The organism is Microvirga sp. 2YAF29 (assembly GCF_052114605.1).
In the GTDB taxonomy this organism is placed as follows: Bacteria; Pseudomonadota; Alphaproteobacteria; order Rhizobiales; family Beijerinckiaceae; genus Microvirga.
This window is the reverse complement of the sequence record NZ_JBFRFB010000005.1, coordinates 1-114,023: the sequence shown is the minus strand read 5'-3', so window position 1 is coordinate 114,023 and position 114,023 is coordinate 1. Positions and strand designations below refer to the sequence as shown.

At 62.3% G+C, this 114,023-nt stretch carries 102 protein-coding genes, 1 tRNA gene and 1 pseudogene (1 of these 104 running past the window's edge); 50 read left to right on the top strand and 54 right to left on the bottom strand.

The genetic code is table 11. The features are described 5' to 3' along the window. The 6 genes from AB4Y85_RS08475 to AB4Y85_RS08450 all read left to right on the top strand — a co-directional run. Nucleotides 1-656, top strand: the 3' portion of a protein-coding gene (locus tag AB4Y85_RS08475; protein WP_441984441.1) for an adenosine deaminase. The gene continues 382 nt to the left of window position 1, outside the view; 656 of the gene's 1,038 nt are visible here — the last part of the coding sequence; the start codon falls outside the window, past its left edge; it ends in the stop codon at nt 654-656. Between the two features lie 72 nt (nt 657-728). Then, nucleotides 729-2,870 (top strand): acetate--CoA ligase family protein, encoded by a 2,142-nt coding sequence (locus AB4Y85_RS08470; protein WP_441984440.1) that lies wholly within the window; start codon nt 729-731, stop codon nt 2,868-2,870. Between the two features lie 3 nt (nt 2,871-2,873). Then, a complete protein-coding gene (locus AB4Y85_RS08465) occupies nt 2,874-3,698 on the top strand; it encodes an enoyl-CoA hydratase/isomerase family protein (RefSeq protein ID WP_441984439.1) in 825 nt (274 codons plus the stop codon). Next, nucleotides 3,695-4,546, top strand: coding sequence for an ABC transporter permease (locus tag AB4Y85_RS08460; RefSeq protein ID WP_441984438.1), 852 nt, complete (start codon nt 3,695-3,697; stop codon nt 4,544-4,546). The genes AB4Y85_RS08465 and AB4Y85_RS08460 overlap by 4 nt, the downstream gene beginning before the upstream one ends. A 27-nt stretch (nt 4,547-4,573) precedes the next feature. Beyond that, a complete protein-coding gene (locus AB4Y85_RS08455) occupies nt 4,574-5,656 on the top strand; it encodes an ABC transporter substrate-binding protein (RefSeq protein WP_441984437.1) in 1,083 nt (360 codons plus the stop codon). Between the two features lie 79 nt (nt 5,657-5,735). Then, nucleotides 5,736-6,539 carry an ABC transporter ATP-binding protein gene (locus AB4Y85_RS08450; protein WP_441984436.1) on the top strand — a complete coding sequence of 268 codons (804 nt, stop codon included), beginning with the start codon at nt 5,736-5,738 and terminating at the stop codon, nt 6,537-6,539. 121 nt (nt 6,540-6,660) lie between these two features. On the opposite strand, the gene gyrB is transcribed toward AB4Y85_RS08450, so the two are convergent. The 6 genes from gyrB to dnaA all read right to left on the bottom strand — a co-directional run bounded on the left by gyrB (nt 6,661) and on the right by dnaA (nt 14,313). Then, a complete protein-coding gene (gyrB, locus tag AB4Y85_RS08445; RefSeq protein ID WP_441984435.1) occupies nt 6,661-9,087 on the bottom strand; it encodes a DNA topoisomerase (ATP-hydrolyzing) subunit B in 2,427 nt (808 codons plus the stop codon). 150 nt (nt 9,088-9,237) lie between these two features. Further along, the gene (locus AB4Y85_RS08440) at nt 9,238-9,558 is read right to left on the bottom strand and encodes a hypothetical protein (protein WP_441984434.1); all 321 of its coding nucleotides are present in this window, start codon (nt 9,556-9,558) and stop codon (nt 9,238-9,240) included. Then, on the bottom strand, nt 9,555-10,169 hold the full coding sequence (locus AB4Y85_RS08435) for a LysE family translocator (protein ID WP_441984433.1): 615 nt from the start codon (nt 10,167-10,169) through the stop codon (nt 9,555-9,557). The genes AB4Y85_RS08440 and AB4Y85_RS08435 overlap by 4 nt, the downstream gene beginning before the upstream one ends. A gap of 66 nt (nt 10,170-10,235) precedes the next feature. Continuing rightward, nucleotides 10,236-11,396 (bottom strand): DNA replication/repair protein RecF, encoded by a 1,161-nt coding sequence (gene recF, locus AB4Y85_RS08430; protein WP_441984432.1) that lies wholly within the window; start codon nt 11,394-11,396, stop codon nt 10,236-10,238. Between the two features lie 197 nt (nt 11,397-11,593). Next, entirely contained in the window at nt 11,594-12,712 is a 1,119-nt protein-coding gene (dnaN, locus tag AB4Y85_RS08425; protein WP_441984431.1) for a DNA polymerase III subunit beta, read from the bottom strand. Between the two features lie 149 nt (nt 12,713-12,861). After that, nucleotides 12,862-14,313, bottom strand: a complete 1,452-nt coding sequence (gene dnaA / locus AB4Y85_RS08420; RefSeq protein WP_441984430.1) for a chromosomal replication initiator protein DnaA — start codon at nt 14,311-14,313, stop codon at nt 12,862-12,864. Nucleotides 14,314-15,383: 1,070 nt separating this feature from the next. Here dnaA and AB4Y85_RS08415 point away from each other — a divergent pair. Further along, the gene (locus tag AB4Y85_RS08415) at nt 15,384-17,006 is read left to right on the top strand and encodes an ABC-F family ATP-binding cassette domain-containing protein (RefSeq protein ID WP_441984429.1); all 1,623 of its coding nucleotides are present in this window, start codon (nt 15,384-15,386) and stop codon (nt 17,004-17,006) included. 79 nt (nt 17,007-17,085) lie between these two features. On the opposite strand, the gene rpiB is transcribed toward AB4Y85_RS08415, so the two are convergent. The 5 genes from rpiB to mutM form a co-directional block, all read right to left on the bottom strand. Further along, entirely contained in the window at nt 17,086-17,535 is a 450-nt protein-coding gene (gene rpiB, locus AB4Y85_RS08410; protein WP_441984428.1) for a ribose 5-phosphate isomerase B, read from the bottom strand. A gap of 217 nt (nt 17,536-17,752) precedes the next feature. After that, complete coding sequence (gene rpsT / locus AB4Y85_RS08405; RefSeq protein WP_441984427.1) at nt 17,753-18,019, bottom strand: 30S ribosomal protein S20; 267 nt, start codon at nt 18,017-18,019, stop codon at nt 17,753-17,755. 166 nt (nt 18,020-18,185) lie between these two features. Further along, entirely contained in the window at nt 18,186-19,001 is an 816-nt protein-coding gene (locus AB4Y85_RS08400) for a TSUP family transporter (protein ID WP_441984426.1), read from the bottom strand. Nucleotide 19,002: 1 nt separating this feature from the next. Beyond that, entirely contained in the window at nt 19,003-19,776 is a 774-nt protein-coding gene (locus AB4Y85_RS08395) for an enoyl-CoA hydratase (protein WP_441984425.1), read from the bottom strand. A gap of 91 nt (nt 19,777-19,867) precedes the next feature. Next, on the bottom strand, nt 19,868-20,761 hold the full coding sequence (gene mutM / locus AB4Y85_RS08390) for a bifunctional DNA-formamidopyrimidine glycosylase/DNA-(apurinic or apyrimidinic site) lyase (RefSeq protein WP_441984424.1): 894 nt from the start codon (nt 20,759-20,761) through the stop codon (nt 19,868-19,870). Nucleotides 20,762-20,854: 93 nt separating this feature from the next. Here mutM and ubiE point away from each other — a divergent pair, with 93 nt between their 5' ends. From ubiE to AB4Y85_RS08345, 9 genes are all read left to right on the top strand, one after another. Continuing rightward, nucleotides 20,855-21,604 (top strand): bifunctional demethylmenaquinone methyltransferase/2-methoxy-6-polyprenyl-1,4-benzoquinol methylase UbiE, encoded by a 750-nt coding sequence (gene ubiE, locus AB4Y85_RS08385; RefSeq protein WP_441984423.1) that lies wholly within the window; start codon nt 20,855-20,857, stop codon nt 21,602-21,604. 3 nt (nt 21,605-21,607) lie between these two features. Beyond that, on the top strand, nt 21,608-23,173 hold the full coding sequence (gene ubiB, locus AB4Y85_RS08380) for a 2-polyprenylphenol 6-hydroxylase (RefSeq protein WP_441984422.1): 1,566 nt from the start codon (nt 21,608-21,610) through the stop codon (nt 23,171-23,173). A 13-nt stretch (nt 23,174-23,186) separates the two neighbouring features. Beyond that, nucleotides 23,187-23,540 (top strand): DUF4406 domain-containing protein, encoded by a 354-nt coding sequence (locus AB4Y85_RS08375; protein ID WP_441984421.1) that lies wholly within the window; start codon nt 23,187-23,189, stop codon nt 23,538-23,540. After that, nucleotides 23,537-24,742: a bifunctional phosphopantothenoylcysteine decarboxylase/phosphopantothenate--cysteine ligase CoaBC gene (gene coaBC, locus AB4Y85_RS08370; RefSeq protein WP_441984420.1), complete on the top strand. Its 1,206-nt coding sequence runs from the start codon at nt 23,537-23,539 to the stop codon at nt 24,740-24,742. The genes AB4Y85_RS08375 and coaBC overlap by 4 nt, the downstream gene beginning before the upstream one ends. Continuing rightward, on the top strand, nt 24,739-25,206 hold the full coding sequence (gene dut, locus AB4Y85_RS08365; protein WP_441984419.1) for a dUTP diphosphatase: 468 nt from the start codon (nt 24,739-24,741) through the stop codon (nt 25,204-25,206). Before coaBC ends, dut begins: the two co-directional genes overlap by 4 nt. After that, a complete protein-coding gene (locus tag AB4Y85_RS08360) occupies nt 25,203-25,652 on the top strand; it encodes an RrF2 family transcriptional regulator (RefSeq protein WP_441984418.1) in 450 nt (149 codons plus the stop codon). Before dut ends, AB4Y85_RS08360 begins: the two co-directional genes overlap by 4 nt. Before the next feature lie 75 nt (nt 25,653-25,727). After that, nucleotides 25,728-26,705: a cysteine synthase A gene (gene cysK, locus AB4Y85_RS08355; RefSeq protein ID WP_441984417.1), complete on the top strand. Its 978-nt coding sequence runs from the start codon at nt 25,728-25,730 to the stop codon at nt 26,703-26,705. Between the two features lie 275 nt (nt 26,706-26,980). Next, on the top strand, nt 26,981-27,205 hold the full coding sequence (locus AB4Y85_RS08350; protein ID WP_441984416.1) for a hypothetical protein: 225 nt from the start codon (nt 26,981-26,983) through the stop codon (nt 27,203-27,205). A gap of 33 nt (nt 27,206-27,238) precedes the next feature. Next, entirely contained in the window at nt 27,239-27,403 is a 165-nt protein-coding gene (locus AB4Y85_RS08345) for a hypothetical protein (RefSeq protein ID WP_441984415.1), read from the top strand. 354 nt (nt 27,404-27,757) lie between these two features. On the opposite strand, the gene typA is transcribed toward AB4Y85_RS08345, so the two are convergent. The 5 genes from typA to AB4Y85_RS08320 all read right to left on the bottom strand — a co-directional run bounded on the left by typA (nt 27,758) and on the right by AB4Y85_RS08320 (nt 34,530). Beyond that, the gene (gene typA, locus AB4Y85_RS08340) at nt 27,758-29,584 is read right to left on the bottom strand and encodes a translational GTPase TypA (protein ID WP_441984414.1); all 1,827 of its coding nucleotides are present in this window, start codon (nt 29,582-29,584) and stop codon (nt 27,758-27,760) included. 141 nt (nt 29,585-29,725) lie between these two features. Continuing rightward, the gene (locus tag AB4Y85_RS08335) at nt 29,726-31,579 is read right to left on the bottom strand and encodes a PAS domain S-box protein (RefSeq protein WP_441984413.1); all 1,854 of its coding nucleotides are present in this window, start codon (nt 31,577-31,579) and stop codon (nt 29,726-29,728) included. Nucleotides 31,580-31,818: 239 nt separating this feature from the next. Further along, entirely contained in the window at nt 31,819-32,676 is an 858-nt protein-coding gene (locus AB4Y85_RS08330; protein WP_441984412.1) for a GNAT family N-acetyltransferase, read from the bottom strand. 74 nt (nt 32,677-32,750) lie between these two features. Next, nucleotides 32,751-33,293, bottom strand: a complete 543-nt coding sequence (locus AB4Y85_RS08325) for an MOSC domain-containing protein (protein WP_441984411.1) — start codon at nt 33,291-33,293, stop codon at nt 32,751-32,753. 4 nt (nt 33,294-33,297) lie between these two features. After that, nucleotides 33,298-34,530, bottom strand: coding sequence for an argininosuccinate synthase (locus tag AB4Y85_RS08320; protein ID WP_441984410.1), 1,233 nt, complete (start codon nt 34,528-34,530; stop codon nt 33,298-33,300). A gap of 265 nt (nt 34,531-34,795) precedes the next feature. Here AB4Y85_RS08320 and AB4Y85_RS08315 point away from each other — a divergent pair, with 265 nt between their 5' ends. The 12 genes from AB4Y85_RS08315 (at nt 34,796) to AB4Y85_RS08260 (ending at nt 46,061) form a co-directional block, all read left to right on the top strand. Beyond that, a complete protein-coding gene (locus AB4Y85_RS08315; protein ID WP_441984409.1) occupies nt 34,796-35,425 on the top strand; it encodes a 2-hydroxychromene-2-carboxylate isomerase in 630 nt (209 codons plus the stop codon). Between the two features lie 324 nt (nt 35,426-35,749). Then, entirely contained in the window at nt 35,750-37,447 is a 1,698-nt protein-coding gene (gene rpsA / locus AB4Y85_RS08310; protein ID WP_441984408.1) for a 30S ribosomal protein S1, read from the top strand. A 249-nt stretch (nt 37,448-37,696) separates the two neighbouring features. Then, entirely contained in the window at nt 37,697-38,662 is a 966-nt protein-coding gene (gene sppA, locus AB4Y85_RS08305; RefSeq protein WP_441984407.1) for a signal peptide peptidase SppA, read from the top strand. Between the two features lie 26 nt (nt 38,663-38,688). Next, on the top strand, nt 38,689-39,003 hold the full coding sequence (gene ihfB, locus AB4Y85_RS08300; protein ID WP_441984406.1) for an integration host factor subunit beta: 315 nt from the start codon (nt 38,689-38,691) through the stop codon (nt 39,001-39,003). 17 nt (nt 39,004-39,020) lie between these two features. Next, the gene (locus AB4Y85_RS08295) at nt 39,021-39,374 is read left to right on the top strand and encodes a LapA family protein (RefSeq protein WP_441984405.1); all 354 of its coding nucleotides are present in this window, start codon (nt 39,021-39,023) and stop codon (nt 39,372-39,374) included. 39 nt (nt 39,375-39,413) lie between these two features. After that, on the top strand, nt 39,414-40,361 hold the full coding sequence (locus AB4Y85_RS08290) for an ornithine cyclodeaminase family protein (protein ID WP_441984404.1): 948 nt from the start codon (nt 39,414-39,416) through the stop codon (nt 40,359-40,361). Nucleotides 40,362-40,370: 9 nt separating this feature from the next. Continuing rightward, a complete protein-coding gene (locus AB4Y85_RS08285; protein WP_441984403.1) occupies nt 40,371-41,030 on the top strand; it encodes a phosphoribosylanthranilate isomerase in 660 nt (219 codons plus the stop codon). A gap of 75 nt (nt 41,031-41,105) precedes the next feature. Next, complete coding sequence (gene trpB / locus AB4Y85_RS08280; protein WP_441984402.1) at nt 41,106-42,326, top strand: tryptophan synthase subunit beta; 1,221 nt, start codon at nt 41,106-41,108, stop codon at nt 42,324-42,326. Nucleotides 42,327-42,357: 31 nt separating this feature from the next. Further along, nucleotides 42,358-42,744 carry a hypothetical protein gene (locus AB4Y85_RS08275; protein ID WP_441984401.1) on the top strand — a complete coding sequence of 129 codons (387 nt, stop codon included), beginning with the start codon at nt 42,358-42,360 and terminating at the stop codon, nt 42,742-42,744. Between the two features lie 85 nt (nt 42,745-42,829). Further along, nucleotides 42,830-43,669: a tryptophan synthase subunit alpha gene (trpA, locus tag AB4Y85_RS08270; RefSeq protein WP_441984400.1), complete on the top strand. Its 840-nt coding sequence runs from the start codon at nt 42,830-42,832 to the stop codon at nt 43,667-43,669. A gap of 163 nt (nt 43,670-43,832) precedes the next feature. Beyond that, nucleotides 43,833-44,723, top strand: coding sequence for an acetyl-CoA carboxylase, carboxyltransferase subunit beta (gene accD, locus AB4Y85_RS08265; protein WP_441984399.1), 891 nt, complete (start codon nt 43,833-43,835; stop codon nt 44,721-44,723). 12 nt (nt 44,724-44,735) lie between these two features. Continuing rightward, nucleotides 44,736-46,061: a bifunctional folylpolyglutamate synthase/dihydrofolate synthase gene (locus AB4Y85_RS08260; RefSeq protein ID WP_441984398.1), complete on the top strand. Its 1,326-nt coding sequence runs from the start codon at nt 44,736-44,738 to the stop codon at nt 46,059-46,061. A gap of 6 nt (nt 46,062-46,067) precedes the next feature. Here the strand turns inward: AB4Y85_RS08260 and AB4Y85_RS08255 are convergent, their stop codons facing one another. The 13 genes from AB4Y85_RS08255 to AB4Y85_RS08195 form a co-directional block, all read right to left on the bottom strand. Further along, nucleotides 46,068-46,628 carry a DUF930 domain-containing protein gene (locus tag AB4Y85_RS08255; protein WP_441984397.1) on the bottom strand — a complete coding sequence of 187 codons (561 nt, stop codon included), beginning with the start codon at nt 46,626-46,628 and terminating at the stop codon, nt 46,068-46,070. 229 nt (nt 46,629-46,857) lie between these two features. Further along, nucleotides 46,858-47,178, bottom strand: a complete 321-nt coding sequence (gene trxA / locus AB4Y85_RS08250; protein WP_441984396.1) for a thioredoxin — start codon at nt 47,176-47,178, stop codon at nt 46,858-46,860. 104 nt (nt 47,179-47,282) lie between these two features. Then, complete coding sequence (gene addA, locus AB4Y85_RS08245; RefSeq protein WP_441984395.1) at nt 47,283-50,717, bottom strand: double-strand break repair helicase AddA; 3,435 nt, start codon at nt 50,715-50,717, stop codon at nt 47,283-47,285. Further along, nucleotides 50,714-53,878: a double-strand break repair protein AddB gene (gene addB, locus AB4Y85_RS08240; RefSeq protein WP_441984394.1), complete on the bottom strand. Its 3,165-nt coding sequence runs from the start codon at nt 53,876-53,878 to the stop codon at nt 50,714-50,716. Before addB ends, addA begins: the two co-directional genes overlap by 4 nt. A gap of 9 nt (nt 53,879-53,887) precedes the next feature. Continuing rightward, the gene (locus AB4Y85_RS08235) at nt 53,888-54,622 is read right to left on the bottom strand and encodes a nucleotidyltransferase family protein (protein ID WP_441984393.1); all 735 of its coding nucleotides are present in this window, start codon (nt 54,620-54,622) and stop codon (nt 53,888-53,890) included. Between the two features lie 12 nt (nt 54,623-54,634). Further along, nucleotides 54,635-56,203 carry a tRNA (adenosine(37)-N6)-threonylcarbamoyltransferase complex ATPase subunit type 1 TsaE gene (gene tsaE / locus AB4Y85_RS08230; protein ID WP_441984392.1) on the bottom strand — a complete coding sequence of 523 codons (1,569 nt, stop codon included), beginning with the start codon at nt 56,201-56,203 and terminating at the stop codon, nt 54,635-54,637. 29 nt (nt 56,204-56,232) lie between these two features. After that, nucleotides 56,233-58,806 (bottom strand): ATP-binding protein, encoded by a 2,574-nt coding sequence (locus tag AB4Y85_RS08225; protein ID WP_441984391.1) that lies wholly within the window; start codon nt 58,804-58,806, stop codon nt 56,233-56,235. Nucleotides 58,807-59,162: 356 nt separating this feature from the next. Further along, nucleotides 59,163-60,563, bottom strand: coding sequence for an adenosylhomocysteinase (gene ahcY / locus AB4Y85_RS08220; RefSeq protein ID WP_441984390.1), 1,401 nt, complete (start codon nt 60,561-60,563; stop codon nt 59,163-59,165). A gap of 322 nt (nt 60,564-60,885) precedes the next feature. Further along, on the bottom strand, nt 60,886-61,206 hold the full coding sequence (locus tag AB4Y85_RS08215; RefSeq protein WP_441984389.1) for an HPr family phosphocarrier protein: 321 nt from the start codon (nt 61,204-61,206) through the stop codon (nt 60,886-60,888). A gap of 5 nt (nt 61,207-61,211) precedes the next feature. Further along, nucleotides 61,212-61,613, bottom strand: coding sequence for a PTS sugar transporter subunit IIA (locus AB4Y85_RS08210; RefSeq protein WP_441984388.1), 402 nt, complete (start codon nt 61,611-61,613; stop codon nt 61,212-61,214). 88 nt (nt 61,614-61,701) lie between these two features. Next, nucleotides 61,702-62,157, bottom strand: a complete 456-nt coding sequence (locus tag AB4Y85_RS08205) for an HPr kinase/phosphorylase (protein WP_441984387.1) — start codon at nt 62,155-62,157, stop codon at nt 61,702-61,704. Continuing rightward, nucleotides 62,154-64,004: a stimulus-sensing domain-containing protein gene (locus tag AB4Y85_RS08200; protein WP_441984386.1), complete on the bottom strand. Its 1,851-nt coding sequence runs from the start codon at nt 64,002-64,004 to the stop codon at nt 62,154-62,156. Before AB4Y85_RS08200 ends, AB4Y85_RS08205 begins: the two co-directional genes overlap by 4 nt. A 93-nt stretch (nt 64,005-64,097) precedes the next feature. Further along, nucleotides 64,098-64,796 carry a response regulator transcription factor gene (locus tag AB4Y85_RS08195; RefSeq protein WP_441984385.1) on the bottom strand — a complete coding sequence of 233 codons (699 nt, stop codon included), beginning with the start codon at nt 64,794-64,796 and terminating at the stop codon, nt 64,098-64,100. Between the two features lie 537 nt (nt 64,797-65,333). Between AB4Y85_RS08195 and AB4Y85_RS08190 the strand changes: the two genes are divergently transcribed. Both AB4Y85_RS08190 and AB4Y85_RS08185 read left to right on the top strand, forming a co-directional pair. Further along, nucleotides 65,334-66,944: a phosphoenolpyruvate carboxykinase gene (locus tag AB4Y85_RS08190; RefSeq protein WP_441984384.1), complete on the top strand. Its 1,611-nt coding sequence runs from the start codon at nt 65,334-65,336 to the stop codon at nt 66,942-66,944. A gap of 70 nt (nt 66,945-67,014) precedes the next feature. Further along, on the top strand, nt 67,015-68,109 hold the full coding sequence (locus AB4Y85_RS08185; RefSeq protein ID WP_441984383.1) for an NAD(P)/FAD-dependent oxidoreductase: 1,095 nt from the start codon (nt 67,015-67,017) through the stop codon (nt 68,107-68,109). Between the two features lie 294 nt (nt 68,110-68,403). Here AB4Y85_RS08185 and AB4Y85_RS08180 read toward each other — a convergent pair whose 3' ends face one another. Continuing rightward, nucleotides 68,404-69,810: a sodium:proton antiporter gene (locus AB4Y85_RS08180; protein ID WP_441984382.1), complete on the bottom strand. Its 1,407-nt coding sequence runs from the start codon at nt 69,808-69,810 to the stop codon at nt 68,404-68,406. A gap of 300 nt (nt 69,811-70,110) precedes the next feature. Here AB4Y85_RS08180 and AB4Y85_RS08175 point away from each other — a divergent pair, with 300 nt between their 5' ends. Continuing rightward, nucleotides 70,111-70,902 carry a class II glutamine amidotransferase gene (locus tag AB4Y85_RS08175; RefSeq protein ID WP_441984381.1) on the top strand — a complete coding sequence of 264 codons (792 nt, stop codon included), beginning with the start codon at nt 70,111-70,113 and terminating at the stop codon, nt 70,900-70,902. Between the two features lie 99 nt (nt 70,903-71,001). Here the strand turns inward: AB4Y85_RS08175 and AB4Y85_RS08170 are convergent, their stop codons facing one another. From AB4Y85_RS08170 to AB4Y85_RS08155, 4 genes are all read right to left on the bottom strand, one after another. Continuing rightward, nucleotides 71,002-72,312: an adenylate/guanylate cyclase domain-containing protein gene (locus tag AB4Y85_RS08170; protein WP_441984380.1), complete on the bottom strand. Its 1,311-nt coding sequence runs from the start codon at nt 72,310-72,312 to the stop codon at nt 71,002-71,004. 182 nt (nt 72,313-72,494) lie between these two features. Continuing rightward, the gene (locus tag AB4Y85_RS08165) at nt 72,495-73,205 is read right to left on the bottom strand and encodes a glutathione S-transferase (protein ID WP_441984379.1); all 711 of its coding nucleotides are present in this window, start codon (nt 73,203-73,205) and stop codon (nt 72,495-72,497) included. 113 nt (nt 73,206-73,318) lie between these two features. Further along, nucleotides 73,319-76,363, bottom strand: coding sequence for a DNA polymerase I (gene polA / locus AB4Y85_RS08160; RefSeq protein WP_441984378.1), 3,045 nt, complete (start codon nt 76,361-76,363; stop codon nt 73,319-73,321). Nucleotides 76,364-76,450: 87 nt separating this feature from the next. Then, nucleotides 76,451-76,903: a MarR family winged helix-turn-helix transcriptional regulator gene (locus AB4Y85_RS08155; protein WP_441984377.1), complete on the bottom strand. Its 453-nt coding sequence runs from the start codon at nt 76,901-76,903 to the stop codon at nt 76,451-76,453. Nucleotides 76,904-77,008: 105 nt separating this feature from the next. Here AB4Y85_RS08155 and AB4Y85_RS08150 point away from each other — a divergent pair, with 105 nt between their 5' ends. Beyond that, a complete protein-coding gene (locus AB4Y85_RS08150; protein WP_441984376.1) occupies nt 77,009-77,425 on the top strand; it encodes an ester cyclase in 417 nt (138 codons plus the stop codon). A 32-nt stretch (nt 77,426-77,457) separates the two neighbouring features. Here the strand turns inward: AB4Y85_RS08150 and AB4Y85_RS08145 are convergent, their stop codons facing one another. Then, on the bottom strand, nt 77,458-78,672 hold the full coding sequence (locus AB4Y85_RS08145) for an ROK family protein (protein ID WP_441984375.1): 1,215 nt from the start codon (nt 78,670-78,672) through the stop codon (nt 77,458-77,460). 219 nt (nt 78,673-78,891) lie between these two features. Here AB4Y85_RS08145 and xylF point away from each other — a divergent pair, with 219 nt between their 5' ends. From xylF to AB4Y85_RS08125, 4 genes are all read left to right on the top strand, one after another. Continuing rightward, on the top strand, nt 78,892-79,938 hold the full coding sequence (xylF, locus tag AB4Y85_RS08140) for a D-xylose ABC transporter substrate-binding protein (RefSeq protein ID WP_441984374.1): 1,047 nt from the start codon (nt 78,892-78,894) through the stop codon (nt 79,936-79,938). Nucleotides 79,939-80,022: 84 nt separating this feature from the next. Beyond that, nucleotides 80,023-81,321 (top strand): sugar ABC transporter permease, encoded by a 1,299-nt coding sequence (locus AB4Y85_RS08135; protein ID WP_441984373.1) that lies wholly within the window; start codon nt 80,023-80,025, stop codon nt 81,319-81,321. A gap of 12 nt (nt 81,322-81,333) precedes the next feature. Further along, nucleotides 81,334-82,113 (top strand): ATP-binding cassette domain-containing protein, encoded by a 780-nt coding sequence (locus AB4Y85_RS08130; protein ID WP_441984372.1) that lies wholly within the window; start codon nt 81,334-81,336, stop codon nt 82,111-82,113. A 272-nt stretch (nt 82,114-82,385) separates the two neighbouring features. After that, entirely contained in the window at nt 82,386-83,138 is a 753-nt protein-coding gene (locus tag AB4Y85_RS08125; protein WP_441984371.1) for an SDR family NAD(P)-dependent oxidoreductase, read from the top strand. 302 nt (nt 83,139-83,440) lie between these two features. Here the strand turns inward: AB4Y85_RS08125 and AB4Y85_RS08120 are convergent, their stop codons facing one another. The 4 genes from AB4Y85_RS08120 to AB4Y85_RS08105 all read right to left on the bottom strand — a co-directional run bounded on the left by AB4Y85_RS08120 (nt 83,441) and on the right by AB4Y85_RS08105 (nt 87,761). Continuing rightward, the gene (locus tag AB4Y85_RS08120; protein ID WP_441984370.1) at nt 83,441-84,763 is read right to left on the bottom strand and encodes an AmpG family muropeptide MFS transporter; all 1,323 of its coding nucleotides are present in this window, start codon (nt 84,761-84,763) and stop codon (nt 83,441-83,443) included. 85 nt (nt 84,764-84,848) lie between these two features. Beyond that, nucleotides 84,849-85,592 carry an SGNH/GDSL hydrolase family protein gene (locus AB4Y85_RS08115; protein ID WP_441984369.1) on the bottom strand — a complete coding sequence of 248 codons (744 nt, stop codon included), beginning with the start codon at nt 85,590-85,592 and terminating at the stop codon, nt 84,849-84,851. Between the two features lie 17 nt (nt 85,593-85,609). Further along, complete coding sequence (locus AB4Y85_RS08110) at nt 85,610-86,770, bottom strand: OpgC family protein (protein WP_441984368.1); 1,161 nt, start codon at nt 86,768-86,770, stop codon at nt 85,610-85,612. Between the two features lie 163 nt (nt 86,771-86,933). Next, nucleotides 86,934-87,761 (bottom strand): SIR2 family NAD-dependent protein deacylase, encoded by an 828-nt coding sequence (locus AB4Y85_RS08105; protein ID WP_441984367.1) that lies wholly within the window; start codon nt 87,759-87,761, stop codon nt 86,934-86,936. Nucleotides 87,762-87,885: 124 nt separating this feature from the next. Between AB4Y85_RS08105 and AB4Y85_RS08100 the strand changes: the two genes are divergently transcribed. Continuing rightward, the gene (locus AB4Y85_RS08100) at nt 87,886-88,461 is read left to right on the top strand and encodes an NUDIX domain-containing protein (RefSeq protein WP_441984366.1); all 576 of its coding nucleotides are present in this window, start codon (nt 87,886-87,888) and stop codon (nt 88,459-88,461) included. On the opposite strand, the gene fghA is transcribed toward AB4Y85_RS08100, so the two are convergent. Both fghA and AB4Y85_RS08090 read right to left on the bottom strand, forming a co-directional pair. Beyond that, a complete protein-coding gene (gene fghA / locus AB4Y85_RS08095) occupies nt 88,458-89,303 on the bottom strand; it encodes an S-formylglutathione hydrolase (protein WP_441984365.1) in 846 nt (281 codons plus the stop codon). The two genes, AB4Y85_RS08100 and fghA, sit on opposite strands and share 4 nt — an antisense overlap. A 15-nt stretch (nt 89,304-89,318) precedes the next feature. Beyond that, on the bottom strand, nt 89,319-90,431 hold the full coding sequence (locus AB4Y85_RS08090; RefSeq protein ID WP_441984364.1) for an S-(hydroxymethyl)glutathione dehydrogenase/class III alcohol dehydrogenase: 1,113 nt from the start codon (nt 90,429-90,431) through the stop codon (nt 89,319-89,321). 142 nt (nt 90,432-90,573) lie between these two features. Between AB4Y85_RS08090 and AB4Y85_RS08085 the strand changes: the two genes are divergently transcribed. Then, a complete protein-coding gene (locus AB4Y85_RS08085) occupies nt 90,574-91,224 on the top strand; it encodes an MBL fold metallo-hydrolase (protein ID WP_441984363.1) in 651 nt (216 codons plus the stop codon). A 124-nt stretch (nt 91,225-91,348) separates the two neighbouring features. On the opposite strand, the gene AB4Y85_RS08080 is transcribed toward AB4Y85_RS08085, so the two are convergent. After that, nucleotides 91,349-92,815, bottom strand: a complete 1,467-nt coding sequence (locus AB4Y85_RS08080; protein WP_441984362.1) for a catalase — start codon at nt 92,813-92,815, stop codon at nt 91,349-91,351. A gap of 97 nt (nt 92,816-92,912) precedes the next feature. Between AB4Y85_RS08080 and AB4Y85_RS08075 the strand changes: the two genes are divergently transcribed. After that, a complete protein-coding gene (locus tag AB4Y85_RS08075; protein WP_441984652.1) occupies nt 92,913-93,821 on the top strand; it encodes a LysR substrate-binding domain-containing protein in 909 nt (302 codons plus the stop codon). Between the two features lie 33 nt (nt 93,822-93,854). On the opposite strand, the gene AB4Y85_RS08070 is transcribed toward AB4Y85_RS08075, so the two are convergent. Next, a complete protein-coding gene (locus AB4Y85_RS08070) occupies nt 93,855-95,090 on the bottom strand; it encodes a YeeE/YedE family protein (protein WP_441984361.1) in 1,236 nt (411 codons plus the stop codon). Between the two features lie 192 nt (nt 95,091-95,282). Between AB4Y85_RS08070 and AB4Y85_RS08065 the strand changes: the two genes are divergently transcribed. Then, on the top strand, nt 95,283-96,314 hold the full coding sequence (locus AB4Y85_RS08065; protein ID WP_441984360.1) for a cysteine synthase A: 1,032 nt from the start codon (nt 95,283-95,285) through the stop codon (nt 96,312-96,314). Nucleotides 96,315-96,374: 60 nt separating this feature from the next. On the opposite strand, the gene AB4Y85_RS08060 is transcribed toward AB4Y85_RS08065, so the two are convergent. Next, on the bottom strand, nt 96,375-96,818 hold the full coding sequence (locus AB4Y85_RS08060) for a hypothetical protein (protein WP_441984359.1): 444 nt from the start codon (nt 96,816-96,818) through the stop codon (nt 96,375-96,377). Between the two features lie 130 nt (nt 96,819-96,948). Next, on the bottom strand, nt 96,949-97,716 hold the full coding sequence (locus AB4Y85_RS08055) for a sulfite exporter TauE/SafE family protein (protein ID WP_441984358.1): 768 nt from the start codon (nt 97,714-97,716) through the stop codon (nt 96,949-96,951). 208 nt (nt 97,717-97,924) lie between these two features. Here AB4Y85_RS08055 and AB4Y85_RS08050 point away from each other — a divergent pair, with 208 nt between their 5' ends. Then, entirely contained in the window at nt 97,925-98,182 is a 258-nt protein-coding gene (locus AB4Y85_RS08050; protein ID WP_441984357.1) for a hypothetical protein, read from the top strand. Between the two features lie 63 nt (nt 98,183-98,245). Here AB4Y85_RS08050 and AB4Y85_RS08045 read toward each other — a convergent pair whose 3' ends face one another. Both AB4Y85_RS08045 and AB4Y85_RS08040 read right to left on the bottom strand, forming a co-directional pair. Continuing rightward, a complete protein-coding gene (locus AB4Y85_RS08045; protein ID WP_441984356.1) occupies nt 98,246-99,739 on the bottom strand; it encodes a hypothetical protein in 1,494 nt (497 codons plus the stop codon). A gap of 67 nt (nt 99,740-99,806) precedes the next feature. After that, a complete protein-coding gene (locus AB4Y85_RS08040; protein ID WP_441984355.1) occupies nt 99,807-100,994 on the bottom strand; it encodes a TAXI family TRAP transporter solute-binding subunit in 1,188 nt (395 codons plus the stop codon). A gap of 440 nt (nt 100,995-101,434) precedes the next feature. On the opposite strand from AB4Y85_RS08040, the gene minC reads away from it, so the two are divergent. From minC to minE, 3 genes are read left to right on the top strand one after another with little or no spacing between them, the layout of a single operon-like run. Then, a complete protein-coding gene (minC, locus tag AB4Y85_RS08035) occupies nt 101,435-102,097 on the top strand; it encodes a septum site-determining protein MinC (RefSeq protein WP_441984651.1) in 663 nt (220 codons plus the stop codon). 22 nt (nt 102,098-102,119) lie between these two features. Beyond that, entirely contained in the window at nt 102,120-102,935 is an 816-nt protein-coding gene (gene minD / locus AB4Y85_RS08030) for a septum site-determining protein MinD (RefSeq protein ID WP_441984354.1), read from the top strand. Next, complete coding sequence (gene minE / locus AB4Y85_RS08025) at nt 102,932-103,198, top strand: cell division topological specificity factor MinE (protein ID WP_441984353.1); 267 nt, start codon at nt 102,932-102,934, stop codon at nt 103,196-103,198. Before minD ends, minE begins: the two co-directional genes overlap by 4 nt. 52 nt (nt 103,199-103,250) lie before the next feature. On the opposite strand, the gene AB4Y85_RS08020 is transcribed toward minE, so the two are convergent. The 4 genes from AB4Y85_RS08020 to AB4Y85_RS08005 form a co-directional block, all read right to left on the bottom strand. Further along, the gene (locus AB4Y85_RS08020; RefSeq protein ID WP_441984352.1) at nt 103,251-104,420 is read right to left on the bottom strand and encodes a thermonuclease family protein; all 1,170 of its coding nucleotides are present in this window, start codon (nt 104,418-104,420) and stop codon (nt 103,251-103,253) included. Beyond that, on the bottom strand, nt 104,413-105,132 hold the full coding sequence (locus tag AB4Y85_RS08015; RefSeq protein WP_441984351.1) for a hypothetical protein: 720 nt from the start codon (nt 105,130-105,132) through the stop codon (nt 104,413-104,415). Before AB4Y85_RS08015 ends, AB4Y85_RS08020 begins: the two co-directional genes overlap by 8 nt. Nucleotides 105,133-105,252: 120 nt before the next feature. After that, entirely contained in the window at nt 105,253-105,618 is a 366-nt protein-coding gene (locus tag AB4Y85_RS08010; RefSeq protein ID WP_441984650.1) for a septal ring lytic transglycosylase RlpA family protein, read from the bottom strand. A 189-nt stretch (nt 105,619-105,807) separates the two neighbouring features. Then, the gene (locus AB4Y85_RS08005; RefSeq protein WP_441984350.1) at nt 105,808-107,037 is read right to left on the bottom strand and encodes an MFS transporter; all 1,230 of its coding nucleotides are present in this window, start codon (nt 107,035-107,037) and stop codon (nt 105,808-105,810) included. A gap of 213 nt (nt 107,038-107,250) precedes the next feature. On the opposite strand from AB4Y85_RS08005, the gene AB4Y85_RS08000 reads away from it, so the two are divergent. Continuing rightward, on the top strand, nt 107,251-108,204 hold the full coding sequence (locus AB4Y85_RS08000; protein WP_441984349.1) for a DMT family transporter: 954 nt from the start codon (nt 107,251-107,253) through the stop codon (nt 108,202-108,204). A gap of 60 nt (nt 108,205-108,264) precedes the next feature. Here the strand turns inward: AB4Y85_RS08000 and AB4Y85_RS07995 are convergent, their stop codons facing one another. Then, nucleotides 108,265-108,549: a hypothetical protein gene (locus AB4Y85_RS07995; protein ID WP_441984348.1), complete on the bottom strand. Its 285-nt coding sequence runs from the start codon at nt 108,547-108,549 to the stop codon at nt 108,265-108,267. Between the two features lie 174 nt (nt 108,550-108,723). Between AB4Y85_RS07995 and AB4Y85_RS07990 the strand changes: the two genes are divergently transcribed. The 4 genes from AB4Y85_RS07990 to AB4Y85_RS07975 all read left to right on the top strand — a co-directional run bounded on the left by AB4Y85_RS07990 (nt 108,724) and on the right by AB4Y85_RS07975 (nt 110,927). Beyond that, nucleotides 108,724-109,023: a hypothetical protein gene (locus AB4Y85_RS07990; protein WP_441984347.1), complete on the top strand. Its 300-nt coding sequence runs from the start codon at nt 108,724-108,726 to the stop codon at nt 109,021-109,023. A gap of 82 nt (nt 109,024-109,105) precedes the next feature. After that, nucleotides 109,106-110,011 carry a class I SAM-dependent methyltransferase gene (locus tag AB4Y85_RS07985; RefSeq protein WP_441984649.1) on the top strand — a complete coding sequence of 302 codons (906 nt, stop codon included), beginning with the start codon at nt 109,106-109,108 and terminating at the stop codon, nt 110,009-110,011. Further along, entirely contained in the window at nt 110,008-110,748 is a 741-nt protein-coding gene (locus AB4Y85_RS07980; RefSeq protein ID WP_441984346.1) for a pseudouridine synthase, read from the top strand. The genes AB4Y85_RS07985 and AB4Y85_RS07980 overlap by 4 nt, the downstream gene beginning before the upstream one ends. 102 nt (nt 110,749-110,850) lie before the next feature. Further along, nucleotides 110,851-110,927 (top strand) — tRNA-Arg (locus tag AB4Y85_RS07975). 266 nt (nt 110,928-111,193) lie between these two features. On the opposite strand, the gene AB4Y85_RS07970 is transcribed toward AB4Y85_RS07975, so the two are convergent. Next, nucleotides 111,194-112,351: a tyrosine-type recombinase/integrase gene (locus AB4Y85_RS07970; protein WP_441984648.1), complete on the bottom strand. Its 1,158-nt coding sequence runs from the start codon at nt 112,349-112,351 to the stop codon at nt 111,194-111,196. Nucleotides 112,352-112,462: 111 nt separating this feature from the next. Then, nucleotides 112,463-112,738, bottom strand: a pseudogene (locus AB4Y85_RS07965) (Arm DNA-binding domain-containing protein); the annotation flags it as partial. Between the two features lie 67 nt (nt 112,739-112,805). Between AB4Y85_RS07965 and AB4Y85_RS07960 the strand changes: the two are divergent. Continuing rightward, nucleotides 112,806-114,023, top strand: a 1,218-nt coding sequence (locus AB4Y85_RS07960; RefSeq protein ID WP_441984345.1) for a calcium-binding protein, incomplete at its 3' end; no start/stop codon positions are given.

The following is a 114,023-nucleotide window of genomic DNA, read 5'->3' as shown; positions in this document are numbered from 1 at the left end:
AGGTCGATTTCGGCATGACCGGCGGCGTGATCATCGGATGCCAGCGCAATTGGGGCGGCGAGGAGGGGCTGGCGATGCTCCAGACGGTCAAGCCCTATCGCGACCGGATCATGGCGCTCGGCCTCGCAAGCATGGAGGTCGGCCACCCGCCACGCCTCTTCGAGCGCATGTTCGATGAAGCGCGCGACATGGGCTGGAAAACGACGGCCCATGCCGGTGAAGAGGGGCCGCCGGAATACATTTGGGAGGCTCTCGACATCCTGAAAGTCGACCGCATCGACCACGGCGTCCGCTGCGAAGAGGATTCGAACCTGATGGCCCGCCTTGCGGAAGAGCAGATCCCGCTGACGGTGTGCCCCTTGTCCAACGTGTGCCTGAAAGTGTTTCCGACACTGGCGAAGCACAATGTCGCGCGTTTGCTGCGGGCAGGCTTGCTGGTCACTGTGAACTCAGACGATCCGCCGTATTTCGGAGGCTACGTCAATACGGAATACGACGAGTGCCGAAAGACGCTGGGACTCACGGACGCCGAGATCGTTCAGCTCGCACGCAACAGCTTCATCGGTTCTTTTCTGCCGCAATCCGAAAAGCTGAAACACCTCGCCGCCATCGACATGGCGCTTGCAGAACCGGCTGACGCGCATTTGGCGGTGTAAGCCCGACATCAGATAAGCCAGGAGAACCTTGTGAACGCGCCTTTCGATCATCGCACAAAGAACGGCCTTAGCATGGAAGGTTGGAAGGCTTTCTCCAATCCCGCTTCCATCGCTCTCGTCGGCGCCAGCGGCCGCATCAGCAGCGTCAGCTTCACGACGCGGTTTCTCGATACCAATCGCGACCTCGGATATTCCGGCGAGATATTCCTCATCAATCCGACGCGGGACACGATCCTGGATCGCAAATGCTGGAAGGATCTGTCCTCGCTTCCCGTTTCGCCTGAGCTCGTCATCATCAACCTGCCGGACGAGAAGGTCCTTCCGGCCGTGCATGAGGCGATTGCCTGCGGAGCCAAGGGGCTCATGATCCATTCCGGCGGGTTTGCCGAACGCGGAGAAGCGGGCGTCCAGCGCGAGCAGGAATTGCAGCGCGCCTGTGCAGAGGCTGGGATCGCTGCGCTCGGGCCGAACTGCCTCGGTCTGGTCAATCTGACTAATGGCGTCTCATTGTCGAGCTTCCGGATCTCGGCGAGCTTGAAGAAGGGTCCTATCGCCCTGATCAGCCAAAGCGGCTCCGTTGCGGGCATTCTGATGCATATCGCAAGCGAGCATGGCATTTCGTTTGCGGCCAGCACCGGCAACGAAGCGGTGACGACGACGGAAGACCTGATCGCTCAGGCCATCGATGATTCTGAGACCAAGCTCATCGTATGTTTCATCGAGGAGTTGCGGCGACCATACGCTCTGTTCGATCTTGCTGCCCGCGCCCATCGGGCCGGCAAGCCCATTGTGGTGCTCAAGGCTGGGTTGACGGAGAAGGGCGGAGAAGTTTCCCGCGGTCATACCGGCGCGCTTGCAGGGTCCGGCGCCATCTATCGCCAGGCTTTCGAGCAGGCAGGCATCATCCTTGTCGAAGATTTCGATGAACTGGCTCAGACGGTCGAATTGCTCATGAAGGTGAAGCCGGATCTGGCGGCAACCCGTATCGGGATGCTCGGCACGTCCGGTGGTGAACTCGGAAACGTCACGGATCTTTGCGAGACGATGGGCATCGACATGCCTCAGCTCTCGGAGTGGACGCTTGCCGCCCTCCAGGAATGGCTTGCTCTTCCCGCCGACGTGCTGCCGCGCAACCCGGTCGATGCGGGCACCGGGTTCAACTTCTCGGGAACCTATGAAGATCGCATGCGGGGCGCCATTCGCGCCGTCGCGGCCGACCCTTCAATCGATATGGTTCTGGTCGTGCAGGGATTCCATCGCGAGGGTGAAAACAGTCAGCTGTCGCTCAATCGCGAAATCATGGGGGCGGCGGCAAAGGAATCCTACGAGGCCGATGTTCCAACTGCCGTCATGACCTGCCAATCGACCCGGTATGACGACGAGATCATGGCCGAGATTTCGGCGGCGGGTGTCCCGGCTCTGCGAGGTGCACGCGAGGGACTGAAGGCTATCGCCCATCTCGCCCGTTACTCCGCCTATCTGCGCGACCGCCAGCAGGATCCGCAACAGATCAGCGTGTTGGGCCAGGCCGCTCGTCCTACAGCCTGGCAGAACGGTTTGGTTTCTCAAGGGGACTTGTTCTCGATTCTCGCCGCCAACGGATTGCCTGTGACCCGCAACGGCATTGCGCGAACCGCATCAGAGGCCGAAGCCCTGGTGCGCGAGGTCGGCGGCAAGGCCGTCATGAAGATCGACACCTCGCGAGTCGTTCACAAGAGCGATATCGGCGGCGTGGCGCTGAACGTCACTCCCGAGAACGCGGGCGAGACCTTCTCCCGCCTGATCGAATGTGTGTCTCCGCCGATCGGAAGCGAACCGAACGAGGGCATTTTCGTCGCCGAGCAGTTGAACGACGGCGTCGAGTTCTATGTCGGGGCCAAGCGTGACGTGACATTCGGAACTGTCGTCGTTCTCGGCATGGGCGGACGCATGCTCGAAGTTCTGGGCCAGACGGCCCCGCTCGTGACGCCTTTTACCAAAGCGGATGTGATGAGAGCCATCAAGGCAAGCGGCTCGCATCGCTTCCTCGATGGCTTTCGCGGGGGACCCGTGGCCGATATCGATGCGCTTGCATCGCTGGTCGCACAAGTGGGCGATTACGCACTCGCGCTCGGCGACGCGCTCGACGTACTCGATTTGAATCCCGTCATCATCACGCGAGACAAACCCGGCGGCTGCATCGCGGATGCGCGTCTTATCCTGAAGGGGGCCTGAGCGATGAAAGAATATACGCAGATCAGCTTCGATGTCGCTGAAGATGTCGCCACGTTGACACTCAGGCGCCCTCATAAGCTCAATGCACTGACCGATCAGATCAACCTCGAACTGTTCGACGCCCTAAATCGCATTGCGGATACGCCTGCGATCAAGGTTGTGGTGCTGACCGGCGAGGGCCGCGCGTTCTCCGCAGGCTACGATGTGGGTGAGGGGCCGGACATGCCTGAGCGTACACCGGCCTATTGGAAATATCACTTCTTCCTCGCCTTCCAGACCCTGCGCCGCATCTGGTCCCTGCCTCAGCCGGTGGTCGCTAAGGTGCGCGGCGCCTGCCTCGGCGGCGGCATGGCCCTCGCCATGGCCAGCGACCTGACATATGCGAGTGAAGACGCGTTCTTTGGTGATGCCGAGATCAAGTTCGGGGGCGGCGGCAACATGTTCCCGGTGCTGCAATGGATCATCGGGATCAAGAAGCTGAGCGAGCTGCAGCTGACGGGACGCAACGTCTACGCTCCCGAGGCGCTTCATCTCGGCATGCTCAATGAGATCACGGCCGGTGACGATCTCGACCGGCGTGTGGATCAGGTCGTCCGGCACATGTGCCTCCTTCCGGAGGGAACGCTGGTTCGCAACAAGGCCAGCACGCGCCGCTGGTACGAGCAGATGGGGATTGGTGCCGTCATCACCGGGAATGAGCAGAGCTCGGCGCTTGGCCTTAGCACGAGCGGTGAAAACGAGTTCACTCGAATTTCGAAGAGGGACGGAGTCTCGGCGGCTCTCCGGTGGCAGAAGAGCCGCTTTGCAGATGTGGGAGCGTTCAAATGAATGAAGCTCGCTCCGAACCGCAGCCGCTCCTCTCGCCATTGCCGAGCCGCATCGGGCGGCTCCAGATGGGGCGGATGAAAGACGACGGGCAACGCTTCATCGCCTGGCTCATCAGCGCGATCCTACTGATATGGTTCTGGCAATGGTATGTATCGGAGTTCGAGGTCTCCCCCGCCGTCTTTCCATCGCCCGCCGCCGTCTGGGAGGCGCTTTATCTCAATATTGGGGATGGCACCTTCATCTCCGACCTGGGCTATACGATGAAGGAGGTGCTGATCGGATTCTTCGGCGGCAGCACCGTCGGTTTCCTGCTAGCGCTGCTGATCTCCGAATTTCGGCCCGTCCGAACGATCCTCTACCCCTACGTGATTGCCTTTCAGGCCGTGCCGAAGACGGCGCTGGCGCCCATGTTCCTGATCTGGTTCGGCTTCGGCATCGAGTCAAAGGTCGCTCTCGTCATATCGACCGTATTCTTTCCGGTCCTGATCAATACGCTTTCAGGCTTGGAGCGGACGGATCCCGACCAGCTCGACATGCTCAAGGCCTATTGCGGAAAGCGCTGGCGTATCTTCCTTCGGGTCAAGCTTCCCAGCGCCATGCCGCCGCTCTTCGCGGGGCTTGAGCTTGCCATCGTGCTGGCCATCATCGCGGCTGTCGTCTCCGAGTTTCTCGGCGCCGTCGGCGGGCTTGGCTACCGAATTCTCACCTTCAACACCAGCCTCGACATGGCTGGGCAATTCGCGGCGCTCATCCTGTTATCGCTCACCGGATTCATCCTCCACGCCATCGTGAAGTACATCGGGAACCGGGTCGTATTCTGGGGACGGGCGAAAGAAGGCAGCACTTAGTGAAAGCTCGATAAAAGGGGAACCGACATGCGTAGTTTCGTTCAAAAAGTTGCAGTCGCCTTCGTTGGCGCGTCTTTGCTGGCAGGGGGCAGCGTCAGTGCATCGGCCAAGGATCTGAAAAAGGTCACTTACGCCATCGCGACCGCCGACCTGAATGTCGGCTATCCTTTTGCGACACTCGCAAAGGCGCTTGGCTACTTCGAAAATGAAGGGCTCGATGTCAGCATCGTGCCGGGACAATCCTCCGCCGCGACGGCGCAGATTCTCCTGACGGGTCGAGCCGATGTCGGCGTGGCTCAGCCGGATCCGGTCATGATCCAGCGCGCCAATTCAAAGATCCCTCTCATCTCGTTCTACGCCATCAGCCGCCGGGGAACGAACGTGCTCATCACGCGCGTCGATTCTCCCATCAAGACGATTGCGGATCTCAAGGGCAAGAAGGCCGGCGTCGGCGATCTCGGATCGGGCAGCATGACCTATCTCAAATCGCGGCTGCTGCAGGAGGGGATGAGCGACAAGGATGTCCAGCTGGTCGCGACCGGCTACGGCACGCCCGGCTTCGAGGCGCTTAAAAATGGGGTTGTGGATTTCTCGGTCAGCTTCACCGGCGGCGTCGCCCGTATGACGGTTGCCGGTTACAACGTCCGCAAGCTTCCTCAGACCAAAGATGAGTTGAACCAGTACAGCTATAACCTCTTCGCGACCGAGGACTACATCAACAAGAACCCGGATGTCATCAAGGGTTTGGGACGAGCGACCGCAAGGGCAACCGTGTTCTTGAAGAACAATCCCGAGGCAGCCGTGCGCGCGTTCTGGAAATACGCGCCGGATCGCGCACCGAAGGATCTGAACGATCCGAAAGCGATGGAGCGTGACCTCGCAATCCTGACGGCGCAGATTCAGGACATGGCGGCGGACCAATTCCCCGACGACTTCGCCTGGGGCAGTCAGGATGCCGCCGTGTATGAGCGGATCCAGAAGTATCTGGTCGATGCCGGTCAGATCAAGACGCCGGCCGATCCGACGATCTTCTTCAATAATTCCTTCGCCAAGGATTACGTCGCTTTCGATCCCAAAGCGATCGCCGACGCAGCCAAGGCAGCCAACTGAACAAGACATGGCCTGACGGGTCCCATCCTGTCAGGCCATCGAATGATCCAACTTCGCGACCAGCAGATCGGAGCCGACGATGACGCAGATGTCCCATGGGATCTCCTTCCACGACGTTGGGCGAACCTTCATGACGCGCGAAGGGAAGACGCTCACCGCGCTGCAGACCGTGCGCTTCGATGTCCAGCCCGGCGAGTTCGTATCGCTTCTCGGCCCGAGCGGCTGCGGCAAGACGACATTGCTGCGCATGGTCGCCGGCCTCTTGGCCCCGAGTTGGGGGAAGGTCATGGTCGGCGGCAGCGAGGTCACGCGGCCACGTCCTGATTTCGGCGTTGTTTTCCAGCAGCCCCTGCTGCTTCCCTGGCTGTCCGTCCTCAAGAACGTGCTCCTGCCGGTCGATGTCCAAGGTCGGCGAGTTGGCGACTATGTCGAGCGCGCTCACGAACTCATCCAGATGGTCGGCCTCAAAGGTTTCGAGAATCGCCTGCCGGCCGAACTCTCCGGTGGAATGCAGCAGCGCGTGGCCTTGGCCCGCGGCTTGATCCACGATCCCAAGCTGCTCCTGATGGATGAGCCTTTCGCGGCTCTCGACGCCATGACGCGCGAGAACATGAACATCGAATTGCAGCGCATCTGGCAAGCCAACCGCAAGACGGTTCTTTTCGTGACCCACGGTATCCCCGAGTCGGTCTTCCTCAGCGATCGCGTGGTCGTGATGAGTGCGCGGCCGGGGCGGATTTCGAAGATCGTGGACATCCCGTTCGAACGCCCCCGGCGCTCGGAGCTTCTTGGTACGGCGGAATTTGCCGAAGTCGTTGCGGAGATACGCTCGGTCTTCGATGAAGCGCATGGTTCGCACGCGTCCACACAAGCAGCTGCGTAAGGACGTCGGATTCCTTCGTTCATCCGTTACTGACAGGAGAGGAAGCGTCTTCATGAAAAAGGCCCCACAGCGGAAGCTGTGAGGCCTGAGATGATCAAGATCCTTGCGCGTGCAGGATCGACTACACGTCGAGATTCGCCACCGAGAGCGCGTTCTCCTGGATGAATTCGCGGCGAGGTTCTACCACGTCCCCCATGAGCTTCACGAACAGGTCGTCGGCATCGGTTGTGTCCTTCACCTTGACCTGCAGAAGCGAGCGCACATCGGCGTCGAGCGTCGTTTCCCAGAGCTGCTGCGCGGTCATTTCGCCGAGGCCCTTGTAGCGCTGGAGCTGCAGGCCCTTGCGGCCGGCGGCCAGTACGGCGTTGAAGAGCGAGAGCGGACCGTCGATCTGCATCTCGTCGTTCTTGCGAACGAGCTTTGCCGGTTTCGCATAGACATCCTGCAGGGATTTTGCGCGCTCGTCGAGCTTCTTCGCTTCCTGGCTCGCGATGAGCGCCTGATCGAGCGTCGCGGTCTGTTTCACGCCGCGCACGGTGCGCGAGAAGACGTAGCCGCCCTCGCTAACCTCGCCGGTCCAGCCGCGCTCGAGCTCTTCCGAGATCGCATCGAGACGCTGGGCGATATAGATCGCCGCCGCGGGGCCGCGCTCCGGGTCTTCGACCACGTCGGGACGCAGCGCCCCTGCAGTCGCGGCCTGCTCCACAGCCTTGCGGTTATAGCGCGTGTGCAGGCTGTTCAGCACCTGGCGCACGAGGCGTGCCTCATCGATCAGGCCTCTCAGCTGATCGCCCTGGAATTCCACGCCGGTTTCGAGACGCAGCGCGGCATTCTCGATGCCCTCGCCGATCAGGTAATCTTCCAGCGCGCGTTCATCCTTGAGGTAGATCGAGGACTTGCCGCGGGTCGCTTTATAGAGCGGCGGCTGCGCGATATAGAGATACCCGCGGTCGATCAGCTCCGGCATCTGCCGGAAGAAGAACGTGAGCAGCAGCGTACGAATGTGCGAGCCGTCCACGTCCGCGTCCGTCATGATAATGATGCGGTGGTAGCGCAGCTTGTCGAGGTTGAACTCCTCGCGGCCGATGCCGGTGCCGAGCGCGGTGATCAGCGTGCCGATTTCCTGGCTCGACAGCATCTTGTCAAAGCGCGCGCGCTCGACGTTGAGGATCTTGCCGCGCAGCGGCAGCACGGCCTGGAAGGCGCGGTTGCGGCCCTGCTTGGCGGAACCGCCGGCGGAGTCGCCCTCGACGAGCAGCAATTCGCACTTGGATGGATCGCGCTCCTGGCAGTCGGCGAGCTTGCCCGGCAGCGAGGCGATGTCGAGCGCGCCTTTACGGCGGGTGAGCTCGCGGGCTTTACGGGCAGCCTCGCGGGCGGCGGCGGCTTCCACCACCTTGCCGATGAGGGTGCGGGCTTCCTGCGGATGCTCTTCGAGCCAGTTGTTGAGCGCCTCGTTCATGACGTTCTCGACGGCGGGACGGACTTCGGACGAGACGAGCTTGTCCTTCGTCTGCGAGGAGAACTTCGGATCCGGCACTTTTACGGACACGACGGCGGTCAGGCCCTCGCGGCAATCGTCGCCGGTGAGCGAGACCTTTTCCTTCTTCGTGAGGCCGGAGGATTCCGCATAGCCGTTCACCTGGCGCGTGAGCGCCGCGCGGAAGCCCGCGAGGTGGGTGCCGCCATCGCGCTGCGGGATGTTGTTGGTGAAGCAGAGCACGTTCTCGTGGTACGAGTCGTTCCACCACAACGCCACTTCCACGCCGATGCCGTCCTTCTCGGAATTGATGAGGATCGGCTGCTGGATCAGCGGGGACTTGGCGCGGTCGAGATAGCGCACGAAGGCTTCCACGCCGCCCTGGTACATCAGCTCCTCGCGCTTGTGCTCCGCATGGCGCTTGTCCGTGAGAATGATGCGCACACCCGAATTCAGGAACGCCAGCTCGCGCAGGCGGTGTTCGAGGGTGCTGTAGTCGTACTCCACCATGGTGAAGGTTTCCGTCGAGGCCAGGAAGGTGACTTCCGTGCCGCGCTTTCCCTCGGCGTCGCCGACGACGGCCAAAGGCGCAACCGCGTTGCCATGACGGAATTCGATCTCGTGCGCCTTGCCATTGCGGTAGATGCGCAGCTTGAGCCAGCTGGAGAGCGCATTCACCACCGATACGCCGACGCCGTGCAGGCCGCCGGAGACCTTGTAGGAATTCTGGTCGAACTTACCGCCCGCGTGCAGCTGAGTCATGATGACCTCGGCCGCCGAGATGCCCTCGCCCTGATGGATGTCGGTGGGGATGCCGCGGCCGTTGTCGGTGACGGTCACCGAGCCGTCCGCGTTGAGTGTCACGGTGACTTCGGTGGCGTGGCCGGCGAGGGCTTCGTCGATGGCGTTGTCCACGACCTCGTAGACCATGTGGTGGAGGCCCGAGCCGTCGTCGGTATCGCCGATATACATGCCCGGCCGCTTGCGCACCGCATCAAGGCCCTTGAGAACCTTGATGGATTCCGCGCCATAGGCATCAGCACTCACATTGATAGCAGGGTCGGCCATTTAGGATCCTTCGGAGCGCGGCAGGAAACGGGTGCGCACTCGGTGATTGATTCGTCAGATCAGATATTTAGTGACGAATCGTTGAAATTTCACCCCCACGCGCATACGCGCGTACGTGAAAGGGGGCTAGAATCCACGAAAAAGTGCCGTTCAGGGGGTGATTTTTCGCTTCAGGAGCGCCCATAGGCTCAAGGCCAGCAAAAGGGCGCTCACCAGGGCCGGCATGCCCCAGATGAAGGCTGCCTGCGCGACCATGACGCCCGCCTCCGAATCGTAGCAGCGACCAAGCTCGTTGAAGCAATCCGCCCAGCGCCAATAGCGCTCATAAAACATCCAGGCGAACCCCACTGTCAGAAGGCTCCATAGGGCCACCATGGACAGCCGCATCCACAGCCTGTGCCCCCATTGCAGCCAAAGCAGAGCCAGCCAGAACGGAGACAGCAGGATCACGGCGCCGAACAGCAGGCTCATCGCACGGCGACGGCCGCTGCAGCCCCCGCCATGACCGCGCCCGTGCTCTTGTTGAGGATGCGCAGGGCCTTAGGGCTGGTGAACAGCCGCCGCGCCCGGACGGCAAGCACGATGTAGATCCCGAACACGACACCCAGCACCGTCAGGGTCGCCACTACCAGCTCCGCATAGCCCAGCATCGTGATCCTGGTGAGATCGAGGAAGGTGGGCAGAAGGGCGAGGTAGAACACGATGGTCTTGGGGTTGCCCAGCGTCAGCGCAAGCCCGCCGAGAAGCAGCTTCAACGGCCTCTCGGCTTTCGCCTCAGCGGAGACGTCCCGCGCCTCGACGGGGGTCGTCCAGAGCTTGTAGGCGATGTAGAGCAGGTAGGCAGCGCCGGCATATTTGACCGCCAGGAACACCCCATGGAAGGCCTGTGCCAGGGCGGCGAGGCCTAGAACCGCGAAGGTCAGCCATACTACGTCGCCCAGGGCGATGCCGATGCTGAAGGGAATTGCGCCCCTGGGGCCGCGCCCTAGCACCCGCGCCACGATGGCGGCAATGCCGGGCCCCGGCGAGGCGGCGGCGATGAAGAGGGCGGAGGAGAAGAGGAACAGGCCTGCGAGTTCCATGGCAACACCGGGCAGTCAGAAATTGAGTGAGATCCACCACATAAGCCGAAGTGGTTTATCGCACCATCAAGGATTGTTGATGTGTTCAATCACACCGGATGACACCTGCAGCACGTCCGCCCGGCCTTCGAGTTCCGCAAAGAGGCTCGGGTCCGCGCCAGTCATCCAGACCTGCCCGCCTAAGCGCTCCAGTGCCGCGAAGAGGCCCGCGCGGCGGCGGGGATCGAGATGGGCGGCGACTTCGTCGAGCAGTACGAAGGGGGCGATGCCGCTCATGCTGGCGACGAGCTGCGCATGGGCGAGAACGAGGCCGATGAGGAGCGCCTTCTGCTCGCCGGTGGAGGCGGTGTTGGCGGGAATGTCCTTCGGCCCATGGCGCACGATGAGGTCGGAGGCCTGCGGCCCGATCAGCGTGCGTCCGGCGGCGCGGTCGCGGTGGCGGTTGTCGCGGAGGATGGCGCGGTAGCGGTCCTCCGCATCGACGGCGGGGAGCGTCGCCACGAGGCTGTCGATCTCACCCTCCAGGCCCATCGTCGCGAAGGGGAAGGGCGAGTCTTCCGTGCGGGTCTCAAAGATGAGGGCGGCAAGACGCTCCACGGTTTCGCGGCGCGCGGCAGCGACCGCGATGGCGAGCTCCGCCACTTCGCGCTCCAGGGCATCGAGCCAGAGGCGGTTGTCGGGATTTTCCTCGAGCACGCGGTTGCGGGAGCGTAGCGCGCGTTCCAGCGCATTCACCCGCGTGCCGTGCTCGGCATCGACGGCGAGCACGAGTCGGTCGAGAAAGCGGCGGCGGTCGCCGGCGGGGCCGCGAAACAGCGCGTCGAGATCGGGCGTGAGCCAGACGACGCGAAGGAATTCCGCAAACGCCGTCGGTGAGGAGGCCGTTGCCCCGTCGATGCGGCAGATGCGTGAGGAACGGGCGTTCTCGCCCTGAGGTTCGAGCCCGGTGCCGAGGCGATGCTCGCCGTAAGGGGCATCGAGCGTCAGCGAAATCGCGAAGGAGCCTGGACCGCCCTGGCGGGCCATCTCGCCCAGCTCCGCGCGGCGCAGACCGCGCCCCGGCATGAAGAGGGAGATCGCCTCCAGCACATTGGTCTTGCCCGCGCCGTTCTCACCCACCAGCGCCACGAGCGAGCGCGACACGGGAAGGTCCAGGCTCGCATAGGTGCGGAAATCCTGGAGGATGAGACGGACGATTCGGGAAGCGGCAACGGGAGCGGAGGACATGCGCTCCCTTCTTTCAGGAGCGGGCGCGAAAGATCAAGGGTGGGCGCGGCCGAAGTGGAGTTCCTATTGTCGCGACGTTTCCCTGTCATGGCCGGGCTTGTCCCGGCCATCCCGATAGGAAGAGCGCGGCGCCTCCCCAAAACGAGATCACCGGCACAAGGCCGGTGATGACGAGAGACTGATTCTGAAAACGGCGCTTACACGCGCATCGGCATCAGGACGTAGAGCGCAGGCGCGCCCTCGCGGTCCTGAATGACGGTGGGCGAGCCTGGGTCGGCGAGCTTGAACAGGGCCGTGTCGCCGTCGAGCTGGGACGTGATGTCGAGGAGATAGCGGGCGTTGAAGCCGATATCGATGGGCGTGTTGTCGTAATCGACCTCGATCTCTTCCGTCGCGCTGCCCGAATCCGGGTTGTTGACGGTGAGCGTCAGGCGGCCATCGGCGAGAGCCAGCTTTACCGCGCGCCCGCGCTCCGACGAGATGGTGGAGACGCGATCCACGGCCTTCGCGAAATCGCCTCGCTCGACCACGAGGATCTTGTCGTTGCCGGCGGGAATGACGCGCTGGTAATCCGGGAAGGTGCCGTCGATGAGCTTCGAGGTCAGCACCACGCCGTCGAATGTCAGCCGCACCTTGGCGGAGGACAGCTCAACGGTGATGCTCTCCGAACCGTCCTCGACGAGCTTGACGATCTCGGCCACGGCCTTGCGCGGAATGATCACGCCGGGCATGCCCTCGGAGCCGTTCGGCGCGGGCAGTTCCACGCGGGCGAGGCGATGGCCGTCGGTGGCGACGGCGCGCATCACGAGCGAGCCGCCTGCATCGATGGTGTGAAGATAGATGCCGTTGAGATAATAGCGCGTCTCTTCCGTCGAGATCGCGAACTGCGTCTTCTCGATCAGCTTTTTGAGATCGGCGGCGGCCAGCGTGAAGCGATGTGGAAGATCGCCGGCGGCGAGATCCGGGAAGTCGCTTTCGGGCAGGGCCTGCAACATGAAGCGCGAACGGCCCGAGCGGATCTGCATCTGGCCCATGTCGGCGGTCATTTCCAGCGACACCTGCGCGCCGTCGGGCAGCTTGCGCACGATGTCGTAGATCATGTAGGCGGGCACCGTCGTGGAGCCAGCTTCCGTGATATCAGCGGGGATCGTCTCCGTCACCTCGATGTCGAGGTCGGTGGCCCGCAGTCGAAGCGAGCCTTCCTCGGCGCGCAAAAGCACGTTCGACAGAATCGGAATGGTATTGCGGCGCTCGACGACGCGGTGCACGTGCCCCAGCGCCTTCAGAAGAGCGGCGCGCTCAACAGTAACTCTCATAACGCGACACCTATTGTCGGTAAAAATTCTTGGCCCGCTCCCGGCAGGATGGCCGAAACGAGCAGGGGCAAGATTGGCTTTAGTTGCCCGAGAAAGCAAGGCCGTGGCCCTTCTCGCTGGAAAAGCCACGGTCCGGTTCGGTGATCCGCTTATTCCTGCAGCATCCGCTTGAGGAGTTCGACCTCGTCGGAGAGCGCATGATCCTCGCCGATGGCCTTCTCAATCTTGCGCACCGCATGGAGCACGGTGGTGTGATCGCGCCCGCCGAAGCGGCGGCCGATTTCCGGCAGGGAACGTAAGGTGAGGACCTTCGACAGATACATGGCGATCTGGCGCGGGCGGACTACCGCGGCGGTGCGGCGCTCGGAGAGGATGTCCGAGCGGGAGACGTTGTAGCGCGAGGCCACCAGCTTCTGGATGTCCTCGATCTTGACGCGCTTCGGCTCGCGGTTGCGCACGAGATCGCGGATCGCGGTCTCGGCGGTTTCCATCGTGATCGCGGAGCCGGTGAGGGTGGCGTGCGCCAGAAGGCGGTTCACCGCGCCTTCGAGATCGCGCCCATTGGCCGTGATCGAGCGCGCCACGTAGGAGACCACGTTAGGTCCTACATCGAAGCTGGTGTGAATGGTCTTGAGGGCATCGATCCGGGTGGTCAGGATAGAGGTGCGAAGCGCCTCGTCCAAAGCCGTCACCTCGACCACGAGGCCGCCGGCGAGGCGCGAGCGCACGCGCTCGTCGAGGTTTTCGAGATCGGCCGGCGGGCGGTCCGCGGCGATCACGATCTGGCGGCCCGCATCGATGAGGGCATTCAGCGTATGGCCGAATTCCTGCTGGATCTGCTTGCCCTGGATGAACTGCACGTCGTCGATAATGAGCAGGTCGATGCCGCGCAGGCGCTCCTTGAAAGCGAGCGAGGTCTGCGCCTTCAAGGACGCGACGAAGCCGTACATGAAGCGGTCGGCGGTGAGATAGATCACGCGGCGGCCTTGCGTGCGCATTTCATGGCCGATGGCATGAAGAAGATGCGTCTTGCCGAGGCCAACGCCCGCATGAATATAGAGCGGGTTGTAGATCACCTGGCCGTTCGCCGCATGGGCCACGCGGTCGGCGGCGGCATGGGCGAGGGCGTTGGAGCGCCCGACAATGAAGCTATCGAAGGTCAGGCGCGAATCGAGCGGCGCGCCGCCGAGATCGGAAGACTCTCCGCGCTCCTCGGGAGGAAGCGCGAGCGAAGGCGTCTTGGGCTCGCCGGTCGGGAGGGTAATGGCTTGCGCTGGGGCAGTGCTGGCCCGGGGGGCCTCGCTCGGGCGGCGCTGGGGAGACGCGTCGCGGCCAAGCGAGTTGCGCACGCCGATCGCCACGCGCTCAACATCATTGGCCTCGGAGCGGTAAACCGTGAGAACCCGGTCGACATAATGCGACTCGATCCAGCTCTTCAGGAAGCGCGTGGGCACCGTGAGATAAGCACAGCCCTCGATCACCGAATCCAGTTCCAGGCGGCCGAACCAACTGGCGAAGATGTCCTCGCCCAGTTCGGCCCGCAGGCGGCGTTTTACACGCGCCCACACATCAGCTGCTGTCTGCTCACCTGACGATTCCATGCCGCTCTCACTGGGTGCGGCAAAGGTTCGATGGTCCTCGCTGCGATACATAAAAATTCCCTCCACGAGGCTCCGCCTAATACGGCGCGAACCCCTACGCATGACCCGTTTTGAACAAGCAAAGCACGCCCGCTTCACCGGTAGTTCAAAACTTGGCGCCCCCAATTGTACTGAAGCTTATCAAAGTGTTTCTAGGTTGAGATGACCTCTATGGGTCACCCCTTCGGCATGCATTCATGATCGATCAAGACTACCCCTTGGTAAGGGAGGTGCCTTTGTTTGCTTCTTATTATGGTGCAACAACGCCCTAACCTCGCGATGAAGTTCTGCAGCTTGAGACTTGAGTGAATGACTTCACGGCCGCCCGTTGAAGTGAGTTGACCTTATACAGTTGGAGGGAGGCCGCGCAACACGAGCGAAGCGGCTTCATACCTCCAGCGAACCCCAAAAAGCCTCCACGGGTCGTCCACAGCTTTTGAGGCACGACGATAAAGTCCTGACTCTTCAACTGATTCACTGTTCAGCCACAGCCTGTGCAAGGTCTCGAAAAAAGGTTTTCGCGCAACCTTGATTCAGGATCGATTCGGGCCGAGTCGGCGCGTGATTCCGATGCCTCGCGAACCTTTGCCTGCTAAGCTACTGAAGCATATCGAATTTTTATGTGCAGTTTGAATCATAGCAGGGCAGATGATCACCCGGTCATTCGTGGATAAAGTCAAGCTCGTGTGTGGATAAAAAGAGAGCTAAATTTTAGCCGACAAACTTGGCTTAAAGCGCTTGCAGGATGAAGCCGACGCGCCATCTGTGCCGCGGCTTGAGACCCTTGCACAGCAAGGCGTTCAGCCACCCTTGGGTGATGTTATAAAGAATTGCGCCCAGCATGAATTTCTGGCAGTACCGACGACATCGCGAGCGATCGGCACACCGCGCGAAATGCCATGCGAGCCAGCTGCTCGCTGCAGCGTCCTATCGGCCGCACCCGATCCGTCAATTTACCAGTCCTTGAACGCTCGTCGGCGAGCGCATCGCATGGCATAAGACCGCCAAATTTTCTCAGGCTCAAAGACTCCATGATTCGTATCGAGAACGTCAGCAAGCAGAACAGCCACCGGATCCTCTACATCGAGGCCTCCGCGACACTTCAGAAAGGTGAGAAGGTCGGCCTCGTCGGTCCCAACGGCGCGGGCAAGACGACGCTTTTTCGCATGATCACCAAGGAGGAGCAGCCCGATGAGGGCCAGGTCTCCGTCGATCGCGGCATCACCATCGGCTATTTCAGCCAGGATGTGGGCGAGATGGCAGGCCATAGCGCGGTCACCGAAGTGATGAATGGCGCAGGTCCCGTGAGCGAGGTCGCTGCCGAGCTGAAGGAACTCGAAGCCGCGATGGCCGATCCCGATCAGGCGGGCAATTTCGACGAGATCATCGCGCGCTACGGCGAGGTGCAGGGGCGCTACGAGGAGCTCGATGGCTATTCGCTGGAAGGGCGCGCACGCGAGGTGCTCGCAGGTCTCGGCTTCAGCCAGGAGATGATGGACGGCGATGTGGGCGGCCTCTCCGGCGGTTGGAAGATGCGCGTCGCGCTCGGACGCATTCTTCTCATGCGCCCCGATGTGATGCTCCTCGACGAGCCGAGCAACCACCTGGATCTGGAGAGCATCATTTGGCTCGAAGGATTCCTGAAGGGCTTCGAGGGTGCGCTTCTCATGACCTCGCATGATCGCGCCTTCATGAACCGCATCGTCAACAAGATCATCGAGATCGATGGCGGCTCGCTCACCACCTATTCGGGCGATTACGAATTCTACGAGCAGCAGCGCGCGCTCAACGAAAAGCAGCAGCAGGCGCAGTTCGAGCGCCAGCAGGCCATGCTCGCCAAGGAAATCAAGTTCATCGAGCGCTTCAAGGCGCGCGCCTCGCATGCAGCCCAGGTGCAGAGCCGTGTGAAGAAGCTGGACAAGATCGAGCGCGTGGAGCCGCCCAAGCGCCGTCAGAGCGTGGCGTTCGATTTCCTGCCCGCGCCGCGTTCGGGCGATGACGTGATCAGCCTGAAGAAGGTGCACAAGGGCTATGGCAGCCGCAGCATCTATGAAGGGCTCGACTTCGCGGTGCGCCGCAAGGAGCGCTGGTGCGTGATGGGCGTCAACGGCGCCGGCAAGTCCACGCTGCTCAAGCTCGTCGCAGGCTCCGCCGAGCCGGACCAGGGCACGGTGACCATCGGCGCCAGCGTGAAAATGGGCTACTTCGCCCAGCACGCCATGGAAGTGCTCGACGGCGACCGCACCGTGTTCGAGTTTTTAGAGGATTCCTTCCCGCAGGCTGGTCAAGGATCGCTGCGCACGCTCGCCGGATGTTTCGGCTTCTCGGGCGACGATGCGGAGAAGAAGTGCCGCGTGCTCTCGGGTGGCGAGAAGGCGCGCCTCGTCATGGCCAAGATGCTCTACGATCCGCCGAATCTTCTGGTGCTCGACGAGCCTACCAACCACCTGGACATGGCGACGAAGGAAATGCTGATCGATGCCCTCTCGCGCTATGAGGGCACCATGCTCTTCGTTTCCCACGACCGCCACTTCCTCGCGGCTCTCTCCAACCGGGTGCTGGAGCTGACGGATGACGGCATCCATCAATATGGCGGCGGCTACACGGAATACGTGGCCCGCACCGGGCAGGAGGCTCCGGGGTTGCGTAACTGAACATCGATCAATGTAGATCAGGTTCCGACTTAAGCGCAGATTTCCCCCTCCCCCTGTGGGGGAGGAGGGCTTGTCAACTCTACCCCTCAAGCGCCCTGATCATCTCTACCCGGGTCGCATGCCGGCCACCCTCGAACTGAGCAGTCAGGAACGCATCCACGATATCGAGCGCCAGCCCTTCGCCCACGATGCGGGCGCCAATCGAGAGCATGTTCGCATCATTGTGCTGGCGAATCATGCGGGCTGAGAATGTGTCGCTGCAGACGCCGCAACGGATGCCCTTTACCTTGTTCGCCGCCATCATGATGCCTTGGCCAGTGCCACATAGAATGATGCCAAGCTGGCAATCGCCAGAGGCAACGAGCTGCGCTGCCGCCTCGCCGTGGGCAGGATAATGTGTGCTCTCGGGTGACGTCGGACCAATATCGACCACTGACCATCCATTTGCTGCGATATGAGCGGCGACGGCCTGTCGGAGTTCAATGGCGGCATGGTCGCTAGAGAGGACGATGCGTTTGCTCGCTGTCATGAATAGGTCGTCCGAGTTTCCGAGGAAATTTGGCGGCTTGGCCGAGGTTGAGAAGAGTGCGGAATGCGCTGAGCAGCTTGCAAAGCTTAGTTGCACCAAGTGCTTCCTGCCACGTGTTTCTTATATCTGAGTGGATGCCGCAAACGAAAAACCCGGCCGCGAGGCGCAGCCGGGTTCGATCAGTTCGGTGCCGCCCGTGAGGGCAGCTTCCTAATAATTAGGCGCTCAGAGCCTTGATGCGGCTGGTGAGGCGCGAAACCTTACGCGAAGCGGTGTTCTTGTGCACGATGCCCTTCTGAGCGGCGCGCATCATCTCGGGCTCGGCGGCGCGGAGAGCGGCAGCAGCCTCGGTCTGGTTGCCGGAGGCGATTGCCTCCTCGACCTTGCGCACGAAGGTCCGCATGCGGCTGCGGCGCGACTTGTTGATCGCGGTGCGCTTCGCAATCTTGCGGGTCATCTTCTTGGCGGAAACGGTATTGGCCATGGCCAAAGCCTCGTTCTTTTAAATCCCGACGCGACGAAGCGGCTTGAGCCCTGTCAGCAATCGGATGATGAATGGAAACCGAAGAGCCCGCGGGACGCGCGGGCTCGTGTGAGGCGGCTTATAGACGCGATCCTCGGGAACGTCAACGACAGTCAGCCTTTGCGCGTCAAAAAAGCACCGGGAGGGTGCTCTGAACCGCTCCCTGGATAGCTTGGCGCAAGGGATTCGCGGGGTCCAGAAGGAGCCGGAGAGCCATCGCGGCCGAGACCAGGACGAGGAGCGGGCGGATCAGCCGGACCCCCAGCCGCATGGCGAGCCGCGAGCCCACCTGCGCCCCAAGGAACGAGGCGCCCGCCATGACGAGGCCCAGGGGCCAGACCACGGCCCCGGCTATGCTATAGAGCAAGAGGCTGCCAAGGTTGCTCGCCAAATTGAGAAGCTTGGTATGGGCGGTGGCCCGCAGCACCCCGTAACCGAGCAGGGTCACGAAGGCGAGCATATAGAAGGAGCCGGCGCCCGGCCCGAAAATGCCGTCATAGAAGCCCACGACGACGGGCGCGGTGAGCCCGAAGGCCAAGGTTGTCATGCGAGCATGGGCATCCTCGTCCTTGAGCTTGCGTGATAGGGCGAAATAGACGGCAATGGCGATCAGCAGCACCGGGATCAGGGTCTGGAGGACGATATCCGGTAGGAAGCGCACGCAGAGCGCGCCCCCGATTCCGCTGGCGAAGGCAATGGCCGCAAAGCCCCAGGCCTTGCGCCATTCGATCAGTTCCCGGCGCCCGAAGGTATAGGTGGCGGAAGCCGCCGCGAAAGCGCCCTGCACCTTGTTGGTGGCAATTGCCTCCGCAGGCCCGAGACCCGCGAGGATGAGGGCCGGTACCGTCAGCAAGCCCCCGCCTCCGGCGATGGAATCCACGAAGCCTGCGAAAAAAGAGATCGCGGCCAAAGCCGCGATCATGTCGAAACCGATATCGGGCAATTTACTGGTCTTTGAACTCGGCCGCGCGCTTTCCCACGAAGGCGGCCATGCCTTCCTTCTGGTCGGCGGTGGCGAACATGGCGTGGAACAGGCGCCGCTCGAAGCGGATGCCCTCGGAGAGGGACACCTCGTCGGCGCGGTTGATGGTTTCCTTGGTCATCATGGTGATGGGAAGTGACATGGAGGCGATGGTCTCCGCCGCCTTCATGGCTTCAATCATGAGGTCGGCCAGCGGCACCACACGGGCCACGAGGCCGGAGCGCTCGGCCTCCTCGGCACCCATCATGCGGCCCGTCAGGCACATCTCCATGGCCTTGGCCTTGCCGATGAGGCGGGTCAGGCGCTGGGTGCCGCCCATGCCAGGCATGACGCCGAGCTTGATCTCGGGCTGGCCGAACTTGGCGTTGTCGGCGGCGATGATGAAATCGCACATCATGGCGAACTCGCATCCGCCGCCCAGCGCGAAGCCCGCGACAGCCGCGATCATCGGCTTGCGGCGTCCCGCCACCCTCTCCCAGCCGGAAAACTGATTGTCGAGATAGATCTGCGGATAGGCGAGCGAGGCCATTTCCTTAATGTCGGCCCCGGCGGCGAAGGCCTTCTCCGAACCGGTGATCACGATGCAGCCGATGGCGGCATCCGCCTCGAAAGCGTCGAGCGCCTGGTTCACCTCGTTCAAGAGCGCCGAGTTAAGGGCGTTCAGCGCCTGGGGGCGGTTCAGGGTGATCAGACCCACCTTGCCGCGCGTCTCAACGAGAATCGTCTCAAATGCCATGCCGGGATCTCCTCGATTGCCGTCCACCGGTAGGCGAGGGCAGGGGTTCGAGGCAAGGGGAAATCGGCTCGATGCGGCTTCGCTTTTCGGCTTAACCCCGCGTCTGCTTCTGACAATGCGGGCAATAGAAGGTGGAGCGGCCTGATTGCACGAGCCTCTGGACCGTGTCGGTGCATTCCGGGGTCACGCAGGCCATGCCCTCCCGGTCGTAAACGCGGAAGGTGTGCTGGAAATAGCCAAGCGTCCCGTCTACCTGGGCATGGTCGCGCAAGGTCGAGCCGCCTGCCTTGACGGCCTCGGTCAGCACATCGCGGATCACCTCCGCGAGCTGCCGGGCCTTTTCCGTCGGCTGGCCTTTCTTATTAACGAGGGAGCCTGCCGGGGCCGCCGGGTGGAGGCCGGTGCGGAACAGGGCCTCGCACACATAGATATTGCCGAGGCCGGCGATCAGCCGCTGATCGAGCAGGGCAGCCTTCAACGGCGTACGCTTGCCCGCGAAGAGAGTGGCGATGGTCTCTGCCGACAGCTCGTTACCCAGGGGCTCGATGCCCATGCCCGCGAAGTGCTTGCAGGTCTCGATCTCGGAGCGGGGCACCAGATCCATGAAGCCGAAACGGCGGGCGTCGTTATAGGTCACGCTCGCCCCGTTCGAGAGCTCAAAGACCACATGGTCATGGGCGCCGAGGCCCCCGTGCTCGTGGTGGAACTCCCCCGGCATCTGCTTGGCGCCGCCTTGGGTGACGAGGAAGCGGCCCGACATGCCTAAATGCATCACCAGCACCTCGCCCGAGGAGAGATCGGCGAGCAGATACTTGGCCCGGCGGCTTAAGGATCTAACCTCCTGGCCTTCAAGGCGCTCCGCAAAGCGCTCGGGAAAGGGAAAGCGCAGATCCGGGCGCCGTTGCAGCACCTTGGAAAAGCGCGCTCCCACCATGGCGGGCTCCAAGCCTCGGCGCACGGTCTCGACTTCGGGCAGTTCAGGCATCAACCATCTCTTCGGTTCTTGATTGCCATTACATAGCCATTCGGGCCCTCTTCCGCTATGGATCGCTACATCCTGTAGCGAGAGGTATAGAGCATGACCGACGAGAACACCCATTTCGGGTTTCAGTCCGTGCCCCTGGGCGAAAAGCAGGGTCGCGTGAACGAGGTCTTCCGCTCCGTGGCGAGCCGCTACGACATCATGAACGACCTCATGTCCGCGGGCCTTCACCGGCTCTGGAAGGGCGATCTCGTCGCGACCCTGCGCCCGCCCAAGGACCGCCCCTTCCGCCACCTGGACGTGGCCGGTGGCACGGGCGATGTGGCCTTCCGCATTCTCGAAGCGGGCGGGGCGCAGACTCAGGTGACTGTGCTCGACATTAATGGCGAGATGCTGAAGGTCGGCGAGGAGCGGGCCGGCCAGCGATACGAGGGCCAGATCGACTTCGTGGAAGCCAACGCGGAAGAGCTGCCCCTCGAGTCGAAGACCTATGATGCCTACACCATCGCCTTCGGTATCCGGAACGTGCCGCGCATCGATGCGGCTTTGCGCGAGGCCTATCGGGTCTTGAAGCCCGGCGGGCGCTTCCTCTGCCTCGAATTCTCGAAGGTGGACGTGCCGGTGCTCGACAAGATCTACGACGCCTATTCCTTCAACGTCATTCCGCGCATGGGCCAGATGGTGACGGGGGATGCCGAGTCTTATCAGTACCTCGTCGAATCGATCCGTAAGTTCCCGCCGCCCGCCGCTTTCGCGCGCATGATCGAGGAAGCGGGCTTCAAGCGCGTCACGTATCGTCCGCTCACCGCCGGCGTGGTGGCCATTCATTCCGGCTGGAAGATCTAAGCGGTGATCGGCAGCGTCGTTCATCTCGCGCGGAACCTGCGCGCCGGCTACATCCTGGCCCGCGAAGGTGCGCTCGGCCTCTTCGATCCCAGCGCCCTGCCGCCATCGGCCCGCCTCGGCTTGCGGCTCGCGCGCATCATCGAGCGCGGCCAGCCTGAGGACGGCGCGGCGCGCCTGTCGAAGGCGCTGACGCGGCTCGGCCCCTCTTACGTGAAGTTCGGCCAGTTCCTCGCCACTCGCCCCGACATCGTCGGCGCGGCGGCGGCGCGCGATCTGGAACGGTTGCAGGACCGGATGCCTCCCTTCCCACGCGCGGAAGCGGTGCGGATGATCGAGATCGCGTTGGGCCGGCCCATCGACGATCTGTTCCTCGAATTCAGCGAGCCCTTGGCTGCCGCCTCCATCGCGCAAGTGCACAAGGCCCGCATCCGTACACCGGAGGGTGAGGAAACGGTTGCCGTCAAAGTGGTGCGCCCCGGCGTGCGCGAAGGCTTTGCCCGCGATCTTCAAGCCATGCGCGCGGCGGCACGCCTGTTCGAGCGCATGGTGCCCGATGCCCGGCGTCTCAAGGCCCTCGAAGTGGTGGAGACGCTGGCCCGGTCCGTCTCCGTCGAGATGGATCTGCGCCTGGAAGCCGCCGCCGTGTCGGAGCTGGCGGAGAACACCAAGGACGATCCCGATTTCCGCGTGCCGAAGCCCGAATGGGATCTGACCGCGCGCGACGTGCTCACGACGACGTGGATCGACGGCATCCGTCTCAACGACATCGAGGCCATCGAGCGCGCAGGTTTCGACCGGGCTGCCTTGGGCCGCACGGTGATCCAATCTTTCCTGCGCCATGCGATCCGCGACGGCTACTTCCACGCGGACATGCATCCCGGCAATCTGTTCATTGATGCGGAAGGCCGCCTTGTCGCGGTCGATTTCGGCATCATGGGCCGTCTCGGCATGAAGGAACGGCGCTTCCTCGCCGAAATTCTTTTAGGGTTTATCCGCCGCGATTACCTGCGCGTGGCGCAGGTGCATTTCGAGGCGGGCTATGTGCCGCCGCATCATTCGGTCGAGGATTTCGCGCAGGCCATCCGCGCCATCGGCGAGCCGATCCATGACCGGCGCGCGGACGAGATCTCCATGGCGAAGCTGCTGACGCTTCTCTTCGAGATCACGTCCCTGTTCGACATGGCGACGCGCACCGAACTCGTGATGCTCCAGAAGACCATGGTCGTGGTGGAAGGCGTGGGCCGCAATCTCGACCCGAAGCTCGATATGTGGACCACCTCGGAGCCGGTGGTGCGCGAATGGATCGAGCGCAATCTCGGGCCGCTGGGACGCGTCGAGCAGGCGGGCCGGGGCCTATGGACGCTCGCGGGCGTCATCGGCGACCTGCCGGAGTTAGCCCTTCGCGCCGAGCGGGTTCTCAACCAGCTCGAAGACGTCACGGCGAAAGGCGTCGCGCTCAACCAGGACAGCGTCGCCGCCATCGGCCGTGCGGAGGCGCGGGGCAACCGTTGGGGCGTAGCGGCCTTGTGGATTATCGCCACCCTTCTTGCGATCCTGGTCGCACAATAAAACGAGGTGTCTCATGTGGATCAGGGTCTGCGGCCCTTATGCGACAGGCGGCGCCAACCCCAGCCAGCGCGCAGCCAACCTGCGCGTTCTGAATGAGGCGGCCCTGGAGTTGTTCAGGCGGGGACATACCCCCGTGATCGGCGCGAACATGTCTCTGCCCATGATCGCAGCGGCGGGATTGGACGACGCCTCTCATGAGATTAGACTACCGCTGTCGCTGGCACTTCTGGACAGATGCGATGCATGTTTGCGGATTGGCGGAGAGTCGCAAGGATCGGATATCGAGGTCGAGGCTTTCAAGGCCTCGGGACGTCCTATCTACTTCTCCTTGAGCGATATTCCCGCCGTGAACGGTGAAAAAACATGACAGCACTCACCGGCAAACGCATTCTCCTCGTCATCGGCGGCGGGATCGCTGCCTACAAGTCCCTCGATCTCATCCGCCGCCTGCGCGAGCGCGGCGCATCGGTGCGTTGCGTCCTCACCAACGGCGCGCAGCAATTCATCACGCCGTTGGCTGCCTCCGCGCTGACGGGACAACGTACGCATATGGATCTTTTCGACCGCGAGGATGAGGCCGATATCGGGCACATCAAGCTGGCGCGCGATGCGGACCTCGTCGTGGTGGCACCGGCCACCGCGAACCTGATGGCGAAGATGGCGGGCGGGCATGCGGACGATCTTGCCTCCACCGTGCTGCTTGCCACCACGCTGCCGATCCTGATCGCGCCCGCCATGAATGTGCGCATGTGGCTACACCCGGCAACTCAGCGCAATCTCAGTGTCTTGCAGGGTGACGGTGTCCACGCCATCGGCCCCAATGACGGCGCGATGGCGGAAGCCGAGTTCGGCCCCGGCCGCATGGCGGAGCCGCTGGAGATTGCAGCCGAAGTCGAGCGGCTGCTCGCGCCTTCCGGCCCGCTTGCGGGCAAGCATGTGATCGTCACATCGGGTCCGACCCATGAGCCCATCGATCCCGTGCGTTATATCGCCAACCGTTCTTCCGGCAAGCAGGGCCATGCTATCGCGAAAGCGGCGGCTGATGCGGGTGCGCGGGTCACGCTGATCTCCGGCCCCGTCGAACTGTCCGATCCCAAGGGCGTCACCACCGTGCATGTGGAAAGCGCACGGGAGATGCTGGAGGCGGTGCAGAAAGCGCTGCCCGCCGATATCGGCATCTTCGCCGCCGCCGTCGCCGATTGGCGGGTGGCCAATGCGGGCGAGCAGAAGATCAAGAAGAAGGACGGCGCATTGCCAAACCTGTCGCTGACCGAAAACCCCGACATTCTCGCCACGATTTCGCATCTGACGAAGGGCCGCCCCGCGCTCATGGTGGGATTTGCGGCGGAGACCGAGAACGTGATCGAGCACGCCAAGCAGAAGCTCGCGAAGAAGGGCTGCGATCTCATCGTCGCCAACGACGTGTCGCCGCAAACCGGCATCATGGGCGGCGACAGCAACACGGTACATCTCGTCACCGCATCGGGCGTCGAGACCTGGCCTACGGCGTCGAAAACGGAAGTGGCGCAAAAGCTGATCGCGCATCTGAGCGGAGGCGCAAAGCCATGAGCCACGTGCTGCGCGTCCAACGCCTTCCTCACGGCGCCGATCTGCCGCTGCCTCGATATGAAACACCGGGCGCCGCGGGCATGGATCTCATCGCCGCTAATCCCGAGACTGCGCCCGTGGTGCTAGCACCCATGGAGCGCAGGCTCGTTCCCACGGGGCTCGTCATCCAGCTGGAGCAGGGCTTCGAGGCCCAGGTGCGGCCCCGTTCGGGTCTCGCCTTCAAGCATGGCGTGACGGTTCTCAACGCGCCCGGCACAATCGATGCGGATTATCGCGGCGAGGTGCAGGTGCTGCTCGTCAATCTGGGGCAGGAACCCTTCACCATCACGCGTGGCATGCGCATCGCGCAGATGGTCGTGGCGCCGGTGACGATGGTCGAGCTGATGGAGGTCGGCTCGGTCGATGAGACCGCCCGCGCCGCCGGCGGGTTCGGATCGACAGGGTTGGGGCAGGGCCGCTCATGAACTTCCTTTCGCGCCGTTCGTTGCTTGCCATCGCCGCCGTCACGGATATTGCACTCCATGCGCGGCCCTCGCCGGTTTCCGCGAAGGCGCTCGCCACCCGCCACAACCTGCCGCCGCGCTACCTTGAGCCGGTGCTCCAGGCGCTGGTGCGCCAGGGCATCCTGAAGGGCGTACGCGGCCCGCGCGGCGGCTATGAGCTCGCCCGCGAACGCCGTCGCATCACGGCGGGCGATATCGTGCGCATCGCCATGTCGGCGCAGGAGGATGACGGCACCTCTCCGCTGCCGGAATCGCGTCTCGCCGAGGCCGTGGTCGCACCCCTCGTGACTCGTGGCACCGAGGCTTTCCTGATCGAGCTCGATAAGGTGACGGTCGAGGATCTCTGCAACCGTGCGCAGGCTGAAGCCGTTGTGGAGTCTGCCATTCCGACTGATTTTACAATATAATTTTGTGAATTAAGTCAATTATCGACAGCGAATGCGATAAGGACTAATATCCTCCTATGCTCAAGGAGGCTTTTTATGGCTGATACCGTCAAAACACAGGGCGACACCAAGCCCGGCCGTGGCCGCATCTACGGTTCGATCACCGACACCATCGGCAACACCCCGCTCGTGCGCCTCAACCGGCTGCCGAAGGAGCATGGGGTGGATGCGGAAATCCTTCTGAAGCTCGAATTCTTCAACCCGATCTCCAGCGTGAAGGACCGTATCGGCGTCAACATGATCGACGCCATGGAAGCAGCGGGCAAGATCAAGCCGAGCACGACCCTGATCGAGCCGACCTCTGGCAATACGGGCATTGCGCTGGCATTCGTCGCCGCTGCGCGCGGCTACCGCCTGATCCTCGTGATGCCCGAGACCATGTCCATCGAGCGCCGCAAGATGCTGGCCTTCCTCGGGGCCGAACTCGAACTCACTCCTGGCCCTCAGGGAATGAAGGGCGCGATTGCCCGCGCCGAGGAATTGCTGAAGGAGATTCCGGATTCGGTAATCCCGCAGCAGTTCAAGAACCCCGCCAATCCCGACATCCACCGCAAGACCACGGCGGAAGAGATCTGGAACGACACCAACGGCCAGTTCGATGCGTTTGTCGCGGGCGTCGGCACCGGCGGCACCATCACCGGCGTTGCCCAGGTCATCAAGCCGCGCCTGCCGAACATGAAGGTCTTTGCGGTCGAGCCCGAGGATTCTCCGGTTCTCTCCGGCGGTCAGCCCGGCAAGCACAAAATTCAAGGTATCGGTGCGGGCTTCGTGCCGGATGTGCTCGATCGTTCCCTGATCGATGGCGTCATTACCATCGGCAACCAGACAGCGTTCGATACCTCGCGCAGGCTTGCGCGCCTTGAAGGCATTCCCGGTGGCATCTCCACGGGCGCCAATGTGGCGGCTGCGCTCGAACTCGCGTCGCGCCCCGAATTCAAGGGCAAGCGCATCGTCACCGTCGCCCCGTCCTTTGCCGAGCGCTATCTCTCGACCGATTTATTCGAAGGCCTCTGAGACAATCCTTCATCGATCCTGAGGGCGGCTTTCGAGCCGCCTTTTTCATTTGCACGACGGGCAAGCGTAGCCAGAACTTCCCCCCAGTGCCCGGGTTCTCCTTAGCAACCACATCCGTTTGTGTTGCAAGGAGTTCATCATGGCGGAGCGCGAAGCCCCACATTCATTGAAAGACCAATCCGCGGACCAGATCCGCAACAAGCAGCGCGACGGCGGAAGCGATCGAGCGCGCGACTGCCGTGAACGGCAAGGATAAGGATTGAGAGGAGATCGACATGGGCAATGCTGGCTACGGCAACCACACCGAAGACACGAAGCAATCCGTCGACAACAAACGCCTGGATTCCGGCAAGCCGGCAGATGCCAAGCCGTCGTACTCCGGCATGCCTCCCGCTGGCCCGCATGCGGACCCAAAGCTGACGAACCCCGATTCTACGCCCGGCGCCGGCACGCTTCCCGATGACAAGCAAGGAGGCGACGCGGATTCATCGAGCGGCTGAACCGGCACGTATTTTGACACGAAGGACATGCCGATGAAGTCTTCCGACAAGAAAGCCAATCAAGCGACCGACAAGGATATCGACGCACCGCGCCTGACACCGCAGGGCCGTAAGAACCCCAAAGCCTCCGGTGAAGATTCCACCAATCCGATGGGAGAAGGTGCGAAGAAGCGACAGAGCAGCAAGGCTGAAGGTTGACACAAGCCGTCATCCCGGACGAAGCGCAGCGCAGATCCAGGATCGCAAGCAGAATGAGGCATACCCTATTGTCATTCCGGGGCGCCGCAGGCGAGCCCGGAACCCATAATCACCGAAGCAGCAGAATGAAGTGAGTGGATACCGCTGCGCTCTTCCTTGCAATGTCGTGCTTATGGGTTTCCACGCCTGCGGCGCGGCCCTTTGGGTCGGGCTCCGCTATGCGGCCCCGGAATGACAGTGCGTTATTCTGAAAGCGATCCCGGATCGCTTCTGGCGTCTGGGATGACATGGATGGGATATGAAAAAAGGCCCCCCTTTCGAGGCGGCCTTTTCGATGTCTATGATTTCGAAGGCTTAAGCGCTCAGCGCTTCCTTCTGCTTATCGGCGCGCTTGCGCTCGTTCGGGTCGAGGATCGCCTTGCGGATGCGGATGGACTTCGGCGTCACTTCCACGAGCTCGTCGTCCTCGATCCAGGCGAGCGAGCGCTCCAGCGTCATGCGGATCGGCGGCGTGAGGCGCACCGCTTCGTCCTTCGAGGTCGTGCGGATGTTGGTGAGCTTCTTGCCCTTCAGCACGTTCACTTCCAGGTCGTTCTCGCGGTTGTGCTCGCCGATGATCATGCCCTGATAGACCTTCCAGCCTGGCTCGATCATCATCGGGCCGCGATCTTCCAGGTTCCACAGCGCATAGGCCACGGCCTCGCCCGCGTCGTTGGAGATCAGCACGCCGTTGCGGCGGCCGGCGATCTCGCCCTTATAGGGCTGGTAGGCGTGGAACAGGCGGTTCATGATCGCGGTGCCGCGCGTATCGGTCAGCAGTTCGCTCTGATAGCCGATGAGGCCACGGGTCGGAGCGTAGAACACGAGACGCTGGCGGTTGCCGCCCGAAGGCTTCATCTCGACCATGTCGGCGCGGCGCTCGGACATCTTCTGCACGACGACGCCGGAATGCTCCTCGTCCACGTCGATCACCACTTCCTCGATGGGCTCGAGGAGGTTGCCGGCCTCGTCCTTCTCGAAGACGACGCGGGGACGCGACACGGCGAGCTCGAAGCCCTCGCGGCGCATGGTCTCGATGAGGATCGCGAGCTGCAATTCGCCGCGGCCGGAGACGAAGAACGAATCCTTGTCGGAGGCTTCCTCGATCTTCAGCGTCACGTTGCCTTCCGCTTCCTTGAACAGGCGGTCGCGGATCATGCGGCTCGTCACCTTGTCGCCCTCGGTGCCCGCGAGGGGCGAGTCGTTGACGATGAAGGACATGGTCACGGTCGGCGGATCGATGGGCTGGGCCTGGATCGGGATGTCGTTCTCGGGAGCCGAGAAGGTGTCGGCCACCGAGCCCTTCACGAGGCCCGCGATGGAGACGATGTCGCCTGCCTCGCCCACTTCGATGGGCTGACGCTCAAGGCCGCGGAAGGCCAGGATCTTGGACACGCGGCCGGTCTCGACCACCTTGCCCTCGCGGTCGAGCACCTTGATCGACTGGTTCGGGCGCACCGTGCCGGACGAGATGCGGCCCGTGACGATGCGGCCCAGGAACGGGTTTGCCTCGAGCAGGGTGCCGAGCATGCGGAACGGGCCTTCCTCGACCTTGGCCGGGGGCACGTGCTCCAGCACGAGATCGAACAGAGGGCCGAGGCCCTGGTCCTGCGGGCCTTCCGGGGACTTGGCCATCCAGCCGTTACGGCCCGAACCGTAGAGGATCGGGAAGTCGAGCTGCTCGTCGGTGGCGTCGAGCGCTGCGAAGAGGTCGAACACCTCGTTGATGACTTCCACATGACGGCCATCGGGGCGGTCGATCTTGTTGATGGCCACGATGGGGCGGAGGCCGATCTTGAGGGCCTTCGAGACCACGAACTTGGTCTGCGGCATCGGGCCTTCAGCGGCGTCCACGAGGACGATCGCGCCGTCCACCATGCTCAGGATACGCTCCACCTCGCCGCCGAAATCGGCGTGGCCGGGGGTATCAACGATGTTGATGCGGGTATCCTTCCAGACGACGGAGGTCGCCTTGGCCAGGATGGTGATGCCGCGCTCCTTTTCCAGGTCGTTCGAGTCCATGGCGCGCTCTTCCACGCGCTGGTTCTCGCGGAAGCTGCCGGATTGCTGGAGCAGCTTGTCGACGAGGGTGGTCTTGCCATGGTCGACGTGCGCGATGATGGCGATATTGCGTAGTTTCATTGGGGGTCTTTCAAAGCAAAGTGGCCCGGCACGCGGCAAGCGTAGCCGCGCCCCTGGCTCGTACCGGGCGAAAATCTGATGCGCTGCAATATAATGATAAGTGTGCGGCTGCAATAGGGCAGGCCGATTCTGCCGCTGAAATCAGCGGGTGAGGTGCTCCAGCGGGACCGCCATTTGCAGGATCAGGCCCTCACGGAGCCATTGATACTCTATGCTCCCGTGAAACTGGCTTTTGATGCTGCGCTCCACAAGCCTGCTGCCGAAGCCACGCTGCCTGGGGGGCTCGGCAATGGACGGGCCGCCCGTTTCCTCCCATCGAAGCTCCAGGGTGCCGCTACGGACGCTCCAGGCGATCCGGACCTGGCCCTCCGCTTCCGAGAGGGCACCGTACTTCGTGGCATTGGTGGCGGATTCGTGGAAAACGAGGGCCAGGCTCGTGACGGCACTTTCCCCGACCGGAACGGCAGGGCCTTGGAGGGCGATGTTCGAGGCGCCGCCGTCTCTTTCGAGATATGGCTCGAGCACGGCCTGCAGCAGATCGTGCAAAGTCGTGCCCCTGAGCTCCTGCTCGCCACCTATTCGGTCGGGAAGGATCAAGTCGTTGGCGCGGGCCATGGCGCTGATCTGCCCTTCGAGGGTCCGGGCGAGCTCCTGCGGGTCCTTTGCTGAGCGGGCACTCATGGCCACGAGGCTGCCCGTGACGGAGAACAGGTTTTTGACCCGGTGGTTGAGTTCGTGCAGGAGCAGGCTCTGGAACTGCTCCGCCGCCTTGCGGTGCGTGATGTCGATCACCGAACCCACATAGCCGAGAAAGGCTCCGTCCTCGCTGAAGCGGGGCGCTGCGGCATCGATGGACCAGCGATAGGCGCCGTCATGCCGGCGCAGGCGGTATTCCAGCTGGAAAGCCTCGCGCTTGGCATTCGCCTGGAGAAACACGTCTCCCGACCATTCGCGATCCTCCGGATGGACCGCATCGAGCCAGCCGAGGCCCAAGGCTTTCTCAGGGACCTGACCCGTAAACTCGTACCAGGACCGGGACAGATAGGTGCAGGTGCCATCGGGCTCCGTCACCCAGATCATGACAGGCGCATTGTCGGCGAGATTCCGGAAGCGCGTTTCGCTCTCACGGATTGCCTGATCGGCGTGCTTGGCCTGGGTAATGTCGATGACCGCACCCGGAAACCGCAACGGCTTGCCTGCCTCGTCATAAAGGCACTGGCCCTGCGCCTCGACCCAGCGGATCGTGCCGTCCTTGTGCAGGAGGCGATATTGCTGTGTGTATTTCTCGCCGGTCGCGATGGCGTGGCCGATGGCCTCTTTGATCGCGCCAACGTCATCGGGGTGAATGCCGGCAAGGTAATCGGCAAGCGGCGCACCCATTTCTCCCTTGTCCGGATCGACCGAGAACATCGCCGCGAACCGTGCATCCGAGTAGAAGGTGTCCGTCTGGATGTGCCAGTCCCAGGTTCCGATCATGCCGGATGCGTTGAGCGCGAAGGACAGGCGCTCCTGCGCCCGCGCCAGGGCACGCTGCGTCAGAACCTCCTGCGTGGTCTCCGTGCAGGTGCAGAACATGCCGGCGACCTGGCCGCTCTCGTCCCGCACTGGCGTATAGCTGAAGGCGAAATGGGTTTCCTCCGGATAGCCGTTGCGATGCATCACATAGGTGATGTTGTCCATCTGGGTGGATACACCCGCATAGGCCTTGTCGAGAATGGGGCCGACCGTATCCAGAATATCGTACCACACTTCGGCGAAAGGCTTGCCCAAAGCCGCCGGATGACGCTGCCCGCACATTGGAGCATAGCCATTGTTGTAGAGCATGATGCGTTCAGGGCCCCATGCGACGAACATGGGCTGCTGGGAACCGAGCATGACCGCGATCAGGGTGCGCAGCGGCTGCGGCCATGTCTCAGGACATCCCAGGGGTGAGGCCGACCAATCATAGGCGCGCATCCGCTCGCCCATTTCGCCGCCGCCTTCAAGGAAGCTCATCAGCTCTGGTATCGAGGAGACGCTCGGCGACGACTGGAACGGCAATACAGCGACCTCCATCAGGCGCGAGACTTTCGCACCCTCCTTGAACGCTATGGCACCACTTAGCAAGCTTGGCCGAGGAGGTCATGCAAGCCGCCTCAAAAGGCGGGAGGCGCAGGCTCGGTGTTCAACGGTGGGACGAAAAACAAATATAGGGTGCATCTGTTCCCGTTCCACTTGGCCGTTCGCACTGGTAATCATCCAAGCTCGTAGGTCGTGATGCCATATGCCCGGGACAAGGGCAGGTCGGGGCACTGGCCGCGATACATGCGGGCCGTCTCGAAGATCGGCGACAAGCCATGGCGCATGGCAAGGCGGATAGCAGCCTCGTTCGGCTCAGGAATGTCCAGGAAGACCGGGGCGCCCTTCGCCTTCGAGGCAAGCGCGCGAAACAGAAGCTCGGCTTCGCTGTCACTATTGGCGAAGAGCGGCCCGATCTTGAAGCCGCTTCGGCAGGCCCGCACGACACCGTAGCCTCTGACCGAACCATCCTCCACGAAAGCCAAGGCTTCACGCGCGTCGGACTTGAGCCAACATCGCAGAAAGGTTTCTCGCGCGGCTGGGAAGAACGGCCGATCATAGGAGAGCACATCCGCGACAAGGGCGGGGCTCACCGACTGCAACCGCGCATCCTCCGGTGCATCGATCTGCGGCGTGCCGCAGAAGCGCACGTTACGATGCGCCAGCACGAAACCGGAGCGTGCATAATTCGCCTGTTGGGCGACGACACCGTCGAGCCCCACGACGCGATCCTTCAGATGCTCCATCCCAGCCTGCCAAAGCCGATAGCCGAAGCCGCGTCCGCGCCACTCGGGCCGCACGATGTAGAGGCCGAGAAAGCCGAATTTATCGCCATAACGCACGACCGAGATCGCGGCGACAGGTTCATCGCCCGCAAAGCCCATGAGGAAGCCCGCAGGATCGGCGACTTGAAAACACTCAGCATCCTTGAGGCCAGGATTCCATCCCTCAGTGGCCGCCCAATCGACGGCTCTGTCGAGATCCTCACGTGACATGACGCGAATGGTCAGATCGTCCGGCTTAGCCTGGGCCATGATCGACCTCGTCAGCGCAAGGACAGGATCAATTCAGGATAGGACGGATGTCAGGGGAGGCAAGCGTGATGCGGTCAGACCGGTTCAAGCCGGCGATGCGGCTCGGTAGGCAGCGTGACGGAAATCGCATCACCCGCGCGAACTTCGCCGCCTGCGAGAACTATTCCCATCACGCCGGATTTGCGGACGAGTTCACCTTCGCTGTGGCGGTCGAGCACTGCCTTCATGAGGCCTTTCTGGAAGCGGTCGATCTGGACGCAAGGGTTGCGCAGTCCCGTCACTTCCACCACGGCGGATGCACCGATCTGCAGCTTGGCGCCGACAGGAAGAGCGAGCAGGTCGATGCCGCGCGTGGTGATGTTCTCGCCCATCTCACCCGGCGCGACGAAGAATCCCTTTGCGGAAAGCTCGTCGAAAAGCTCCGAATGAATGAGATGAACCTGGCGCAGGTTCGGCTGTGTGGGATCGGCCTTCACGCGGGAGCGGTGCTTCACCGTTTCTCCCGCATGAGCGTCACCTTCGATACCGAGACCGGCAAGAAGCCGGATACTTTCTACATTCGGCTTGGAAAAGGAATGCGTCGGGCTGCGGTTGATGGCGATGACCGACGCATTCATGGTCTTACAGCCCCAGCTTCTTCTTGCGCTGGGCGAGCGTGCGCAGGCGCAGCGCGTTGAGCTTGATGAAGCCCGCAGCATCGCGGTGGTCGTAGGCGACGGCGCCTTCCTCGAAGGTCACGAGGTCCTGGTCGTAGAGCGAGTAGGGGCTCTGGCGGCCGATGATGTGGACGCCGCCCTTGTAGAGCTTCAGCGTCACTTCGCCGGTGACGAATTCCTGGCTCTTGTCGATGAGAACCTGCAGCATTTCGCGCTCCGGCGAGAACCAGAAGCCGTTATAGATGAGCTCTGCATATTTCGGCATCAGCTCATCCTTCAGGTGCGCGGCACCGCGGTCGAGCGTGATCGACTCGATGCCGCGATGGGCGAGGTGAAGGATCGTGCCGCCGGGCGTCTCGTACATGCCGCGGCTCTTCATGCCGACGAAGCGGTTCTCGACGAGATCGAGACGGCCGATGCCGTTGATCTTGCCGAGTTCGTTGAGCTTCGCGAGCAGATCGGCCGGGCCCATCTTCTTGCCGTCGATGGCGACCGGATCGCCTTTGAGGAACTCGATCTTGATCACGGTCGCCTTGTCGGGCGCTGATTCCGGATCATTGGTGCGCGAATAGACGTAATCCGGCACGTCGAGAGCTGGATCTTCCAGCACCTTGCCCTCGGAGGAGGCGTGCAGGAGGTTGGCGTCGACGGAGAACGGAGCCTCGCCGCGCTTGTCCTTGGCGATCGGAATCTGGTTCTTCTCGGCAAACGCGATGAGCTGCTCGCGGGAGCGCAGGTCCCATTCGCGCCAGGGGGCGATGACTGTCACGTCGGGCTTGAGGGCGTAGTAGCCGAGCTCGAAGCGCACCTGGTCGTTGCCCTTGCCGGTGGCGCCGTGGGAGACCGCATCGGCGCCGACCTTTTCCGCGATCTCGATCTGCTTCTTGGCGATCAGCGGACGGGCGATGGAGGTGCCCAGCAGGTACAGGCCCTCGTACTGCGCATTGGCGCGGAACATCGGGAAAACGTAATCGCGCACGAACTCGTCGCGCAGGTCCTCGATGAAGATGTTTTCCGGCTTGATGCCCAGGAGTTCGGCCTTCTTGCGGGCGGGCTCCAGCTCCTCGCCCTGGCCGAGATCGGCGGTAAACGTCACCACCTCGCAGCCATAGGTGGTCTGCAGCCACTTGAGGATGATGGAGGTGTCGAGGCCGCCGGAATAGGCGAGCACGACCTTGTTCACGCGCTTTTCAGCCATAGCAAAGGTTCCATTGATAAGGGTGCCCGCGACTTAGAACATCGGACCCAAAAGGGGAAGGGACTTTTGACCCTACGATCCTTATCGTGGCTGGAGCGGTTGTCGGGTGAAATCGGCAAGGTGTTGGGAATGGTATGCTTTTGCTGCATTCCTGGCAGGAATAAGAGGGTCTGCCAGAACGTGATGGAATGGTTTAGGTGGAATGCATCCGGATTGGCCGTTTAGGTCAGGTGCTGCCTCAGCGGGTCCGGCAGTTGAGAAAGCCATGATCCGCAAGCCGATTTTCGAGTTCTGGTACGAGTTCGCGTCCACCTATTCCTATCTCGCCGCCATGCGTATCGAGAAGGCGGCGGAGGAGGCGGGGGTGACGCTGCTGTGGCGGCCGTTTCTCTTGGGGCCCCTCTTCAAGGCTCAAGGCCTGGAATCCTCGCCGTTCAACATCTTTCCCGACAAGGGCCGCTACATGTGGCGCGATATGGAGCGCGAGGCCGCCCGTCTCGGCCTGCCGTTCTACCGGCCAAAGACATTCCCGCAGAACAGCCTGTTCGCCGCCCGCCTCGCTCTTCTCGGCACAGAGACGGGCTGGACGCCGGTTTTCACCAAGGCTGTCTATACGGCGGAGTTCGGCGAAGGGCGGGACATCTCCGATCCGCAGGTTCTGGCCGACATCCTGACCGGGCTCGGGCTCGATGCCGAGGCGGTGATGGCACAGGCGCAGGACGAGGCCCACAAGACCCGGCTACGACGAATGGGCGAGGAGGCCAAGTCCCGGGGCCTCTTCGGTTCGCCCACCTTCATCGCGGAGGATGGAGAGCTGTTCTGGGGCAACGACCGGCTCGAACAGGCCCTCGATTGGGCCCTGGCCCAGGCCCGGCGCTCGGACTGGCCGGTTTGATCGGGCGGCAGACTGGGTTGTTGTCCGGGGCAAATCCTTGAAAAGCTTGTGATCCAAGGCCAATTGGGATAAAGGAACGCCCATCCGACAGATATTGGCGTTGTGCTGCCATCTGAGGGTGCGGTTTTCGCGCCCCGGCGGCGTTCCGGTAAAGTCTTGAAGATAAAGCGTTTCCATCCGTCGATGATACGCCGGCCCGCTCTTTAGAGCGGCATGCCTGGGACATGGCCCTAAAGGGGCGTTCCTGGCAGCGGCGGCTGGAAACGGCCCGTTCACACGAGCCGCCGGCGTTGCCCCTTAAACCAGGGCCATTCAGGAGAACCTATGTCTGCAGCTTTCCAACAGCCGAGCCGTGAAGACTTTGCTGCTCTGCTCGAAGAATCCTTCCTTACGAACGAAATCAGCGAAGGTTCGGTCGTCAAGGGTAAGGTGGTCGCGATCGAAAAAGACGTCGCGGTCATCGATATCGGCGCCAAGACCGAAGGTCGCGTCGCTCTGAAAGAATTTGCCGGCCCCAACCGCGACCAGACCGTCAATGTCGGCGATGAGGTCGAGGTTTATGTCGAGCGCATCGAGAATGCGCTGGGCGAGGCCGTAATCTCCCGTGACAAGGCCCGCCGCGAAGAGTCGTGGGTGAAGCTCGAGAAGGCCTTCGAGGCCCAGGAGCGCGTCAACGGTACGATCTTCAACCAGGTGAAGGGCGGCTACACGGTCGACCTCGACGGCGCCGTGGCGTTCCTGCCCCGCTCGCAGGTCGATATCCGTCCCGTGCGCGACGTCACCCCGCTCATGGGCGTGTCTCAGCCGTTCCAGATCCTCAAGATGGATCGCCGCCGCGGCAATATCGTCGTGTCGCGCCGCACGGTTCTCGAAGAGAGCCGCGCCGAGCAGCGCTCCGAGCTCGTGGCGAACCTCGAAGAGGGTCAGGTCATCGACGGCGTGGTCAAGAACATCACCGAGTACGGTGCGTTCGTTGATCTCGGCGGCATCGACGGCCTGCTGCACGTCACCGACATGGCATGGCGCCGCGTGAACCACCCGTCCGAGGTCGTAAACATCGGCCAGACGGTCAAGGTGAAGATCATCAAGATCAATCACGAGACGCACCGCATCTCGCTCGGCATCAAGCAGCTGCTCGCCGATCCGTGGGAGGGCATCGCCGCCCGCTACCCGGTCCAGGCAAAGCTGAAGGGCCGCGTTACGAATATCACCGATTACGGTGCGTTCGTTGAGCTGGAGCCGGGCATCGAAGGCCTGATCCACGTCTCCGAGATGTCCTGGACGAAGAAGAACGTTCACCCCGGCAAGATCATCTCCACCTCGCAAGAGGTTGAGGTCGTGATCCTCGAAGTCGATCAGGTGAAGCGCCGTATCTCGCTCGGCCTGAAGCAGACGCTCCAGAACCCGTGGGAGGCCTTCGCCGAGAAGCACCCTGTCGGCACCGAGGTCGAGGGCGAGGTGAAGAACAAGACCGAGTTCGGTCTGTTCATCGGCCTCGAGAACGACGTCGACGGCATGGTCCACCTCTCGGACCTCGACTGGAACAAGCCGGGCGAGCAGGTCATCGACGAGTTCAAGAAGGGCGACATGGTTCGCGCTCAGGTTCTCGACGTGGACGTCGAGAAGGAGCGCATCTCGCTCGGCATCAAGCAGCTGGCCGGCGACCCCTTCGCCGAAGCCGGCGAGCTGAAGAAGGGCCAGATCGTCACCTGCGAGGTTCTCGAGGTGAAGGATGGCGGCCTGGAAGTGAAGCTGGTCGATTCCGACCTGACCTCCTTCATCAAGCGCAACGAGCTTGCTCGTGACCGCGCCGACCAGCGCCCCGAGCGCTTCGCCGCCGGCGAGAAGCTCGATGCCCGCGTCACGCAGTTCGACCGCAAGGCCCGCCGCGTTACCGTCTCCATCAAGGCCCTCGAGGTCGCTGAGGAGAAGGAAGCCATGGCTCAGTACGGCTCGGCCGACTCAGGCGCGTCGCTCGGCGACATCCTGGGCGCCGCCCTCAACAAGGCCGGCAAGAAGTAATCGATTCTCAGCATTGAGAATCTGATGGATCCCCGGGCTCCGGCCCGGGGATTTTTTGTTTTGGAGAGGTGCTCCTCTTCCCTCTCCCGCAAAGGGGAGAAGGAAACATGCACCACAACTTTGTTCGGACTGTTTCACGGAAGTCCGCGCCATCGCACGGCTTTTTTGTTGGCTCACTCCCTTGCCGCCCTATGTGCCTTCGCAATAGGGTGCCCCCTTCGTAAAATCGTAGCGAGTTAGAGACGAACGATGTCCATCGATGCAGAAGCCATCGCCGACCGCCGCCGTCTGCGCCGCAAGTTGTCCTTCTGGCGCATCGCGGGGTTCTCAGGGTTAATCGCAGCCGTGGCCGCCATCGGCTATGCGTCCGCCGACCGGTTAGGCTACGGCTCCGTGCAGAACCAGATCGCCCGCATTTCCGTCAATGGCGTGATCACCGGCAACCAGCGCCTTGCCGATCTCATGGAGCGGGTGAGCGATTCCAGCTCGGTGCAGGGCGTGGTGATTTCCATCAACAGCCCCGGGGGCACCACGACGGGATCGGAGGAGCTTTTCCGCAACATCCGCAAGCTCGCCGAGAAGAAGCCGGTCGTGGCCTTCGTGGACGGCACCGCCGCGTCCGGCGGCTATATCACGGCCATCGCCTCCGATTACATCGTGGCCCGCGAGACCTCACTCGTGGGATCGGTCGGTGTGCTGTTCCAGTATCCCGATCTTTCCGGCCTTCTCGGGAATGTCGGCGTCAAGGTCGAGACGATCAAATCGGCGCCTCTCAAGGCGGAACCGAATCCCTTCACGCCCACCTCGCCGGAAGCGCGCGCCGCGACCCAGCTGGTGGTCAACGACACCTATGACTGGTTCAAGGCGCTGGTGCGCGAGCGCCGCCGTCTGAACGAGGGCGAGCTTGCCGCCGCTTCCACCGGACAGGTGTTCAGCGGCCGTCAGGGCGTGCCCATGAAGCTCGTGGACAAGCTCGGCGGCGAGCGCGATGCGGTCGTCTGGCTCGAGCAGCAGAAGGGCGTTTCCAAGAATCTTCCGATTCGCGATTGGAAGCCGCGCTCCGACCGCGACTTTTCCGTTTTCGCCGCCTCGGCGGCCATGGTCGACCTCCTGGGCTTCCAGGGAGCGGCCGAGGCTCTCCGCAGGGCGGATGCCCATGCGGAAGTCGCCCGGCTTGACGGCCTCCTAGCTGTCTGGCACCCTTCCGAAAAATAAAGCAACGTCAAAGATATAGCCTTTCCATGATCAAGTCTGAACTCGTGCTCAAAATCGCTGAGCAGAACCCGCATTTGTACCAACGCGACGTGGAGAAGATCGTGAACGCGATCCTCGATACCATCGCCGATGCGCTCTCCCGCGGCGACCGGGTGGAGCTGCGCGGTTTCGGCGCGTTCTCGGTGAAGAAGCGGGATGCCCGCACGGGCCGCAACCCGCGCACGGGCGAATCCGTTTCCATCTCCGAAAAGGTCGTGCCCGTGTTCAAGACGGGCAAGGAAATGCGTCAGCGGCTCAACACGTCGTCCTCGAAAGTGCTGAAGGCCGCGGCGGCGCAGTAACGCTTCAAGAGGTGCTCGTGATTCGTTTTCTGAAGGCGCTCATTCTTCTTCCCATCGCGATCCTGATCGTGCTGCTGGCCGTGGCGAACCGCGCGCCGGTGACCCTGTCGCTCGATCCGTTCTCGCAAGCCGCGCCGGAATTCGCGACGCAGCTGCCGCTCTTTGCCGTGATCTTCGCCGCCGTCATGGTGGGCGTGCTCATCGGCGGAACGGCAAGCTGGCTGGCGCAGGGCAAGACGCGCAAGGCCCGCCGCCAATTCCGTCGCGAGGCGACCCAGCTGCGCTATGAGACCGAGCGTCTGCGCAGCCAGAACGGCACCGCGACGACGCTGCCCGCCACATTGCCTTCGTCCCCTTCCCAAGGTTTCTAGTTCTCCGACTTCTAGAAGCCCATCAGGTCTTCCATAGCCATGCGCGTCATCAGCTCCGCCGAGATCGATCAGGTTCTCACCTTTCCGGCCCTGGTGGATGCGCTGGCGGAGGCCTTCGCCGGCGACATGGTCACGCCGGTGCGCCACCACCACGAGGTGGAGCACCCCGCCGCTCACGGCACGCTGCTGCTCATGCCCGCCTGGAGCGGCCCTGCCACGCCGGGCGGCTTCATGGGCGTGAAGGTCGTGTCCGTGTTTCCCGAGAATGGCAAGCACAACCTGCCGAGCGTGCTCGCCTCCTATCTGCTCATGAACGGCGAGACGGGCGAGCCCATGGCCGTGCTCGACGGCACGCGCCTCACCGTCTGGCGCACGGCTGCCGCGTCCGCGCTCGCGGCGCGCTATCTCGCCCGCAAGGATGCCAGCCGCATGGTCATGGTGGGTTCAGGCTCTCTCGCGCCCTTCCTCATCCGCGCCCATATGAGCCAGCGTCCGATCCGCGAGGTTGCCCTCTGGAACCACCGTCCGGAAAAGGCCGAAAGCCTCGCTGCCGAGCTGCGCGCGGAAGGGTTGCCGGTCAGAGCCGTCACCGATCTCGAAGGCGCGGTGCGGGAGGCCGATCTCGTGTCCTGTGCCACGCTCTCGAGCTCACCCATCGTCAAGGGTGAATGGCTGAAGGAGGGCGCCCATCTCGATCTCGTGGGGGCCTTCAACCTGAAAATGCGCGAGGCCGACGACGAGGCGCTACGCCGGTCCGAAATCTATATCGACACTGATGCGGCGCGCAGCGAAGGCGGCGATGTCGCCCTGTCCCTGCAATCGGGCGCCATCACGCCGGATCATGTGCGCGGTACGCTCTCGGATCTCTGCCGGAAGCCCCATTTGCGGGCGGAGAAGGCGATCACCACCTTCAAGTCGGTGGGTACGGCGCTGGAGGATTTGGCTGCGGCAATCCTGGTATGGCGCTCGACGGCCATTCCGTCGTAAAATGTAACGATGAACAACCTGATCAAGATCTGCGGGCTCTCGACACCCGAAACCTTGGCCGCCGCGCTGGATGCCGGCGCGGACATGGTCGGTTTCGTGCGGTATCCGAAGAGCCCACGCCACGTCACTCTCGACCTCGGCCACCGCCTCGCCCTGCAGGCTAAGGGCCGCGCCCAGCGCGTCGTCCTGCTGGTGGACCCGGGCGACGAGGAAGTTGCCCAGGCGGTCGAGGCCATCAACCCTGACCTGATCCAGCTGCATGGACACGAAACCCCGGAGCGCGTTGCGGAAATCCGCTCCATGGTGCGCCGCCCCGTCATGAAGGCCCTCGGCATCGCCGAGAAGGGCGATCTGACGGCGCTTGCGCCCTATGCCGGAGGGGCAGAGCCTATCCTGCTCGACGCCAAGCCGCCCCGCATGGCGGATGCCTTGCCCGGCGGCAACGGCGTTTCCTTCGACTGGGGCCTGCTGAACGGACTTGACCCGCGTCTCTCCTTCATGTTGTCAGGAGGGCTCAACCCCGACAACGTGGCGGAGGCGATCAGGGTCACGCGACCCTTCGCCGTCGATGTGTCGTCAGGGGTGGAAAGCGGACCGGGTCTCAAGGATCCGGCGAGGATCAAAGCCTTCGTCAAGGCGGCCCGGACAGCATTCGCTGCCCAGCATTAAGGCTTCCGCATTTCCTGCCGAAAACCGGCAGCCGCTTTTTGCGGGAAATGCATAACGTCACGAATAGGACAGCCCGTGTCAGCTCAAGCCCAACCCAATTCCTACCGCATTGGCCCCGACGAGCGCGGCCATTTCGGCAAGTTCGGCGGACGCTTCGTCGCCGAAACCCTGATGCCGAACATCCTGGAGCTGGAGAAGGCTTACAACGAGGCCAGAGGCGACCCGGCCTTCCACGCGGACATGGCGTATTTCTCTACGCATTACATTGGCCGCCCGAGCCCGCTCTATTTCGCGGAGCGCATGACCGAGCATCTCGGTGGTGCAAAAATCTACTTCAAGCGCGAAGAGCTGAACCATACCGGCGCGCACAAGGTGAACAACGTGCTGGGCCAGATCCTTCTCGCCCGCCGCATGGGCAAGAAGCGCATCATCGCCGAGACCGGCGCCGGCCAGCATGGTGTCGCCACCGCGACGCTCTGCGCGCGCTTCGGGCTGGAATGCATCGTCTATATGGGCGCGGTCGATGTGGAGCGGCAGAAGCCGAACGTGTTCCGCATGAACATGCTGGGCGCGAAGGTCGTGCCCGTGCAGTCCGGTACGAAGACGCTCAAAGACGCCATGAACGAGGCCCTGCGCGACTGGGTCACGAATGTCGCCGACACCTTCTACTGCATCGGCACGGTCGCTGGCCCGCACCCCTATCCCGCCATGGTGCGCGATTTCCAATGCGTGATCGGTGACGAGACCCGCACGCAGATGATGGAGGCCGAAGGCCGCCTGCCGGACTCGCTCGTCGCCTGCATCGGCGGAGGCTCCAATGCCATCGGCCTGTTCCATCCCTTCCTCGACGATAAGGACGTGGAGATCTACGGCGTGGAAGCCGCAGGCCATGGCCTCGACAAACTGCACGCGGCATCCCTCACCGGCGGACGCCCCGGCGTGCTGCACGGCAACCGTACCTACCTCCTCATGAATGAGGACGGGCAGATCGCCGACGCTCATTCCATCTCCGCCGGCCTCGATTATCCCGGCATCGGCCCCGAGCATGCCTGGCTGCACGATATGGGCCGCGTCAACTACATCTCCGCTACCGACGACGAGGCGCTGGAAGCCTTCCAGCTCTGTTCGCGCCTGGAGGGCATCCTGCCCGCCCTCGAGCCTAGCCACGCCCTTGCCAAGGTCATGGAACTCGCTCCGCAGAAGCCGAAAGATCACCTGATGGTCGTCAACATTAGCGGCCGCGGCGACAAGGATATCCCTCAGATTGCGGAGCATTTGGGGAATAAGATAGCCTAAGCTACACTTTGTCTCTTATTGGGAACGCAAGATGTTTGGGCTATTCAAGCGATCGCAGAAAAATCAGGCTGAGAGCCAATCCTCAGATGTCGATACTGATGAAGATGCTCAGAAAGCGATGGCTGTTAAGCTGAAATGCGATATAGCGCAGATGTCAGTTGAAGGCCTTAATCACACCGATGATGAGTTGCGATCTTACGAGCGGGAACGCTTTGCAAAAATTCGAAGTGAAGCAATTGCTATATTATCTACTATCAAGGATGAATTTTATCAAGGTTTTTCTGCCCATCAATTAATAAACCTCTGTATGGCAGCGCGTGACGGAGATATGGCGAGGGCGTTGCTCCTATCAGTGCGAGACGAATTCTTATTAGAGCAGATTTTCAAAGATAATCCGTCACTTAATATGAGCACGTAAAAACCTGCGTTCTCGTTTGAATAGCCATTAGAAGGTTGGGAAAGTGGATTTTCACATCCTTCCTCTCCCATGCTAAAGACCCGCCATGACCAAGCGCATCGAAGCCCGTTTTGAACAATGCCGTGCGGAAGGCCGCGCCGCTCTCGTCACCTATGTGATGGCGGGCGATCCGGACCCGGAAACCTCGCTCGCCATCCTCAAGAGCCTGCCGAAGGCGGGCGCGGATATCGTCGAGTTCGGCCTGCCTTTCACCGATCCCATGGCCGATGGCCCGGCGATCCAGGCGGCAGGCCTGCGGGCGCTGAAGGTGGGGCAGAATACGGTCAAGACGCTCGACCTCATCCGCCGCTTCCGCGCGGAGGATCAGGACACACCCGTGATCCTGATGGGCTATTTCAACCCGATCTATGTCTACGGCGTGGACCGCTTCCTCGTTGACGCTAAGGAAGCCGGCGTCGACGGCCTCATCGTGGTGGACCTGCCGCCGGAAGAGGACGATGAATTATGCCTGCCGGCGCTCAAGGCCGGCCTCGCTTTCATCCGGCTCGCCACCCCGACCACGGACGATCATCGTCTCCCGACGGTGCTCGCCAATACGGCCGGGTTCGTTTATTACGTTTCGATCACCGGTATCACGGGTGCTGCGTCCCCAGATTTCGGTAAGGTCGCCTCGGCGGTGGAGCGCATCAAGCATCACACCCCACTGCCGGTCGTAGTGGGCTTCGGCGTAAAGAGCGGCGCCCATGCGGCAGCCGTGGCGAAGGGCGCCGACGGCGTGGTGGTGGGCTCGGCCCTGATCGACGCGCTGAAAGGCACGCTCGACGATCAGGACCGCGCGACCTCGCGCTCGGTCGATGCCGTCACCACATTGGTGAAGGAATTGAGCGAAGGCGTGCGCTCGGTATCGAAGCGCGCAGCTGCGTAAGACAACAAAAGCATCCTCATCCTGAGGAGCTGCGACAGCAGCGTCTCGAAGGATCAGGGTGCGGTTCCAGAGGGCGCTGGAAACGCCCTCGTCCTTCGAGACGGCCAGACGGTCTCCTTAGGATGAGGGCTTTGAGGCGCTTCTGACAGAGAAGGTAAAAGCGATGAACTGGATTTCCGAAGTCGTCCGTCCGAAGATCAAGACGCTCTTCAAGCGCGAGACGCCGGACAATCTCTGGATCAAGTGCCCGGATACGGGACAGGTCGTGTTCCACAAGGATGTGGAGGCGAACCAGTGGGTGATCCCCGGCTCGAACCACCACATGCGTATCTCGGCCTCGCAGCGTCTGGGCCTCATGTTCGATGGCGGCACCTGGCTCGATGTGGCGCTGCCGGAAGTGGCCATCGATCCCCTCAAATTCCGTGACGAAAAGAAATATGTCGATCGCCTGAAGGACGCCCGCGCCAAGACCGGCCAGCAGGATGCCTTCAAGGTCGGCTACGGCCGCGTCGAAGAATTCCCGATGACGATTGCCGTGCAGGATTTCGGCTTCATGGGCGGTTCGCTCGGCATGGCGGCGGGCGAGGCTTTCGTGAAGGGCGCGGAGACCGCGCTCGACAAGAAGACGCCTTACGTGCTCTTCGCGGGCTCCGGCGGCGCGCGCATGCAGGAAGGCATTCTCTCGCTCATGCAGATGCCGCGCACCACGGTGGCGATCCGCCGCCTGCGCGATGCGAAGCTGCCCTATATCGTCGTGCTTACCAACCCCACCACCGGCGGCGTCACTGCGTCTTATGCGATGCTGGGCGATGTGCATCTCGCCGAGCCCGGCGCTCTCATCGGCTTTGCCGGCCCGCGCGTGATCGAGCAGACCATCCGCGAGAAGCTGCCTGACGGATTCCAGCGCGCCGAATACCTCAAGGATCACGGCATGGTGGACATGGTCGTGCATCGCCATGACGTGAAATCCACGGTCGCCCGCCTGTCGCGCCTGTTCATGAAGGCGCCGGAGACCGCGCCCGCGTCGCAAGCAGTCGCCGTCGCGGCTGAGTAACGGAAACGGGCGATGGATTCTTCAGATGCGCTGATCGCGCGCTTTCTCGCCCTGCACCCGAAGACCATCGACCTGTCGCTCGGGCGCATCCAGCGCCTGCTGGGTCAGCTCGGCAACCCCGAACGCCGCCTGCCGCCCGTGATCCATGTGGCGGGCACCAATGGCAAGGGCTCCACCATCGCCTTCATGCGGGCGATCCTGGAAAGCGCGGGACTTGCGGTCCACGTCTATACCTCGCCGCATCTGGTGCGCTTCCATGAGCGCATTCGCCTCGGCCATTTCGGTGGCGGGCGCTATGTGACCGAGGATAGGCTCGTCGAGGCGTTCCGGCGCTGCGAGGCGGTAAATGCGGGCGAGCCGATCACCGTGTTCGAGATCACCACCGCCGCTGCTATCCTCATCTTCTCCGAGGAACCCGCCGACGTGCTGCTGCTCGAAGTCGGCCTCGGCGGACGGTTCGATGCCACCAACGTCATCGACAAGCCTGCTGCCGCCGTGGTCACGCCCATCGGCCACGACCATGCGGAATATCTCGGCACGACCTTGCAGGCGATTGCAAAGGAAAAGGCGGGCATCTTCAAGCGTGGCTGCCCGGCTATCATCGCGCCGCAGGATTACGCGGAAGCGGATCAGACGCTTGTCAGTGAAGCCGAGCGCATCGGCGCTTCGCCGCTTCTTATCGGCCAGCAGGATTTTTCCGTGCACGAGGAGGGCGGACGTCTCGTCTATCAGGACGAGCGGGGCCTCCTCGACCTGCCGCGCCCGAAACTGATTGGACGTCATCAGTTCATCAATGCGGGCACGGCCATTGCGGCCTTGCGCGCCGCGGGCTTCGAGCAGTTTGAGACCTCGGCTTTCGAAGCGGGCCTCACCCGCGCCGAATGGCCGGGCCGCTTGCAGCGCCTTTCCAGGGGCCGCCTGCCGGAGATCGCGCCGAAGGATTGCGAGCTGTGGCTCGATGGCGGCCACAACCTCGATGGCGGCCGCGTGCTCGCCGCCGCCATGGCGGACCAGAGCGAGCGCAACGATGCGCCCTTCGTGATCATCGCGGGCATGCTCGGCACCAAGGACGCGCAGGCCTTCTTCAAGAATTTCTTCGGCCTCGCGCGGGAAGTGATCGCCGTGCCCATCGCGGGCCAGATCGCCGCCCGCCCTGCAGATGAAGTCGCCGCCATTGCCGCAAGCGTGGGTCTCACCACGTCCACCGCGCCGAGCGTGGAAACGGCGCTCGCCTCCCTGCACAATTACATGTGGGACAAGGCCCCCCGCATCCTCATTTGCGGCTCGCTGTATCTTGCGGGTGAGGTGCTAGCTGCGAATGGGACGTTGCCGGAGTAAGTCTGCCTAATCAGAATCGAGCGCTGGCGAGGGCAGGCTGTATCTCTCCCAGTCGCGTTTCGGAATCGCCCGACCCACCGTGAATTCGAAAGCCTGTACGCTCTCTTGGTCTTTGCTGAGTTCGCACGTGAATGCCAGCTCGTGCCATTTCTGGCCGCTGCGGAAGGCAGCGCCGTTGGCGATGAGAATGTTGCTGGCGAACGTCACATCCCCTTTCGCGTAAGCAACGATGCGATCCGGCTTGAACGCTTGGAGATGAGCTGCGATCTGTGCCATCGCCTCAATGTCGCAGAGCTGCTCCAAACGCGTCTCTTTCTCCATCCGTCCGAGAGCGGTCCGCATGGCACGGCTTTGCGGATGCTCCAGGGTCGCTGCGGACAGCATGGTCGTGGCGCGGATTGGGCTCGCCTGTGCAATATCAGCTAACTGAGTCGGGGTCGTTGCAGGCTCCTCCGCTCTGGAAGGTAAAGGCTTGCTGACGATGGCCCATTCCTCAGGCGACCAGATTTCGACCGGCATGCTCTCAACAAGCGGCGGAAGAACTCTGGGAGCGAGCAGGTTGCTCAAGCTAAGTAGCACCAGGGCATGCAGAAGCAGGGATGCCAAAAGGCTCCACGGATTACCCGTCAAAAGGGTCGAACCCGCTGTGGTCTTCGTGGAGCCCACCCCGCTCTCGCTTTCATTACACAGCCCTTAACAGGCCTCGTGTTGTAATGAGATTTCATTCAGGCAAGAGCGTGGCAGATACGAAAAGGGGCCTTTCGGCCCCTTCATCATTTTCGGATCGTGAAATCCTTTAGGCCGAAGCCTGGATCCAGCGGGACAGTTCGCCCTTGGGAGCGGCGCCGACCTTCTGGGCCACGACCTTGCCGTCCTTGAACATCATGAGCGCCGGGATGGAGCGGATGCCAAACTGGGAGGAGATCTGCGGGTTCTCGTCCACATTGACCTTCGCGATCTTCACCGTGCCACCCATCTCATTGGAAATCTCTTCCAGGGCCGGGCCGATCATGCGGCAGGGACCGCACCATTCCGCCCAGAAATCGACCACGACGGGCTCGGAGGATTGCAGGACATCCTGCGCGAAGCTTGCGTCGGTCACCTTTACGGTCGCCATCACATCACCTTTGAATATTTGATACAGCGACTCAGTTGAGCCGCCTGCCGATAGGGCCAAGGTAAGAACGGGTATTCTGAGAATCAAGCAAGGGCAATTTTACATCACGCGGCTTTGATGAGGGTAAGAGCCGATTCGAGCTCCGGTTCCATGAGCTCATGGATCACCGGCCCCGAGGTCCAGACCAAGAAGGTACGGATGCGCTTGTCGGGATAAATCTCGGACAGCAGCATCCTGTAGAGGGCAAGCTGCGCCACATAAGATTGAGGCGGCGGCTGGCCTGCCTTAGGAGCACGCGCCGTCGTCTTGAAATCGGCTACCAGAACTTCGTCTTCCAAGACAGCCAGGCGGTCGATCTGGCCGGAGACCATGAGGTCTCCACCGGAAGTGAGAACCTTGCCCGCAATGGGCGCCTCTGCGCGGGAACCTGGCCCAAACAGCGCTCTGAGATCGCTATGGTCAAGAACGCCGACCGCATTGGCGATCACCGATTCGCGAAGCTCGGATGGAAGGCGCGGGGCGCGGGCGCGAACATAGGCGCGGGCCATGCTCTCCCGATGCTCCGCGCCTAAGGCGGGCAGACGCTCCAGCAGGGCATGCACCAGCGTGCCGCGCAGGCGGGCTTCCGGCGCATACGGGCCGTCGCCCGGACGCGTCATGCGCTCCGCCGCGCCAAGGGCGCTGGAGGGGCGGATCGGGGGCAGGGGCTCGGGTTCGGGACCTGCGGGGGCAGTCAGCCAGTCGGGCACCGCGAGCGGCTCCAGCGGCGCCACATCCGATTCGGCGACCAAAGTGCGCGCGAGCGGCGAGCCCTCGCGCCAGATTTCGATGGGGCCGTAGGGCGCCTCATCGAGTTCGAGGCCGCCTGCCTTCGCGACAAGGCCATGGCGGATCATCTCGCACCAGGCTTCCTGCGGTGAATCCTTGCTGCCTGTGAGATAGGGCGCGATCACCAGCCGGTCCTTGGCACGGGTCATGGCGACATAGAGCAGCCGGTTATGCTCCTCATGGCCCTTCGCATGCAGGTTCTCGCGGGCTTCCGCCATCACGCTGGAATCGGAATTCTTGCCGGGTGACCACACGGGAACGGTGTCGCCCATCTTCGTGCGCAGCTGCAGGATGGCGGGGTCGCGGCCCAGCACATCGCAGCCGTCGATGAGAATGACGATGGGCGCCTCGAGGCCCTTCGCGCCGTGCACGGTCATCACGCGCACTTCATTGTTCACCGAGTCGAGATCACGCTTGATGGTATGGGATGCGGATTCGAACCGGTTGAGGAAGATGGTGAGCGACGGCGTCTCCGTCATTTCCGATTGATGCGCGAAGCACAGGAAGGAATCGATGGCATCGCCCGCCTCGCTGCCGAGACGCGCCACAAGCTGCGAGCGTCCGCCGCGTGGGCCGAGCAGGGTGGCGAAGAAGCCGAAGGGGCCGTGCTGGTCCGCGAGTTCACGCCAGGCGTTCAGCGCTTCGCATCCGGCTTTCGCTTTCGCATCACCATCTTCGGCATGACGCTGGAGCGCCGCGTGCAGCGATTCATCGTCCGCGCGGCTTGATGCAATGCGGGTCAGGTCGTCGTCGTTAAGACCGACGAGGGGCGATTTCAGCGCGGTGGCAAGGATCAGGTCGTCATCCGGCAGCAAAGCCGCGCGGCCTGCAGCCACGAGATCGAGCACGGCGATATGCTCACCGATATTGAGACGGTCCGCGCCCGCGACCGGCACGCCCGCCTCCTTGAGCGCGCGGATCACCGCCTCGAAGGCAGCACCACGCTTGCGCACAAGCACGAGTACATCGCCCGCGCTCCACACGCGGCCCATGTCGTCGCCCTTGGTGGTCCAGCATTTCACGGCCTGCGCGATGCGGCGTGCCACGACGACGGGCGGTGATTGCTGTTCGGGCTCGTCCACGGGCAGAACCCAGGCCTCGGGTTCCTCCTCGTCAGCGGGCTTTTCCGTCGGCCACAATTCCACGAGGCCGGGCGCATGCGGACGCGCGCTCTCATGCACGGTACCGACAGCCTTGTCCTCGAAGGAGAGACCCTTGAAGTTTCGGTCGACCGCAAACGTAGCATCCACCGCTGAGAGCACGGCTTTGCCGGAGCGGAAGGACATGGTGAGCGACACATCCTCGAAATGCAGTTCCGCCGCCCTAACCTTCTGCGACCAGCTGCGGCGGGTAGTCTCGAATTCCTGCGGTGCTGCGCCCTGAAAGCCGTAGATCGATTGCTTGGGATCGCCCACCGCGAACAGCGTACGGATGCGCTTTCCGCCCGCGCCTTCGCCGGCGGTGAAATCCTCGGTGATGCGGCGCAGGATCTCCCATTGCTGCGGGTTCGTATCCTGCGCCTCGTCGATCAGTACATGGTCGATGCCGCGGTCGAGCTTGTAGAGCACCCACGATGTATCGCCGCGCGAGAGCAGCGCCAAGGTCTTGTCGATGAGATCCTGGAAGTCGAGCGCGCCGAGCTGCATCTTGCGTTTTTCAACTCGGGTGTGAATTTCCGCCGCGAGCAGAAACAGCGCCTGCGTGCGCTCCACGGCACGCGCTGCCTTCTGCTTGTCTATGAGGTTCCAGATTCTGCTCTGCTCATCGAGGATCTTATCCTTCAAGCCCTCGTCGATGTCCTTCGTCAGGAAGGCAGATCCCTTGCGAGGTGTTCCGGTGTCTGTGAGGAATACTGAAAGGTAGTGTTCGAGCTTGGCGGAAGGCTCGCTCGCTTCAGCGGCGGCGATGAGAGAAGCGGCTCGCTTCTGGTCGGTCGCTTTGCCTGTCAGAAGTTCCTGCGCGATGGCAGGCCAGCTCTCCGGCTTCAGGCCGTCTTCCAGCATCGCCCGTTCGATGCCCGCAAGTGTCTCGTCAGGCTTCAACCCCAGTTCCATGCGAAGGCGCGCGGGGCCGCTCGCGTCGTGCAAAAAATCCTTGCAGCGAAGCGCGGCATTGAGCGCAGTGGTCAGCGCGTCGCCCACCGCATCGATGCTGATGATGTCGAGCGCGGCCTTCAACTCCGAAGCACCGCCGTTCGAGGCATCGGCCAGCACGTTCTTGATCGCCTGCGCCAGCATCTCGTCGGTCTGGCTCTCGTCCAGCACCGCAAAGCGCGCGGGCACGTTGGCCTCGAAGGGCACGAGATGCAGCAGGCGCTCGCAGAAGGCGTGGATGGTGTCGATCTTCAAGCCGCCCGGCGTTTCCACCGCGCGGGCGAAGAGCGTGCGGGCGAGCTTGATCTGTTGACGTGTGGGCCGCTCGCCTTCGAGTTCCGTGAGTTCTGTGACGAGGCTGTCCTCGTCCATCGTCACCCATTTCCCCAAGCGCTCGAACACGCGGATCGCCATGTTGGCGGCGGCGGCCTTGGTGAAGGTGAGGCAGAGAATGCGTCCGGGCAGGGAGCCCGCCAGCAGCAGGCGCACCACGCGGTCGGTAAGCACCTTGGTCTTGCCCGCGCCCGCATTGGCGGACACCCAGGCGGAGGCGCGCGGGTTCGCGGCGCGGCGCTGGGCCTGCTTGGTGTAATCGGGAATGACGAGATCGTTGCTCATTCGCCGCCCTCACCACCGCCGGCGCTCGCCAGCGACCATTCCTTCACGCGCGCCAGATGATCGTATTCGGAAAAGCGCCGCGCATATTTCGGGAAGGGGCGCGAGACGTAAGCTGCTTCGCCCTTCACGAACCGCGCGATCATGCCCTCGAACCGGCGGCGATGCTCCTCCACGATCTCAGGCACCGTGCGTTCCTCGTCGCGCCCCGGCTTGATATCGCGTGGCTTGATCGGCTCGCGTCCGCCGGTGGTGTGGACATAGAGGAGATCGGGCGTCTCCTTCGCCATGGGCAGGCCCTTGAACGCGCCCTTCATCAGCATCACCGCTTCCAGCGTCAGCTGCGGCGAGAAGCCGGCATAGACCTCGCGCACGCCCGGGGGCTGGCCGGTCTTGAAATCGACGATGGTGAATCCGCCGTCGCGACGCTGCTCGATCCGGTCGGCGCGGGCGCGAAGATTGAAGATTGAGCCGTCGGGCAGTGGGATCGCCAGGCGGCCCGAGCGCTCGGCATGAACCTCCACGAGATCGGGGCGGCGCGTCTGCTCCCACACCACGAATTGCGCGGCGAGCCGTTCGAAGCGCGGCCACCATTCCGCATAAAGCTCAGGGTAAGCCTGCTCGATCTTGAAGAAGGCTTCGGTGCCGAGGCCGAGCAGGATCTCCTGCGCGTTATCCGGCAGCGCTTTCGGATAGCGCTCGCTGAAGGTGCCGATGATGTCGTGGATGATCGTGCCGCGCTCGGCCGCGCTGGGCGCGACAGCGATCTCGTCGAGCGCATCGAGCTTGAGAATATGGCGCGCGAAGATGGAATAAGGGTCGCGCACCAGCGTCTCGACTTCGGTGACGCTGAGCGAGCGTGGGAACAGGACCGGATCGGGCTTTGGGCGCGGACGCGGCAGAGCAGGCGCGGGCTCCGGTGTATCCAAGGTACGCGCAAGGCGGCGGTAATATTCGCCGGATCGTGTCATGCGCTCCCACACCTCCTTGCCCGTAAAAGCCTTGAGGCGCTGCAGGAAACGCGAGGGCACCATGGGCGAGCCGTCGCGCTTGTGCGCGCGGGTGATCACCACATCGTGCGTGCCGAGCGCCTGCACGAAATCGTGCGCGGTCTGGCCGATGCGCCGCTCAGGCGGCATCAGGCCGACGCGGGCGCGCATGGGCCGGTTGAGGAATGCATCTGTCACCGTGCGCGGCGGCCAAGTGCCTTCGTCCAATCCGCCCAACACCACGCGATCCACCGACAGAAGGCGCGCTTCCAGAAGGCCGAGGATCTTCAGGCGGCGATGAGTGGTGCGCGGCGAGGGGCTTAAAGTCTGCTGCTTGGCGAGCGCGGTGAAGAAAGCCGGATAATCGACGAGGCGGCCTTCCAACGGATGGCCTTCCTCCGCGCGAATGTCGGAATTCTCCAGATCGTCGAAGAGCGCGGCGAGCGGCTCACGGGAAGGCTCGTCCTCGGCCTCTTCCCCATCGGGCGGCGCGCAGAGCCATTCGACGGCGACTCGATGGTGCGCGACGAGCGCCATCAGATCGAGCTTACCCTCGCCGTGATAGGCAGGCGTAAAGCTTTGGAAAGCGAGACCGAGACGCTGAAGCAATTCGTCTGCGAGGTCCCAATCCGCCTCCGTTAGCCGCGCTCGCGGACGCGGCGTGCGGTGGTCCTTTTCCGTGCGTCGGGTGGCGAGCGCGGCGCGCTGGCCCTCAATGCCTTTCGCGGGTGCGGGGCCGCGCAGCACGCCGATCTCCAGCACGCTTGCTGCTTGCTCGATCTGCTCACGGGAATATCCCAGACGTACCAGCGGATGCGCGAGAACGGAGAGCAGCCGCACGGGGCTCAAGTCGTCGGAGGCCGCTTCCGCCGCCAAACGCGCGAGACGTCCGGCGGGCGTGTCGGACAGAGGAATGCCGGCGGAATCCTCGACGCTTAAGCCCCAGCGCCCGAGTTCCGCAGTTACGCGCGTGGCGAGCGCACGGTCGGGCGTGACAAGAGCCGCTGTCTTGCGCGTCTGGCTAAGCGTTTCGCGCAATGCAATGGCGATGGCCAAGGCTTCTTCGCGCTCGTCCATGGCTTCGATGACTGTCAGGCCTTCGCAGCCGCTTTTGCCGAGCGCCACACGGTCTTCGGACTGAAACAGAGCCCAGCGGTCCGTGGTGTCAGCGGGGCGAAGAGCTTCCGAGAGCAGGCGATTGCGGTCCTTCGCCTGCTCCGGCACTTCGCCGAGAGTGGGAATCTCGGAGCGCGGAATGCGCAGGTTCCTATCCAGGAGGCGGCGCAGAGCCGCCTGCGGATGGCTGTGCACGGGGTCATTGTCGTCATCGCCCATGCCGCCGATGGTGTTCCAGCTTTCCTCGTCGAGATCGGTGTCGAGGCCGGGCAGCACGATAGCGCCTCTCGGCAGCTGTGCGATGGTTGCCATCAGATGCGCGGTTGCGGGCACCGAGCCGGTGGAGCCCGCGACGATGATGGGATTGTCTGGCCGTTCGCGCGAAAGGCGTCGCGCCTCCGCCTCGATCAAGGCGGTGCGCCGCTGCGCGGGATCGCTCGCCTGACGGTCGCCCAGAATCTTCGGCCAGTTCTCGCTGGCGATCTGTACGAAGTGGCGGGTGATCTCGAAATAGGTCGAGTAATCCGCATCCACCGCGAGTTCGAGCGCGTGCCAGTCGATACCTTCCGTGGTGAAGGCATCCATCAGGGTCTCGAGATCGCCTGCAAGGTTCACCGCATCCGCCGGAGAAGCGGGCACCATGAAGGGAATGTCGGGGCCGAGCTGTAACAACGCGCGGTCCACTTCCGCCGACCAGCGCTGCACGAGGCGCGTGAGGATCAGGCGGCGCTCCAGCGGCGGGATCGGCGGCTTCAGGCTGGCGGTTTCCGCGAACGGCGTGCCCTCCAATCCGGTCAGCTCGAATTCCGCCTCATCGGTTTCGCCCAAAGGGACGATGCGCGGCAGAAGCTGCGCGCGTCCGCCTCCGCGCTCGGCGAGAAGCGCGATCAGCGCACGCGTGGCGCGGCGTGTGGGTACGTAGATGGTGATGTCGGCAAGGGAGGCGGGGCCATCGGAGAGCGGGCCGACAAGGCGGCCCTCAAACAGCGCGTCCACAAGGGTCGGCAGAAAGGCGCAACCCGGCGGGATCGTAAAGACGCGCGGCAACTCGCTCGGCACAACAAAACCTCATCGCTGGTTGGCGGCAAGGCACTTTTCTGCCTCGGCAATGGTGTGAGGCTCTCCAACATGCAGCCATTGCCCATCGAGAGGCAACCCGTAGAGGCGGCCGCTCGCGATGGCGCGGTCGTAAAAGGCATTGGCCGAGAAGGCGCCGTTCGGCGTGCCGGGCACGAGTTCCGGCTTCACGATCGCCACGCCTGCGTAGACGAAATTGGACTTGTCGTCGCTTCCGCGCCGGCGCAAGCGACCGTCAGAATCGCGGTGAAAATCGCCGCGGCCCTCATATCCAACACTTGTGGATAACGGGGCGACGAGCATCAGAATGTCCATGCGCTCCCCGTCCCAGGCGTCCACGAGGCGCTTGAGATTCGGGTTCGGGCCTTCGATCCACATGGAATCGGAATTGAAGGTGACGAAGGGATCTTGTCCCAGCAACGGCAAAGCTTTCTTCACGCCGCCGCCTGTTTCGAGCAGCTCATCGCGCTCGTCGGAAATCACGATGCGCGGGAATTCGCGGGCGCGCAGATGCGTTTCCAGCATGTCGGCGAAATGGTGCACGTTCACCACCACCGTTTCCATGCCGGCCTCGTGCAGCTTGTCGAGCGCGAAGTCGATCAGGCTCTGCCCTGCGACCTTCACGAGGGGTTTCGGCATGGTCGCCGTGATCGGCAGCATGCGCTTGCCGAGGCCCGCTGCGAGAACGATGGCTTTGGTGGGCTTGCACTGAGGGGACTGGGACACGAGCGCTCCGGCTCAAGACGAGGGAGGCGCATCATCGTCGGCCAGCGGAATGAGCCTGGGCAGATAGGTCTCATACCAGACTTTAAGCTTGGCCAGGGCCGGATGCGCGAGATTGCGGGTGAGATAGGCCTCTATCCTGGGCAGGTGCTGCAGGTAATGCGGCTTGCCATCGCGGCGGTCGAGGCGCGCGAAAATGCCGAGGATCTTGGTGGCGCGCTGCGCCGCCATGATCGCATAGGCCCGCGCGAAGCCGGACACGTCGAATGCCGGGTCCGCGCTTTTACGCTCGCGGGCATAGAGGCCAATGAGTTTCAGTTCGAGATCGGCGGGCACGGTCACGCGCGCATCCTGCAGGAGCGAGGCGACGTCGTAAGCGGGCGAGCCCAGCGTTGCATCCTGAAAGTCGATGAGGCCGACGCGCTGCAGGCCTTCGCGCTCAGGCAGCCAGATCAGGTTGGGCGAATGGAAATCGCGCAGGGTCCAGGTGGCGGGAGCGGACAGAATTTCGCCCAGCGTCTCCGTCCAGAGATTGACGAATTCCGCCCGCGCGGATCCGGATAGCTGCGAGCCGATGATGTGCGGCACGTACCAATCGGCCAGCAGCTCCACCTCGATCAGAAGTGCTTCGAGATCGTAAGGCGGCAGCGAGTGCTCGATGCCGTCGCTGACGGGAAGAACCTGCGGCAGTTCGGTGCTGTGCAATTGCACGAGAAGGCGCGTAGCTTCCGCATAGCGCTCGGGGATTGGCCCGTTCTCGTCCACTACAGGCTCGGAGCCGAGGTCTTCAATGAGCAGAAGGCCAGTGTCCAAGTCCTCGCAATAGATGTAGGGCGCGCTGAAGCCCAGCGCCCGCAGGCCCTTGTCCATGGCAACGAAGGCATGGACCGTTTCCGCGAGCTTCGCGATGGTCGTGTAGGGCTTGCCGCGACGAACGGGTGGGCCGACAGGGCGCGGCGGCGAGATCATCAGCAGGGCGGTTTCGCCATTGGGCTTCACGAGCCGCTCGTAGGATCGGATCACGGAGGCATCGCCCTGCATGGGCATGCGCACAGCATCCGTCCAGCCGCAACGCTCGACGAGATTGCGGAAAGCCTTGAGGCGCTGGAGGCGCGAGGCGAAGCTGCCGGTGCCGGTGAGCATGGCGACACGGCCCTTGGCTCCGCCGCCCGGTGCGAAATCGAGATGGATGTCGAGGCGCTCGGACTTCAACGCATCGTCGGCGCGCTCGGGCCATTCCACGAGGGCGACGGCGTTGTCCGTCATCTCTTCCCAACCCAGCTCCACCAGCTCATAGCCGCCGGACAGGCGGTAGAAATCGGCATGCACGACGGGGAAGAGCGAGCCGTCATAGACCTGCATCAGCGTGAAGGTAGGGCTTGGGACTTCCAGCTCCGGATCGCCCGCCAGAATCCGCACGAGGGCGCGCGCCAGCGTTGTCTTGCCCGCGCCAAGTCCGCCGGACAGGGTGACGAGATCGCCAGGCTTCAGCTCCTCGGAGAGAACCCGCGCGAAATCTTCTGTTGCAGCGTGGTCGGGCAGCGTGACGATCCACGCGGCCTGGGAAATATCGTGCTCGGACATGAGGGCCAATCCATTCACCATCGCTTACGTCACTCCGCCGCGATGGGAGTTAGCGCAGATTGTCCCGTTCGGCCATCGGAGGGCGATTCCTGCCGCTCGTTCGGGAATGTGCAGGTGACGATGGTGCCCTGACCGGGCGCGGAGGCAAGCTCGATGCGCCCGCCATGAAGTTCCACGAAAGAGCGCACGATGGAGAGGCCAAGGCCCACACCCCGGTGGCGGGTGCCCAGTGTGTGGCTTTCGAAACGCTCGAAGATGCGCGCCTTGACCTCGGGCGGAATGCCGCGCCCCTGGTCCCTCACCTCGAAGATCACCTCGCCGCCACGCTTGCGCGCCGAGACCCGGATGGTCTGGCCGGGCATGGAGAAGCCCACCGCGTTGGAGAGAAGGTTGAACAGGATCTGTCGCACGCGCTTGCCGTCGGCGACGAAGGTGCCGATGTCGTCCGGCGTGTCGATGTGGAGATGAAGCGCGGATTCCGCGAGGCGATCCTCCAGCCCGCGCATGGCGGCATCGATGGTGGAGCGGATATCGACGATCTCCGGCGTCAGCTCCAGCGAACCTGTGTCGATCGAGGCGAGATCGAGAATGTCGTTGAGCATCGCCAAAAGCGCCTTCGACGAGCGCTCGATGTGATCGGTATATTCCTTCTGGCGCGGATTGAGTTCGCCCGCAGTGCCGTCATCGAGAAGATGCGCGAAGCCGATGATGTTGGTGAGCGGGGAGCGCAGTTCGTAGGACACATGATGCACGAACTCGTCGCGCAGCCGCGAGGCGCGTTCCAGCGCATCGTTGCGCTCGGTGAGTGCGCGCTCCACGTTCACGCTCGCGGTCACGTCGGTGAAGCTGAGAAGCGTCGCCCCATCGGGCAGAGGCTGCGCGGTGCAGTCGAGCGCCGAGCCGTCGCGCCGCTCGATGCGGCAGGACAGGCCCATGCGCATGTCGGCGAGGCCCGCCACCGCGCCGCGAATGTCCACCCACGGCTCCTCCTGCGGCGCGAGCAGGCGGCAGGACTTGATGATGATGTCGATATGCGGATGCCCGGCCGGAATGTCCGGCGGCAGATTCCACATTTCCACGAAGGCGCGGTTGTGCAGCTTGAGGCGTCCATCGGAGCCGAACACCGCCACGCCTTCCTTCAGCGTGTCGAGTGTTTCGCCCTGCACCTGCGTGAGAGAATTGACCTGCGAGGCGAGTTCGAAGCGCTCGCTCACGTCGTCGAACAGATAGGTCACGCCGCCTTGCGGATTGGGATTGATAACCACGCGCAAGGTGCGGCGGTCGGGCAGATGCCACCAGGTTTCCTGCTGCTCGACGGAGCGATAGCCGGTGAGAAAATCTGCTTTCCACGCGCGGAAATCCGCCTGCTCGGGCAATTTGCGCGCGGCGCGCAGACGGTCGAGCACTTCGCTGTCCGTCGGGCGTGAGGCGATGAAGGCGCCGTCGAGCCCCCACAGGCGCTGATAAGCGGCATTGCTGAAGATGAGCTTCTGCCCTGCATCGAAGATCGCGACGGCTGTGGGCAATTGATCGAGGGTGCGCACATGCGCATCCATCTGCCGCTGCAGGTCGGTGCGCACCGCTTCAAGTTCAGACACATCGACCGCGATGCCCGCGCTGCCGCCCGACGTTGGACGCTCGATCACGTCGAGCACGGCGCGCTGGCCCGCAACGACCGCTGTGACGCGCGCGGAATAGGTCGTGCCGTCCTTGCGTTGACGGCGCGATTCCTCGCGCGTGGGCTGGCCGAGGAGTTCGAGGGAGCGGTTGATCGCATCGTCGAGATCCTTCGCCTCGACGGAACGCAGATAGGCCTGGTTCGCCCAGAGCAGCGTGTCGTCGGTGGCGCGGATCCAGAGCGGATAGGCCACATCGTCGAGCAGCATGGTCATGGCGCGCAGGTCGCTTCGCGCGGTGGCGAGGTCGGTGCGCATCTTCAGCAATTCGGCGCGGTCGCCGGTCACGTCGCGCAGGCGCAGGATGGCGCGTCCGCCGATGGTGCGTCCTTCCACGTCGATGAAGCTGTTGAAGAGGGTCTGCCCGACGAGCCGGAAGGCCTCGCCGCGCTGCTTCAGGTTCTCGAGGGCGGCTTCCACCGCCGCCGCATCGCCCGGCTGGAGCCAGGTGCCGAAGGCGAGCGCGCGTTTGGCGGCAGCGCCTTCGCCGAGAATGGTGGGATCGCCCTGGAAGCGCGCCTCGCCGTCCCGCCCGTGCCAGCTCACGAGGAGTTGACGCTCCGAGCCCATAAGGAGCGTCGCGAGATCGTCCGAGCCGCGTAGGGTGGCGAGTTCGTTGCGAAGCGTCCGTTCGACACGGGAGGCGCGGCGCCGTTCACCCATCAGCAACAGGGAAGTGGTGGTCGAGAAGGCGACCAACCCCATGAACAGGCCGAAATAGACTGCGTTATGAAGGTCGAAGGAGGTGAGGAAGTCGAGAAGGTCCGAGGCGCTGTCGAGAAGCGGGAACTCGCCCTCGGCGGCTAAGGCCGGAGCGGATGCGCCGGTGAACAGCGACAGGGTCAGGGGCGTGCGAAGCCGGGGCAGGCGGGTAGGAGCGCGCGTTGCACTTCCGCCTTCATCCCTATGCTTCGAGTGCCCAGCCATGCGGTCCTTCCCTTGCCCACGCCCGAGGAACGGGCCAAATTATTTCCACTCCGCAGGTCTTTCGAGACGCCACAGAGGTGATCCTGCTTAAACGCATGAACGGAACTGCCGGCAGGCTATCCAGGACGCGGTGCAGCCGGTCGATTCGCGTTCACTCTAGACCACCCCTGACTCCGCCAGGAAGAGGGTTAAGGCCAGCTTAATCTTCCTTTGGAGAACCTGTGCGCAATTGGTGGAAACGTATTGCATTTGCGACACACGCATGCCGCAACGGAAGCTTAGCGATTCGAGGCTTCCGGACATGAAAAAGCCCGACCGAAGCCGGGCTTTTCCTAGAGTTAGCAGACCTTTAGGTCTTAGTAGCGGTAGTGATCCGGCTTGAACGGGCCGGTATCCTTCACGCCAATGTACGAGGCCTGGTCGGGACGAAGCTTGGTGAGCTTCACGCCGATCTTTTCCAGGTGCAGCGAGGCGACCTTCTCGTCGAGGTGCTTCGGCAGGGTGTAGACATTCTTCTCGTACTTGCCGGCGTTGTTCCAGAGCTCGATCTGGGCGAGCGTCTGGTTCGCGAACGAGGCCGACATCACGAAGGACGGGTGACCCATGGCGTTGCCGAGGTTCACGAGGCGGCCTTCCGAGAGCAGGATGATGCGGTGGCCATCCGCGAAGGTGATCTCGTCCACCTGCGGCTTGATGTTGTTCCACTTGAGGTTCTTGAGGCCCGCGACCTGGATCTCGTTGTCGAAGTGGCCGATGTTGCAGACGATGGCGCGGTCCTTCATGGCCCGCATGTGATCGAGGGTGATCACGTCCTTGTTGCCGGTGGCGGTGACGAAGATGTCGGCGCGGGGAGCGGCGTCCTCCATCGTGGTGACCTCATAGCCTTCCATGGCGGCCTGGAGCGCGCAGATCGGATCGACTTCCGACACCAGCACGCGGCAGCCGGCCTGGCGCAATGAGGCGGCCGAGCCCTTACCCACGTCGCCGAAGCCGGCGACCATGGCGACCTTGCCGGCCATCATCACGTCCGTGCCGCGACGGATGCCGTCCACGAGCGACTCGCGGCAGCCATAGAGGTTGTCGAACTTCGACTTGGTGACCGAGTCGTTCACGTTGATGGCCGGGAAGAGCAGCTTGCCTTCCTTGGCCATGATGTAGAGGCGGTGAACGCCCGTGGTGGTCTCTTCCGACACGCCCTTGATGGCTTGGGCGACCTCCGCGAACCAGCCCTTCGGCTTTTCCTTGAGGAGGCGCCTGATGAGCGCGAAGAGAACTTCCTCTTCCTCAGCCCCCGGCTTGTCGAGGAAGGCCACATCGCCCTGCTCGGCGCGCAGGCCAAGGTGGACGAGCATGGTAGCATCGCCGCCGTCGTCGAGGATCATGTTCGGCACGCCGCCGCCGTGCCAGTCGAACAGCTTGGCGGTGTAGTCCCAATACTCTTCCAGAGTCTCGCCCTTATAGGCGAAGACCGGGATGCCGGCCGCGGCAATCGCGGCGGCGGCGTGGTCTTGGGTTGAGTAGATGTTGCAGGACACCCAGCGGATGTCGGCGCCGAGGCTTTTAAGCGTCTCGATCAGCACCGCGGTCTGGATGGTCATGTGGAGCGAGCCGGCGATGCGCGCGCCCTTTAGGGGCTGCTTCGGGCCGTATTCTTCGCGAATGGCCATCAGGCCCGGCATTTCGGTCTCGGCGATCGAGATTTCCTTGCGGCCGAAATCGGCGAGGCCGATGTCCTTAACGATATAGTCCTGAGCCATGCTGGCCTCCGTCTACCCTTGGGATTTGGATGATTGGGTGTGAATTGGCGCTGTCTCTAGCAGAGAGCGGCCGAGGAGGCAATCAACATATAAAGATGTCTTTATATGATTTTTGGAAGGCATGCCGATCTGTCATTCCAGGGCGAGCGATAACGAGAGCCTGGCCGAAGGGCCGCGCCGCAGGCGTGGAAACCCATAACCACGACAGATGCAGAATGAGCGAGCAGATGCCACAGCGCTCTTTCTGGCAGCGTCGTGGCTATGGGTTCCGGGCTCGCCTTCTGCGCCCCGGAATGACAAAGGGAGAGTTTGAAAGAGGCGCTTACTCGTCCTCACCAAACCGATTGGCGAGCAGGTCGTCGATGGCCTGGAGGCAATCCTGGGCGTCCTGGCCCTTGGCGGTGACGGTGATGGTCGTGCCCTGGGCGGCGGCGAGGGTCAAAAGGCCCATGATGGAGCGGCCCCCTACGGTTTCTCCGCAGCGGGTGACGGTGACATCGGAATTGTAGCGCTCGACGGTCTGGACGAACTTGGCCGAGGCGCGGGCGTGAAGGCCCCGGCGGTTGATGATGGGAAGCTCCCGGACCTCCGCTCCGTCCGGAACAGGTGCAGGGGGGCAATCCTGATCGAGACGCTTATCCATTACTCTTATTTTCCCGAAAGCACGCGTGAGGCGATGTTGATGTATTTGCGCCCGGCCTCCTGGGCGTGAGAGACGGCGTCCGCCAGGGGCTCCTCGTCCCGGACGGATGCGAGCTTGATGAGCATGGGCAGGTTGATGCCGGCGACCACCTCGACGGAGCTGCCGTTCATGCAGGAGAGGGCCAGGTTCGAGGGCGTGCCCCCGAACATGTCGGTGAGAACCACGACACCGTGGCCCGAATTGACTCGGCACACGGCAGCCATGATGTCCTTACGCCGTGTTTCCATGTCGTCGTCGGGGCCGATCGTGATCGTTTCCAGTTGCTCTTGGGGTCCCACCACATGCTCAAGCGCGGCTCTGAATTCCGTCGCGAGCTGCCCGTGGGTGACGAGCACCATTCCAATCATAATGTTCCAGGTCCGAACGCTCCGAGAGCGGAGCGGCTATTTTGTGCAGCGCGAAGCCAAGCGCAAGAGCAATGAGACGAAAAGTTCATCACAGTGTCTCAACCGTGTCGCAAACACCACTCAATTGCCCGAGAGCTATGCTTGCGAAGCTTGCCCCGGCCCGCATTCGGATGCGAGGCACCACGACGCCGCATAGAACAATGTTGCTGTCATGCTCGTCGGGGAATCGTGGCGGGTCCTCGCTGAGGTCGATCACGAGGCGGATCACGGCCGAGGGCTCGTAGGGCTGACGGACGATGCCGAGGCCATGGATCTCCAAATGGCCCGCGAGCGGTCCGATGGGGCTGCCGACGAGCCGGTCATTCCTTAACCGAAGCTCGGTCCGGTCGTCGCTGACGAGGCACCCGAAACGTCCGGCCTGGATGGCATAGAGCACGATTTCCCGCGCCAGGGTGGATTTGCCGGCGCCGGAACGGCCCCTGATCAGGATTCCGGCCTCGCCGATCACGACACAGGAGGCATGGATCGTCTCCCGCGCGCTCAAGACTCGACCTTTCCACGCTCCAGCTTGAGGCTCTCTTTCCGGCCTGCCTCCTTTTTGCCGCGTGGGGTTTCGGCGGAGGGCAACCGGATGATGAAGCGGGCACCGAGCCGTTGCGGCTCGCCAGTCTCATCGACGGCGCCCAGTCGGTTCTCAGCGCGGATCGTGCCGCGATGGGCCTCGATGATCTGGCGGGAGATGGAGAGGCCGAGGCCCGAATTTTGGCCGAAGCCCTGCTCGGGCCGGTCGGTATAGAAGCGCTCGAAGATCCGGTCGAGGGCATCCGGCTCGATGCCGGGCCCGCTGTCTTCCACCAGCACCTCCACATCATTCCGGCGGCGCTTGAGCATCACGCGCACGGTCGCGTCCTGCGGGGAGAAAGAGCGGGCGTTGTCGATGAGGTTGTTGAACACCTGGCCCAGACGGCTGTCATGACCGAGCACGAGGAAGGCATCGCGGCCGCGGGCCTGTTTCTCGATCTCCAGTGCGATCAGCGGATCGTGTTCCTGGCGGCGCTCGTTGGCCACCGACACCACCGCTTCGAGAAGTCGCGCCATGTCCACCGGTTCCGCATCGGCGCGGGCGAGTTCCGCATCGAGACGCGAGGCGTCCGAAATATCGCTGATGAGGCGGTCGAGGCGCTTCACGTCATGCTGGATGATCGACATCAACCGCTTCTGCGAATCCTCGCTGCGGGCGAGCGGCAGCGTTTCCACGGCACTGCGCAGCGAGGTCAGTGGGTTCTTCAGTTCATGGGCCACATCCGCCGCGAAGCTCTCGATGGCGTCGATGCGATTGTAGAGCGCCTTCGTCATGTCGCGCAGCGCACCGGACAGATGGCCGATCTCGTCGGCGCGGTTGGTGAAATCCGGAATTTCCTGGCGCGATTTCGTGCCCCAGCGGACGCGCTCGGCGGCTTCCGCGAGACGCCGCACGGGGCCTGCGATGGCGCCGGCGAGAAACAGCGACAGCACGATCATCACCACGGCGGCGACCAGGAACACCTGGAGCAGGGCGAAGCGCTCGGAGGCGATGATAGCGTCGATGTCGCCTTCCTGCGTGGAGAGTAGCAGCACGCCCTGCACCGCGCGGAAACGCTGGACCGGCACCGCCACGGACACGATGGTCTCGCCGCGCGTATTCACGCGCACCGCGCTCGATTGCTGGCCCGCGAACGCCTGCTGCACCTCCGACAAGGAGCGGCCGTTGGGCGGACCGGGATCCTCCAGCACGGGGCGACGTGTGCGGCGGAACATCTTGCGGAACGAATTCCAGGCGCGCTCGATGAAGCTCGTAGTGTCCTCCGCATTGCCTACGGGATCGAGGTCCATCCGCAAGATGTCGCCGCGCGAATAGAAATTGCGGGAATCGAGCAGGAGCAGGCCGTCGCGATCGAAGATGCGGGCGCGGGTCTGGGTCGGCGTCACGAGGCGGCGCAGCAGGGGCGCGACGCGCTCGGGGTTGATGGAGAATTCGAGGGATGTCGCGCCCTCGTCATTGAGGCGCTCCGTCTCGCCCGCCTGCATCTGGAGGAGCTGGTCGGGATCGAGGGTGATGGTGTTGGTCTCGACCGTCGCGGAGCTGGCGATGGCGCCGGCGATGATCTCGCCCTGCGTGAGCAGACTCTGCACCCGCGCCTCGATCAGGCCCTCGCGGAACTGATTGAGATAGAGGAAGCCCACGAGCAGGGCCACGAGGCCCGCGAGATTGAGCACGACGATGCGGCGCGTCAGGCTTGAGGAGGCACGCTGCACGAGCATGCGGCCGAACCGCTTCAACCGCGCCAGGATGCCACGGGGCGCGGGCGGATCGTCGAGCGCTGCCTCGGCGTGGATAGGATCAGCCTTCATGCCACTCATCCAAGCGTGACCCGGCGGCGATGGCGCGGATCATGCCCGTCACTTTCCGTTATGCCTGCTCCTCGTGAGGCAGGCTCACTGGCGTCAGGCTTCCTTGAAACGATAGCCGACACCGTAAAGGGTCTCGATCATTTCGAAACTCTGGTCAACCACCTTGAACTTCTTGCGCAGGCGCTTGATGTGGCTGTCGATGGTGCGATCGTCCACATAGACCTGATCGTCATAGGCCGCATCCATGAGCGCGTTGCGGCTCTTCACGACGCCGGGGCGGGTGGCGAGGGCCTGCAGGATCAGGAATTCGGTGACGGTGAGCGTGACCGGCTCTCCCTTCCAGGTGCAGGCATGGCGCTCCGGGTCCATCTTGAGCTGGCCGCGTTCGAGAGCCTTGGGGTCGATCTCCTTGGGGGCCGTCTGGTCCTTGGGGGCGAAGCGGCGCAGAACCGCCTTCACGCGCTCGACCAGCAGGCGCTGGGAGAAGGGTTTGCGGATGAAATCGTCCGCGCCCATCTTGAGGCCGAACAGCTCGTCGATCTCCTCGTCCTTCGAGGTCAGGAAGATCACCGGCAGGTCCGACTTCTGGCGCAGGCGCCGCAACAGTTCCATGCCGTCCATGCGAGGCATCTTGATATCGAAGATCGCGAGATCCGGGGGCGCATGCTTCAGGCCGTCGAGAGCCGAGGCCCCGTCGGTATAGGTCTGGATGCGATAGCCTTCCGCCTCGAGGGCGATCGATACAGAGGTCAGGATGTTGCGATCGTCATCGACCAGGGCGATCGTTGGCATATACTCTTCCTTGGCTTTACACGGACGATGATAGTCTATCGTTCGACAACGCGGCAGGGCCTCATTCGTGCCCAACTGCGCCATACTCATGGCATAAATATGGTTGTCCCCAAGGGGATAACCAGGGCCGATACCCATAGTGGTGTCTACGAGGGTCCGGTTCAACCGCACATGAACAAATTCGATAGCCTGAACAGATCAAGTCGAAATTCAGGATAAATCGACCGTAAAACCAAATTCAAAAAGCTTTATTGGCAATAGAATTCGGCAAAGAATTCCCCTGTAAGGTCAATCCTCCTAAAGGGGGGTGACAAATCTTGCAAAATCTCTCCAGAAAGCGGTTCTCGGGCCTAGCATCCGGCAAAATAGAATGCCATGGAATGCCTCGGTTGACGGAAACGTCGGCTGACCTACACCTTTCAAGTTCAAGCGGTGTAACGGAAATAAGGCCGTCGCCCCGCAAAGGTAACATTTTGACGGCCATCTGAGGGCGGATGATCGCGCCGCCCGATGATCGGCGTTCAGGAGAAGTCTTCCGTGGATAACATCGGCGTCTTCAATAGCGCGCAAGACGCGGAGGCTTTCGGCTTCCGCAATCTCAAAAAAGTCTACTGGAACTTAGAGGCCCCCGCTCTCTACGAGGAGTCCCTGACCCGGGGCGAGACCAAGCTGGTTAAGGGCGGCGCCCTTCTGGCCGAGACCGGGGTTCACACCGGCCGCTCACCCAAGGACAAGTTCGTGGTGCGCGACGATGCCACCGAGAGCACCGTCTGGTGGGACAATAACGGCTCCATCACCCCCGGCCATTTCGACACCCTGCTCGCCGACTTCCTGGCCCATGCCGAGGGCAAGGAGCTGTTCGCGCAGGATCTCTATGGCGGCGCCGATCCGGCCTATCGCGTGAAGGCCCGTGTCTTCACGGAATTCGCCTGGCACTCCCTGTTCATCCGCAACCTGCTGATCCGTCCCGATGCGGGCGAGCTTGCCGATTATGTGCCCGGCCTCACCATCATCGACCTGCCGTCCTTCAAGGCGGATCCTGCCCGCCACGGCTGCCGCTCCGAGACGGTGATCGCCTGCGATTTCGCCCGCAAGATCGTTCTGATCGGCGGCACGTCCTACGCGGGCGAGATGAAGAAGTCGGTCTTCACCTATCTCAATTACGCGCTGCCCGCGAAGAACGTCATGCCCATGCATTGCTCCGCCAATGTGGGCAAGGAAGGCGATGTCGCCGTGTTCTTCGGCCTGTCCGGTACGGGCAAGACGACGCTCTCCAACGATCCGAACCGCGTCCTGCTCGGTGACGACGAGCATGGCTGGACTCCGAACGGCGTGTTCAATTTCGAGGGTGGCTGCTACGCCAAGACGATCCGTCTGTCGCGTGAGGCCGAGCCCGAGATCTTCGCCACCACCGAGCGCTTCGGCACGGTTCTCGAGAACGTGATCATCGATCCGATTACGCGCGTTCCCGATTTCGACGATGCGTCGCGCACGGAAAACACACGCTGCGCCTATCCGCTCGACTTCATCCCGAACGCGAGCGCTACCGGCCGCGCAGGCATTCCGAAGAATATCGTGATGCTCACCTGCGACGCCTTCGGCGTGCTGCCTCCGATTGCCAAGCTCACGCCTGCGGAAGCCATGTACCACTTCCTCTCCGGCTACACCGCCAAGGTGGCCGGCACGGAGAAGGGCGTGAAGGACCCGGAGGCGACGTTCTCCACCTGCTTCGGCGCGCCGTTCATGCCGCGTCACCCGTCCGTCTACGGCAACCTGCTGCGCGATCTCATCGCCAAGCATCACGTGGATTGCTGGCTCGTGAACACGGGCTGGACCGGCGGCAAATACGGCGTCGGTCGCCGCATGCCGATCCGCGTCACGCGCCGCCTGCTAACGGCTGCTTTGGACGGTTCGCTCTCCCGCGCTGATTTCCGCCGCGATCCCTATTTCGGCTTCGCGGTGCCGACCTCGGTGCCGGGCGTCGAGCCGCACATCCTGTATCCGGTGAAAACCTGGCAGAACAAGGCGGAGTTCGCCGAGACCGCAAAGCGCCTCATCGACATGTTCAATAAGAACTTCAAGCGCTTCGAGAGCCACGTCGATTCCGATGTGCGCTCAGCAGCACCCCAGATGTCGATTGCGGCTTAAAGCTGCGCTTCATATCGATTAAAACGAACGGCGGCTCTCGGGCCGCCGTTTTGTTATTGAAGAGTATCGAATGGACGTTCTCGTCATCGGAGCCGGTGTTGTCGGATTGGCGATTGCGCGCGCCTTAGCCATGCGCGGCCACAGCGTGATCGTGACTGAAGCAACCGGCGGTATCGGCAACGGCGTGTCCTCGCGCAACAGCGAGGTGATCCATGCGGGCATGTATTATCCGGAGGGCTCGCTGCGGGCGCGGCACTGTGTCGATGGGCGGCGCATGCTCTACGCCTTCTGCGAGAGCCATGGCGTTCCGCATAAAAAATGCGGCAAGCTGATCGTCGCTGTGAGCGATCTCGAACAGGCGAAGATCGAAGGCATCTATCAGCAGGGTCTCACCAACGGCGTCGAAGGGCTGTCCTTGCTCTCGGGCGAGGAGGCGAAAGCGCTGGAACCCCATCTTTCCTGCACCGGCGCCGTGCTGTCGCGCGAAACGGGAATCGTGGACAGCCATGCCCTCATGCTGGCGCTCCAGGGCGACCTTGAGGATGCAGGCGGCATGATCGCGTTTCATGCCCCCGTCGAGCGGATCGCACAAAATGGAACGGGATGGAACGTGCATGTAGGCGGGTCGGAGCCCGGCGGGCTCACCGTCGATGCGGTGATCAACGCGGCGGGGCTCGGCGCGCAGGCTTTGGCACGGGCGACCGAAGGCTACCCGGTCGAGCGCGTGCCACCTCTCGTTCTCGCCAAGGGCAACTATTTCGGCTGCATCGGCAAGCCCGCCTTCTCACGCCTGATCTACCCCTCGCCGGTCGATGGCGGTCTCGGCACCCATGTGACGCTGGATCTGGCCGGGCGCATGCGCTTCGGTCCCGACGTGGAATGGATCGAGCACGAGGCCTACGAGGTCGATCCCAGCCGTGCCGAGAGCTTCTACGCTTCGATCCGCCGCTACTGGCCGGGCCTCCCGGACGGCGCGCTGGTGCCGGATTACGCAGGCATCCGCCCCAAGCTGACGGGGCCGAATGAGAAGGCGGCGGATTTCATGATCGATGGTCCGGCGGAGCATGGGCTCAGAGGCCTCGTGCATCTCTTCGGCATTGAGAGTCCGGGGCTAACCTCGTGTTTGTCGATTGCAGAGGATGTGGCGGAGCGATTGGGCGTTTAGGCCCTGAACGTCATCCCGGACGGCGCAGGCGATCCGGGACCGCCAACCGCTGAAATACACCCCTCTGTCATTCCGGGGCGCCGCAGGCGACCCCGACCCGAAGGGCCGCGCCGCAGGCGTGGAAACCCATAACCACGACGGCTCAAGAAAAGCACTTCAACCCGAACAGTTTTATTCTGCACTTTCGGTGGTTATGGGTTCCCGCCTTCGCGGGAATGACAGCGTGGTAGTTCAGGCGCTCCATCCTGCCAACGATCCCGGGTTCTGCTACGCAGCCCCAGAGTGACACATCAATCAGGCCCTGAAGAACAGCAGCGTGATCAGCACGAAGGTCGGGATCAGGATTGCGCCCGACCACAGAAGATAACCGAAGAAGCTCGGCATCTTCACGCCGCCTTGGCGGGCGATGGCATAGACCATGAAGTTCGGTGCGTTGCCGATATAGGAGTTGGCGCCCATGAACACCGCGCCGGCGGACACGGCGGCGAGCGTCATTGCGCCGGTGGTCATCAGCACCTTCGGGTCGCCTCCGGCGAGTTCGAAGAACACGAGATAGGTCGGGGCATTGTCGAGGAAGGACGAGAGGCCGCCGGTCAGCCAGAAATAGGCGGCGTTGTTGGCGCTGCCATCCGGGTTTGTCACCAGGGCCACGAGCGGCGCGAAGGCGCCCTCCGTTCCGGCCTGCAGCATGGCAAGCACCGGGATGATGGTGACGAAGATGCCCGCGAAGAGCTTCGCCACTTCATTGATCGGGCCCCAGGAGAAGCCGTTCTCGGCACGGCTGGCGGCAGGCGTGAGCTTCAGGGAGATGATGGTCACCGCGATCATGATCACGTCGCGCAGGGCGTTGGCGAGCTGAATCTCCGAGCCCAGCACCGTGATGCGGCCGAGATCGGTGGTGGCGCTCATGAGGATGGCGGCGATGATGATGAAGATCAAAAGGAAGTTGATGCCGCCCGTGACGCGCACGGGGTTGTCCGGCGTAGGATCCGGCTTGATGTGTCCTTCTTTGCGGTAGACCACCGTATCGATGGCGAAGAACAGGGCAAGCAACAGCACGCTGGCGAAGAGGGTTTCGGGGAAAAGGTGCGTGGTCGTCCAGAAGAATTCCACACCGCGCAGGAAGCCGAGGAAGAGCGGCGGATCACCCAGCGGCGTAAGCGAGCCGCCGATATTCGACACTAGAAAAATGAAGAACACGAACACATGGACATTGTGCTTTCGGTCGTCGTTGGCGCGTAGCACCGGACGGATCATCACCATCGAGGCGCCGGTCGTACCGATGAAGCTTGCAAGCACCGTGCCTATGGCCAGCAGCATGGTGTTGGTGCCGGGCGAGCCATGGATATTGCCGCGCACGAGAACCCCGCCTGCCACCGTGAAGAGAGCGAGCAGCAGCAGGATGAACGGCACGTATTCCAGAAGCGCCGTATGGGCGAGGGCATGAAGCGCGGTGGTCGGCCCGAGGAGAGCTGCCATCGGCGCCAGCACGAGCAGGCTCCATAGGGCCGCGATCTTGCCCTGGTGATGCTCCCAGAAATGCGGCGCAAGCAGCGGGAAGAGGGCGATGGAAAGGAGGATGCCGGCAAAAGGCAGAGCCCAGGCGAAGCCCAGGGCCGACCCGTTCAATTCCGCCGCGAAGGCCGATTGCGGCAGGCCGATCAGAGCGGCGGCGAGCACCGCACTTGAAATGCGAAGCATGGTCTTATTCCCCCTCACCGGCTGCCCGGCAAATTCGTGATGTTATGGACACGGTTTAAGGGAAGGCGCGCATCGCCGCAACGGCAGGTCTGTTAACCGGCTGTTCACCATAAGTGAAAGAGAGTACAACACCATTACAAAAGCCGAGCCTCGGACCCAAAAGTGGTCTCCACTTTTGGGGGGAATCCGATGCTCTATTAAAGCTGCGCATCGTTCGGGGCGGAAAACCGGAACCACTTTTCACTAGCGTGGCCCGCCGGGTCCGCACGATGCGCGAACTGAGCTGGGGGTTGTGGGCCGATGTGCCGTTTCCTTGCCTATCGGGGAGAGCCGATCTTCCTCGACGAACTGGTCTGCGCGCCAGCTCATTCGCTGGTCCATCAATCGCTTCACGCGACCGAGGCCAAGACGGAAACTAATGGCGACGGCTTCGGTATCGGCTGGTATGGCGAACGGTCCGAGCCCGGCATTTATCGCGAGGTGCGACCCGCCTGGTCCGACGAGAATCTGCGAAGCCTCTGCGAGCAGGTGCGCTCCGGCCTCTTCTTCGCCCATGTCCGCGCCTCCACCGGCACCTCGACCACGCGGGCCAATTGTCATCCCTTCACCCATGGCCCCTATCTCTTCATGCATAACGGGCAGATCGGCGGATATGGGCGCATCAAGCGCCGTCTCGAGGCGCTGATCCCCGACGATCTCTATGATCGCCGTCTCGGCACCACGGATTCCGAGGCGATCTTCCTGGTGGCGCTCGCCAATGGATTGGCCGAGGAGCCCGTCACCGCCATGGCGCGGACGCTGAAGACCGTGCGCGGTCTCATGGATGAGGCCGGCATCGAGGAAGCCCTGCGCTTCACCGCCGCGTTCACCGATGGCGAGAGCCTTTGGGCCTATCGCTGGGCTTGCGACGGCATGCCGCCGACCCTCTATTTCCGCGAGTATAACAGCAACCTGCTCGTGGTCTCCGAACCCATCGACGACAAGACCAACGGATGGCGGGAAGTGCCCAAAGGCTGCAGCCTCATCGCCCATGCAGGGTGCGGCGTGAGCGTGCAATGCCTCAACGAGACGATGGCGCAACTGGCGGCTTAGAGCATTTTCGGCGAAGCGGACCCAGGTCGCCGCCAGGAAAGCGGCAAGACAATCTAGAGCATCGGATGGATCGTCCACTTTTGGGATCCATCCGATGCTCTATGGCATCGCCGACACGCTCTTGAGCGACGTCTCCAGCTTGTCCCGTCGCTTGCGCGCCTTGTCGACCCAGACTGCCGCGATGGCGTGATCCAGGAAGAAGTCCATCAAGCGGCCTTGCCGGTGCGATTTGAGAAATTTATTGAGCGCGGCGAGTTCGATCTGCCTGTCGCGCGGGGATGCAGATTGCCCGAGCCGCTCCTCCGAATGCTCCTTGGCCAGGAAATAATAGGCCGGCGCGAAATCAGGATGTTTCGCGATCAGCGCATCGAGGCGCGTGATGCGTTCCGCGCCTTCGAATTGCAGCGCATGGAGCAGCGCGGTGGAGCGTGTCGGCGCATCCTCCTGCAATTCCGCATAGACCTGCCGCGCCATGGCTTTGCCCTCATGCGCGTTCACCAGGGCCGCGTAACGCAGATGCGGATCGACGAAATCGAGACCCATGCGCGCCAGCGCGTAATAGGCGCGGTGAGCGCCCGAGGTTTCTCCCTTCGCCTCGAAGAGAAGAGCCTTGTAATAGAGCCCCGGCGCGGATCTGGCGTCTTCGATGAGGCCCCCCTTCTGAGACAGGTTCAGGAAAGCCTCGGTCGGGTCAGTCGAACGCACGAGGGCCTGGGCTGCCTGCTGGGCGGGCGAGGGAACGGCAAACGCGATGTCCGGGTCGGCAGGCTGGTCGGCGAGCTGCCAGCCGGCGACGGCGCTCGCGACGACAAGGGCCGTTGCGCAGGCCAAGGCTGCCCATCGGGCCAGGTACTGCCGTTGGTAAGCGGGCTCGCTCCTGTCCTGATCGAAAGCCGTTCCCGGCCAGGCGATGGCGAAGGCATGAACCGGGAAGGGAATGTTCTTCACTGTCCGCTCGCCCAAATCGATGAACGGCACCGACACCCCGCCTGAAGCGGCTTTGTGTATCTCATCGGAAATGCAGACGCCGCCGGGCTTAGCTAATTTTTCCAGGCGGGCCGCGATATTGATGGGCATGCCCATGAGCTCGCCATCCCGATCTACCACCTCGCCCGAGGCGATGCCGATGCGAAACTGAAGCCAGCGGTTCGGCGGAAAGGCGAGGTTGAGGCCTCTGATCGCTTCCTGAATGTCCACAGCGGCACGGACGGCATGAAGAGGAGATTTGAACTCGCACATGATCGAGTCGCCAGCCGTGTTGAAGATTCGGCCCTCATGGCGGAGAACAAAGCTCTCGCAGGTCCGGCGATAGGTGGTGAGTCTCTGGAGGGTTTCCTCTTCGTTCTCAGCGAGCAGCCGTGAGAAACTCACGACGTCGCTGGCGAGGATTATTGTTGCCCTGCGTTTCACCGGTCGACCACTCCGTTCCCATGGGACTTCTGAAGGTCCATCCTGGGATGAGACGCGCAAAGTCCAAAAAGGCTGCGCACGCGACATTATGAAATTGTATTTCGATGTTTATCAAGGGGCAGGGGCAAATTCTCTTGAACTAGAGAATGCTTTCTCAAGGTAACCTCAAGAATAGTCAGGCCTTAACCATCAAGTTCCGGATATTGCCTGAAGATGCCTGCCTCGTTGAAGGGGATTCGGCGAGGGCTTTCGAGATAAGCCTTGATCCGGGGGCGCTCCGACACCGCCCGATGCAGCGTCGAGACCTTGGGGGCTTTCTTCAACGCCCGCGCCGTGGCTTTCGGAAAGGCATAGGAAAGCCCTTCGACCACCTGAAACAGGGAGAGGTCGGCGTAAGTCAGCGTCGAGCCGACGAGATATCCGCCGCGTGCGGAATTGCGCTCCAGGATCGTCTCGAACCACTCGAGGAATTTCGGAATGCGGCTCTTGCGGAATTCCGCAGAGCGGCGCAGCGCCTCATCCTTCTGATCTTCGTAATAGAGCTCGACGCCGATGGGATGGTGCGTGTCATGCGCCTCCGCCACGAAATCTGCGATGGTGAGCTGGATCTGGCTGGTCCAGAGCCCACCCGTCGGGTCTTTCGGCGCCAGGTCATGGCGGGCGCCGAGATAGAGCAGGATCGCCGAAGTCTGGCCGATGATCGTCTCGCCATCCTTCAGGAAAGGCGGTGCGAAGGGTGGATGATCCGCGTGGTCCATCATCCGCATCATCATGGCGATGCCCTCGGACTCACGCGCAACATCGATGTAATCGGCTCCTGCTTCTTCCAACGCCAGCCGCACGAACTCACCGCGTCCTTGGATGGTAGGCCAGTAATAGAGTTCGTACGACATGGGCGCTCCTGATCGCTTCAGCAAAACTGTATGAAGGATGGTGGAGCTGTCTGTCCTAATGTCAAAGGGTCAGCGTGAGCCGGACGTTCGGTCATACGATCCGGCTCATCCGATCAATGCGCCTCGTCCCAGTTCTGCGCGGCGCGTGCTTCCACGGCAAGCGGCACCTTCAACGTCACGGCCGGGAAGGGCGCTTCCGTCATCACGCGCGAGATCACGGGAAGCGTCGCCTCGATCTCGTCGTCGGGGGCCTCGAATACCAGTTCGTCGTGCACCTGCAGCAGCATGCGCGCGGAGAGGCGTTCGGCTTTCAGAGCATCTTCCATGCGCGTCATGGCGCGGCGGATGATGTCGGCGGCGGTGCCCTGGATCGGTGCGTTGATCGCCTGGCGCTCTACGCCCGCGCGTTCCGACGGATTGTTCGATTTGATCTGCGGATAATGGCAGACGCGGCCGAAAAGCGTGGTCACGTAACCCTTGTCCTTACAGAACTTTTTCGTCTCGTCCATATAGTTTCGGATGCCGGGGAACTGCTCGAAATATTGCTTGATGAAGGCTGCCGCCTCCGCATTGCCGATGCCGAGGCGTGTGGCGAGGCCGAAGGCGGAGATGCCGTAGATGATGCCGAAATTGATGGTCTTCGCCTGACGGCGCAGATCCGACGTCATTTGGTCGAGCGGCACGCCGAACATCGCAGATGCGGTGGCCGAATGAATGTCGACGCCGTTGGCGAACGCTTCCTGCAGTTGTGGGATGTCGGCGATATGCGCGAGCAGGCGCAGCTCGATCTGGCTGTAGTCCGCCGAGATGATCTTGTGTCCCTCGGGCGCAATGAAAGCCTTGCGGATCTTGCGGCCCGCTTCCGTGCGGATCGGGATGTTCTGCAGATTCGGATCGGAGGAGGACAGGCGCCCCGTCGTGGTGGCGGCGAGCGAGAAGGACGTATGCACCCGCTTGGTCTCGGGGTGCATATGGTCCTGCAGCGTGTCTGTATAGGTCGACTTCAGCTTCGAGAGCTGGCGCCATTCGAGGATCTTCTCGGGCAGCTCGTGCCCCGCCTGCGCCAGCTCATCGAGCAGGGTCGCGGGCGTCGCCCATTGGCCGGATGGCGTCTTTTTCGCACCGGGCAGGCCCATCTTGCCGAAGAGAATGTCGCCGATCTGCTTCGGCGATCCGAGGGCGAATTTCTCGCCGGCCATCTCGTGAATCTCGTCTTCGAGCCGCGCGAGCGTCTGCGCGAAATCGCCGGAGAGGCGGCTGAGAATCTGCCGGTCCACGAGAATGCCGCGCATCTCCATGCGGGCGATCACATCGACCAGCGGACGCTCCAGCGTCTCATAGACGGTGGCGCGACGCTCGGCGGCAAGACGCGGCTTCAGAAGTTGCCAGAGACGCAAGGTGACATCCGCATCCTCCGCCGCATAGGCGGTAGCCTTGGTGATTTCGACCTTGTCGAAAGAGACCTTGTTCCGGCCCGTGCCGGCCACTTCCGAGAAGGTGATCGGGGTATGGCCGAGATGACGGCGGGAGAGTTCGTCCATGCCGTGCGAGCCCTTGCCCGCATCGAGCACATAGGAGATCAGCATCGTGTCGTCGATGGGGCGCACATCGATGTTGTGGCGCTTGAACACGACCCAATCGTATTTCAGGTTCTGGCCGATCTTGAGCACGGATTCGTCTTCGAGCATCGGTCGAATGACATCGAGCGCATCGGTGACGGAAAGCTGACCCTTCACCAGGCCGCCGCCGAAGAGATCCGATTCATCGCGGTGCTGCAGTGGCACGTAGCAGGCCTTGCCTGCTTCCATCGACAGCGAGAAGCCCACGAGATCCGCGAGGTTAGCGTCGAGGTCGCTCGTCTCCGTATCGACGGCCACATAGCCCTGCGCGCGCGCCTGGCTCACCCATTCCTTCAGGCGATCGAGGCTCGTGACGGTCTCGTAAGACGTCACGTCGAAGGGCACGGAAGTCGCCTCCGTCGCGCGCTTGCCCGCAAGCTGCGAGGGCGTGCCCAGGCCTTCCACCGGTTTGCGCACGGCTCCGGTTTCCGGCAGGTCGAGACCGGCAAACGGATCGACCTCGCCCGCAACCGTATCGACTTTATCGAAAAGCGGTGGTTCGCTATGCGCGAATGCACCGCCGCTGCGCTCCCACTTGATCGCCTCGCCACCCGGCATCATGCGCGGGTCGGGCTCGATGGCGGCGGGATCGGCGTCGTAGAGTTCGGCCACGCGGCGCGTGAGCGTGCTGAACTCCATCGCCTTGAGGAAGCCGATGAGCGTCTTCGGGTCGGGCTCGGGCACACGCAGGTCGTCGAGCGCCACCGGCAGCGGTGCCTCGCAATCGAGCGTCACGAGCTTCTTCGACAGGCGCGCGGATTCCGCGTTGTTGATCAGCGTCTCGCGGCGCTTGGGCTGCTTGATCTCGTTCGCGCGTTCCAGCAGCGTTTCGAGATCGCCGTATTCCTTGATGAGCTGCGCCGCCGTTTTCAAGCCGATGCCGGGCACGCCGGGGACATTGTCCGAAGTGTCGCCCATGAGCGCCAGCACGTCGCCGATCTTTTCAGGCGGAATGCCCTCCCATTTCTCGGTGACGGCGGCCTCGTCGAGATTGCGCTCGGGGCGGTAGCCCGGTTTGCCCTTGGAGCCGGATTCGAAATCGTAGAAGCAGACCTTAGGGCCGACCAGCTGCATCAGGTCCTTGTCGGACGAAATGATGAGCACATCAGCGCCTCGCGCCTTCGCCTCTTGCGTATAGGTGGCGATCAGGTCGTCAGCCTCGTAGCGCTGAAGTTCCACAGGCTCCATGCCGAAGGCACGGATCGCCTCGCGCATGATCGGCATCTGAACCTTCAGGTCCTCCGGCGCATCCGGGCGATGGCCCTTGTAATCCTCATAGAGTTCCTTGCGGAACGAGCCTTCGGACTTGTCGAGCACGATAGCGAGATGGGTGGGCGTCAGACCCGCCGCGCCGTCGCGCATGAATTGCAGGAGCTTGGAGACGAACAGGCGCACGGCCCCCGTCGGCATGCCGTCGGAGCTGCGGGAATTGTACTTCTGGTCCTGATTCATGGACTGGAAGTAGGCCCGGAAGATGAAGGAGGAGCCGTCGACGAGGAAAACGTGGTCGCCGGCTTGGACGGGACGGGAAGAAGCCATGGGTCTCGTTCGTGGAGAAAAATCGACCCGCAAGAGATAATGTTTTTAGGGGCCGATGGCTATGGGGATGCGAAGCGAAGCTTCAACTCACACGACTCCGGGAAAGTCCTTCAGGATATCCCGCAGAAGTTCATACCGTTCAGCGCCGAGCTTATTCCTGAGTTCGTCCTCAATTCGGGTTTTTACCTTGGCGGCATCTGCGAGAAAGCGCTCCCCTTCGGGGGTGAACTTGATGACGAGTGCCCGCTTGTCGGCGGGATCCCTGCTGCGTGCAATGTACCCTGCGGCCTCAAGCTCCCCGATGAGCTGAGAGGCCGATTGCTTGCGCATGCCGGCGCGATCGGCAATCTCGGAGAGATGCGCACCCTCCGTCCCGATATGCGGCAGAATCGCAGCGTGCGCGAAACTGAGAGCCGGATGCCCCAACTCACGAACGGCCGACATCGAGCGCTCGTTGAAGGCGCGCATGGCCTTGAGGAGAAGACGACCGGTATTGGTCTGGCGCAGATCTCCACCTAGGCCGGCCTGATTGGTTCCCATACCACGTCACCCATACTTGACGGTGCAATTTAGTCAGGTTACTGACCAATTTCCAGTTAGTCAGCTTCCTGACTAAATCATACTTCAATATCTCTTGAGGGCTAAATGTCGAGAACGTCCGCTGAAGAATTCATTCGCCAGTTCATGTCTACGGTCTGGGACAAAGCCCAGATCGAAGCGGCTGAGGGATTTGTTACGACCGACTATATCGACCACGCCTATGACGGCGGCCTCGATGCTCTCAAAGCTCAAATCGCGCAGTTGCACGGAGCCTTCCCGGGAAGCCTCCATATGATCGAAGACATTCTTGTCGAAGGTGACCGCGTTATGCTTCGCGCCCGGTTGCAAGGGCGCCATACAGGCGCATTCCGTGCGATACCTGCAACCGATGCCCCTATCGATGTCCGCGTGGCGCGTTGGTTCCGTCTAGAAAACGGGAAGATTGCGGAGCATTGGGCGTTGCTCGATACGATCAGTCTCTTCCGGCAGATCGGCAAGGAGCCTTTCGCTCTCGCTGCCTGAGAGATGGTTTAGGCTTCCGGTTCCACCCGAAATCATGCGGCTTTCAATCGCGCGAGTTCCAAGTCTAGCTCCCTGAGCGCCTGCATCACCACGCCCTCGGTGAGGAGATCGAGGGAAGATTCCACCACATGGACGGTGGCAAGCGCCCTGAGTTCGGGAATGGTCTGCGATTCGAGCGCGGCCTCGAAAGAGGGACGCAAAAGGTCCATGGCCCGGGTGCCGGGGCCACAGAGGACGATATGGTCCGGCTCCAGCGTCTGGATGAGAATGCCGACCGCATCGCCAAGAACCTCGCCGGCCTCGTGGAACAGCTTGAGGAGCGCGGTGTCGCCGGCCCTGGCCTGCTCCACCACCGCACTCATGGCATTCTCGCCCGGCAGCAGCAGGGTGGGGGCGGGGCGGTGGTCGATGAGCTGAGCGTCCCGGTGGAGGGCGTAATCGGCGAGATAGGCCTCCACGCAGCCGCGTCCGCCACAGCGGCATTGCGGCCCGCTCCGGCGGAGTCGGACATGGCCGAACTCGCTGCCGCCGAACCGCGCGCCGCGATAAAGCTCGCCTTGGATCAGGAAGCCGAGGCCGACGCCGTCCCCGATCATCAGGCAGGCGGTGCGGCCCGAGCGTAGGTCGGGGCTGCGCTGGGCGATGGCGAAGGCCATGGCGCTGGCATCGTTCTCGATCAGGACCGGCTTGCCGAGCCGCTCGCTCAGGCCCGCAGCCAGGGGTAGGTCGCGGGTGCCAAGCACCGGGCTCCAGGCGACGATGCCGTCGCGGGTGTCCACGTAGCCCTGGCAGGCAAGGCCGACGGCCTTCACGTCGGCGGCGTCACAGTCGCGGGCGAAAGTGGAGATCGTGTCCGCCAGCACGTCCATCAGCTCCTCGGCTTCGAGATTGCGCAAGGGGCGCTCGATGTGGCGGCTTGCCCGGTTGCGGCCGGCGCTGTCCACGAGACGCAGCTCGATCCGGTTGAAGCCGGTCCAGACGCCGATCACGGAGCCTAGCGAATCGGCGAAGAACAGGCGTGTCTTGGGCCGTCCCCGGATCAGGCCGGACGACTGGTCCGCCTCCTCGGCCATGAGGATGCCCTCATCAAGGAGGTTAGCCGTGAGGTCGGAAACGCTAGCCGGACTCATGCCGAGATGCTGGCCGATTTCCACGCGCGCCATCGGGCCTTCGCGGCGCAAGGCATCGAGCAGGCGCCGCCGGGCGGCTTCGCGGGGGGATAAGGACACGGTGTTCATTGCCAGCATTTATTCATGCCTTGAATAAAACATGGCGAATAAAAAAGGATATCCGACCAAAAGATAAGAGCTGGACCGCTTGAAGGTACCGATGCTTAGGGTAATTATTTCCCCGCTCGAAATATAAAACATGGCAGCGTGAGCTAAGTCTGCCGGTCCGAGCCGGATCGGTGGCCTGCCATGAGCATAGTGCCAGCAAGGGAACAGTCTGGCCTCAGGAGGAAACCGATGTTGTCCAAAAAACATGCTGTGATCAGTCTCGCCGCGCTTGCCCTTTCGGCTTCGGCCGCCCTCGCGCAGGGCAAGGGTCCGGTGGTCGGCGTCAGCTGGTCGAACTTTCAGGAAGAGCGCTGGAAAACCGACGAAGCCGCCATCAAGGCAGCCGTCGAGAAGGCCGGCGGCACCTATGTGTCGGCGGATGCCCAGTCCTCCCCGTCCAAGCAGCTCACCGACATCGAGAGCCTGATCTCGCGCGGCGCCAAGGCGCTGATCATCCTGGCCCAGGACTCGGACGCCGTTCGCCCGGCCGTCGAGAAGGCCGTAGCCGAAGGCATCGCCGTCGTGGGCTATGACCGCCTCATCGAGATCCCGCAGGCCTTCTATCTCACCTTCGACAACGTAGAGGTCGGCCGTCTCCAGGCGCGCGAAGTGCTGAAGCTGAAGCCTGAAGGCAACTATGCCTTCATCAAGGGCTCGGGCGCCGATCCGAACGCCAACTTCCTGTTCCAGGGCTCGATGGAAGTGCTGAAGGCCGGTATCGATGCCGGCAAGATCAAGAATGTCGGCGAGGCCTACACGGACGGCTGGCTCCCTGCCAATGCGCAGCGGAACATGGAGCAGTTCCTCACCAAGAACAACAACAAGATCGACGCGGTGATCGCCGCCAATGATGGCACCGCAGGCGGCGCCATCGCGGCGCTTGCCGCTCAGGGCCTCGCAGGCTCCGTGCCGGTTTCCGGCCAGGATGCCGACAAGGCGGCACTGAACCGCGTCGCCCTCGGCACGCAGACGGTTACCGTGTTCAAGGATGCGCGCGAACTCGGCCGCAACGCCGCCGAAATCGCAGTACAGCTCGCGGGCGGCAAGAAGCTTGCCGAGATCCAGGGTGCGAAGCCCTGGAACCTCGGTCCGAAGAAGCAGAACATGACCGCTCTCTTCCTTACCCCCGTCGCGATCACGAAGGACAACCTCGACGTGGTCATCAACGCAGGCTGGGCGTCGAAGGACGTGGTCTGCCAGGGCGTGAAGGCCGGCACCGTCAAGGCCTGCAACTAAGGCAGACCTGCTCTCGATCAGCCCTTCCCGGCAAACCTGCCGGGAAGGGTATTTCTCATTGAAATTATATCTTCGCGTGACGCCATGAACGCACCTGTTGCTACAACCGCGCCGCCTCCCAACACCACATCCGGCTCGATTCTGTCCAAGCTCGAGATCGATGTCCGCATGCTCGGCATGCTGGCGGCCCTCGCCGTGATCTGGATCGGATTCGACATCCTGTCGGGCGGCGTGTTCCTGACGCCGCGTAACCTCTGGAACCTGTCTGTTCAGACCGCCTCCGTCGCCATCATGGCCACCGGAATGGTGCTCGTGATCGTCACGCGTAATATCGACCTTTCGGTGGGTGCGATCCTTGGCGTCGTCGGCATGATCATCGGCGTCGCGCAGGTGCAGTGGCTGCCCGCCTATCTCGGCCTCGAGCACTGGCTTACGGCGCCCCTCGCTGTGCTGCTCGCCATCACGGTGGGCGGCCTCATCGGTCTCTTCCAGGGCTGGCTCATCGCCTATCTCGGCATTCCCTCTTTCATCGTCACGCTCGGCGGTCTTCTCGTGTGGCGCGGTGCGGCCTGGTGGGTCACGACAGGCCAGACGGTTGCGCCGATGGATTCGCGCTTCAAGGCGTTCGGCGGCGGTGTCGAAGGCGCGCTCGGCGCGACGGCTACATGGGTGATTGCGGCGATTGCCTGCGGCCTCATCATCATCGGCCTTGGCGTCTCCCGCCGCCGTCGCCTAAGCTTCGGCTTCCCCGTGCGTCCGGGCTGGGCTGATGCGGTGATCGCCCTCGTCACCTGCGGCGCGGCCCTGGCAGCTGCCACCATCGCCAATTCCTATCCTATGCCCATGGGCACAGCCCGCGCCTGGGCGGAAGCCCGCGGCATTACCTGGCCTGAAGGCGGCTTGTTCATCCCGCAGGGCGTCGCATTGCCGGTACTGATGGCAGTCGTGGTCGGTCTTGTCATGACATTCATCGCCACGCGCCGCCGCTTCGGCCGCTATGTGTTCGCCATCGGCGGCAACCCGGAAGCAGCCGAACTGTCGGGCATCAACACGCGCTGGGCGCTGATGAAGGTGTTCGGGCTCATGGGCCTGCTCTGCGGCATCTCGGCCTGCATCTCGACCGCGCGATTGAATGCGGCCACCAACGCCGCCGGCTCTCTCGATGAGTTGTATGTGATCGCATCCGCCGTCATCGGCGGCACGTCGCTCGCGGGCGGCATCGGCACAATTGCGGGCGCAATGCTCGGCGCACTCGTCATGCAATCCCTGCAATCGGGAATGGTGCTGCTCGGCGTCGATACGCCGTTGCAGAACATTGTCGTCGGTGCGGTGCTCGTGCTGGCGGTCTGGGTGGACAGCCTCTATCGCCGCCGCATCAAGTAAGGAACACGCATCATGCAAGAGACAGTGACGACGCCTCTCGTGGAGATGCGCAACATCTCCATGGCCTTCGGCGGCATCAAGGCGGTGGACGGCGTATCCATCGATCTGCGCCCTGGCGAAGTGGTGGGGCTGCTCGGCCATAACGGCGCGGGCAAATCGACGCTCATCAAGATTCTGTCCGGTGCCTACAGGCCGGATTCCGGCGAGATCTACGTGAATGGCGAACAGGCTGATATCTCAACGCCGCGCGATGCGAAGGGCTATGGCATCGAGACGATCTACCAGACGCTGGCGCTTGCCGATAACATCGACGCAGCAGGAAACATCTTCCTCGGCCGCGAGGTGTTGACGCCTTACGGCACGCTCGACGATGCGACCATGGAATCCGAGACCCGCAAGGTCATGGCGCGGCTCAATCCGCACTTCCGCCGTTTCAAGGAGCCTGTGAAGGCTCTCTCCGGCGGTCAGCGGCAATCGGTGGCGATTGCGCGCGCGATCTACTTCAATGCGCGCGTTCTCATCATGGACGAGCCCACCGCGGCGCTTGGGCCCGCCGAGACGCAACAGGTGGCGGACCTCGTGCTGCAACTGAAGAAGGAAGGCATCGGCATCTTCCTCATCAGCCATGACATCCACGACGTGTTCGGCCTCGCCGACCGCGTGAGCGTCATGAAGAACGGCAAACTCGTGGGTTCCGCCAGCGTTCAGGACGTCACGCAGGACGAAGTGCTCGGCATGATCATCCTCGGCAAATGCCCGGCGAGTGCAACGCCGGGACCCGGCGCGAGTTGATCTTTTCTATTCGTCATCCCGGACGGCGGGAGCCGATCCGGGATCGTTGTCAGAATGAAGTGCCACCCTTTTGTCATTCCGGGGCGAGCGAGAGCGAGAGCCCGGAACCCATAACCACGACGCTGCTAAGAAGACACTATGGCTTCCAATAGCTTTATCTTGAAAGTTTGGTGGTCATGGGTTTCCACGCCTGCGGCGCGGCCCTTCGGGTCGGGCTCCGCTGGGCGGTCCCGGAATGACAGCGTTATTCTTTAAGAATGAAGTGAGAGCTTATGACCCAGACCATTTACCCTTCCCTCAAAGGCAAGACCGTCCTCATCACCGGCGGCGCGAGCGGCATCGGCGAGAGCATCGCGCGTTCCTTCCATGCGCAAGGCAGCAAGGTCGCAATCCTCGACTATAATGCGGAGGCGGGGCAGGCGCTGGCGAAGGAACTGGGCGAGCGCGTGCATTTCGAGCATAGCGACGTGCGCGATATCCCAGCCTTCCAGGCCGCTATCCGCCGCGCGAGCGATGCGGTCGGGCCCATCACCATTCTCGTCAACAATGCGGCGCGCGATGACCGCCATACCATCGATCAGGTGACGCCTGAATACTGGCGCGAGCGCTTCGCCACCAATCTCGATCACCAGTTCTTCGCGGCGCAGGCCGTGCTGCCGGATATGGAGAAAGCGGGCGGCGGATCGATCATCAACATGGGCTCGACGAGTTACATGGTGAGCGACGATTCGTTTGCCGCCTACAAGACCGCGAAATCTGCCTCCGTCGGTCTCACCCGCGCGCTGGCGCGGGAACTCGGGTCGAAGAACATCCGCGTCAATTGCCTTGTGCCGGGCTGGATCATGACCCAGCGCCAGATCGACCTGTGGCTGACGCCGGAAAGCGAACAGGAACTGCTCAAGCGCCAATGCGTGAAGCGCAAGCTCGTGCCGCAGGACATCGCTAACCTCGCGCTCTTCCTCGGCGCGGACGATTCCAGCGCTATGTCGGCGCAGACCTATCTGGTGGATGGCGGCTGGGTTTGAGAGACGGCGAATTTTTGTGATGTATAGGCCGGGCTTGTCCCGGCCATTTTATTTGAAATGTCTGTCATACCGGACGGCGCAGCCAATCCGGTATGACAGAAGGATGAGGTGTCTGAATCTCTACTTTGTCATTCCCGCGCAGGCGGGAATCCAGAAGCACCTTGAATGCAGAAGAAAACAAGCGGGTGCCATAGCGCTCTTCTTGGCCGGGTTGCGGTTATGGATCCCCGCCTGCGCGGGGATGACATGAAATCATACTTGGCAAGCGATCCCGGAGTTTCTTCTGGGAAGACGAGCAGGAGCTATGCCCTCGATCCGGCTGCAACGGGTGAGTCTGCTGCATCGCTTGCCTTTTCCTTCTCCCACTCGCCCCGCATCGTATCCCGCCGCACCATCAGGCACAGGAACACCAGCGGGATGCCGATGGCGGCGGTGCCAGTGAACAGGAGCGGGTAGCCCCAGGTATCCACCACCGCACCGGATGCGCCGCCGATGAGCTTGCCGGGGAGCGCGTAGAGCGAGCTGAGAAGCGCGTATTGCGTGGCGGCAAAGCCGGGTGAGGTGAGGCCGGACATGTAGGCGACCAGAGCCGCGCCCGCGAAGCCTTGCGCGAAATTGTCGACGCTGATGGAAAGCGTCAGGCCCATCAGGGTTGCGTTGCCCGAGGAGAGCCAGGTGAACATCAGGTTCGAGCCGGCGGCAAGTGTCGCGCCGATGAGGAGCGTCCACCACAGACCGAGGCGTGTGAGCGCAAATCCGCCGCCGAAGGCGCCGATGATGCCGATCCAAACTCCGTAGAGCTTCGACACATTGGCGATGTCGGCCTTGGTGAAGCCGAGGTCGATATAGAGCGGGTTCGCCATGATGCCAGCGACGAAATCCGGCAGGCGGTAGCATGCGATCAGCGCCAGGATGGGAATGAGCATCATGCCCTTGCGGCGGAAGAGATCGGCCAGCGGCTCGATGATCGCCTGCACGAAGGGCACGCGGGCCCGGGCCTGGCCCTCGTCGATGCGCGGTGCGAGCAGCGTCCCTACGAGGCCTACGCCCATGAGCGCGGCCATGGCCAGATAGGCGGAGGGCCAGCTGGCGAATTCGGCGATATAGAGCGCGCCGGCACCGGCGCAGATCAGCGCGAGGCGGTAGCCGAGGAGGAGCGCCGCCGCCATCATGCCTTGGCGCTCGGTGGGCGCGGCATCGATGCGCCAGCCGTCGATGACCACATCCTGTGTGGCCGAGGAAAAAGCGATCAGCACGGCAGCGGCGATGGTGAGCGGCAGGCTCACCTGCGGGCCCACCATGGCCATTCCGATGAGGCCGACTATTACGCCGAATTGCGACAGGGCCATCCAGCCCCGGCGGCGTCCGAGCAGTTGCGAGAGACCCGGCACGTCATAGCGGTCGACGATGGGCGCCCAGAGGAATTTCAGGGAATAGGCCAGGGCCACCCAACTCAGCATGCCGATGATGGTGAGCGAGATGCCCGCTTCCCGAAGCCAGGTCGAAAGGGTGCCGAAGACGAGAAGGAAGGGTAGGCCCGACGAGAAGCCGAGAGGCAGCATGAGCGCGATGCGACCATCGGTGAGCACATCGCGGAAGGAGAGGCGGGGCTTGGCTTGGACCATCACAGGCTCGCTTGATTAGTGCAGCGGTCGGGCTTCATGCCCAGCCGCCGAACACGGATGCTGGCACTCGATCCTTGCCTTGGTGTTAACGATCCCGGAGGCTCTGTCCAGCGTTCACGTCCAGCTTGGCCTCGGCGACCGGAAGCTTGGCCATGGTATCGATGGCGTCCGCCATGTGGCCGGCCAGGCAATCGTAACCCTTGTCGCCCATGTGGAAGCCATCGGTGGACAGCATGGAGCGCAACTCTGAAGCGGAGTGGCTGTTCCAGTCCTGCATGAGGGTGTAGCGGGAGAAAACGGAGACCTTGCGCTCGCTACCGAGTTCGCTCACCGTCTTCACAAAGCGTTCGTAGCGCGGCAGGTCCTTGATCGCCGGGAAGTATTGCTGGTCGAGCAGGATCATCGGTGTGCCGGCCTGTTGAACGGCACCGACGCCACGCTCCAGCAAAGCGCGGAAGGCATCCTCGCTGACGCCTTTGATGGCATCGTTCGTGCCGACCTGCCAGATCACGAGATCGAACTTGTCTGCCTTGAGAGCCGCTTCCAGACGCTCGATGGTCTGGATCACCGTTTCGCCGCCCTTGCCCGCATTGATGACCCTGACCTCATCTCTCCAGAGGACGCTGAGATCATCCTCAAGCTGCGCGGGATAGGAATGATCGGGCGAGGAGGCCCCGACGCCCTCGGTCGAGGAGGAGCCGATGGCCAGAATGCGCACGGCTTTATCGTCCGCGATCTTGGCTTTGACCGCAGCCAGCGTTCCATGTGCCGTGAAGATCTGGCGCTGCGTGTTGCATTGGGCATCAACAGCAGAAGCCGTAGCCGTCATGCTCGTTATTGCCAAGCCTAGGAAGAGAGCCGCCCCGCAGAAGCGGACAACCCGAGCCCCTTTGCCTGCTCTTTTTGACGAGCAGCCAAGTTTTGTTTGTTCCATTCGAGATATCGAGCCAGTGCAAGAAGACCAATGATACCAAGAATGGTGAATACCATGCCGATGATCTGCGGACTAGCGGAGTACTTGACCGCAGCCAGCGTCATGATGACTTGCCCCGCGGCGCTCAGCAGCGAGCCGACTGAGAAGATCGTGAGAGCATTACGGCCAAGCCTCATCATGTCGGGACCGGTGATGGTGCGCTTGAGAACATCGCCGATGTGGAGCTGCGAGAGGACATAAGCCAGCGCCAGGAAGTGTAGGATGCGGCCAAGGCCAAGGTTATGCTTGTCGAGATCGAACAGCGGGCGGGTGCGGTCCCACAGCCAGGGCACGAGGCCGAACCCCGCCGTCGTCACCACGAGCGACACGCCAACCACGAGAAGCGAAGCAATCATCAGGCCGCGATGATAGGGAATGCCTTTTGCCATTATCACGATTCCGGTCACGATTCCGGCGGTAAAGAGGAACTGCCAGGCGAAGGGGTTGAAGAACCAGGTTCCCGGCTCCGGCCAGCTCGGCAGGGTGAGAATGCCGAAACGGGCCAGCATGTAGAGGAGGGCGGAGACGGCAAGGGCGAGCATGAGGTTCATTCGCGTCAGCACGAGGGCGAAGGGGGCCCAGAGCATTAGCGCGATATAAAGCGGCAGGATGTTGAAATAGCCAAGCTGGTGCCCGAGGAAAATGATGCCGGTGATGCCCTTGGCGGTGTCGGAGAAGACCGCATTGCGGCCATGTTCCTCGATGAGGCCGATTTCCTCGCTCAGCTCATAGCCGACAGAGAAGAGAACGATGGCGCCGGCCGTTAGAAACAGGTGCATGCGATAGAGTTCAAAGGCGCGGCGCAGGCAGCGTTTCACAACAGCGAACACATCGCCCTGAGGCAGTTTGCCATAATAGACGAGCGCGACGGAGAGCCCTGAGATGAAGATGAAGGCTTCCGTGGAATCGGAGAAGCCGTAGTTGCGCGGTGTGACGTGTTCGATCAGGTTCCCCGGAATGTGATTGACGAAGATGATCACGAGGACGAGGCCCCGCCAAAAATCAATCGTCGTGTTTCTTGCCGGAGCTGCCATTAATCCGCTCTTCAATAGGTCTGAGATGAAACGTCAAAAATGCAATGCGGTTGCCTCGGCAGCCATGCAAAGGGCGCAGAGGACGAACACTTTTCCGCGCGTATAATCTACAAGCGGGGCTATTGAGGAGCGAATTACAAATTGTTCATGTTTGCCGCAAGCTCTATTTGCGATGGCAGGAATCTTCCTTGCATACGGCTTCGCGCAACCTCGTGAGGAAGACCTCCAGCGCTTCCTGCTGAGGACAATCCTTCTCCGTGAGAACGCGTAAGCCCCATTGCTCCAGAACAGCCTGCTCGATGGGGTTGGGACGGAGTGTGAAGACGTAGGATTGTGGCCGGTCGCGCTCATAGCCGGAGCCGGCCCATGTCTTCCAGAGCCGATGCATGAGAAAGCGGATGTTCAGGTCACTCATGCTGTAGCCGATGAACAGAATCGTTTTGCCAAGTGCATCCGCGCGGAACTTGATATCGAGCGGTGATTCGAATGACAGGCGGTCGAGATAGTCCGTCTCCGCGATGACGATGGAATCGTCGTCGTCGAAATCTCCGTGATATTTCACGATCTGCGGAACGCCTTCGCGGACACGGGCGATATCCTTGGCATTGACGATCTTGACATATTCCTTGCCTTGGAGATCGAAAGAGGTCTCCAGGTTTCGGTCGAAATTGGTGGTGTAGATGATGGGAAAATCGAGCTCGCAGATGAGCTTATGAACTTTCGAGGACTTCAGCGTGTTGTCGTCAATCGTCCAGCTCCGATCCATCCAGCTGCGCAGAGGGCCGATGCTGCCGTGCCGGATGCGGTAGAATTCCGCCAAGGTCAGATAACTAAGTTCGTCGTTCTTGAACGCGGACAGGTCGATATCGAGTTCTTCCGCCACATGTTCGATCAATGTGCTCCATGACGGCAGCCCAACCGTCATCGACACGCCAGCCCCCGCGAACAAGATGGCCTGCCTGTTCCTGATGGCTGTGACCAGCTCTTCCACACCACACCTCTTCACTCAAAACGTGTCCCCATAAACGCACGAGCCGCAACATTGTGCGAAACATTCATGGACAACTTGAGCGTTTCATGAGTTGTCTTGGGGTCTAGTGAGGAGTGCGGGTGCCGTGACAGCCTATCGGATCAAGCAGATCGAGACCATCTATGAGGGATGGAGTAGGATTCTCAAGATGAGCGTCCAGATGCCCGATGGCCGGACGATGATCCGAGAAGTCCTCAATAGTGGCGAGGCCGCCGTCGTGCTGCCCTACGATTTGGAGAGGCAGAAAGTCATTCTCATCCGTCAGTTCCGGGCGCCCGTCATGCATGTCGAGGGCCACCCGGATTTTCTCGAGGCGGTCGCGGGCCTGCTCGACGAGGATGAGCCTGAAGCCTGCGCCCGCCGTGAATCCATGGAGGAAGCGGGCCTTCGTCTCACGACATTGGAGCCCGTAGGCCGCTTCTGGTCAGCGCCGGGCATCACCACCGAGCGGCTGCACTTGTTCCTGGCGCCCTATACGCAGGCTGACAGGGTCGGCGAAGGAGGTGGCGTCGCCGACGAGCATGAGGAGATCGAGGTGCTGGAGATTGGCTTCGATGAACTCACCGATCTTGTGCGCACCAATGCTATTGCGGATCTGAAGACCCAAGCCCTCGTCCAGACCCTCCAGCTTCGCTACCCCGACCATTTCAGGAAGGTTTAAGCGCGAAGCCGCTCGGCGTGCCAGCGCAGATGGTCTTCCATGAAAGTCGCGATGAAGAAGTAGGAATGGTCATAGCCTTCCTGACGACGCAGCGTGAGTGGCTGTCCCGCCTTGGCGCAGGCCTGCTCCAGCAATTGTGGCTTCAGCTGGCTTTCCAGAAAACTGTCGGCCGTTCCCTGATCGACGAGAATGTCGGGCACGCGCGCACCACTCTCGATGAGGGCGCAGGAATCATACTCTCGCCAAGCGGCGCGATCAGGCCCGATATAGTTCGATAGGGCTTTCTCGCCCCAGGGACAGTTCATCGGTGAAGCGATGGGCGCGAAGGCGGAGACCGCCTTGAACCGGCCTGGATTGCGCAACGCGATGGTCAGCGCGCCATGCCCGCCCATGGAATGGCCGGTGATGCCTTGGCGATCCATGTCGGCGGGACAATTCTCGGCGATGAGCGCAGGCAATTCGCGCTCGATATAGGAACGCATGCGATAGTTCTTCGCCCACGGCTCCTGTGCCGCATCCACGTAGAAACCCGCGCCGAGGCCGAAATCATAGGCGCCCTCTTGATCGTCCGGCACATCTTCGCCGCGCGGGCTCGTGTCGGGAGCGACAAGGATCAGGCCGAGTTCCGAAGCCACACGCTGCGCGCCGGCTTTGACGGTGAAGTTCTCTTCCGTGCAGGTAAGGCCCGAAAGAAACCACACCACTGGAACCTTGCCATGCTGCGCCTGGGGCGGAATGTAAACCGCCACGCGCATCGGCGTGCCGGTTTCCTTTGAGGCATGACGGTAGATGACTTGCGTGCCGGCGAAGCAACGCGATTTTGAGACGACCTCGAAACTCAATGCCGTATCCCCTACTCAGTACACGATAACCGAGCGGATCGACTTGCCCTCGTGCATGAGATCGAAGGCAGTGTTGATCTCGTCGAGCGGCATCTTGTGGGTGATCAAGTCGTCGATGTTGATCTTGCCTTCCATGTACCAGTCCACGATCTTCGGAACGTCCGTGCGTCCGCGTGCGCCGCCGAAGGCCGTGCCTTTCCAGACGCGGCCGGTGACGAGCTGGAACGGGCGGGTGGATATTTCCTTGCCTGCTTCCGCCACGCCGATGATGATGCTCTCGCCCCAGCCGCGATGGCAGCATTCAAGCGCCTGGCGCATCACATCCGTGTTACCGGTAGCGTCGAACGAGAAATCAGCGCCGCCGCCGGTGAGATCGACGATCGCCTGCACCACCTTGTCGTTGCCGACTTCCTTCGGGTTGATGAAGTCGGTCATGCCGAACTTCTTCGCTATCTCGATCTTGGCGGGATTGATGTCGACGCCGATGATCTTGTCGGCGCCGACCATGCGCGCGCCCTGGATCACGTTGAGGCCGATGCCGCCGAGGCCGAACACCACCACATTCGCGCCGGGCCACACCTTCGCGGTGTAGATCACCGCGCCGATGCCGGTGGTCACGCCGCAGCCGATATAGCAGATCTTGTCGAAGGGGGCGTCTTCACGCACCTTGGCGAGCGCGATCTCCGGCAGCACGGTGAAGTTGGCGAAGGTCGAGCAGCCCATATAGTGGAACACGGTGTCGCCATCGCAGCGGAAGCGCGAGGTGCCGTCGGGCATCAGCCCCTGGCCTTGCGTGGAGCGGATCGCGGTGCAGAGGTTGGTGCGGCGCGACAGGCAGGATTTGCAGTTGCGGCATTCAGGCGTGTAGAGCGGAATCACATGGTCGCCGGGTTTCAGCGTGGTGACGCCGGGGCCGACCTCGCGCACGATGCCTGCGCCCTCATGGCCGAGGATCGCCGGAAACTTGCCCTCGGAATCGAGGCCCGAGAGTGTGTAGGCATCCGTATGGCACACGCCCGTTGCCATCACCTCGACAAGCACTTCGCCGGCCTTCGGGCCCTCGATGCGGATGGTCTCGATGGTGAGCGGCTTGCCCGCCTCCCAAGCGACTGCGGCCCTGGTTTCCATGCTCATCTCTCCTCGTGATTCGATGAGGTGGACTATGTGAAGTGGTGCGACCCAAGGTCAATGGAGGCAGGCCGCTCTTCTCAGGCTTTCCAGATGCGCCCGTCGGGCATATGTCTCTCTTCGAAAAGCAAAGGATCAGCCCGTGCCGAACGTCCGCGCCGCCATCATTCCCGTCACGCCCTTCCAGCAGAATTGCACGTTATTGTGGTGCGAGAAGACCAAGAAGGCGGCGGTGGTCGATCCCGGCGGGGATGTGGAGCGCATTCGCGACGCCATCGCGCAGAGCGGCGTCGAGGTGGAAAAGATCATCCTCACCCACGGCCATATCGACCATGCGGGCGGCGCCGCGGAACTGCGCGATGCGCTCGGCGTGCCGGTCGAGGGCCCCCACAAGGCGGATGATTTCATGCTCCAGCGGCTCGCTGAGCAGGGGCAGGCCTATGGCTTCCCGGCCCGCGCCGTCACGCCCGACCGCTGGCTCGACGAAGGCGATACGGTCACTGTCGGCGATCTCACGCTCGACGTGCTGCATTGCCCCGGCCACTCGCCCGGCAGTGTCGTGCTGGTGTCGAAAGCGGAGCGTTTCGCGCTTGTGGGCGATGTGCTGTTCCAGGGCTCCGTCGGCCGCGTCGATCTCCCCGGCGGCGACGGCAAAGCGCTGATCGCCTCGATCAAGGACAAGCTCCTGCCGCTCGGCGACGACATCGCCTTCATCTGCGGCCACGGCCCCATGAGCACCATCGGTCAGGAGCGGCAGACGAACCCGTTCCTGCAAGGTGAAGAGCTGCTTTAAGCACATACCTCTTGTCATTCCGGGGCGGCTCTACGAGCCGCCCCGGAATGATAGTGGGATCATCGAAAAACAAAAACGGCTCGGGAGCGATCCCGAGCCGTTTTTGTTTTGCCCTACGGCTTTTTTATTCGGCCGCCTGGATCATCACGGCGCCCTTCAGGCCCATGCGTTCCGCCACGCCCAGGCCATAGGCCTTGTCGGCGAGGTAGAAGTGCACGATCTGGCGCTTCACGATTTCTCCCGGCACGCCCTGCATCGCTGCCGCGATGTTGTCCATGAGACGGCCCTGCTCATCCGGCGTCATGAGGCGGAAGAGATCGCCTGGCTGCTTGTAGTCGTCGTTGCCGGCGCGGTGATCGTAGCGGTCGGCATCGCCCGAGATCTTCAGCGGCGGCTCGGCGGCGCGGGAGGACTGAACCGGTCCGTTGAAGGAGTTCGGCTCGTAATAGGCGTCGCCCCGGTTCGGCGTCTCGAACAGCATGCCGCCATCGGCATGGTAGTGGTTCACCGGGCAGCGCGGACGGTTCACCGGCAGCGCCTCGTAATGCGTGCCGACGCGATAGCGATGCGCATCCGCATAGGCGAAAATGCGGCCCTGCAGCATCTTGTCGGGCGAGAAGCCGATGCCCGGCACGATGTTCGACGGCGAGAACGAGGATTGCTCGACCTCGGCGAAGTAATGCGCGGCGTTGCGGTTGAGCTCGAGAACGCCGACCTCGATCAGCGGATACTCGCCGTGCGGCCACACCTTCGTGACGTCGAACGGGTTGTAGGAGGTCTTCTCCGCATCCGTCTCGGGCATGATCTGCACGCAGAACTTCCAGCGCGGGAATTTGCCGCCTTCGATGGCCTCATAGAGATCGCGCTGGGCGCTCTCGCGGTCCTGGGCGATGACGGCATTGCCCTCTTCATTTGTCCAGGTCTTGATGCCCTGCATGGACTTGAAGTGGAATTTCACCCAGAAGCGCTCGCCGGCCTCGTTGATGAACGAGTAAGTGTGCGAGCCGAAGCCGTGCATGAAGCGGTAGCCCTGAGGCAGGCCGCGGTCGGAGAACAGGATCGTGACCTGATGCAGCGATTCGGGGCTGAGCGACCAGAAGTCCCACATCGCCGTCGGCGAACGCAGATTGGTCGAGGGATGACGCTTCTGCGTACGGATGAAGTCGGGGAATTTCACAGGATCGCGCACGAAGAACACGGGCGTGTTGTTGCCCACGATGTCCCAGTTGCCCTCTTCCGTGTAGACCTTCAGGGCGAAGCCGCGCACGTCGCGCTCCGCATCGGCGGCTCCGCGCTCGCCGGCAACGGTGGAGAAGCGAAGGAACACTTCCGTCTGCTTGCCGATTTCCGAGAAGACCTTGGCCTTGGAATACTGGCTGATATCGTTGGTGACGGTCAGCGTGCCATAGGCAGCCGAACCTTTGGCATGCACAACGCGCTCGGGGATGCGCTCGCGGTTCTGGTGCGCCAGCTTCTCGACGAGCTGGTAATCCTGCAGCAGCAGCGGGCCGCGTGGACCGGCGGAGGCGCTGTTCTGATTGTCCGGAACCGGTGCACCGCCCGTGGTGGTCATTGTTGTTGGTTTTGTCATGGTCATCCCCTTTATTGAGGCGGCACCATGAAGTGAGGAAGGCATAAGGTCCAATTACATTGATTATAGATTGCGATCAGATATTCTTATCGGCATCATGGTTACAATCAGGCAACTCCGATATTTCGAAGCGCTGGCGCGTATAAAGCATTTCGGCATGGCAGCGGCCCAATGCGCTGTGACGCAGCCCGCCCTCTCCATGCAGATCAAGGAGCTTGAGCGCGAACTCGGTGTGAATCTGGTCGAGCGACGAGGCAACGCGGTCGTGCTGACTTCTGCGGGCCAGGAGATCGCGGAGCGTGCCGGGAGCATTCTCGCTCAGGTGCGGGAATTGTCCGAATTCGCGCGTCAGCACAACGGCGTACTCTCCGGCCCCGTACGCCTCGGCATCATTCCCTCGGTCGCGCCTTATCTGCTGCCCGCAATCCTCACTGAGTTGGCCCGGCATTATCCCGAGATCGATCTTCAGATCCGCGAGACGCAAACCGATATTCTGATGGACGAGTTGATGCGCGGCGAGCTCGATGTCGTGCTGGTCGCCTTGCCCGTGCAGAGCGCGCAGCTCGAATCCTTGCCGCTCTTCGACGACACCTTCCTCATCGCCGTGCAGGCGCAGGAGGCGGAGCGGTGGAACGCCCCCGATTTGCGCGAGCGCATTGGGGAGGAGCGTCTGTTGTTGCTGGAAGAGGGGCACTGCCTGCGTGATCAGGCGTTGCAATACTGCCAGATCGCCAACATGCAGGCGCGTCGGGCGCTCGGTGCGGCTTCGCTCACCACCATCATGCAGATGGTTGCAGCAGGCCATGGCATCACGCTGCTGCCGGAACTCTGCGCCGCGACGGAGGTGGACCGTCAGCGTGTTGCGCTCATTCCCTTCCCGGATAATCCACCCATGCGAACGCTGGGGCTCGCATGGCGGCGGACATCGGGCCGTAAGAAGGATTTCACCGCGCTCGGCGAACTCATCCAGACGATCCGTGCGCATGAAAAAGGCTCCGCGGCGTGAGCCGGGAGCCTCTTTCTTTGATGACGGCTGATCTCAGCAGCCCGTGAGCTTCACGCGCTCCACTTCTAGGCCGAAGAGCGGGCGGATGCGTGTGCCGAGCACGTTGCCTGCAAACGCCGCCACCAGCCAGACCCAACCGTGGAAGCTGCCCGAGGCGATGCCGGAGAAGTACGCGCCGATATTGCAGCCATAGGCCAGACGCGCGCCATAGCCCAGAAGCAGGCCGCCGACGATGGCGGCAACGGCCGAGCGCAGCGGAACCTTCCAGGTCGGAGCAAAGCGGCCTGCGAGCGATGCCGCGAGCAACGCGCCGAGGATGATGCCGAAATCCATCACGGTGGTGACATCGGTGAAGATGCTGCTTTTCAACGCGGCCTGACTGGCCGGGCTCGACCAATAGGGCCAGCTCGCAACGTCGAAGCCGATGACGGCGGCGATCTTCGAGCCCCAGAGAGCGAAGGCCGAGGTCACGCCCCAGGGACGTCCAGCAAGGTAGAGCGTCACGAAGTTCAGGAGCGCGAGCGCCACGGCGCCGGCCACCAGCGGCCACGGACCGCGTGTGAAGCGCGCAAGGCCTTGGCGTGGGGAAGGAGCGGGCTGGATGAGCTGACCATGTCGGCGCTTCTCCAGTACCACCGTCACGCCTGCGATGACGGCGAAGACGGCAAGCTGCACCGCAAGCGCAGTCCAAGGACCCCAGAGTTCGATGATTGAGATCTTCGGCAGGCTCGGCAGGGCCGCCCACCAATGCAGATGCGCGGCACCGATGGCCGAGCCTGCGATGAAGGCCGCGAGCGTGATCAGCATGCGCGTGGAGCCGCCGCCCACCGTATACAGCGTGCCGGAGGCGCAGCCGCCGCCCATCTGCATGCCGATGCCGAAGATGAAGGCGCCGAACACGACGCCGACGCCGGCAGGCGACACGTTGCCCGCCACCGGCTGGCCGAAGAGGGTGCCTGAAGCCAGGACCGGGAAGAACAGGATGGAGGCGATGGCGAGCATCACCATCTGCGCCCGCAATCCCTCGCCGCGCCGGTCGGCGATGAAAACGCGCCAGGCGGAGGTGAAGCCGAAGGCGGCATGGTAGAGCACGAGGCCAAGCGCCGCGCCGAGCACATAAAGCGCCGCCTGTTTGGGATTGATGATCGCGCCCAGGAGGGCCGAGCCGCCGATGATGCCCAATGCTGCTGCGAGCGAGGCCGGGGCGTTGATGGTCAGGCTTGCACGGTTTCCAATGGAAAGAGGCGAAGCCACTGCAGAGCCGGACATGATTATTCCTTGCTGAATGGGGTGGCAAAAGGTCAAAAAGACCTGCGCAAGGAACATGTGGTTCTTTTTAAAGAACGTCAAGTCTTGTAATTTGATAGATATTATCTGATTAAAGATGTGAAATTAACCGGATTGCTCCGTCAGGCTTTCGGGCCGATGCTTCTTTCCATTCTCCCAAGGATGACCGCCACCATGTCCATCAAGCCCGATGTTCCAGCCGCAATCGGCAACACGCCGCTCATCAAGCTTCGCCAAGCCTCCGAAGTGACCGGCTGCACGATCCTAGGCAAGGCCGAGTTCATGAATCCCGGGCAATCGGTGAAGGACCGAGCGGCGCTCTTCATCATCCAGGATGCGGTGAAGCGCGGGCTCCTGAAGCCCGGCGGCGTGATCGTGGAAGGCACGGCGGGCAATACGGGCATCGGGCTCGCGCTTGTGGCCAATGCGATGGGGTTCAGGACGGTCATCGTGATCCCGGACACGCAGAGCCAGGAGAAGAAGGACATGCTCCGGCTCGCCGGCGCGGAACTGATCGAGGTTCCCGCCGTGCCTTATGCCAACCCGAACAACTACGTGAAGGTCTCAGGGCGCTTGGCCGAGCGCCTTGCCGAGTCCGAGCCGAGTGGCGCGATCTGGGCCAACCAGTTCGACAACGTGGCAAACCGTCAGGCACATATCGAGACGACGGGGCCGGAAATCTGGGAGCAGACGGATGGCAAGGTCGATGGATTTACCTGCGCGGTTGGTACGGGCGGCACGCTGGCGGGCGTCGGCATGGCGCTGAAGGAGCGCAACCCGAAAGTGACCATCGCGCTTGCGGACCCATTAGGCGCGGCGCTTCACAGTTACTACACGACGGGCGAGCTCAAATCGACGGGATCGTCTATCACCGAGGGCATCGGGCAGGGACGCATCACCAAGAACCTGGAAGGCGCGCCTATCGACCTGTCGTTCCAGATTCCCGACGAGGAGGCGCTGCCGGTCATCTTCGATCTGCTCGAGCATGAAGGCCTGTGCCTCGGCGGATCGTCCGGCATCAACGTGGCGGGCGCGATCCGCCTCGCGCGGCACCTCGGGCCAGGCCACACCATCGTGACGGTGTTGTGTGATTACGGCACACGCTATCAGTCCAAGCTCTTCAATCCGGCTTTCCTGCGCGAGAAGAATCTTCCGGTGCCGGAATGGCTGGAGCGCACGAGCACGATCGATGCAGGTCTCATCTGAGCATTGAGCAAATGGTAAGCGCCGCATCTCTCCGATGCGGCGCTCGTCGTTTAGGGTGCATTAAGCCGCGTTCGGCGTTCCGTTGTCTTGCGCTGCGGGTGTCGCGCTTTCATCGGGCCGCTGCTGATGCGTGCGGGAGAGATTGACCGGCGGGCGCGTGGCCTGCGCGCCGTTCGAGGCTTTCGCGGTCAGGCCGTGAAGATCGGCCTGGATGCTGTCGAGCAGGTCGAGCATCCACAGCTCGCTGCCATCCAGCTTCTCGCGCAAAGCGGATTTCGCGATGTCGACCTTCGCGGAAATTTCCGCTGGGTTGCGGGATTGCAGCGTGCTGAAATCCTGCTCGACTGTGCTGAGTTCGTGCAGCAATTCATCACGCAATGGGCGCTGCTCCTCGCCCAGTATGAGAGGCGAGTTCAGCATGCCGCGCAAAGCGGCCCACCGCAGGCCGAGCGCGCTCACCGATGCCATGCCGTCGAGTCCTGCCAGTTTCTGAGAATCGGCCACTGAGTTCATCCTTTTCGAAATGTCTGGAATCAAGCAGCGACAGAAAGACGGATGCTTATGGCGTGAATCGGGCAGCTCTCCGCAAAATGCGCGAAGCACGCGAGAAATTACGGAATGCCGTTAACCGCTGTTAACGAATGAAGAAATACAGTGTCAGTGCGGCGCCGACGCCGATCACGAGCCAGCGGATCACCTGAGGCGGCATCTTGCGTCCGAAATGAACGCCGAGATAACCACCGAGGATAGACGCAACGCCGACGATGATCGTCTCGTGCCAGCTCACGAGCCCGGCGAAGATGAACAATACTACGGCGACGAGCTGAATCACGGTCGAGCAGAGATGCTTTGCCGAATTGATGAGATGGAAGTCATCGCCCTCGGTGATGGCGAGTGCCGCCAGCATCACGATGCCCATGCCCGCGCCGAAGAAGCCGCCATAGGTGGCAACCGCTGTCTGGAAAACGAGGCCTGCTGCCCAGGCGCGCGTGGAAGGATGGTGCCCCTCGCTTTTGCCGATGGAGCGCGCAAGCGCCACGATGCGCGGGCTCAGCGCAAACAGAACGGTGGCGAACAGAAGAAGCCACGGCACGAGCTGGCGGAACGCCTCGTTGTTGGTGACGGTGAGAATATACGCACCGGCAAGGCCTCCGATGAGGCTTACCACGCCGAGCGCGGCGAAGCGGCGGAGATTGGCGGCGAGTTCCTTGCGATAGGCCCATGCGCTGGCGATGTTCGCCGGCGTCACCGCCACCGCGCTCGTCGCATTGGCCACCACCGGCGGTAGGCCTGCGGCCATAAGAGCGGAGAAGGTGAAGAAGGTACCCCCGCCGGCAATCGCGTTGACGAGACCGGCTGCAAGGCCCGAAGCGGCGAGAAGCGCCACAGTAGAAAGTTCCATGATGGATCGGTGACTTCTTAGGAAAATATGACGTGAGAATGAGGATCGAAGGAATAGCACTGGAGCCTGCCAAGGCCCATTAGGCGAACGTCTAGCGGCTCTGGAGCATAGGAAAATGCACTTGGACTGACGAAAAGCTGCTGATTCTTGTGGATCGTGCCGCTTGCATCCATTGCTCCGCAGGGCGCAAAAGCGGAATTTGGAACACATGACGAACGTGATCCCTCTCACCCCGCGCCTGAAGCAAGGTCGGCCCGCCGCCGGTGAGGCGGAGGAGAGGGCAGCCCTTGCAGCCGATCTGATCGACCTCATCGAGCGGGTGCGGACGATGACGGAGCATGTGGCGACGCTTTCCGGTCCGACGCTCCAGATTCACCAGACGGCCCAGCAGCTTCTCGATGCCGGCACCGCGCTGGAGCGCGCCGTCGAATCCCTCACCGAAAACGGTGAGTGGGTCCCCTTCTAAAACATCGGACCCAAAAGTGGACATCGCTTTTGGGGTTCATCTGATGCTTGCCTAAATGTTGCTTTATTTCAGCGCCTCCATCCTCATCCGCGCCTCGGCCATGCCAAGCGCCAGAGCCTGGCCATAGAATTCCCGCGCCTTGGACGCATCGCCGCGGATGCCTAGCACGTGCAGTTTTGTGAGAACGTTCGGATCGAAGGTCTCGCCCATCAGGAAGGCCGCGCGGGCGTTGCGGTTGTCCAGGGCACGCTCCAGAAGCAGACGCGCGCCGCTGACATCGCCCTTGCGCAGCAGCTCGTCGGCCCGGCTCGTAAGTCGGTCCTCAGCCTTCGGCTGATCCGCAGGCGGCGCAGCCGCCGGTATCTGACCAAGGCTCGTGGGCAGGGATGCGATCACAACGGGCACAGGCTCCTTCTGTTTTTGGAGAGCGGCGTTGTTCTGCGTCGGGAGCATGCTTTCCGGCGCCGCGGGGGCCGCATCGCTCTGTGAAAGTGCTGAGGTTTCCCGAGGCTGCGTGTCCTCGACGGCTGGAGGCAGCGGCGCATCCATGCCTGCCTTTTCGATCCGATGCATGAGAGGTGTGGCGCTCGACTGGTAAGAGCTTTTCAGTGCGCTCAGCTCCTTGTTCACCGCGATCAGTTTTTGAGCGAGGACTTCGCCCTGAGCCTGCGTGCGCGCGAGCGTTTTTTCGAGTTCGCTCACATGCGCGGATTGCGATATCGATTCCTCTTCCTTGAGCGCCCGCACATCCCGCAACGCCATCTCCATATCGGCGAGCTGACGGGTGGCGGCTTCACGCTGCCCTCGCTCATCCCGCAGCCGGGTTTCCCATTCGGCATCGCTTGCCGCGGCCGCCGCCTTAGCCTGTTCCGGCGCCGCTTGGAGCGCTTGGTAGTCGCTGCGCAGATCCGCGAGCTCTCGGTCCCCAGCCGCGCTCTTTTCCTGCTCCCTTTGCAGTGCCTCCTGCAAGTCGGACACCTTCGCGTCTTGGGCCGCCTTGTCCGTATCCAAGCGTGCCTTGAGCGCGTTGTTCTCCTGCATGAGTTCGTTCAGTGTTTGCGAAATTATGCTGCTGTAATTCTTCTCCCGGTCGATGGCTTCCTGAAGATCCGTCAGCGCAACCGGCGCATTGCAACTCGCTGAAGAATCCGCTTGCTCCGTCGGCACCGCAGCATCGCCCTTGATCCCGAGGTTCTGGAGTGTCGTGAGAAGGTCCGGGTTCTTCAATTGACCGGAGAGAACGATGGCGAGCGTGCCGACCTCGATTGCGGAGTTCAGGTTGTTTTGCGCGCCATTCATGTCGCCGTTGCGAATGGAAGCTTCGAGATTTTCCGCCAGCTTCCGTCGCTCGTGCGAGGTGAGGACAAGCGGCAGGAGATTGGCGAGGTCGCTCGATGATGGTGTCAGGCGATCTGGAGTATAGGCATCGGTTGCGCTGGGAATGGCGGGAATGGTGTCTTGCGCCTGGGCCGGGCCGAGAAAAGACAGGCTGAGCAACGCGCCTGCGAGCAACTCGGCGGCCAGACATTTCGGTGAAGGTGTCTTGCTTCGGTTCATGGCGGACCTCCTGGGACAATGCCAAAGGCTTGAAGGGCAGACTTTGGCCTCAGGTCCAGTTGGGTGATCATTCCTGGCGGCTGGTGCGTCGCTGCGTTCTCGGTCGATCGTTTTGCCGGTCGCTTTGCCAGGTGAGGAATTCGCGGAACAGCGTGTCGCGCTGCTCGGCGGAAACGCTGATGCCGCGACTGTTCATGAAGCTCTCGAAGCTCTGCACCTGGGCGGGCGAATTGCTGGCGGCCGCCATGCGGTCGAGCCATTCCTGGGCGGGCCTCACGCGCTCCCAGCCGGGCACATCGGCAGAAAGGTTCACCTCTTTCCATTTCGGATGGCGTCCTCCTTGCAGGAACTCGTCGAACCGCGAGAAGAAGGCATTCACGAAGCGCCTGACCCGATTGTAGCGGTCCGAGTTTTCCGGCCAGTTGAAAACCGCGAGCAGGCTGCCGACGGCAAGCGTCTCGACGGGCTTGTCCGTGTCCACGAGCTGCGGATAATCGTTGTTCGCGAAGCGCGCCGGGAAATAGCTTTCCGCGATCTCTCCCTCGAAGGGTATGGGGAGAAGATGGAAGCGCCCTTCCGTCTGAAACTCCGCAATCGCCCGCACCGGTCGGCCTGCCACATAGACGGCGGCCTGGATTTCTCCGGATTTCAGTTTGGCATAGGATGACGCCTGATCGAAGGTGGTGACGTCGGGCTTGATTCCGAGCTTGTCGAAGATGAGCCGCGAGGTCAGGTTCGTTCCGCTCCCCGCCTTGTCGATATTCACCTTCTTGCCGTCGAGCTGGCGGATATCCGTGATCTCGCGGTTGGCGATGATGTGGACTTCCTCGTTGTAGAGGCGCGTGATGAAGCGCAGGCGGCGCACCGCGTTGTCCTGAAGTCCTTCCGCTTTCAACTGCTCGCGCGCATCCATCTGCACGATGCCGATATCGACGCCGCGCAGGAACATGATATCGCGCAAGTTCTGCAGGGAGCCGCGCCCGATTATCGGAAGAATGCGCAGGTCCTCGCCATCGAGAACATTGGCGAGATCGGCGGCGATGCGGATATAGGTGCCGTCCGCGCCGCCGGAGATGATGCCGAGCGTGCCCGCATTGGCCCGGGTGGCCTCAGGAACCGGCGTCGGGGGCGGACTTGGTTGAGCCGAAGCGCCGACGAGCCCCGACACCAGGACGGCTGCGGTGAGAATGGCTTGGCATGACAGGCGGCTTAAGGAATTGAGCAGGGTAGGAAAACCAGGAACGCGATCCGACATTATTCGTCCTCCATGGACATGCCTTTCGGCTTATTGTCGTTTCGATCGTCTTGCCGTTCTCTGCTGTTCTGTGAAAATAATCTTGAAGAAACGAGCATGCAAAACGAAAGAACGTTGATCCTATGCTCATCCAATAGGCGGTCAATCGAGCTTTGTTTTCAAATTAATACGCAAGAAGTGCTAGTATCTACTCATAAAGAGCTAGATTATATCTTTATATTCCTTGTAGGAGTGGAATTTCTTATCGATCGCATCTCGTTGGGGAAGCGCTGACGGGTCTCGCAGCTCAAGAATTTAAGAAATTTGTTAGCGCCGGGCGGCTCTCTTAACGGTCCATTAACCATAGTGAGACGAAATCAGGGTGTATTAAAGGAATTTGAACTCCCGTGACCATCGCCGTTCGCCCCCGCCCCTCTCTTCGCTTCCGTGGCAGGTCCTTCATGGCCCTGGTCCTCGCGCCTGAAGTGCCCCTGAGGGACTGGCTGGAGGATCTCGACGCCGTGTCAGAACGCTCGCCCGGGTTTTTTACCGGACGGCCTATCATTGCCGACGTCTCCTCCCTCAAGCCATCCAAGTCTGAGCTAAAATTTTTGCTCGCCGCCTTCAAGATGCGCAGTATCCGCATCATCGGCCTGGAAGGCGCAGCTCCGGAAAATGTCGAACCCGACATGCCGCCCGCCATCACTGGCGGCAAACCTGCGGGCGAGATCGAGCCCGGCGTTGCGGAGGAAGCCGCCGCTGCCGTCGAGGCGGCGGGCTACCAGCCCGGTTCCGAGAAGACGCTGCTCATCGAGGGCTCGGTGCGCTCCGGTCAGTCGATCCTTCATCCCGAAGGCGACGTGACGGTGATCGGTTCCGTCGCTTCCGGTTCGGAGATCGTGGCGGGTGGGTCCATCCACGTCTACGGCTCCTTGCGCGGACGGGCGATTGCCGGCTGCACGGGCAATGCCCGCGCCCGCATCTTCTGCAGAAAGTTCGAAGCCGAATTGATCGCGGTCGACGGTCTCTACAAGACCGCCGACGATCTCGGCACAAAGTTTCACGGTCAGCCCGTCCAGGTCAGCCTGGATGGCGATTCCATCATCCTGACAACACTGGATTGATCCTAGAGAAAGAGAGACGACAATGGCCAAAGTCTTGGTCGTAACATCCGGCAAAGGTGGCGTTGGCAAGACAACGTCCTCGGCAGCTCTGGGCGCGGCGCTCGCGCATGGCGGCGACAAGGTCGTCGTCATCGACTTCGACGTCGGACTGCGCAATCTCGATCTCGTCATGGGCGCCGAGCGCCGTGTGGTGTTCGATCTCATCAACGTGGTGCAGGGCGACGCGAAGCTCAACCAGGCGCTCATCCGCGACAAGCGCCTGGAAAACCTCTCGCTGCTGCCCGCCTCGCAGACCCGCGACAAGGATGCGCTGACGGAAGAGGGCGTGGCCCGCGTGCTCAACGAGCTGCGCGAGAAGTTCGACTGGATCATCTGCGACAGCCCCGCCGGCATCGAGCGCGGCGCCACCATGGCCATGCGCCATGCGGATGTCGCCGTCGTCGTGACGAACCCGGAAGTGTCCTCGGTCCGCGACTCCGACCGCATCATCGGCCTGCTCGACTCGAAGACCGAGAAGGCTGAGAAGGGCGACCGCATCGAGAAGCACCTGCTGCTCACCCGCTACGACCCCATCCGAGCCGAGCGCGGTGAGATGCTGAAGGTCGATGACGTGCTCGATATCCTCTCGATCCCCCTCATCGGCATCATCCCGGAGAGCGAAGAGGTTCTGAAGGCTTCGAACATGGGCTCGCCCGTCACTCTCAACAATCCGGCAAGCGCGCCGGGCCGGGCTTACTTCGATGCAGTGCGCAGGCTCAAGGGCGAGAAGGTCGAGATGACCATTCCGTCCGACAAGAAGGGCTTGCTCGGTAAACTGTTCGGACGGAGGGCCGCATGAACCTGCTGAGTTTCTTCAACCGCCGCACGTCGGCGCCTGTGGCGCGGGAGCGCCTGCAGATTCTGCTGGCTCACGAGCGCGGCGTCGTCGGGGGCAAGTCCGACCTGGTGGCGCAGCTGCGTGAAGAAATCCTGGCCGTTGTCCGTCGCCATGTGATGGTCGAACACGACAATGTTCAGGTGAAGATGAACCGGGATTCGGACATCTCGACTCTCGAGATCGAGGTTGAAATCCCGGTCCCGGATGCAGTCATCGCGCGCTGAGTGCTGGCTTCGACAATCAAACGGCCCCATGCGATGCACGGGGCCGTTTTTTTTATGGCTGACTGTTCCACACGCCGATCTTGGCCTCGCGCGCCTTGTCGGAGGCAGCCTTCAGCTCCGGCGTCGCCTCCGCGGTCGGCTGGCCGCCGCCGTTGTAGAGAATGACGCGGGAGAGATCCTGCTCACCGACCTTGCAGCGATAGGTGTCGTTGCTGCCGGCAGGTTCGCAGGAGACTTCGCGGCCTTGCAGATAAGCCGTGAGATCCTCGGGCTTGCCCGCGCCCGGCGCCCATTCGACGCCGAACAGACGCACAACTTCGCCTTCGAGAGACAAAGTAGCGGTGTCGATAACATCCGGCACGCCGCGCAATGCGCGCGAGCCCGACGGGCGCGAGGCCTGTGCAGTTGCGGCCGCGTTCGCGGATGCGCTGACGCTGCGGCTCGGGGTGACGGCTCCCGTGGTAATCGGCTCTTCAATGTCGGCCTGCCGTGTATCCCCATCCCTCATGAGCATGAAGGCGCCGAAGCTTAACAAGGCAGCAAGCGCCACCGTGCCCAGTGCAAAGCCGGGGCGGCGATAGACCGGGCGTTCGCGAAGATCTTCGAAGAACGCGCCAGCGCGCTCGCCTGATTGCACAAGGCTTTGCCTGACGGCCTCCAAACGGACGGCGCTGTCTTCGGGTGCTTTCGAACTCAGGTTCTTCCGGATGGATCGCGACCAGGCATGAAGGCGAATGCCGTGCCTGCGCCAATGCTGCAGAGACGGTTTGCGATGGAACGACTCTGCTTTCTCTGCCGATGCCGCAGTTCCCACATTAATCCAGTCACGGGGTGCGGAGGCTTGTTGCGGCGCGGGCTCGGGATGCGGCCGCGGAGCGATCCTGTCCTCGCCTCGCGCCGTGGTGAAGAGGACTGGATGGCTTGCACGAAGTTCATCGATCAGATCCTGCAAGGTAAACGGCTTAGCCTGACCGTCGCGCAGGATGGTGCGCGGCTCGCCGCCGGGATCGATGACGGTGAGCTTCAACTCCCCATCGACTTCCGAGGGCCGGACCGAGGATTCGATGATGAGCTCCAACGCGCGGCGGGCGTCATCGGTGGGGTTGAACTTCGCGACCTCCGCGTGGATCAGCGCGCGCATGCGGTCGCGCATCTGAATCCAATGACGGCTGCGGTCGCCGTCATGATGCGGAGCATCATGGATCGAGTCGATTTCACTCATCCGATACATCCTCCGAGGCTAACTTCCGCTTACGGCTTTGGGTGATCACCGTGCTGTGCTCGGCGACAATGATGGGTTTGTTTCCGATGAACTCGACGATGAGTTGAAGGGCGCCGGAACCTTGGGAGAAACGGCCACGCCGGGGGTTGGCGGCGACATAGTCGAAGACCGTATGAACCTTGCAGACCGTGCCCTCCGGATTGCATTCGGAGCCAATGGCATCTTCCCGCGGACGATAATCGCGCTCCGGCCAGCGCTGCGCGAAGCGCTGCTTCTGCTTGAACACACGCTCCAGGGCGATCGTCCGGCCATGGTAGAGAACGCGCGGAGCATAAAGCTCGGCCGTTGCATCGAGCGCCCGGCTGTTGGGGCTCGACCAAGTCTCCAGGTAGTTCATGACGAAGGTCTTGGCATCCTCCCGGCGTGTCGACGGCTCGGCGGTTCGAACCGCTGGCGCGGCATCGGGCTGCCTCTCCGGCACAGGGGATTGGGGCTTCGCCTCCTGCTGGGCCGGTGCTGCTGGTACAGCCTCAGCCGCAGGTATTTGGGCGGGAGCGGGTGCCGTCGGCGGTTGAACTGGTGCGTCAAGTTTGGCCGGTGGATCGACCCACGTCCGTGCAGCCTTTGCAAAGGCCGCATGAGGCACTGATGTCGCTCCATACAGGAGCGCGACAGCACCGATCAATCCAGTCAGCGACAGCTGAGTTTGCATACGATTTCCAAGGTCTCTCAATGACACGAGTAACCGGGAAAAGCAGGCTGGGCCGTCCAGAGTTCCACGAGAACCGACGGTGAAGCCTTGGCAGAAGACATGCCTGCCAAGGCTTCCATCTTACATTTGCGCGACGGTGACCGAGCCGACGCCGTCGATCCCGATGGCCTTCGCGGAGGCGCGGGACAGGTCGATGACGCGACCATGGGCATAGGGGCCGCGATCATTGATACGCACGACCACGGCGCGGCCCGTCTTCTTGTTGACCACCTTCACCTTCGTGCCGAAGGGCAGGGTGCGATGAGCGGCTGTGAGCTCATTGGTGTTGAAGGTTTCGCCGCTGGCGGTCCGCCTTCCATGAAAACCCGGGCCGTACCAGGAGGCCTTGCCGCTCTGAATGACTCTTCCCGATGCGGCGTCCGGCTCAGCAATAGCAGGAGAAAGAATGGCAGCCGTCGAGAGAGCGATGCTGGCGAAAGCGAGCATAATCTTACGTTGATCCAAAATACATTCCCTTGTCTTGTTGTATGGATGTGCAAAATGGAGGCTAATGGGGCAACAATAAGACGAGTATAGTTAATATTTTTCTCGACCTCACGGGTGAATAATCATTAATACATCAAGAATATAGTGTTGCATATCGAGGATGGCTTCGCGTATATAGCCTCAATAATCCTATTCAGCTTGGGTTTGATCTATCAAGGGCGGAAGTGAGGCCAGATAGAAGGCGAGAACAAGCGCGATGATGAGAAGGGTGGCCACGAGGCTGCTGACCCCGACCCAGCCCCAGCTGGTCCAGAATACGCCTCCGAGAGTGCCGACGGCGCTCGATCCTAAATAATAACAGAACAGATAGAGGGCCGAGGCCTGCGCCTTGGTTCCCCGCGCCCTTCGCCCCACCCAGCTGCTTGCGATGGAGTGTGCGCCGAAGAAGCCGGCTGTTACGGCGACAATGCCGAGGATGATCACGGGAAGCGCTTGAGATAGGGTAAGGCCGAGGCCTGCCATCATGATGACGATCATGACCCACATGACTCGCCGCCGGCCCAGCCGCTCGGCGAGCCCGCCGATCCAGGCCGAACTCGCCGTGCCGATGAGATAGCTGAAGAAGATCGCGCCGATGGCGGTCTGGCTCAAAGCGTAGGGTTCCGCCGTCAGCCGGTAGCCGAGGTAGTTGTATAGGGTCACGAACCCGCCCATCAGCAGGAATGCCTCGGCGAACAGGCAACGCAGGCCCGGGTCGCGCAGGTGGCCCGCAAAGGCGCGGAGCATGTCGCTGAGATCGGCGCGCCGCGCCTGGAAATAGGCCGACGCCGGCAGGCTTCGCCACGCGGCAATCGCCGCCGCCAGCCCCGTGGCCCCGATGATGCCGATGGCCATCCGCCATGAGCCGAGATCCGTCAGGACGCCGCTGAAAATGCGGCCCGCCATGCCGCCCACCGCATTGCCGCCGATGAACAGGCCCATGGCGAGGCCGATGGATTTCGGCTCCACCTCCTCGCTCACATAAGCCATGGCGACCGCAGGAAGGCCGCTGAGCGTAATGCCGATAAGCATGCGGATCATCAGGAAAGTGGTCCAACTCGGCGCGACGGCGGAGAGAAGCGTCAGCAGTGCGGAGGAGAGCAGGGAGGCGACCATAACCGGCTTGCGGCCCCACACCTCGGACAGAGATCCCGCAACCAGCATGGCGATCGCCAGAAGGCCGGTGCTGAGCGATAGGGATAGGCTGCTCGTCGCCGCGCTGATGTGGAATTCAGCCGAGAAGGCCGGAAGCAGGGGCTGTACGCAGTAGAGGATCGCGAAGGTCGAAAAACCGGCTGCGAACAGGGCAAGGTTCAGGCGGCGGAAGGCTGACGTTCCACTGACCAGACGGCTCGGCCGCTCAGGTGCGCTCTCCTGCATCGTTTTTCCTGTCAGGCTCCTCGGTTCCCTCCATGCCCATGCTTCGTGTGCAAATCTAGCTTTGAATGACAGCCAGTCCATTCGCCTGAAGCATAGAACAGGTGCCGAGTTTGCACTTCTCCTCCCTGCCGAAACAGGATTCAACTATGAACATCTGACGACCTCCTGGCTCGCTGCCTCTCCACCGCGCGAGCCAATTTTTTTGAGCTGCCCATGTCCACCGGTCCCAGTGCCCTCCAACAGGAATCGTCATCCGAACCTGACGCGCAAGTTGCCGCGCGGCCCCAGCAGGCACCTACACCCCTGCGCGGCATCCTGCTGTTGGTGGGCTCGACCGTTTTCTTCGCCATCACCGATGTGATGACCAAGCAGCTTGCGGCGGCTTTACCGATCTTCCAGATCGCCTGGATGCGCTATACGACCTTCGCGCTCGCCATGGTGCCTTTCGTCTATGCCACGGGCGGTCCGGCCCTGTTCCGCTCCGCGCGGCCCGGTCTGCAATCGGTCCGGGCTCTCGCGATGGTCGCCTCGACCCTGCTTTTCGTTTTCTGCCTGCGAACCATGCCGGTCGCCGATGCAACCGCCATCTTCTTCGTGGCGCCGATCCTCATCATGGCCCTGTCGATCGTCTTCCTCGGCGAGAAGGTCGGCATCAGACGCTGGTGCGCGGCGGCGGTCGGGCTGATGGGCGTTCTCATCGTGATCCGGCCGGGCTCGGGCGCCTTTCAGATGGCGGCCCTGCTCCCTCTTCTCAGCGCGGCCAGCTGGGCACTGGGCGCCATCGTCACCCGCAAGATCGGTGGCGATCATCCCCTGACCACGATGATCTATACCAGCATCGTCGGAACCCTCTCCTTGAGCGTCCTCGTGCCGTTCGATTGGGTCAATCCAGGTTGGGGCATGGCCTTGCTCGGCATCGTGGCCGGAGGGTTGTTCACGATCGACCAATGGTTCCTGATTATGGCCTACCGGCAGGGCGACGCCTCGGTCATAGCGCCGTTCTCATACACCCAGCTGATCTGGGCGGGCCTTTTGGGATTTTGGGTTTTCGGCACCGTGCCCGATGCCTGGACGGTCCTGGGCGCCGGCATCATCGTCGCCAGCGGCCTCTATACGGCCTATCGTGAGCGGGTGCGGGCGCTCGAAAGGAAGTTCGGTAACGCTTAAGACATGGGGCCCAGAAGGGGCGCTGCTCTTGGGCTTTATCCGATGCGTTGGATGAAGATCTCAGGCGCCCGAATGCACGACCCTGAGGCGCGGGCGGGCGGTGCGATTATAGAAGGTGAGCGCAACGCTTTCGCTCTCGGCTTCCCCTTCCACGAGGCGATAGCCGAACTGGTCAGCCAGCGCGCGCACCTGGCCCAGATTGGCGCTCGAGATCCGACGGCTGAATTCCGCGACGTCCTGGCTCATGAGCGCCGCCAGCATGCCGACCTCGACGCCTTGGTCGAAATCGGCGCTGCGGGCCGGAAAACGAAGCTTCAATCCTTCGGCGAGATGGATGTGGTGCATGTGGGCCTGTTCACTTCACGACTGGTCAGTCGCGTTATCGCCCACAGATTCCTACCGCTTGTTTAAGACGCCGCCCTCCTGTGGATAGTGGTTAAGGATCCCAAGAGGCCTTTCGGCATTTATTCTTCCGCAGGCCGGATCGGCCGGTTTCGTTGAAAACACGGGAGAACGGGCATGACAATTCGGTTGGTTGGCGCGGCAATAGTGGCAGGCCTGACGATCTCGGCGGCCCATGCGGCTGATTATTCGGTGAGGACGACGCGGGTCATGAGCGCCGTTCAGCCCGAGCGCGCGATCTCGCGGCTGGCCGAGCAGGGAATCGGCTATTCCGTCCTGCATGAGGCCGTCGCCAGGCCGCAGCGGGGCTATCGCGTGCACGTGACCTGCACGATTACAGAGACCTTCCGGCAGACCTATTGCCCGACGCCGCAATACCAGGCCTATTGCCCAAGCGCCGCAATCGTCTGCCAGTAGCCGCATGATGAGGCTTACCTTCCGGGCAAGCGCATATTAAGAACGCGCTTGTTCAGCGTGGATCGATCAAGCCTTGCAAGATATGAAATCATCGGGCGTCTACGGAGCGCCTCCGACCGAACTGGCGGATGTGCCCGCAGGCAGCGTTCAGTTTTCGCCGCTCATACCGGGCTCAGCCGCGCTGGAAGCCCAAGGCCAGGGCTCGCTCGGCCGGCTTGTCGTGCTCGCCCCTCCTGGCACGGTGGAGCGGCGCTACACCCTTGCGCTCGCCCTGAAGGCGCTTGCGCCTGGAGGCGAGTTCATCGTTCTCGCACCTAAGGATAAGGGCGGGTCGCGGCTTGCCAAGGAATTGAAGGGATTCGGCTGCGAGATCAGCGAAACCGCGCGCCGGCATCATCGCATCTGTTCCTGCGAGCGGCCTGCGGAGCCGACTGGAATCGACGAGGCGATCCGCGAAGGGCAACCCGTGCTGGATGAGGCTCTAGGCCTCTGGACGCAGCCTGGCGTCTTCAGCTGGAGCCGGCTCGACCCCGGCTCCGCGCTGCTACTGCAGCACCTTCCTGACTTGAGTGGGAAGGGCGCGGATTTCGGCTGCGGCATAGGCGTTCTATCGCGCGCGATTCTCGCGTCGTCGAAGGTCGAGCGCCTGACGATGATCGATATCGACCGCCGCGCGACGGAAATGGCCGCGCGCAACATTGACGATCCACGCTCCGACATTCTCTGGACAGATGTGCGCGGCAAACTTCCGTTGAGCGGCCTCCATTTCGTGGTGATGAACCCCCCCTTCCATGATGGCGGGGCGGAGGATCAGTCGCTCGGCCAAAGCTTCATCCGCAAAGCTGCCGAAGCCTTGCGTCCAGGCGGGAGGCTGTGGCTCGTGGCCAATCGCCATCTGCCCTATGAGGGTGCGCTCAACCCTCTCTTCAAGCGTGTGGCGCCGGCCATCGAGTCCGGCGGATACAAGGTCTACGAGGCCATGAAATGAGCAAGGTGCAGACGCTCCGCCTTGACCGCCTTCTCGCCAATCTGGGTTACGGCTCGCGCCGCGAGGTGCAGCAGCTCGTGCATGCGGGTCTCGTCAAGCTCGACGGTGTCGAGATCGAGGATGCCGATCAGCGCATCGCCGTCACACGTGATCTGTCTGAGCGTATGCGCGTCCAGGGCAAGCCTCTCGACCCGCCGCCGGGACTCATCCTCATGCTGCACAAGCCGCTCGGGGTCACCTGCTCGCATAAGGAAGCGGGACCTCTGATTTATAGCTTGCTGCCGGACCGTTGGCGTCGCCGCGATCCGGCGATCTCTACAGTCGGGCGGCTGGACAAGGAAACCTCCGGCCTTCTCCTGATGACCGATGACGGCAACCTCCTGCACCGGATCATCTCGCCGCGCGCCAATATCTCGAAGCGCTACCGCGTCACCCTCGACCGTCCCTTGAAAGGCGACGAGGCGGAGATATTCGCCGCCGGTGCGCTGATGCTCGAAGGCGAAGACAAACCGCTCCTCCCGGCCGTTATGGAACCGCTTTCGGACAAGAGCGCGCACCTCACCATCACGGAAGGACGCTATCATCAGGTCCGCCGTATGTTCGCGGCGGTCGGCAACCACGTGACCGCCCTGCATCGTGACAAGATCGCCGATCTGCCTCTCCCGGAGGATCTGGAGCCGGGGCACCACCGCCTGCTCACGCAAGCCGACCTCGCCCTCGTCTTGCCCGGCGTCTGATCCTCTCGGCTCACGCCCGGCTGGAGCGGCTGCATCCCCTAAGGCGGAGGTTGCCCTTGGCCTGCTCATCGGGTAGAGAAGATCCAGGCTTGCCGCCTCAAAGCACCCGTAGCTCAGCTGGATAGAGCGTTGCCCTCCGAAGGCAAAGGTCACACGTTCGAATCGTGTCGGGTGCGCCAATTTCCTCAAGGACTTAGGGGCTTAAACCCCACTTGCCCCGCCCTCGCAGGATCGATGAAGGGGTCTTTTTAGGGGTCTTTTTCTTTGTGCTCCGTAAGGAGCCGCTTGATTGTGGGTAGTATGGCGGCTCCGCGTATCGCCCTGCAGTCTTCGCGACTAAAATTCATTCGCCCGGCTGCTGAGCCGGATAGAGCCGCTCCCCCAACATTGGCCAAAAGCGACCACTCTGGTATTGCTGCCGCTCACTGCTCACGGCTTGGCGAGATCAATGTGCGTTATGCTTCCCTTCCGAACAGGCTCCGACAATGCTTCCAACTGATCGGCTTCGACGCGACCCACGCCTACCGCCCCGTCGAGACTTAGCCAAACTCGTTGGAAGCCTCCCAAGTGGCACTGGCCTCTTAGGTCTCGTCCACACAACTTCCGGAAGCTCCTCGACGATATCCATGAGCTTCCGCGCCCACCAAACCAGAACCTCGCGCTTCCGAAGGCGATAGCGGCGTTGAATGTCGCCATGATCGTAACGGCCCGTGATGCCTGCCGTGATCTCGTGATTCACTACAGCTTGTAGAACATCGAGCGGAGCGGAATAGATGATCTCACCGTCTGCATTTTCCTCACCGTCGCGAACACGCGTGATGAAGGTATGACGGAGATCGTGGATGCGCCAATTCTCAACTTCAACCTCGGAGATTTTACGAAGAGCTTCAGCCTTGAGTGCTCGGGTTTCTGCCCGCAATGCGCCCTTGGCTTTTATGGCTCGCTTTTCAATATCCGTCAGGACCGCGCTTTCGGCTCGTATGCCTCTGTCGATCTTCGGCTTAACCTTCGACCAGCCAGTAATGGGCGTCGAGCCGATATCAGACGGGAAGACGTACCCTGATTTGAGGCCAGTAGCCTCGTAGGCTTTCTGCGCGTCTTCGAGCACCGCGATAGCTGCATCGCTCAATGGCACCTCGTGGTCACCGGCACGGTTCTTCACCCGCTCGACGGGTATAGTGAGGATTTTGCGGTTCCAGTCGATCTCAGACCACCGCGCATGGCTGATCTCATTGAGTCGCTGGCCTGTCAGCATCAGCAGCCGGAGCGCATGGCCGAAGGGGTAGCCGTATTCGCCTGCCGCTTTCCAAAGGTTCCGAAGTTCATCGTCGGACAGCGCCCGCGCTTTCACCTCGGACGACTGACGCTTCGTTATACCAACAGTCGGAGGAGTGCCGGAGAAGAGCGCTCGCCCAACGGCGAAGGTGAACACCGACCGGATGACCTTGAGCGTTTCATCTACAGGCCCAGCCGCCTTCTCGATCTTGGACAGGATGCGGGCTATATCCTCCCGAGTGATCTCTTGAAGGGTCTTGCTACCCAGATCGGGAAGAACGAGACGATTGAGCTTCGACATGCGAGCGTTGGCTGTACCCTTAGTCACAGGACGCTTCCGGCCCCCGATCAGCTTCCCTTCTGTCATGGCCGTTTCGTAGAGTTCTGCGACGGCCCTCAACGACCCTGCCTCACGGTCGAGGTTCGCCTGCTCAGCCTGCCTCCTCGGATCTTCGCCTAAACGGACAGCCTCCATGATCTCGCGGCATCGAGCGCGAGCCTGCTCCACTCCCATCCCCGGCCAGGAGCCAATCGTCATCTTCACCCGTGTGGAGCGCTTCCCGGTCCCGTCCGCCAGTCGGAAGATCACTGTCCAAGTCTTACTGCCTGTATCAGATACGAAGAGAAACAGGCCCTTCTCTACGTCCGAGATCTCACGTCGGCCGGAGCCGGGACGGCTCAGGCGTTTCAGGGCTGCTTCGGTACCCGATCCCATCTATTCAGGGAGGAGACGCTCCCGGGGGAACAATGGCATTGACAAATTCAAAAGGTTGGATCCGAACATGACAAGCACCACAATCTCAAACGTTAGGGAAACAAGCATCGAAACAATGCGTGACGATGCTATCGTCGTTACCAATACTGGCGCCATCAAGTCCGCAACTACCTCGATCTACGGAGGATCGGGGGCCTTTACGATCCTTGGAAGCGTTACCTCTGACCAAGGCGGGATCGACGTTAAAGGTGGGCACATAGGAAGTTATTCAAGGAACTCTTCAGTCTCAGTTGGCGCAAGCGGCTCAATTGTTGGAGGGACATTCGGAGCCCGGATCGGCAGCAACTATGACATCATTGTCAGCGATGTTTTCAATGCCGGTCTCATCGTTGGACAGAAGGCCGAAGGGCTTTTCCTCGGAGGCAATGTAGTGAACCTCATCAATGAGGGCACTATTCAGTCCTATTTAGGCACTGCCTTGATTGTCGAGGCTCGCGGAGCAGTCATTAACAATACAGGAACGATTATCGGAGGTGGTGATCTCTTCGAAAACAAAGCGATCCAGTTTCTGAACGAAGGTAGCATCATCGTCAACAATAGCGGCGACATTTACGGGGACATCTCAGGTGGAGCTTATGATGATACGTACGATGGCCGCTTTGGCTTCATTCAAGGAAAAATCGATCTAGGACTTGGTAACAATACCGCCATCGGTGGAGAGGGATCAGAGATATTCATTGTCAGCGGAGGATCCAATGCGGTTGACGGCGGCGGCGGAAACGACTCGGTCGCTTTTGAAGGCGCAACAACAGGCGTTCATGTCGACCTGCGCATCACAGAGTCGCAAGACACGCATTTCGGCATGCTCTCTCTGAGGCAAGTGGAAACAGTCAACGGCAGCAGCCACAACGACACGCTCATCGGCAATGAAAATAGTAATGCCTTATTCGGAGGCAATGGAAACGATACCCTTGAGGATACATCCGGTAACGACACGCTAGACGGAGGTGGGGATATCGACACGGCGTTGTTCTCGGGCTCTGCTGGAGCACACGTGGATCTTGCTATATCTAATCGCCAGAACACGGGCTATGGTTCTGACGTTATCATCGGCATCGAGAACCTTAAGGGCGGGTCTGGTTCTGATTGGTTCAAGGGCGATGCCAATGCCAACCTGCTCAGCGGCAACGGCGGCAACGACACCCTGGCCGGCGGCTTGGGCGACGATACGCTCGACGGCGGCGCAGGGATCAACACCGCCGTCTTCGCAGGCCAGGCTGCAGAC

Bases quoted from the DNA above. Each gene is read 5' to 3' on its own strand.
- AB4Y85_RS08470 (WP_441984440.1), top strand. From the start codon at position 729: ATGGAAGGTTGGAAGGCTTTCTCCAATCCCGCTTCCATCGCTCTCGTC.
- AB4Y85_RS08465 (WP_441984439.1), top strand. From the start codon at position 2,874: ATGAAAGAATATACGCAGATCAGCTTCGATGTCGCTGAAGATGTCGCC.
- AB4Y85_RS08460 (WP_441984438.1), top strand. From the start codon at position 3,695: ATGAATGAAGCTCGCTCCGAACCGCAGCCGCTCCTCTCGCCATTGCCG.
- AB4Y85_RS08455 (WP_441984437.1), top strand. From the start codon at position 4,574: ATGCGTAGTTTCGTTCAAAAAGTTGCAGTCGCCTTCGTTGGCGCGTCT.
- AB4Y85_RS08450 (WP_441984436.1), top strand. From the start codon at position 5,736: ATGACGCAGATGTCCCATGGGATCTCCTTCCACGACGTTGGGCGAACC.
- gyrB (WP_441984435.1), bottom strand. From the start codon at position 9,087: ATGGCCGACCCTGCTATCAATGTGAGTGCTGATGCCTATGGCGCGGAA.
- AB4Y85_RS08440 (WP_441984434.1), bottom strand. From the start codon at position 9,558: ATGAGCCTGCTGTTCGGCGCCGTGATCCTGCTGTCTCCGTTCTGGCTG.
- AB4Y85_RS08435 (WP_441984433.1), bottom strand. From the start codon at position 10,169: ATGGAACTCGCAGGCCTGTTCCTCTTCTCCTCCGCCCTCTTCATCGCC.
- recF (WP_441984432.1), bottom strand. From the start codon at position 11,396: ATGTCCTCCGCTCCCGTTGCCGCTTCCCGAATCGTCCGTCTCATCCTC.
- dnaN (WP_441984431.1), bottom strand. From the start codon at position 12,712: ATGAGAGTTACTGTTGAGCGCGCCGCTCTTCTGAAGGCGCTGGGGCAC.
- dnaA (WP_441984430.1), bottom strand. From the start codon at position 14,313: ATGGAATCGTCAGGTGAGCAGACAGCAGCTGATGTGTGGGCGCGTGTA.
- AB4Y85_RS08415 (WP_441984429.1), top strand. From the start codon at position 15,384: ATGATTCGTATCGAGAACGTCAGCAAGCAGAACAGCCACCGGATCCTC.
- rpiB (WP_441984428.1), bottom strand. From the start codon at position 17,535: ATGACAGCGAGCAAACGCATCGTCCTCTCTAGCGACCATGCCGCCATT.
- rpsT (WP_441984427.1), bottom strand. From the start codon at position 18,019: ATGGCCAATACCGTTTCCGCCAAGAAGATGACCCGCAAGATTGCGAAG.
- AB4Y85_RS08395 (WP_441984425.1), bottom strand. From the start codon at position 19,776: ATGGCATTTGAGACGATTCTCGTTGAGACGCGCGGCAAGGTGGGTCTG.
- mutM (WP_441984424.1), bottom strand. From the start codon at position 20,761: ATGCCTGAACTGCCCGAAGTCGAGACCGTGCGCCGAGGCTTGGAGCCC.
- ubiE (WP_441984423.1), top strand. From the start codon at position 20,855: ATGACCGACGAGAACACCCATTTCGGGTTTCAGTCCGTGCCCCTGGGC.
- AB4Y85_RS08375 (WP_441984421.1), top strand. From the start codon at position 23,187: ATGTGGATCAGGGTCTGCGGCCCTTATGCGACAGGCGGCGCCAACCCC.
- coaBC (WP_441984420.1), top strand. From the start codon at position 23,537: ATGACAGCACTCACCGGCAAACGCATTCTCCTCGTCATCGGCGGCGGG.
- dut (WP_441984419.1), top strand. From the start codon at position 24,739: ATGAGCCACGTGCTGCGCGTCCAACGCCTTCCTCACGGCGCCGATCTG.
- AB4Y85_RS08360 (WP_441984418.1), top strand. From the start codon at position 25,203: ATGAACTTCCTTTCGCGCCGTTCGTTGCTTGCCATCGCCGCCGTCACG.
- cysK (WP_441984417.1), top strand. From the start codon at position 25,728: ATGGCTGATACCGTCAAAACACAGGGCGACACCAAGCCCGGCCGTGGC.
- AB4Y85_RS08350 (WP_441984416.1), top strand. From the start codon at position 26,981: ATGGGCAATGCTGGCTACGGCAACCACACCGAAGACACGAAGCAATCC.
- AB4Y85_RS08345 (WP_441984415.1), top strand. From the start codon at position 27,239: ATGAAGTCTTCCGACAAGAAAGCCAATCAAGCGACCGACAAGGATATC.
- typA (WP_441984414.1), bottom strand. From the start codon at position 29,584: ATGAAACTACGCAATATCGCCATCATCGCGCACGTCGACCATGGCAAG.
- AB4Y85_RS08335 (WP_441984413.1), bottom strand. From the start codon at position 31,579: ATGAGCTTCCTTGAAGGCGGCGGCGAAATGGGCGAGCGGATGCGCGCC.
- AB4Y85_RS08330 (WP_441984412.1), bottom strand. From the start codon at position 32,676: ATGGCCCAGGCTAAGCCGGACGATCTGACCATTCGCGTCATGTCACGT.
- AB4Y85_RS08325 (WP_441984411.1), bottom strand. From the start codon at position 33,293: ATGAATGCGTCGGTCATCGCCATCAACCGCAGCCCGACGCATTCCTTT.
- AB4Y85_RS08320 (WP_441984410.1), bottom strand. From the start codon at position 34,530: ATGGCTGAAAAGCGCGTGAACAAGGTCGTGCTCGCCTATTCCGGCGGC.
- AB4Y85_RS08315 (WP_441984409.1), top strand. From the start codon at position 34,796: ATGATCCGCAAGCCGATTTTCGAGTTCTGGTACGAGTTCGCGTCCACC.
- rpsA (WP_441984408.1), top strand. From the start codon at position 35,750: ATGTCTGCAGCTTTCCAACAGCCGAGCCGTGAAGACTTTGCTGCTCTG.
- sppA (WP_441984407.1), top strand. From the start codon at position 37,697: ATGTCCATCGATGCAGAAGCCATCGCCGACCGCCGCCGTCTGCGCCGC.
- ihfB (WP_441984406.1), top strand. From the start codon at position 38,689: ATGATCAAGTCTGAACTCGTGCTCAAAATCGCTGAGCAGAACCCGCAT.
- AB4Y85_RS08290 (WP_441984404.1), top strand. From the start codon at position 39,414: ATGCGCGTCATCAGCTCCGCCGAGATCGATCAGGTTCTCACCTTTCCG.
- AB4Y85_RS08285 (WP_441984403.1), top strand. From the start codon at position 40,371: ATGAACAACCTGATCAAGATCTGCGGGCTCTCGACACCCGAAACCTTG.
- AB4Y85_RS08275 (WP_441984401.1), top strand. From the start codon at position 42,358: ATGTTTGGGCTATTCAAGCGATCGCAGAAAAATCAGGCTGAGAGCCAA.
- trpA (WP_441984400.1), top strand. From the start codon at position 42,830: ATGACCAAGCGCATCGAAGCCCGTTTTGAACAATGCCGTGCGGAAGGC.
- accD (WP_441984399.1), top strand. From the start codon at position 43,833: ATGAACTGGATTTCCGAAGTCGTCCGTCCGAAGATCAAGACGCTCTTC.
- AB4Y85_RS08260 (WP_441984398.1), top strand. From the start codon at position 44,736: ATGGATTCTTCAGATGCGCTGATCGCGCGCTTTCTCGCCCTGCACCCG.
- trxA (WP_441984396.1), bottom strand. From the start codon at position 47,178: ATGGCGACCGTAAAGGTGACCGACGCAAGCTTCGCGCAGGATGTCCTG.
- addA (WP_441984395.1), bottom strand. From the start codon at position 50,717: ATGAGCAACGATCTCGTCATTCCCGATTACACCAAGCAGGCCCAGCGC.
- tsaE (WP_441984392.1), bottom strand. From the start codon at position 56,203: ATGTCCGAGCACGATATTTCCCAGGCCGCGTGGATCGTCACGCTGCCC.
- AB4Y85_RS08225 (WP_441984391.1), bottom strand. From the start codon at position 58,806: ATGGCTGGGCACTCGAAGCATAGGGATGAAGGCGGAAGTGCAACGCGC.
- ahcY (WP_441984390.1), bottom strand. From the start codon at position 60,563: ATGGCTCAGGACTATATCGTTAAGGACATCGGCCTCGCCGATTTCGGC.
- AB4Y85_RS08215 (WP_441984389.1), bottom strand. From the start codon at position 61,206: ATGGATAAGCGTCTCGATCAGGATTGCCCCCCTGCACCTGTTCCGGAC.
- AB4Y85_RS08210 (WP_441984388.1), bottom strand. From the start codon at position 61,613: ATGATTGGAATGGTGCTCGTCACCCACGGGCAGCTCGCGACGGAATTC.
- AB4Y85_RS08200 (WP_441984386.1), bottom strand. From the start codon at position 64,004: ATGAAGGCTGATCCTATCCACGCCGAGGCAGCGCTCGACGATCCGCCC.
- AB4Y85_RS08195 (WP_441984385.1), bottom strand. From the start codon at position 64,796: ATGCCAACGATCGCCCTGGTCGATGACGATCGCAACATCCTGACCTCT.
- AB4Y85_RS08185 (WP_441984383.1), top strand. From the start codon at position 67,015: ATGGACGTTCTCGTCATCGGAGCCGGTGTTGTCGGATTGGCGATTGCG.
- AB4Y85_RS08180 (WP_441984382.1), bottom strand. From the start codon at position 69,810: ATGCTTCGCATTTCAAGTGCGGTGCTCGCCGCCGCTCTGATCGGCCTG.
- AB4Y85_RS08175 (WP_441984381.1), top strand. From the start codon at position 70,111: ATGTGCCGTTTCCTTGCCTATCGGGGAGAGCCGATCTTCCTCGACGAA.
- AB4Y85_RS08165 (WP_441984379.1), bottom strand. From the start codon at position 73,205: ATGTCGTACGAACTCTATTACTGGCCTACCATCCAAGGACGCGGTGAG.
- polA (WP_441984378.1), bottom strand. From the start codon at position 76,363: ATGGCTTCTTCCCGTCCCGTCCAAGCCGGCGACCACGTTTTCCTCGTC.
- AB4Y85_RS08155 (WP_441984377.1), bottom strand. From the start codon at position 76,903: ATGGGAACCAATCAGGCCGGCCTAGGTGGAGATCTGCGCCAGACCAAT.
- AB4Y85_RS08150 (WP_441984376.1), top strand. From the start codon at position 77,009: ATGTCGAGAACGTCCGCTGAAGAATTCATTCGCCAGTTCATGTCTACG.
- AB4Y85_RS08145 (WP_441984375.1), bottom strand. From the start codon at position 78,672: ATGCTGGCAATGAACACCGTGTCCTTATCCCCCCGCGAAGCCGCCCGG.
- xylF (WP_441984374.1), top strand. From the start codon at position 78,892: ATGTTGTCCAAAAAACATGCTGTGATCAGTCTCGCCGCGCTTGCCCTT.
- AB4Y85_RS08135 (WP_441984373.1), top strand. From the start codon at position 80,023: ATGAACGCACCTGTTGCTACAACCGCGCCGCCTCCCAACACCACATCC.
- AB4Y85_RS08130 (WP_441984372.1), top strand. From the start codon at position 81,334: ATGCAAGAGACAGTGACGACGCCTCTCGTGGAGATGCGCAACATCTCC.
- AB4Y85_RS08125 (WP_441984371.1), top strand. From the start codon at position 82,386: ATGACCCAGACCATTTACCCTTCCCTCAAAGGCAAGACCGTCCTCATC.
- AB4Y85_RS08120 (WP_441984370.1), bottom strand. From the start codon at position 84,763: ATGGTCCAAGCCAAGCCCCGCCTCTCCTTCCGCGATGTGCTCACCGAT.
- AB4Y85_RS08115 (WP_441984369.1), bottom strand. From the start codon at position 85,592: ATGACGGCTACGGCTTCTGCTGTTGATGCCCAATGCAACACGCAGCGC.
- AB4Y85_RS08110 (WP_441984368.1), bottom strand. From the start codon at position 86,770: ATGGCAGCTCCGGCAAGAAACACGACGATTGATTTTTGGCGGGGCCTC.
- AB4Y85_RS08090 (WP_441984364.1), bottom strand. From the start codon at position 90,431: ATGGAAACCAGGGCCGCAGTCGCTTGGGAGGCGGGCAAGCCGCTCACC.
- AB4Y85_RS08080 (WP_441984362.1), bottom strand. From the start codon at position 92,815: ATGACAAAACCAACAACAATGACCACCACGGGCGGTGCACCGGTTCCG.
- AB4Y85_RS08075 (WP_441984652.1), top strand. From the start codon at position 92,913: ATGGTTACAATCAGGCAACTCCGATATTTCGAAGCGCTGGCGCGTATA.
- AB4Y85_RS08070 (WP_441984361.1), bottom strand. From the start codon at position 95,090: ATGTCCGGCTCTGCAGTGGCTTCGCCTCTTTCCATTGGAAACCGTGCA.
- AB4Y85_RS08065 (WP_441984360.1), top strand. From the start codon at position 95,283: ATGTCCATCAAGCCCGATGTTCCAGCCGCAATCGGCAACACGCCGCTC.
- AB4Y85_RS08055 (WP_441984358.1), bottom strand. From the start codon at position 97,716: ATGGAACTTTCTACTGTGGCGCTTCTCGCCGCTTCGGGCCTTGCAGCC.
- AB4Y85_RS08050 (WP_441984357.1), top strand. From the start codon at position 97,925: ATGACGAACGTGATCCCTCTCACCCCGCGCCTGAAGCAAGGTCGGCCC.
- AB4Y85_RS08045 (WP_441984356.1), bottom strand. From the start codon at position 99,739: ATGAACCGAAGCAAGACACCTTCACCGAAATGTCTGGCCGCCGAGTTG.
- AB4Y85_RS08040 (WP_441984355.1), bottom strand. From the start codon at position 100,994: ATGTCGGATCGCGTTCCTGGTTTTCCTACCCTGCTCAATTCCTTAAGC.
- minC (WP_441984651.1), top strand. From the start codon at position 101,435: ATGGCCCTGGTCCTCGCGCCTGAAGTGCCCCTGAGGGACTGGCTGGAG.
- minD (WP_441984354.1), top strand. From the start codon at position 102,120: ATGGCCAAAGTCTTGGTCGTAACATCCGGCAAAGGTGGCGTTGGCAAG.
- minE (WP_441984353.1), top strand. From the start codon at position 102,932: ATGAACCTGCTGAGTTTCTTCAACCGCCGCACGTCGGCGCCTGTGGCG.
- AB4Y85_RS08020 (WP_441984352.1), bottom strand. From the start codon at position 104,420: ATGAGTGAAATCGACTCGATCCATGATGCTCCGCATCATGACGGCGAC.
- AB4Y85_RS08015 (WP_441984351.1), bottom strand. From the start codon at position 105,132: ATGCAAACTCAGCTGTCGCTGACTGGATTGATCGGTGCTGTCGCGCTC.
- AB4Y85_RS08010 (WP_441984650.1), bottom strand. From the start codon at position 105,618: ATGCTCGCTTTCGCCAGCATCGCTCTCTCGACGGCTGCCATTCTTTCT.
- AB4Y85_RS08005 (WP_441984350.1), bottom strand. From the start codon at position 107,037: ATGCAGGAGAGCGCACCTGAGCGGCCGAGCCGTCTGGTCAGTGGAACG.
- AB4Y85_RS08000 (WP_441984349.1), top strand. From the start codon at position 107,251: ATGTCCACCGGTCCCAGTGCCCTCCAACAGGAATCGTCATCCGAACCT.
- AB4Y85_RS07995 (WP_441984348.1), bottom strand. From the start codon at position 108,549: ATGCACCACATCCATCTCGCCGAAGGATTGAAGCTTCGTTTTCCGGCC.
- AB4Y85_RS07990 (WP_441984347.1), top strand. From the start codon at position 108,724: ATGACAATTCGGTTGGTTGGCGCGGCAATAGTGGCAGGCCTGACGATC.
- AB4Y85_RS07985 (WP_441984649.1), top strand. From the start codon at position 109,106: ATGAAATCATCGGGCGTCTACGGAGCGCCTCCGACCGAACTGGCGGAT.
- AB4Y85_RS07980 (WP_441984346.1), top strand. From the start codon at position 110,008: ATGAGCAAGGTGCAGACGCTCCGCCTTGACCGCCTTCTCGCCAATCTG.